Genomic DNA, 85,628 nt, shown 5'->3' with positions numbered 1-85,628 from the left:
TATCTGATTATCTATTTTAAAGAGCAACTGACATAAATATAGCAAAGTTCGTCTTCATTGCATTGAAGTCTTGTCCGTGTCAGTGGAGGCGTATAATACAGCCTAGGTTTTTCAGTGCAAGTACTTTTTTAGGTTTTCTTAAAATACTTTTTATAAAAGTAAATTTGATTAAACCTGAAGGATAAAAGAGGAACAATAAATACTGAAACCCATAGAGCAACAGTCACATCACTTTTAACCTGCCACCAAAGATGAGCCACAACACAAACAACAGCAAGATAAATAAATTTATGCGTAGGCTTCCATCTCTTACCTAACCGTTTCATCATGCTTTTAGTACTGGTTGCAGCAAGAACACTAAGAACCATTAAAGCGACAACACCTGCATAGATATATGGCTTATCAAGCAAATCAGAAACTATCCAAGATAAATTCAACCCGGCAAACAAAACCAAGTACGTAATCAAGTGAAATATCGCATAGAAAAACGCTGTCAAACCAACAAATCGTCGGTATCGAGACACAACCCTCAAGGACATATATTTAACGATAGGTGTCATAGACAAAACAGCAATAATAAAAACGCTCGCCCAGATGCCACTTAAGTTCATCAGAGCCTTACCAGGATCAGGGAAGTAACGCCCCAAAAAAAGCGACCCAACCATCCAAAACAAAGGCATCAAAAATAAAAGCATTACATACGGCTTTTCTTTTCTATCCCAGAATACAGACATATCAATAAAACCTACTCAAATCCATACCGGCATACAAAGAAGCAACCTCTTCACTGTAACCGTTAAACATCTCAGTATCGATTACGTTAGGGAACAAAACACCACTAGGCAATCGCCTCTCTTGTTTTTGAGTCCAGCGAGGGTGATCGACATTAGGATTTACATTGGCATAGAAACCATACTCACTAGGCGCCAATAAACTCCATGTCGTTTCAGGCATAGTTTCAACGAAACGAATTTTCACAATCGACTTAATACTTTTAAAACCATACTTCCAAGGGATAACCAAGCGGACAGGCGCACCATTTTGATTAGGCAGCACACTTCCGTACATACCCACAGCAAACATCGCCAAAGGATTCATCGCTTCATCGATACGCAAACCCTCACGATAAGGCCAGTCAAAACTACCGCCACGCTGAGCAGGCATTTGCTTAGGGTCGTATAGAGTTTCGAAGTAGACATACTTAGCTTTTGATGTTGGTTCAAAACGCCTTAAAACATCACCCAAAGAAACACCAACCCAAGGAATAACCATAGACCAAGCCTCAACACAACGAAGTCGGTAAATACGCTCTTCCAGCATCGATTCTTTTATAATGTCATCAAGATCAAAAACACCTGTCTTGCCTGCCTCACCCTCTACCGTAATAGTCCAAGGTGTCGTTTTAAATTCAGCAGATTTATCTTTTGGATCGTTTTTGCCATAACCGAATTCATAGAAATTATTGTAAGACGTTGCCACATCAAAAGGAGCAACCTTCTCTGCAGAACCATATGGAGTTTCTATGATATTTTGAAAGGAGTTAGTGAGGGATGCAGGCGGAGCTAAGGAATTGCCTTCTTGCAGTGCGGCAGCAACATGACCAACCCCGCCAACACCCAAAGCAACACCGCCGCCCATTTTCATAAATTGACGACGGTTTAAATAAACAGATTGATCCGTTACCTCTGATTCAGTGCAATCTGAAGCTTTTTTATTACGAATAAGCATAATCGACCTCTCCTATAGTTAAGACTATAGACAGAGGTTATCTCTGCTAGTTCAAAAATTAATCTTAGATCCAAAACTAGAGTCTAACGTAGTCCTTTAAATATCAAACTTAATGGCCCCCAGAGGCCATAAGCGCAAAATACAACCATCAAAACCAATGATGGCTCAAGTGCGATTAGGACAAAAACCAAGATAGCAATCAAGAACACAACAAAAGGCACTCGCCCTTTTAAATTCAGATCTTTAAAACTGCGATACTTAACGTTACTCACCATTAACAAGCCAACAATTGGCACAAGCAACGCCATAAGAATCGACAGGCTATCCCCTGACACACCAGCTTCACTAGCAGCCCAAATCACACCTGCCAAAATAGCCGCTGCTGCTGGGCTAGGCAATCCAGTAAAATAGCGTTTTTCTTCGACAGCTAGCATGGTATTAAAACGAGCCAAACGAAGCGCCGCACCAACCGCATAAACAAAAGCCGCAATCCAACCTATCTTACCGAGCGGCTCTAACGACCAAGTAAAAACAATCAATGCTGGCGCAATACCAAATGACACCATATCAGCGAGCGAATCGTATTCTGCGCCAAAAGCACTTTGTGTATGAGTTAACCGCGCCACTCGTCCGTCTAATCCATCGCACACCATGGAGATAAAAATCGCCACAGCAGCATTTGAAAAATTACCGTCCATCGCCGCAATAATTGCATAAAAACCGGAAAACAACGCCGCCGTTGTAAAAAGATTAGGAAGCAAATACACCCCTTTTCGCGGCTGTTTCTTCTCATCACCAAGATCAATATCTTCAATATCATCCACTGGCGCTTTTTTAATATCATCTATAGGCATTCTGCAAACCTTTCCATTAAAAAATCATTTATACGAGCTTAGCGAAAGAGCGCTTAGCTGCGGCTATTGTAAAATCAATATCTTCATCTGTATGCGCCTGAGAAATAAAGCCCGCTTCAAAAGCGGCCGGCGCGAGATATACGCCTTCTTCCAACATGTGATGGAAAAAAGCTTTAAACCTGTCTAGGTTACAACATTGTACCTCTGCAAAACTGTTCACAACCTCTGCATCAGAAAAGAAAAAGCCAAACATTCCGCCAACACTAACAACACAAAACGGCACACCACAATCATCAGCCGCTTGCTTTAACCCAGTTACAAGACTAGCCGCTTTAGCACCTAATGTTTTATGGAAATCAGGCTCACTGATTTTATTTAACACTGCCAAGCCCGCGACCATAGCAACAGGGTTTCCCGACAAAGTTCCTGCTTGATAAACCGGTCCCAATGGCGAGATGTGCTCCATAATTTCACGCTTACCACCGAAAGCACCAACAGGCATTCCGGCACCGATTACTTTACCTAAAGTAGTAAGATCAGGAACGATATTAAAGTGCTCTTGAGCACCACCAAGTGCCACACGGAAACCCGTCATCACCTCATCAAAAATCAAAACCGCGCCAGACTCATCACATACCTGACGAAGAGTCTGTAAAAAACCGTCTACTGGTAAGATACAGTTCATATTGCCTGCAACAGGCTCAACAATAATACAGGCAACTTGATCACCAATCTCAGCAAAACAACGCTTCACTTCATCAATATCGTTATATTGTAATGTGATTGTATGCTTGGCTAAATCCGCAGGAACACCAGGAGAATTTGGCACGCCTAATGTTAACGCGCCAGAACCTGCTTTTACGAGAAGTGAATCTGAATGACCGTGATAACAGCCTTCAAACTTAACAATTTTATCACGTCCGGTATAACCACGAGCAAGACGAATAGCACTCATTGTCGCTTCTGTACCAGAGTTCACCATACGAACCATATCCATAGAAGGCACTAGTTCGCAGACTTTCTCAGCCATAGTGATTTCCACTTCCGTCGGTGCACCAAAGCTCAAACCGAAATCAAGCTGCTGCCTTACCGCATCCAAAACATCAGGATGAGAGTGACCCAAGATCATTGGCCCCCAGGATCCAACATAATCGATATAACGATTCTTATCTTCATCATAAACATAAGCACCCTCTCCCTTTTGGAAAAAAACAGGCGTACCACCCACACCGTTAAAAGCTCGTACTGGAGAGTTTACACCTCCAGGAATGCGGTGTTGTGCTCGTGCATATAAATTTTCAGATCGACTCATGTTTCTAAAATCCTATAACAAATAATGTAGTGTACTTAAAATAACAACTTCAAATTAGTGAATAAATTTGCCTAATCATCTTCCAATAAAAACTGATCAAGACGTTGTCGAGAAACAAGACAAAAAGAATTATCCGGTAACGCCACCAATACCTCAGATAATCCAGTTGCTTGAAACCAGCTCAAAATAGTTTCCAACGAAGCGGGCTCATCTATCAATGAAATGGGCATTGATTCGACTGCTTTCGTCAAATCCATCAATACGTTTTCATCATCGACAACAAGCCAAGGTTGAGGCCCAAAATCCAACGTCTGTAAAGCTTCTAATAATAGTGTACGGCGAACTAAATGCCATTTTTCAGCCTGTTTAAATACCGCGTAGTTTACCACACTTAAAGCCAAATCATTTACCCGCTCAAGCAGAAGTTGCGCAGAAAGCGACAACACCTGTTCCGAGACTGGTTTCACCGTATGTTGTCGAAGGTAACGTTGAAGCGGATTGATAGAAGACGCCATACCGATGTAACTCAGCCTCTCAACAAATACAGATTCTTGATGAAAAAAGACTCTTATTAGTAAGCAAGATAAAACAATAACGAATAAAGCAGGAACAATAACCTCCGAGGAGTTTGTCATCTCAACAATGGCCACCAGAGCCGTTAAAGGCGCTTGAAAACTGGCCGCCATCATCGCCGCCATACCCAACAAAGCAAATAAGGCAATGTAAATAAATTCACTCTCAAACATCTGAGCAACTTGCGCACCGGCCAAACCACCAATAATAAAAGTCGGGCCTATCATTCCTCCAGGAATGCCCAAACCAACAGTAAAAGCAGTTAATAAAGTTTTTATAATCACCAATAAGAACAAAGAATAAATAACAAATTCACCAGACAATACATCCGTCAAAGGACCATAACCACTACCCAACGCTTCAGGAAAATAGACAGCAGCTAAAGCAGTCAAAACAGCAATAGCCGAGAATCGAACCCAAACAGATACACTACTAAAGCGCCATAATATTTTTTGAGTATGCAGAAAAAGCGCAGACAAAAGCACAATAAAGACAACAAGAACAAAGCAAGCAAGAAACATATCTAACGAAAGCACCACAGAAGAAATACTGTCGATACTAAAAATATGCAAAGGACCAATAAAATAATGACTGACAAGAGTCGCAATCACTGAAGACAACAAAACAGGTAAAACATAACGTTGACGATATTCAAGAAAAATGACTTCAAAGGCGAACAAAACACCCGCCAATGGTGTTTGAAAAATGGCTGAAATAGCGCCTGCAACGCCACACGCCAATAAGGTTTCAACACCATATTGAGGTAACTTGGCTTTTCCTGCCAAATAACCACCAAGCGTCGCCCCCAAATGAACAGCAGGCCCTTCTTTACCAATAGAAAGCCCACCCACTAAACCAATTGCCGCAGTAACAAACTGCACAACCGCATTCCAAATAGGCAAATTACCATTGTAGTAATTAAGCCTTTCAATGACATAAGGCACACCTACTTTATGGAGCGCCTTTGGTAAACCAGTGAAAATAAGTGCCAACAATATACAGGCTGAAAAAACCAAACCAGCACGCCACTCAACAGACAGCGTTTCGAAGGAATCAACATCAACACCGATATAATATCGCGCTGGCAAATAAATAACGGCATAAAACAACGCCATTAAAAGCCCACTTAACAGTCCACATAAAGCGCCTAAAACTGCCAATATCGACAGATCATCATAAGACCTCGCTTTACGAGACCACTTTTCCTTTAGATTTAACCCTTTCAGACCCTCACCTCACTTTCAACGCGAGCAAATTTCGTGCACTATTCAATCAGTTATATAACAAATTCGCAATCGTCCAAATCTCAACATAAACAATAGGAAGCAACAGTGTATAAAATAGGTATCGTTGGCGGCACAGGTTACACCGGAGCCGAGCTATTAAGACTTCTCGCAAACCATTCACAAGTTGAAGTAACTGCTATCACATCCCGTAGTGAAGAAGGCAAACTTATCTCCGATATCTACCCAAGCTTACGTGGTCATTATGATCTACGATTTACAAACCCTAGTGTAGATGAATTAACAAAATGCGACTTAGTGTTTTTCGCCACACCTCATGGCGTTGCAATGGATCAAGTTCCAGAGCTAATTGACCGTGGCGTGAAAGTCGTTGATTTGGGTGCAGACTTCCGTATTAAAGACACGATTGAATGGTCTAAGTGGTATGGAATGGAACACCGTACATCCGATTACGTAGCGAAAGCCGTGTACGGTTTACCCGAAATAAACCGTGAAGCCATCAAGGGTGCTCAGCTTGTTGCAAACCCGGGCTGTTACCCGACAGCAACACAATTAGGCTTAATTCCTTTACTGGAAGCTGGAATCATTGACCCTGCACATCTTATCGTCGATGCAAAATCAGGCGTAAGTGGTGCAGGTCGAGGCGCAAACGTAGGTTCACTATTATGTGAAGCAAGCGAAAGCTTTAAAGCTTACGGAGTTTCAGGACATCGCCACCTTCCAGAAATCAAACAAGGCTTGCAAGCAGTAAGCAAGGCTCCTGTCGGCTTAACTTTTGTACCGCATTTAGTGCCTATGATCCGTGGTATACATTCTACTATGTACGCAACATTAACAGATACATCCGTTGATCTGCAGGCATTATTTGAAGAACGTTACAAAGGTGAATTCTTCGTTGATGTTATGCCAGCAGGCAGCTTGCCAGAAACTCGCAGTACGAAAGGCGCGAACTTCTGCCGTATCGCAGTTTACCGCCCACAAGGCGGAGACAAAGTGGTTATCTTGTCCGTGATTGATAACCTAGTAAAAGGCGCTTCAGGACAAGCTATCCAAAATATGAATATTATGCTTGGCTTACCAGAAAATACAGGGCTAACCGCCCTAGGCATGATGCCTTAACCTTATTTTATTGGCAAAAAATCCACAAAAAATGGGCTTTCAAAGCCCATTTTTTTATATCTATTCTTATTTTCGTTATAGCCAGTAACCAAATTCAAACTCGCTACCAGCGGTCCAATCGAGTCGCCAAACACATGTGTGTCACAATTTTATCGAGGTTTGGCCAGCTATCCATTTCACTTCGAATCGCATTTAAGCGAGCCATAGAATGCGCTTGCACCAATAGTATTAAATCCAAATCACCACTAATAGAATTAGCCAACTTCACTTCAGGAATCCTGTCAATAAAAGGCTGGATAAGATCACAAGACAAAGGTCGGAAAGTTAATGCCAAATAGGCCGTTACACCCTCTTCCTTTGAAACCGAAGTGTGTGCGTGATAACCCGTAATGGTTCGGTTATCTTCCATGCGCTTAATACGCTCAGTTACCGCCGAACGAGACAAGTTCACTTGACGACTAATATCTGAAACAGAAAGTCGCGCGTCATCCACCAGCAAGGCTAATATTTTTTGATCGTAATGATCTGCCACTCAGTTCCTCTCTTTTCTCTTAGTCATTCAACTTGACGGTAATTCCAGCAATATGCGCCTAAAAGGGGTCATATTGTATAGAGATTTATTAATGCCGCCATTTTATCCTTAGCAACAACAAAAAACAGCTCCGAACTTAACTAATTAAAGGCAATACCATGTCTCAATACCAAAGAACCCTCGGCCCGATACAGGGAATCGCCATGACAGTCACCACCTTCATTGGTACTGGCTTAATGATTTTACCCGCTATGTCTGTTGCAGAAGCCGGATCATTTGCTTTTTATGCTTGGTTAATCACAGCAGCCATGGTCATTCCGATTGCTTTTATCTTCGCACTACTCGGCTCAAAATACCCTTCTGCCGGCGGCGCCTCTCATTATATTGGGTGCGCCTTTGGCCCTCGTTATGAAAAAGCCGTTGGCTGGTTGTTTCTCAGTATATTGTTAGTTGGCCCAGCGGTTGCCATTAAAGTAGCCGCGGCCTACCTCACCATTGTCTTTAAAACATCAGACCAATGGATTCTGGTCTTTAGTTTAATAACCTTAGTCGGCATGTTGGCGTTTTCTATTGTCGGAATGCAGACCTCAGCGCGCTTTCAAACTGGCGTCGTTATTAGCATGATCATCGTCATTATTTGGTTGTGTTTTATCGGTGACATTCAAGCAAGCGTACAAGTGATTGAAACACCAAGTACTCCAGAACATTGGCAACAGGCTCTTTATGCAACAGGCGTTATCTTTTGGTGTTTTCTCGGTATAGAAGTCATGGCGCACATGGGTGCAGAATTTAAAAACCCAGCAAGAGACTTCCCTATTGCCTTATTAGGCGGCATGACGCTCGTCATTTTAGCCTACCTAAGTTTAGTACTTCTCATTGCTTGGCATCATACCTATGGTGACGAAGTGACTAACAGCCAATCATTGGCTTTACTTGTCAATAAACTAATGGGAGAAACCAGCAGCCGAATCTTCGCGGTTGGTGCTTACATTATCGCCTTTGCCAACGTGGGAATTTACATCTTAGGTTTTTCACGAATGATTCAATCCATGGCTCAAAAAGGCGCCTTACCTACCACATTTGCAAGTCTTAATAAAAATGGCGCACCGGAGAAAGCCGTCTTGTTGGTTGGATGCGTTACGCTTTTTTCGATTCTATTTTCTGAATTATCCGGCTGGAAAATGGCATGGTTTATTGAAATGACCAACGGAAGCTTTTTGCTTATTTATACGCTGACCTGCATCGCGGCTATTAAACTGGTCAATCGTATTGCTCAAATTTTGGCCGTAGTTGCATTGATAAGCTGTGGTTTTATGGCATTCTTTATAGGCCAGAGCATGTTATTTTCCGCTATCATGTTTTGCGTAGCTCTTTGTTATGAATCCATAAGAGCGCCAAAAACCCCCATCAAAGATTCAAAACTTCATGTACAATAGCGGGCATTACCATAAAGCGTTATCAAACATTTAGAGCAGTAAAAATTTGGTAACGCAACAAATAACGCAACAAACACCATATTACTTAGAATGTACAAGTAGGAGATTTTTATGCCATTACTAGACAGCTTCCGCGTCGACCATACACGCATGGACGCACCAGCCGTACGTGTTGCAAAATCCATGGCAACACCAAAAGGCGACGACATCACCGTTTTTGATTTACGTTTCTGCGTACCAAACGAAGAAATCCTTTCTGAAACAGGCATTCACACACTAGAACACTTGTTCGCTGGCTTCATGCGTAACCACCTAAACAGTGAAAGTGTAGAAATTATCGATATCTCACCAATGGGTTGCCGTACAGGTTTCTACATGAGCCTAGTTGGCACACCAACAGAAGATACCGTTGCTGCTTCTTGGAAAGCAGCCATGACAGACGTATTAACAGTAAAAGCGAAAGAAGACATTCCAGAGCTAAACGAATACCAATGCGGCACATACGAAATGCACTCTCTGGAAGAAGCGAAGAAAATCGCACAAATGATTCTAGACCGTGATGTAAAAGTGAACAGCAATGAAGAACTTTACCTAAGCGAAGAGTTCCTTAAAGAGCATAGCTAAGTTTTATCTATGAGATAAAAACAAAAAAGGGTGGCTTTTTAGCCACCCTTTTTTTGTACATGAATTTAGACGTTAAGCTCGTGTTGCCATTGCCAAAAAACCACTCGCCATAACAAATATACTACCCATACTACGGTTCAAATTACGCATTCCTTTAGTACTACGAATCAAACGACGAATTTGTTTGCCGCTCATCGCGTAAATATAAGCCGCAATAAATTCAGTAATACAAAAAGTTAATCCCATCCAGAAAAACTGCATAGAAACAGGCTGATTAAGATCCAACATCTGAGGGAAAATCGCCGTAAACAACAACACCGCTTTAGGGTTACCAATCGCCACTAAAAACTCCTGACGCATACGAGTAAAATGCCCTTTTTTTGCTTTCGCTCCTTCTTCATTTTCATGCTCTTCAAGAACCACCGCCGCACTCCGCCATGTTTTGATACCTACATAAAATAAATACGCCACGCCAAACCACTTCACCACACCGAACCAAAACTCAGAAGAAACAATAATTGCGCCTAAGCCCAACGCAGACACCAACATCAATATACTAAACGCCAGATTACGACCAACCACAGCGATCACAGCCTTCGTCGCACCAACCTGAATGCCATTATGCATTGCCGTGAAATTATTCGGCCCCGGCCCTAAAGACAGCAACAATAAAAGCGGCGCAATGGTTAACCAAACACTGAAAGTCATAGCAATTAAATCTCAAAAAACAGAAAAATAAAATGACTAGAAAGCCACAAAAGAAGCGCTACATTATAGTTAAATAAAAGGCTTGTCAGCTTGTTTTTTTATACCATTTAAAATCAGCTGTACTTTAAATCCCAATTATTCACTCTCTCAGATATTTGGAGTATGATTACCCTTAATTTGCACTATTTAATGCAGTGTTACATCTATAAGCATAGCCGTACTTATCTAGATTTATTTTAAAAAAATAATACATATCAAGAGACAAGGCATGAAGAAACCAACCACTCCCAATAATGAAGAAATGCGCCTTAATACACTGCGCTCTTTAAATGTTTTGGATACATTACCAGAAGAACGTTTTGATAGACTCACACGGTTAGCAAAACGAATGTTTGATGTTCCTATGGCTCTTGTTAGCCTCGTCGATGAAAACCGCCAATGGTTTAAATCGTCCGTCGGTATAGATATAAGTGAAGCATCAAGAGACATATCATTTTGCGGTCATGCCATTCTTGATGATGAAATATTTATCATTCCTGACACATTGAAAGACGAACGTTTTTCAGACAACCCTTTCGTACTAAATTCACCTTATTGTCGTTTCTATGCTGGATGCCCATTACGCTATGTCGATGGTACGATGCTCGGTACGTTATGCATTATGGACACAAAACCAAGAACCTTTAATGCAGATGACTTAGCTGCCCTAAAAGACTTAGCAGAATTAGCAGAACATGAACTCATGGCGGTTCAATTAGCCACTCAAGACGAACTTACCAAACTATCTAACCGAAGAGGTTTCATTAAACTCGCACAAAATAGTTTAGATATCTGTATACGTCACGACATACCTTCTGTATTGATTTATCTAGATTTAAACAAGTTCAAAGCCATTAACGATATTTTTGGACACACTGAAGGCGATAAAGCCTTGAATGCTTTTTCTGAAATTTTACAAAAAAACGTGCGTCAATCAAATGTGGTAGGTCGCTTAGGTGGAGATGAATTTGCTATATTCTTAACCGATACATCACAGGAAACAGCAGAACAGACCATTTCAAGCTTAAGAAACTCCCTACAAACACATAATCAAAACTCTAATTCTGGATACGATATTTCATTCAGTGAAGGCATCGTGACTATTGATTATGAAAAGAACCTTAATCTTGAACAATTATTAAGCCAAGCAGACAGCTTAATGTATGATAAAAAATCTACTTGATAGCTCAAGTCATATATATTGAAACCAACGTCTTCAAAAAATATCTCAACTACAGGTTTCACCTCAAACTATTAATAAAATTAATCTCACTCTACCCCAAATTATTTTAATGCCTCACTAAGCAACGACAAATATTAGCTAAAATCATCATCGCAGATGGCAGTGACATTCATCACTATCGACCCCATGAAGGTTTCATTTTTTACGTGCCTTAATTAAAGCAAAGCGAATCTCTAAGCAAGACTAAACGATAGTGTCGAGCAGTGGGGTTTGCTTTACGATCAAAGCGGCAAAATCAAGTCATCATCTTCCGTCTTCTTTAGAGAGAAAGGAGAAGAAACCGACACAAAAAACCGTCTATGTGAAAACAAAGTAAAACATTCCTTTTACCTTATTTTCAAAAGCGAACAATTAATTTTACCTTATGTTCATCCTGTCTAATTACACACACTATCGATAAAATTTCTCTCCAAGTTATCAATAACAATGCATTTACCAATCATTATTTATACAGAGAAGAATATGACTTTATCTCATTTATTATTATGGCTAACGGCCGTCATTTGGGGCTTTGCTTTTGTTGCCCAAAGCATAGGAATGGAAAGTTTAGGGCCTTACAGCTTTAATGCGGCGCGTTTTACTTTGGCCGCTCTATCGATGCTACCTTTAGCCTATATTTTTGATAGACATAGAAAGTCAGATTTACACCTAACATTAAAAGCTGGCGGAATTACTGGGTTGATTTTATTCTCAGGCGCGACTCTACAACAAATCGGTTTACTCTATACTACAGCGGCGAATGCGGGATTTATCACAACCATGTATATGGTATTTGTTCCTATTATTGGCTTGCTATTAAAACACGCCATTTCTCGTAATACTTGGCTAGGAATGTTGTTGGCATTAATTGGTTTATATACGTTAACCGTCGGACCGAACTTATCCATACAATATGGAGACGCACTGGAATTAGTTGGCGCAATTTTCTGGGCGGGACACGTTTTGATTGTAGGGTATTATTCTCGTAAAGTCCCCATCATCAGTTTTTCTATAGTACAGCTGGTTGTCGTTGCCATGCTGTCATGGATAATGGCTCTAATGACTGAGCAACCAACTTGGCAAGCAATTGAAAGCAGCTGGCTACCTTTAGTTTATGCAGGCATTGCATCTTCTGCTGTTGCTTATACATTACAAACTATTGGGCAAAAAAATGTGGCACCAAGTTCAGCTGCACTTATCTTGTCCACAGAAGCGGTATTTGCAGCAATTGGCGGTTGGCTATTGATGAGCGAAACTCTATCGCAAAGGGAACTAATAGGATGTGTCTTTATTTTTATCGGTATAATTATTAGTCAATGGCCACAAAAAAATGCAGACATAAAAATAAAAGTCATAACGAGTTAGCTTTTCTGAGCGATATTTAATGGCATGGTACGATCAACCGGTTGTGACATTATCATCATGGTGTTGGTATCGCTCAGATCAATTAGACACTCTAATAGCTCGTCCAATTTTGACATAGATTTAACACCTACTTTAAGAACAAAAGCATAAGGTCCTGTCACGTTATAACACTCAATCACTTCATCTAACTCAAGTACAAGATTTTTAAAAGCACGCTCTTTTGTTCGATATACCTGACATTCCACCAAAGCAGTAATAGGAATACCTACCTTCTCAAGGTTCAGTTGTGCAGAGTACCCTGTAATAACGCCTTTTTCTTCAAGCTTACGTACGCGCTCGGCTACTGCGGGAGCGGAAAGATGTACTAATTTACCCAATTCAGAAAAAGACGCACGGCCATTTCCTTCTAATGCTTTCAACAACTTCCAATTAATAGCATCCATAACACCTCCCTATCTATCGTCAACGACCCAAAAAAAAGCCGCTAAAACTTTATTCTAGCGGCTTTTAATTTATACGTTTCTTAGAAAGATTAAATTGTTAAAACTTTCTCACCACGAGCGATACCAGAAACACCAGTACGAACCACTTCTAGCAAATGAGCACCGCCCAACGCCTGTAGAAATCCATCTAGTTTGTCTGATTCACCAACGATTTGAATCGTGTAAATAGAAGGTGTCATATCAACAATGTTGCCACGGAAGATATCAACCGTACGTTTCACTTCAGCACGTTGAGCGCCAGTGGCACGTACTTTCACCAACATCATTTCACGTTCGATGTGCTGACCTTCGGTTAAGTCCACCAGCTTAATCACGTCAATCAACTTATTTAGTTGCTTAGTGATTTGCTCGACGACTTGATCAGAGCCATGTGTTGTCAGTGTTAAGCGAGACAAAGTTGGATCGTCTGTCGCCGCTACGTTCAATGACTCGATGTTAAAGTTACGCTGAGAAAACAAACCTACTACACGAGACAAAGCACCAGGCTCGTTTTCCATTAATACAGAAATAATGTGTCGCATATTAAGTTCGCTCCGTCTTGCTCAAGAACATATCACGCATGGCACCACGAGGTACTTGCATTGGATATACATGCTCTTCTGGATCTACATAGCAGTTGATAAAGACAAGTTGGTCTGCCATGGCAAACGCTTCTTCCATCTTGGCATCAAGTTCATCTTTGCTTCTGATCTCAACGTATTTATGGCGGTAAGCGTCCATCAATATTTTGAAGTCTGGTAAAGAGTCCATAAATGAATTCGAGTAACGACCTTCATAGTTCATGTCTTGCCATTGGCGAACCATGCCTAAGTAGCCATTATTCAAACACAAGATTTTGACTGGCAAACCGTATTGCAAACACGTCGAAAGCTCTTGAATATTCATTTGAATACTGCCTTCACCCGTTACACAAACAACGGTTTCTTTAGGGAAGTTTAACTTTACGCCCATTGCAGCCGGAAGACCGAAGCCCATGGTGCCTAGACCGCCAGAGTTAATCCAACGATTTGGTTTATCAAACTTATAATATTGCGCAGTAAACATTTGGTGCTGACCTACGTCAGACGCAACAAACGCATCACCTTTGGTTGCTCGCCAGCAAGCTTCAACAGCCGCTTGAGGTTTGATTTTGTCGCTGCTTGTATCATAACGGCCGCCATGAACTGCACGCCATTCATTGATTTGCTTCCACCAAGTAACCAAGGCTTCTGTATTAGAACTTTCACCTTCGATCAAAGACTGCATTTCTTCCAGAACTTGCGTAACCGGACCAACAATAGGTACGTCTGCACGAATCGTTTTAGAAATCGCGGCTGGGTCAATATCAATATGAATGATTTTTGCGCCAGGACAAAATTTGTCTGGATCATTCGTTACGCGGTCATCAAAGCGAGCGCCAACAGCAAGAATCACATCACTATGATGCATTGTCATGTTTGCTTCGTAGCTACCGTGCATACCTAACATACCAACGAATTGCTTATCAGTTGCTGGGAAACCACCCAAGCCCATTAGCGTATTCGTTACTGGTACGTTCAAAGATTTTGCTAAATTAACAAGCAAATCTGAAGCACCACCTAGAATCACGCCACCGCCTGCATAAATAATTGGGCGTTTAGCAGCAAGCAGCAAATCAACCGCTTTCTTGATTTGACCACTGTGACCTTTTGTTGGCGGTGTATAAGAACGTAATGAAACAGATTCTGGATATTTGTACTCAAACTTTTCAGTCGGTACAGCCATATCTTTTGGAATATCTACAACAACAGGACCCGGGCGACCTGAATTGGCGATGTAATACGCTTTTTTCAAGATCATTGGGATTTCTGAAGGATGCTTAACAGTGAAGCTGTGCTTAACAATAGGACGAGAGACACCGATCATGTCGGTCTCTTGGAACGCGTCTTCGCCAATTAGATAACTCATTACCTGACCACAGATAACTACCATAGGGATAGAATCCATGTAAGCGGTCGCGATTCCAGTAATCGTGTTGGTTGCACCTGGGCCCGATGTTACAAGAACAGTACCCGCTTTACCTGTGGCACGCGCATAGCCATCCGCCATGTGCGTTGCCGCTTGTTCATGCCTAACCAGAATGTGTTTCACATCATTTTGGCGATGCAGGGCATCGTAAATATGAAGTGCGGCACCACCTGGGTAACCATAAATATATTCAACTCCCTCATCTTTGAGGAAGCGGGCGATCATTTCACCACCGGATAATAACTCCACCTTGTTACCCTCTACTAAGTATTCGTCTGTCTTTAGAATTTTTAAGTACGGCTATTGTAACCGCATAAGACAAGCAGATTAAAGTTGATAGAACGAAGTTTGCAAAACTAACTGAGTTAACTTCTAGAATTAGTGACTAAAATTAGAACACATAAAATAGGAGTACTACTCAAACGCAATAAATCGCAGTTTTTACACTGCCCGCGTTTTTTCGCGAGGAGAAGTATAAGAGGACAATATTGCGCCATATTATACTTGTGCTTATCAGAACGAATCTGATTGAGATGGGCTAGTGGCCCATAAAAAGGAGTCATCGACAGGGTGTTGTCGAATTATTTGATTTCCATTCTGGCGTCGAGCCTCATTTTTGTCAACACAAAGCACACTAAACCAGCATAAAAACTTGCTCTAACCTACACTTCATGATGTTATAGCGGAATAATTTGATTAGGAGTTTTACCATGGCTAATGAGCTCAACAAACAACGTGTTATTGATGAATTTTTACGCTGTTTTCGTAAAATGTTGATGGACCCTGAACTGGCTGGAGAGTTAGCTCGAATCGCTAAGGAAAACATCAACGAGCCAGATGCTTACCAACGCATTGCAGAAGAAGTATCAAATCAAACAACGATCAAAATCCAAGAAGAACACACAGAAGCAGATCGTATGTTTATCAAGTTATTGATGGACGTTGTTAAAGGCGACTCCCAGCTTTACTAATTTTTCGTCTTTCTCACTAGGCTGATATGACAGCCTAGTGTCAGCTATTTCGGTACTCATTTGCTTCCTTCGTTTTTATCCAGTCCAGACGACTTACAAAAGCTTGCTGATGATATTAAATCATGGGCAATTAATTTTGGCTTTGCGGAAGCCCGCATTGTCGAGCCTGATCTTGCCCAATACAAAGACGAATTCAACGAATGGATCGATAACCAATATCACGCTGGCATGGATTATTTAGCCAATCATGGTGATATGCGCTTCTATCCTGAACAACTTCACCCTGGTACACGTCGTGTTATTTCCTTGCGTATGCATTATTTACCTCAATCGGTAGAAACTGTTGGTCGTTTAAAAACCAAAGACAAAGCCTACATTGCACGATATGCATTAGGACGTGATTACCACAAGCTAATACGTAAACGACTGACTCAATTAGCCAAAAAGGTTGAGCAGCAAGTAGGCGATCACGGTTATCGTGCTTTTGTTGATAGCGCCCCAATTTTAGAAAGGCAGATTGCCGAGCAAGCCGGAATGGGCTGGATCGGTAAAAATACCTTATTGCTTACGCCAAAAGCAGGCAGTTGGTTTTTATTGGGTGAGATTTTCACTAATCTTCCGCTTCCTGTTGATAAACCGACAACCGATCGGCATTGCGGTAGTTGTACTGCATGTCTAACTCAATGCCCTACTGATGCCTTTGTTGAACCTTGGGTTCTGGATGCAGGTAAATGCATTTCTTACTTAACTATTGAGCACAAAGGTCCAATTCCTGAACCACTGCGCAGTAAAATGGGTAATCGCATTTTTGGCTGCGATGATTGCCAGCTTGTTTGCCCTTGGACGAAGTTCGCGAAATACACAAAAGAAGAAGATTTTCAGCCAAGACATGATTTAGATTCTGCAGGTCTTGTTGAACTCTTTAAATGGGATGAAGCCACCTTCCTAAAAAAAACCGAAGGTTCACCAATTCGCCGTACAGGCTATGAAAACTGGCAACGAAACATCGCTGTCGCCTTAGGCAATGCGCCCACCAGTGATCTAACCGTTCAAACGTTAGAAGCCGCTCTTCACACATCATCCGAGCTCGTAAAAGAACATATCATCTGGGCGCTTGAGCAGCACAAACGCTAATTGGATTTATTCGAAATAACTGTAAAGAATAACGCCTATATCTTTCTACTTCTTTGCTTAATCGGCCGTTTTTTGCTTTGATAGACACTCATTTAACGAGGTGTTTTTTTGATAATGAACTCTCTGATCGATCCCTTTGGTCGAAAAATCGATTACTTACGCATTTCGGTCACCGATAAATGTGATTTTCGCTGTACCTATTGTATGGATGAAGACGTTACTTTTTTATCAAAAGAACTGGTTTTGTCTTTGGAAGAAATTGTTCATGTAGCGAAAACCTTCATTGCCATGGGGACCAAACATATACGTATTACTGGTGGTGAGCCATTGGTGCGGAAAAATGTTCTCTGGGCGTTAGAGCAGATTGCCAATACCGAAGGATTAGAAGAGTTAACCATTACGACCAACGGCTCCCAGCTTTCTAAAATGGCACAGGACCTTTTCAATGCTGGCGTTTCTCGTATCAATATCAGTTTAGACACACTAAAAGCCGATCGATTTTTAGCGTTAACTCGAAAAAACAAGTTTCAACAAGTTATCAAGGGTATCGAAGCGGCCAGTAAACTGCCTTTCAAACGATTAAAAATCAACAGTGTTGTATTGAAAAATCATAACGATGATGAATTGTATGATCTCGCTAAGTTTGCACTGGATCACAACATGGACATCAGCTTCATTGAAGAAATGCCGCTGGGTGTCATTACAGACCATAATCGCGCAGAAACGTATTTATCCAGTGATGATGTTATTGACACCTTAAGCCAATATTACACATTAACGCCAAGTGATATTAAAACTGGTGGCCCAACTCGTTATTACCATGTTGCCGGATCAAACCATAAGATTGGAGTCATTTCACCTCACAGTCATAATTTTTGTGATACCTGTAACCGAATTCGCCTTACCGTTGAAGGTCGCCTACTGCTTTGCCTAGGTAACGAGCATTCTAAAGATTTAAAAGGCGTAATTCGTAGCAGCATGCAACATTTAAAAGCCTTAGAAAGTACTACTGAATTAGAGGGCTCAGCGGCCCTAGAAAACTCAAAAGAATTAGAAAATGCCATTATCGAAGCATTGGCACTAAAACCTCAACAACATCATTTTAACCTCGACGAAGCCCCTCAGATATTGCGCTTCATGAGCGCAACCGGAGGCTAGATAAGGAATCCCATGGCTAAGACACCCACTCCATTTCGTCCATTAAACATCAGCGTTTTAACGGTATCAGATACTCGGACTATCGCTGAAGACACCTCTGGCAATGCGCTTATTGAATTACTCACAGAAGCAGGCCATACATTGGCCGAAAGAAAACTGGTTAAAGACGATGTTTATCAAATGCGTGCGGTTGTCTCAAACTGGATCGCAGAGGAAGCAACGAATGTTGTGCTTATAACTGGCGGAACTGGTTTTTATTCAAGAGACAGCACCCCTGAAGCAATGACGCCATTGTTTGATAAAACGATTGAAGGCTTTGGGGAATTATTTAGACACATATCTTATGGCGAAATTGGCACGTCTACGATTCAATCCCGCGCGGTTGCAGGACTGGCAAACCAAACTCTTATTTTTTGCTTACCTGGCTCTACAGGTGCTTGCAAAACAGCATGGAATGGCATTTTACAAGAACAACTAAATGCGTCGCACAGACCGTGTAATTTTGTCAGCATGTTAATCGGGCCTTATGTATCCAATCAACACGGAGCCTAAATGTCATGTCAACTTTATTAGCCTTTGAAGATGCGTTAAAAGCAATCGAAGACAGTGCAAGTGTTCGTGTTTCAAATGAAATCATTGCTTTGTCTAACGCCACTGGAAGAATACTTGCGAAAGATATAGTCGCAGACATTTTTGTTCCTCCTCATGACAACAGTGCAATGGATGGCTACGCGTTAGTGGCTAAAGACTGGCAAGCAGGTAAAAGCTTTATCGTCAGCCAACGTATTCCTGCTGGTCTACATCCTGAACCTTTGGAACCTGGCACCTGTGCAAGGATTTTCACTGGTGCCAGTATTCCAGAAGGTGCCGATACGGTTGTGATGCAAGAAAATACACAACCGGTAAACGATAAAATCATATTTAATCAATCACCGACAAACAGAGACAACATTCGCCCCAAAGGACAAGACATAGAAGCAGGACAAACCGTCGTTAAAGCAGGTCAGAAAATAACGCCTATGCACATTGGCTTGCTTTCCAGCTTAGGGATTACAGAGGTTAGCGTATACAAACAACTGCGTGTTGGCATACTCACAACTGGCGATGAACTTATCCCAGCAGGACAAAGCTTAGAACCGGGGCAGATTTTCAACTCAAATGGCCCAATGCTCAGTGCTCTAGTTACTCAAGCTGGCCATCGGGTTGCAGACTGCCTTCATGCTGCTGATACACCAGAAGATACAGAAGCAGCACTAAGAGCTCTAATGGCTTCTTGTGATGTCATTCTGTCTTCCGGTGGCGTGTCTGTTGGTGAGGAAGATCATGTAAAAAGTGTTCTTGAAACATTAGGCACAGTGCATCTTTGGAAGATTGCGATTAAGCCGGGTAAACCTTTGGTTCATGCAACACTGAAAGGCATTCCATTTATAGGATTACCAGGTAACCCGAGCTCAACCCTTGTGACTTATCACTGGTTTGCTCGACTTCTGCTTTCCGTTTGTTCTGGACAAGTTGCCGACCACCCTCAGTCTTATTTGGTTGACGCTGGTTTCAGCCGAACAAAAACCATTCAACGAGATGAGTTTATACGTGTTGCGATAGGAAACGACGGTTTAGCCTATGCTCACCCTCAACAAAGCTCTGGCGCCCTACTCGCTGCGTGTGAAGGCCAAGGCTACCTACATATCAAGGCGCAAACACCGATTGAATACGGTTGTTCTTATTCTTTTTATCCATTCTACGGTTTTTAATTCTCTTTAAATTAGAACGCCATATTCAACTATACAGACTGAAAATGGCGTTCTAATGATTAAAATAAAGAGCCGCTCTGAAATCATATAAAAAGCATGGAGTCTTGTAGACGTATTTACCTTGGTTTTATTCGTTAGAGGTATCCAAAAAAGCTTGTCTTAATAACCCTCTGAACCATATATGAGCAGCATCATGTTGGAAACGCTCATGCCAAATCATAGAGTAGTCAAACTCCCGCGTTACAAACGGCAATTCATGTAAAACTATATCCGATGCAGTCTCAACCATGTCTTCTGCAAAAAGCCTCGGCACGGTTAATAATAAATCGCTGCCCATTACAACTCTTGCTGCTGGAACGAAATTAGGTAGATTCACAGCAACATGCCGTTTCTCGCCTAATTTATCTAACTCGCGATCAACAGCAAAGTATTCACGACGCCCTAATACAACCTGAACATGACTGGCTTTCAAATAGCTTTCTAACGTTAATATATTTTTGATTGCCGGATGATGTTTACGCGCCAAACATACCATCTGGTCACTTTTTAAACGCATGGCACGAATGCTTGCTGGCGGCTCTTTTGAAAGGACAGAAACAGCAACATCAATATTGGTTTGATCCAAGTCTACTACCATGTCTTCATTCCAAGATTTAACATCTAAAATAGCGCCGGGCGCTTCTTGTCGAAATTGATCCAGAATTTTGGGTAGCACAGTTAGAATGCCAAAGTCGGTGGTTGATAAGATGAATCGACGTTTACTCGTTTCAGGTGTGAATTCACTTGGCTGAATAATACTTTCTAAGCCTTTAAGTGTATCCGCTAATAGTGTGGATAATTTCTCTGTTTTAGCGGTAGCAGAAAGCCCATGGGATGTTCTGATAAACAATGGGTCGTCAAATATGTCACGTAAACGTGATAAAGAACGGCTTACAGCAGGCTGAGACACATTCAACCTTGTAGCCGCCTTTGTCACATTAAGCTCTTCAATTAAAACCTGAAAAACGTACAACAGATTCAAATCAATATCAGACAATCTTATTTCTGACAAAATACCACCTCAACCAATTTTATTATTAGAGTTATAACAGTGAATTATAACAATGTTTTAGAGATGGCAATAGTAGCCTATGAAACAAGCACAAAAAACAGCACGACAACCACTAAACTGACAACTTACGGATTTCAGAAGAGGTCATTCCTAATAAATACAAGATTCCATCCAAACCAAGATTGTTCATAGGACATGGCGCTTGTTTTCTAACAAGGGGTTTAGCATGCAAAGCAACACCTAATGCGGCATGATTCAACATCAAAAGATCATTGGCACCATCGCCACAAGCAATCGTTTGTTTCCAGTTTGCTTGTTGCTGCTCAACTATTTCTGCTAACAGCCGTTTCTTGCGCTCGCCATCAACAATAGGACCTAAATGCTTACCTGTTAGTTCTTTATCTTGGATTTCTAAGACGTTTGCGTGTACTTCTGACATACCATATTCTGCTTGAACTCTATCAGCAAAATAAGTGAAGCCACCCGATAAAATAGCAGTGTGCCAACCGTAATGGTGCAAAACCTTCATCAAGGTAGAAATACCGTCCATGTGTTGAATTCTATTATAAACACCATCCATCACTTCACTACTCAAGCCTTTTAATAAAGCTAACCGTTGCACAAAGCTTTCAACAAAATCAATTTCACCACGCATCGCACTCGCTGTCACGGCAGCAATTTGCTCTCCAATGCCGGCGTCTACAGCGAGCTCATCCATAACCTCGGCTTTAATCAAAGTTGAATCCATATCAAATACAGCAACACCACCAAGACGGATATCCAGCATTGTGGATTGATAAATATGATCAATGCCTGTTTCATCAGATAAAGCCAAAAGCTCTGTAGTGATGTCAACAGGATCAGCAACCTTTGTGTCTAATCTTACTTGTGCGACCAACACTGAATCTTCGATGTCAGTCAATAGAGTGGAAGAGCCACTTAGTCCGCGCGCGTCCAACCAAGCATTAAATTGATCTAAATATTCAGAGTTCAAAGAACCGATAAGGGTGATACTGGCAGACATAAATGCTCCTAATTCAATAAGACGCCTACTATAGCAAATCGTTTTCTTTTCGCTAAGCACCTGTTCTACTTTAAAGAATTCAGAAAACGGCCGTTATGATGTGTATACTTTAATTATTGTTCTATGAGTTATCCCAAAGGAAGTGAATGGACACCCAACCTAAAATTAAGATGATCACAGCTTTTGTGCGTAAAAAGCTAAGTGCATCAGTTGTCACTGTGGCAACTTTTCTCTCACTGATGATCCTCACCGTGTGTATTTTTTGGTACACAATGACTCATGCTCTTGGTAACTACTTATCTCAACAAACAGAAGTTCTTGGCAGCAGTTTAGCGACTCAAGCTGCGTTCAACGCTACTCAGTCGATCCTTTCCAATGATCTATTAAGTTTAAACGTATTACTTAATCGTTTAGTAGTAGATGATAATATTTTAAGTGCTCGCGTATACAACAAAAAAGACGAGTTACTTGCCGAAGCAAACAGCAGTGGTTCTGGCATGCAATCGGAACAAGATTACCGCCCTGGCAATGGTCGACGAGTTTACAGTTCTAGCATAAAGTTTCGTGATGATATTGTTGGCCACGTATTAATTACAATAGACAAAACACCAGCCCAAGCAACTCTTCTACATCTAAACAATCTACTTATTGGCGTCGCTATTTTCATTTCAGCCATCACTCTGTTACTTGTTCTTCTAATGACAAAATGGCTATTTTCCCCTATTACAGAAGCAAGCAGTGCTATTATTGCCTATAGTCAAGGAAAAAAAAGCAGCCCTCTCGATCCTGCAAAATACAAAGAGGCCAGAGAAATTCATCAAGCGGTAGAATCAATACAAAACCTTGAGCATTCAGCGCCAGTTGTCGAAAAATCAATAAAAGCAGCCAAACAAGAAACACCAAACGATGAAAAAACGGAAACAAAAGAAGCGCAATTTGAAATGAACTTCGACGCTCTTTTTGAAGAATCTAAACAGCGAAACTGCGTTCTGTATTTTGATATTCTTAATTTAGAAGAATGGCATAAGAACATGACACCTCTGCAGGTGGCGAACTTATTAACCCCAATTTACAGAGCAATATTCCAAGCCAGTGAAGTATATTTAGGCCAAGTACACCAACATAAAAATGACTCGGCTATTATCTTTTTCAGTGCCATGAGCTCAGAAGACAATCTGTATTTAAATGCTGTTAGTACTGCTCAACTCTTTTTAGGCTTAATGGAAAAATTATTAGAAAATGAACTTTATAAAGACACGCCAAAACTGAACTTCCATTTAGGCCTTCATCAAGGCAATTCTAAAATCAGTAATATGATCAAAGAAAACAACTTTAAAGCCGATGAGATTGAAGACTTACTGAATGACATGGAACAAATGAAAAAATCAGAAAGTGTGAATAAGCTGGTGATAAGTGATGACATTTTTACTTTATCTCATATACAAAACCGCGTTTTCAGTGGTCTTCCAGAAATCATAGAAAGCAATGAAAAAGAAATTCTGGCCTATGAAGTAAAAGGCATGTCGGACAAGTATAAAGCCAAAATCCAACAACATATTATCGATATCGCCGGCATAATCGAATAAAACAAGAAAGCCCGCTTACTCTGACAGTAAGCGGGCCTTTTATCGTTAGTATGTATAACGAGTTCTTAAATAATTCTAAATAAATCAGTGATCAAAACCAATAACGTCATCCAACAACAAACCTTCTTTGTCCATTATCAAACGTAATTTTCGCAGTGCTTCCACTTGGATTTGACGAACACGCTCTCGCGTTAAGCCTATCTCAGCGCCTACATTTTCCAATGTACTTGCTTCATGACCTCGTAGACCAAACCGACGTGTAATCACATCACATTGCTTCTCACTTAACTCATCTAACCAATGTTCAATACCTTGGAGCACATCACCGTCTTGTCTGTCGGCCTCCGGTCCTTGATGAATATCATCTGCCAATACTTCAGCTAGACTTTTGTCGTTATTTTCACCACCAAATGAAGCATCAATAGAGCTTACTCTCTCGTTCAGTCGAAGCATCTTTTGAACGTCTTCTACTGGACAGTCAAGCCTATCTGCAATTTCTTCAGCACTGGGTTCATGATCCAGCTTTTGAGTTAGCTCTCTAGCCGCACGCAAATAAATATTGAGCTCTTTTACGACATGAATAGGCAAACGAATGGTTCGAGTTTGATTCATGATGGCACGTTCAATGGTTTGTCTAATCCACCAAGTCGCATAAGTTGAAAAACGGAATCCACGCTCAGGATCAAATTTTTCAACCCCCCGCATTAAACCAAGATTTCCTTCTTCAATAAGATCGAGCAAAGACAAGCCTCGATTTAAGTATCGACGAGAAATTTTGACCACTAAGCGTAAATTACTTTCAATCATACGCTTACGGGCTTTTTCATCTCCTTTAAGTGCCAGACGTGCGAAATACACCTCCTCCTCAGCACTAAGTAAAGGAGAGAAACCTATTTCGCTTAAATATATTTGAGTAGCATCAAGATTGCGGCTTTTATCTGCTTCTGCATATCGAGCATTTACTGCAGATTCGAATTCTTCATTAGTATCTTCCTTATAACTATCAAGTGGAGTATCAAGGTCAAAATCACCAGCATTCAAAACTTTCGTTTCTGTATTGCCCTTCTTTGCTAACTTCATATCTCCTCCTCAAAAATTCGAGCACTCTAATTTTTAGGTAAGACCTCTAATGGGTCTATCGGCTGTCCATCACGTCGCACCTCAAAGTGCAATAATGGCCGATCACTTCCTTTTCCACCAATAACAGCCAGGGAATCACCCGCTTTAACATTCTGCTTCTCTTTCACTAGAATGCTATCGTTGTATGCATAAGCACTAAGATAAACATCGTTATGTTTCACAATAACGAGGTTTCCATATCCGATTAAGCCGCTGCCAGCATAAACAACTGTACCGTCAGCCGCCGCCTTAACCAATGCCCCCTGACTCGCTTTGATATCTATACCTTTACTACTAACACCAGCGTTTGAAAACCCCCTAGTGACCTGACCATCTACAGGCCATGACCAATCACTTACTGGTTTGTCATTTTTTGTATCTATTACATTCGATTTTTTTGCTTCTTTTACTGGCGTAACAACCGATGTGTTTGTTGACGAGTTATTAACAATCAACGGCGTAGAACTTGTGCTTGAAGAAGTGCTATTTGCCACATTAGAAGAAGGCTTCGCTTGCCCCCCTAGACGAATTTTTTGTTTCGGATAAATAACATAAGGCGCATCGATTCTATTTAGCTTTGCTAATTCTCGATAATCTAATCCATAGCGAAAAGCAATAGAAAACAAGCTGTCACCACTCTCCACCCGATGATATCCAGTAGATGGAACAGAAGAAACACTGGCATTATTTGAATTGTATTTTTGATTGTTTTTTGCTGAATAATGAAGCACTTCATACGAGCATCCACTTAATAAAACACATAAAAAAACAAGCCAACTTGTTAACCAAGTTAGCCATGTAGAATTATGTCTTTTATAGAAATGACTGTAGATAACGCTTTACTCCATCAATCAATTAATTATGATTTTATTACGATTTGTCTGTATTACGTAACAATATGTAAGATACAAAGAAAATACTCAAAAAACCGACTAAGGCACACAGAAGTGGCAAAATTAAATCCGTAAAAAAATAATAATCAGGAAGATCCCAAGGAAGAATTAAATGCTCCTCCAATGATACTTTTTTGTCATTCACAACACGCCATGAATCCGTTATTTTCCACGGCCAAACCTTTACTAAAGCACCAAGCATAACGCCTGTTAGTGCAGACAAAGTCATTGAGCGAGCATGACTCAGTAAATAGTGAAGTACTTTAGAGAAACTTAACAGTCCAATAAGTGCACCGCTGGCAAAAACCATAATAACAACAATATCTAAACTTTTAATTGCTGAGAGTATAAACCCATACATTCCCATCATGAGCAATAAAAAACTACCTGATATTCCAGGTAAAATCATCGCACAAATTGCAATCATTCCAGCGAAAAAAACCGTCAACAGTGATGTATTTAATTGCGTTGGTACAAGCAATGAAAGGCTCGCTCCAACGGCAACACCGGCTATTAAGATACAAAAATGTCGTACCCCAAACCCTGTAATCTGACTAATTAAAAAATACGCTGACGCCAAAATAAGGCCAAAGAAAAAACTCCATAAGAAACTTGGATAGGTCGCTAAAAGATGGGTAACTAAGCCTGCAAATAGAAAAATACTGGTTAAGACACCGCCGCCCAAAGCAAGTAAGAATGCACCATCGAAATGTCGCCACAAAGCCTTAATATCGCCTTTAGACAACAAGCTTATACTTTCTTTATTAATACCACTTAAGGAATTAATTAGACGATCATAAACACCTAAAATAAAAGCAATCGTACCGCCAGACACTCCAGGAACGATATCGGCAGCGCCCATTAACAAACCACTTGCATATATTTTTAGCCATTTAGGCATTCTCTGTTCCTTCTAATAAGGGGACGAAGTGCGCAGACTCTGCCCCTAAACATTTCCATCGATCGCCTTCTTTTCGCCAACAACCTATCTGAGGTGTTGGCTGATCAATTGGCATAATCAAAATACCTTGTTGCTTAAGGCAGTTCGTTAAAGCCAAAGGAATTTTACTCGCCATCGCGGTAATGATAACGGCATCCATCTCAACATCATTAGACCAACCCGCTTGCCCATCACCAAATAAATACTCAACATTATTAATATTCATGGCGGACAATCGTAACTTGGCTTGCTCATATAAAATTTTCTGTCGCTCTACCGTATGCACTTTATTGAAAAAGTGCGCCAAAATACGAGTTTGGTAGCCTGAACCGGTTCCCACCTCCAATACGCGCCCAAGTCTGGCATAAGTCAAAAGCCATTCAGTCATTCTTGCTACAGTAAGCGGCTGGCTAATTGTTTGATTGCGACCAATAGGAAGTGGTGTTGCAGAATAAGCTAGATGAGAAAAAGCTGGCTCGACAAAGTCATGGCGTGGAATACTCCCCATCAAGGCCAATAGCTCTTCATGAGTAATGCCTGCCTCACTGAGTTGATGAACCATTTTGGAAGCTCTCGACTCAGTGTGCTTAATTAACCAATTCAGGTCGTCTTGACTCATAAATTTACAGTATCAGTCCATTGTTCAAGGGAAGACTTCGCTTCGTAACACGTCATATCAGTATGAATCGGCGTAATTGAAACATAACCATTTTCAACCGCAAAAAAATCTGTTCCTTCAGACGCATCATGAGGCTCGGATAAGGCACCAATCCAAAAACTAGGTAAACCTTTTGGGTGTTGTGCTGAAATTGGGGCTTGCGCCTGATGTCGATAACCAAGACGTGTTACCTGTATTCCTTTTAATTCATCATAAGGTAAATCTGGCACATTTACATTTAACAAGATACCCGCTGGCACAGACAAGGTATGAGCGTCTTTAAGTAAACGCATAACAACCTCAGCGGCTGTATCAAAATGCTCATTGCCGACTAAAGAAACAGCTAAAGCAGGTCGCCCTAGGTGACGTGCCTCCATGGCCGCAGCAACCGTACCAGAATAGATAACATCATCGCCTAAATTAGCGCCATGGTTGACGCCTGAGACCACTAAGTCTACTTCACCATCAATCAATCCAGACAATGCCAGATTGACGCAATCAGTTGGCGTGCCATCAACACGATACTGGTTTCCTGCTACTTTCACTGGCTGCAACGGTCGATTCAGCGTCAATGAGTTACTCGCACCGCTATGATTACGGTCAGGCGCAACGACTAAAACGGCATAATCTTGCTGCAAACGTTTCACTAATATTTGTATACCAACTGCATCAATGCCGTCGTCGTTAGCGATCAATATTCTCATGATGCTTCTCTGCTGACTTGTCCGTGAAATCAACCATTTCGCGAAATACGCTGGTCGCAAAACAACCTTTTGGTAACGAAAATTCTACGATCAATTGAATATTATCTTCATTCTCTTTCAGTAATTCCCACGCCATATTCATAGGAACAAGGCGAGCGAGCCGGCTGTCTCGAGAAAGATCAAAACCAATTAAACCATTAACCAGACCCATATGATCCGACAAAGACGCTTTTATGGCAGACTCACGCTGAGAACCTGTTCCAGCTTCCCAACCTTCACTAATCATAGGTAAAACAGGGCTTATATCTCCACGCCTTACGCTCAGATGTATTAATGCATCCATTTCTTTTACACGAAACTGTTCGTCCTTACGCTGAAATTGCGCAATATCGCCATCACATAAGCGCGACCACATACCATTTTCAACTTGATCACTTAACGCCTGATTAAAACACCAAGAGCGAATGGCAGATAACCAAAAGGATTCCGTTTTAGATAATTTTCGACGACTTTGTCGCCCTTGTAGAACGAAGCTTTTACCGTTGTGTAAATTATTACCGTTTATGCCAAAACGCTGCGGACCATAATAGTTAGGTACACCGCCTTCTTTGATCAGGTTCAAACGCCCTTCAAGCTCATTCAAGTCACCACGAATGCCTCGTAAGCGAATCACAAAACGATTTGATACATGAGAGCCTGTACGAAGCTTTTTAGAATGACGCAATTGTGCAATCACTCGAACACTTTCAGGTTCTCTAAAAGCGTCTTGAATACCTGACAAGTCTGGCTCTTGGTTTAAAACATGCAAACAAAACCACTGACGAGTACAAGCATGACGATCTTTCACGCCACTGTAAGTCACCTTGTTTGGTGCGATACCTGCAATTTGAGCTAATCGTTTGGCAAGAAAGTCTGTGTTAATGCCTTGCTTTTCAATAAATACAAAACAAAACTCACCTTTATCGTCTGGCTCAAAACCAAGTTGTTCTTCGACATAAAAATCTTGTACATGGGTTTTTAAGTCACCGGTCACTTCTGGCTTGGACCAAGCGTATCGCCATTCAGTATTCATACATTCCTCAGGCTAAAGAGCCCCTGATTAAAGAGCCCTTGGCTAAACAGCTCCAAATTAAAATCCTAACTAAAGAGAGCTTGATTAAAATGTGCTTCTTTAAAAATTAGCGCGACTGCTTCAACAGCAATACCTTCTTTGCGACCGGTAAAACCGAGCTTTTCTGACGTTGTTGCTTTTACATTAACCGCATCGATATCTATCGACAAATCATCCGCGATATTAGCTCTCATTGCATCAATATATGGGCGCATTTTCGGTGCTTCAGCAATTATAGTGACATCAACATTACCCACTTTAAAACCAAAAGACATGATTTCTTGATAAGCACGCTTGAGTAAAATACGGCTATCTGCACCAGCAAACTCAGAGTCCGTATCAGGAAAGTGCTTCCCTATATCGCCAAGCGCGGCCGCACCTAAAAGTGCATCAGTTAAAGCATGTAATGCCACATCGCCATCAGAATGGGCAATCAAACCTTGAGAATAAGGAATAGAAACGCCACCTAAAACGATATGGTCGCCTTCACCAAATTTATGAACATCAAAACCATGACCAATGCGAAACGGCATCATGATAATTACTCCTGTGCTATAGATTGCACTTATTTATTAAAATGTAAATTTGAACTTCTAAGATATGAAAAAAGCGCTTCTGCGATCAATAAATCTTCAGGAAACGTTACCTTAATGTTACTACTTTCCCCCACTAAAAGATCAGGGTGCCAACCGGCGAACTCCATTGCAGAACATTCATCTGTTATCACAACACCTTCCGTTTGTGCTTTTTCTAAGGCGTAAAGTAAACGGCCAGAAACAAACTTCTGTGGTGTTTGAGCCAACCAAATACCGCTTCTATCAAGCGTTATGTCAACCGATGATGTGCAAGCAAGAGAAGTATCGATAGGTAATTGACGCTTTACAGTATCTCGAGCTGGCATAGCCAAAAGAACACCTTGATCAGAATCATGGCGAATAATTTGTTCAAGCTTTTTCTGAGTTAATAAAGGACGTGCAGCATCATGAACCAATACTTCTTGTTGTTCATTTCCTGTCATTTTAGCTAAAAATTTCAGTCCTTTTAAAACCGTATCACTACGTTCCTTTCCGCCAGAAAAAGTATGCACTGAGGCGTGCTGATACCATTTTGACTCTGACCAATACACGTCTTCAGGGCTAACGCCGACGGCAACACCTGCAATTAAAGGATGATCAACAAATATTTCAATTGTACGGTCTAAAATGCTTTGTCCTGCTAATGACAAATACTGCTTTGGGCAATGCGCTTGCATACGCTGACCAACACCTGCCGCAGGAATAATAATCCATAAAGACGATGTCATTGCTTGTTTACCATGCGATAAAACACTTCATTATCTTTAATGTATTGAAGCTCACTACGAACATGCTCTTCTACAGCCTCTTCACCAAGCCTAAGATCAACAACTTGCGCGCGCAATGCTTCATTACGATGTTTAAGACGTTGATTAATACGTTCTTGGTATGCGATTTGTTTTGCCAGCTCTTCTTGTCGTTTTAAACCCTGTTCACCAAAATACAAATGAAAGGATTGGTAACCAATGGCAAAGACAAAAAAGACAATTAACAAACGCCTCATAACACCCTCGACGACTCAAATAAAAAACATTCCCTATTATCAAAGGAATTAAATTTAAAACAAATAAAAAAGGGAGAACATAGTTCTCCCTTCTTAGATCAAGTAAATATTACGCTTGACCTTTCACTTCTTTAAGACCGTTGTAAGGTGCTTTTGAACCTAACGCTTCTTCGATACGTAGAAGTTGATTGTACTTAGCAACACGATCAGAACGGCTTAATGAACCTGTTTTGATTTGGCCAGCCGCTGTACCAACCGCTAGATCAGCAATTGTTGCATCTTCAGTTTCACCTGAACGATGAGAGATAACAACAGTAAAACCAGCATCTTTAGCCATTTTGATTGCAGCTAAAGTTTCAGTTAAAGAACCGATTTGGTTAAATTTGATTAAGATTGAGTTAGCTATACCGTTGTCGATACCACGCTTAAGAATCTTAGTGTTTGTTACGAATAGATCATCACCCACCAATTGGATTTTATCACCCATTAGTTTAGTTTGGTGCGCGAAACCATCCCAGTCAGACTCGTCAAGACCGTCTTCGATAGAAACAATTGGGTATTTGTTAGTAAGATCTTGTAAGAAGAAGTTAAATTCTTCAGAAGTGAATTTCTTGCCTTCACCTTTAAGGTCATAGATGTTTGCTTCTTTGTCGTAGAACTCAGATGCAGCACAATCCATCGCTAATGTGATGTCTTTACCTAATACGTAACCAGCGTTTGCAACAGCTTTTTCGATTGCAGCAAGTGCCGCTTCGTTAGACTCAAGATTAGGAGCAAAACCACCTTCATCACCAACAGCCGTTGAGTGACCGTCAGCTTTAAGTACTTTAGCTAGGCTATGGAATACTTCAGCTCCCATACGTAGGCCTTCACGGAAGTTAGGCGCGCCAACAGGTTGGATCATGAATTCTTGGATATCTACAGAGTTATCTGCATGCTCACCACCATTGATGATGTTCATCATTGGAAGCGGCATAGAGTAAACACCAGAAGTACCGTTTAAGTCAGCAATGTGAGCATATAGAGGTACTTTCTTAGAGATAGCAGCGGCTTTAGCAGCCGCTAGAGAAACAGCTAGGATAGCGTTTGCGCCAAATTTAGCTTTGTTTTCAGTACCGTCTAGGTCGATCATGATTTGGTCAAGTTCAGCTTGTGCTAGTGCATCTTTACCAGCTAGTGCTTCAGCGATTGGACCGTTTACAGCTGCAACAGCTTTAAGTACGCCTTTACCTAAGTAACGAGCTTTGTCACCGTCACGTAACTCAAGTGCTTCACGAGAACCAGTAGATGCACCTGATGGCGCAGCAGCCATACCGATAGAACCATCAGCAAGATGCACTTCAGCTTCTACCGTTGGGTTACCACGTGAATCCATGATTTCACGACCTTTAACTTGAACGATCAGACTCATAACAAACCTCTTTAAATGTATAAAAAATCAAAAACTGTCTATTTACTCGATTTATTTTTCTTTTCCTGCATATTTCAATGCGGCATGAACAAAAGCACTAAATAGTCCGTGACCATATCTAGGCGTTGAAGTAAATTCAGGGTGGAATTGACAAGCGACGAACCAAGGATGGTCGGCAATTTCTACCATTTCAACCAATGAATTATCTTCTGAACGACCTGAAATCGTCAATCCCGCAGATTCCAATGCAGACACATAAAAGTTATTTACTTCATAACGATGGCGATGACGTTCTTTAATGACAGGAACATCACCATAAGCTTCATATGCTTTCGTGCCTGCGGTTAAATTGCAGTTCTGTGCACCAAGGCGCATAGTGCCACCTAGATCAGACTCCTCTGAACGTATTTCTTTAGAGCCTTCAGTATTTGTCCACTCAGTAATCAGACCAACGACTGGGTTTTCTGCTTTTAAGTTAAACTCGGTACTATGAGCACCAGATAAATTTGCCACATTTCGAGCAAATTCAATAACAGCTACTTGCATACCCAAACAAATACCTAAGTAAGGCACTTTATTTTCACGAGCATATTGCGCGGTTAAAATTTTACCTTCAACGCCACGCTCGCCGAAACCACCAGGAACAAGAATCGCGTCCATTCCTTTCAGGCATTCAGTGCCGTTTTCTTCGATACTTTCAGAATCAATATAATGCAACTTAACTTTAGTTCGAGCGTGAATACCAGCGTGGTCCATCGCCTCGATCAAAGATTTGTAAGCATCCAACAATTCCATGTACTTACCGACCATGGCGATGTTGATTTGTTTTTCAGGATTCAGTTTTGCCTGAGTAACTTTATTCCAAATACTAAGATCTGGCATGTCGCAATCAAGATTAAAACGCTCAACAATTAAGCTGTCTAAACCTTGGTCATTCAACAGTTGCGGAATACGATAAATCGTGTCGGCATCAGGTAAAGAAATAACCGCACGCTCTTCTACGTTGGTAAACAAGGAAATTTTCTTACGCTCAGGGGCTTCAATAGATACTTCAGAACGACATACCAGGATATCAGGCTGAATACCGATTGAACGCAACTCTTTAACAGAATGTTGAGTCGGCTTCGTTTTGGTTTCACCCGCAGTGCGAATATAAGGCACCAAGGTCAAATGCATAAACAAAGCACGATGAGAGCCGACTTCGACTTTCATCTGACGAACGGCTTCTAAGAAAGGTTGAGATTCGATGTCACCAACGGTGCCGCCAATTTCAACTAAGGCAACGTCTGCGCCTTGTGCACCGGCAATAACACGGCGTTTGATTTCATCGGTAATATGGGGAATCACCTGAACCGTTCCACCTAGGTATTCACCGCGACGTTCTTTTTTCAACACATGCTGATAAACGCGTCCTGTAGTGAAATTATTACGCTTGCCCATTTTAGTGGAAATGAAGCGTTCATAATGACCTAAGTCTAGATCGGTTTCGGCGCCGTCTTCGGTAACGAAAACTTCACCGTGCTGGAAAGGACTCATGGTGCCCGGATCTACGTTAATGTAAGGATCCAGTTTGAGCATGGTGACTTTAAGCCCACGGGATTCAAGAATAGCCGCCAAAGATGCTGCTGTTAAGCCTTTGCCTAGTGATGAAACCACGCCGCCTGTGACGAAAATATATCGTGTCGCCATGAGTGTTTAACCCGCCTTAAAATAGAAAAATATGAGATTTGATGGCACAGAAAAATATGCCTTCAGGACGGGTAAAAATAATAACATCGCAAGGCCATCCACTCAATGTAAAACGACGCTGTTTTATGCCGCGGTAAGGTTTAATCATGCAATAACGATTAAAATCGTCCCATCACCCCCAACTGAAGTAACACCATAGTTTGCAGTAATTATTCTAATAACCGAACATTAGCCCTATATCATTTCATATAAGCTCACACCTCCAAAAGGCATTTCTAATTTCGTTTTCATTCATATTAAATGCTAATCTAGAACTTACTTGCACCCTCCATTCTTTTTTGTAGATTTAGGAAATCCTATGACACCTTCACAACTTAACCATTTCTACAGTCATTCAGAAGAAGTTAAACAAGCCTTAGTTAAAATACAAAGCGCCCTTAATAAACCACATCGAACTCTTATTGCTCTAACCGGTGGACCAGGATCAGGAAAAAGCACATTAGCAGAATACGTTACGTCTTATTTTTCAACACAACAAGAACAAGCCATCAGCCTTTCCATGGATGGCTTTCACTTATCAAAAGCCCAACTGAACGCCCTACCAAACTCAGAAGAAGCGTTCGCCAGAAGAGGAGCCCCGTGGACATTTGATAGCACTGCTTTTATTGATCGCGTTAAAGCCATTCATCAAGGTTATCAACAAGAAGATATTCTATGGCCTAGTTTTGACCACAGCCTCGGAGATCCAATTGAAGACGATATTTCTATCAATAAAAAAGCCAAAGTTATTTTGATTGAAGGTTTGTATTTATTACACCAACAAGATGGCTGGCAAGAAGCAACAGCACTGTTTGATGAGCATTGGTTTTTAGATACTCCTATTGACGTGTCCATTGAGCGATTAGCGCAACGCCATATGAAAGCCTGGGGGTTCAGCCATGAACAAGCAATGGAAAGGATCAACCGAAGTGACAGCCTCAATGCAGAACTGGTTAGCTCAACAAAAGGCAAGGCGGATTGGTTATTGAAAGGTTAATTTTATTCTAGAGACACAAGCAAAGGAAGTTCGCCAGATAAGCGCCATTCCACTTTAACATGCGGATAATCTGGGTGGCGCCAGAGCGAGCCGATCGCAACAAGTTCAGTATCGATAAAAATATAAGGCAAATGGTTACGCCACCAGCTTGGTACTTGTAAATCATTTAACCATTTTTTCAACTTACGACTATTGCCATTTTCGAAGCTTAATACAGCACCTTCTGGACGTTCGCCTAAAACACAGCCATTGCAACCACTGACCAGAACCTCATCAAACGAGCGTTTCAGAATTTCATCTTTATTCAAAGGAGCAAGCGTCACTTCTTGATCTAATGGTAGAAAATAAATGAAATTTTGATGGCGCATAATACGACCATTCTTAAGCTTAAATTCTGGATGCCGATCCTCTCTACCAGACAACATCTGCTCGACATTTTCTAATTGCAGTTGAGGTAATGAAATACTTTTATTTTGCAAAAAATGGCGTAACCAAAAAAGTCTTTCCTCTAATGACTCTTCACTAAGAAAAGATAAATCCAAGCCGCCATACTCGTTACACCATTTAGCCAATTGGCGCTCTGCAAACCGAGAAAGCATAAGATAATCGGTTTCGATTCGTTTAGCGCCAGAAGCAATATTTTGCTCCATCTTTGGAAATCGCTCTTTCAGAATAGGCACAACTCGTTGCCGCAAAAAATTACGAGTAAAACGCTCATCCGCATTAGAGTCATCTTGAATCCATTTCAATTTTTCTTGGCGTGCATAAGATTCAATACTTACTTTTGATATATCCAGCAAAGGGCGAACAAGATAAGCACCTTCCACCCCAATAGCACGCATACGTGGCATACCAGAAAGACCCTTCCCTCCTGTCCCGCGTAACAACCGAAATAAAACTGTTTCAGCTTGGTCGTCACCATGATGCGCCAATAACAAGACCTCTTTTGATGTCATTATTTGCTCAAAGGCTTGGTATCGAGCATTACGCGCAGCGTCTTCGACTGAGGCTTGAGCTTCTAATTGAACGCGTTTAGCAACGAAACGCACATCGAGTTTTTGACACACTTGTTCGCAGTGACTTAGCCAACTATCCGCATGGTCACTAAGCCCATGATGAATATGAATCACCGCCAATTTTCGTCGCTGCTGAGCAGTCAGTTGACTCACGATCGCATGCAGTAAAACATGAGAGTCTACACCACCACTAAAACCAACCCATACAACGTCTACTTCAGAGAATAAGCCATCTATCCACTCTTGATTAAATCGAAGTGGCATTGAAGATTTGATTGGCTTTAAGTGTGTATGTTTCATCATAAGCTCTAAATAAAAGCGACCATTATCCAAAAGTCAAAAACAAAAAAGCCCCCTTAATAGGAGGCTTTTTAGAATCTCAAAAAACTATAAACCGTATGACATCAAACGATTATAACGACGAGCCAACAACTCTTCTGTCGTCAATGCTTCCATTCGATCCAATGCAGCTAAAATATTTTGTTTTAGGCTTTGTGCAATCTGTTCATGAGCAATGTGAGCACCACCTAATGGCTCAGGAACAATCGTATCCACAAGCCCAAGCTCTTGAAGGCGCTGTGCCGTAATACCCATTGCTTTAGCAGCATCAGACGCACGGTCTGCACTCTTCCAAAGAATAGAAGCACAACCTTCAGGAGAAATAACAGAGTATGTGCCGTATTGAAGCATCATCAATTCATCACAAACACCGATAGCGAGTGCACCACCAGAACCGCCCTCACCAATTACAGTAGAGATAATCGGCGTTTTAAGACGAGACATAACCGCTAGGTTAAAAGCAATCGCTTCACTTTGTCCACGCTCTTCAGCGCCAACACCAGGATAAGCCCCAGGTGTATCAATCAAAGTAACAATAGGCATATTAAAACGTTCTGCCGTTTCCATTAAGCGTAGCGCTTTACGGTAACCTTCTGGACGTGGCATACCAAAATTGCGAAGTACTTTTTCTTTTACTTCACGACCTTTTTGATGACCAATAACCATAACCGGACGGCCGTCTAAACGAGCAATACCGCCAACAATTGCACGATCATCAGCATAATGACGATCACCATGCATCTCTTCAAAATCTGTAAAAGCGTGTTTTATATAGTCAAGTGTATACGGACGTTTTGGGTGACGCGCTAATTGAGATACTTCCCACGCCCCTAAATTGCTAAATAGACTTTTAGTAAGCGCTACTTTCTTGTCTTCAAGACGACTGATTTCATCACCGATGTTCAGTTCGTTATCATTACCGACTAAGCGTAACTCTTCAATTTTCTGTTCAAGCTCAGCAATCGGCTGTTCAAAAGGGAGATAATCTAAATTCATGTTTAATTACACTACTGTTTGGTTGCCATCAAATTCAAAAACAAAAAGCGATCTGCTATTTGTTCTATGTAAGTGCGTCGCGACGCCACATTCCGTTGCACGGACTAGTAAATAAGATTAATTATACACTAACTGAACATTTTGTTTACCGTATTGTTTCTGAAGTTGGTGAATTAATTCGTCATCCGGACGAACTTTCCAATCATTCCCTAAACGAATATCACCACATGCTTGTGGTGTATCAAACCCAATAACCACATCACAGCCATCACCGCGATATGAAGCCATATGGCCAGCTAAGGTTTGAATATCTGTTGGAGTCACTGTCTCAGAAGTCCAAGTAATTCGTAATGCTTCTACATAACGAATTCGAGCTTGCGCAATATCTAGAATATTCCGAGCAATAACTTTTTGTCCACCACGGAACTCATCAACCGTAATCTCACCTTCCACAACAACAACTTCATCTTTAACAATGACGTCTTTAAAGCTGTCATAATTATCAGGAAATACGGTTACTTCGATACGAGCAGAACGATCGTCTAAGGTAACGAAAGCAATGTTACCACCTTTTTTACTTTTGGTAATACGCAAGTCAACAATCAACCCAGCCATGATTTGCGTATCACCACGCTTGGGTTGTAAATCAACTATTTTAGAACGAACAAAGCGACGAATCTCTTTCTCATATTCATCGATTGGATGGCCCGTTACGTATAAACCTAATGTATCCTTTTCACCATCGAGTCGTTGGCGTGGCGGCCATTCGTGCTGTATCCCTACTTCTTTGTAAGCATCTTCCGTATTTTCTTCCACAGCAATACCAAACAGATCCATCATACCTGCATCTTGGTTCTTAGCATCCTGCACGGCACGCTTTAGAGCCTCATCAATACAAGCAAACAAAGTGGCACGATTTGGTCCAATCGTGTCAAAAGCACCTGAACGAACGAGCGCTTCCATTACACGCTTATTGACTCGTCGACCAACACGCTGACAAAAATCAAAAATATGCTCAAACGGGCCATCTTTTCGAGCTTCGACAATGGCCTCAATTGGGCCTTCACCAACCCCTTTGATGGCGCCCAAACCATAAACGATAGCGCCCTTTGGGTTTACCGTGAATTTGAAAACCGATTCATTTACATTTGGTAGCTCTAACACTATTTTCATTGAACGACATTCTTCAATGAAAATAACGATTTTATCCGTATTCTGCATATCAGCAGATAATACCGCCGCCATGAAAGGCGCTGGATAGTGATTTTTTAACCAAGCAGTTTGATAAGAAACCAGTGCATATGCTGCCGAGTGAGATTTGTTAAAACCGTAACCTGCAAACTTCTCCATCAAGTCAAAGATGTTACCTGACAGATCCTTATCAACATTATTTTTCAGGGCACCTTCCATGAAGATTAAGCGCTGCTCCGCCATAACCTCCGCTTTCTTTTTACCCATAGCTCGACGTAATAAATCCGCACCACCAAGAGAAAACTTAGCCAATACCTGAGCAATCTGCATTACTTGTTCTTGATACAAGATGATACCGTAAGTAGGCTCCAAAACTGGAATCAAATCATTATGTTGATAATCAGAATGAGGGAAAGCCAACTCGGCACGACCGTGCTTACGGTTGATAAAGTCATCCACCATGCCTGAGCCTAATGGCCCGGGACGATACAAGGCAACCAAGGCGATAATATCTTCAAAACGAGATGGCAAAAGCTTCTTAATCAACTCTTTCATACCACGGGATTCCAGCTGGAATACCGCAGTGGTTTCTGCTCGTTTCAATAAATCGTAGGTTGATTTGTCTTCAAGATCAATAAGAGTGATATCTAAAGGTGGCTTGCCTTCTAATGCATTGATGGTATCAATGTTTTTTACCGCCCAATCAACCACTGTCAGCGTTTTCAAACCTAAGAAGTCAAATTTAACAAGACCCGCTTCTTCCACATCGTTTTTATCATATTGAGTAACAAGGCCAGAACCATCTTCTTCACAATATAAAGGCGCAAAATCAATTAGTTTAGTTGGCGCGATAACCACGCCACCAGCGTGCTTACCAAAGTTACGAACCACACCTTCAAGAGATATCGCCATCTCCATAACTTCTGCAGCATCTTCATCACCCGCCAAAAATTCAGGCAATGCAGGCTCTTCCTCTAACGCTTTTTTCAGAGTCATGCCAATTTCGAAAGGAATCAATTTAGATAATTTATCACCTAAGCTATAAGGCTTACCCTGAACACGAGCAACATCTCGCACTACGGCTTTTGCCGCCATCGCACCAAAAGTAATAATCTGAGACACAGCGTCTCGACCATAAGTACGAGATACATAATCAATAACTTTGTCACGATTCTCCATGCAAAAATCGATATCAAAATCGGGCATGGAAACACGCTCTGGATTCAAGAATCGTTCGAACAGGAGATCATATTCTAATGGATCAAGATCAGTAATTTTCAGCGCATAGGCTACCAGTGATCCAGCACCAGAACCTCGGCCAGGCCCTACGGGGATTCCGTTATCTTTCGACCACTTAATAAAGTCCATCACGATTAAGAAGTAACCAGGAAAGCCCATCTGATTGATAATGGTTAATTCAAAATCCAGACGATCCCAATATTCTTGACGACGCTTTTCAATACGTTCACCGTATTTTTTAGTCAAGAAATCAAAACGTTCTTTTAAACCATCAAAAGACAGTTTGTTAAAGAATTCTTCCATGGTCATGCCTTCCGGCACAGGGTAATCAGGTAAAAAATATTCGCCTAGTAAGACATCGACACTGCAACGCTTAGCTATTTCTACTGTATTCTCAAGCGCCTCAGGAATATCTTCAAATAGAGCAGCCATCTCATCGGCCGTTTTAAAATATTGCTCTTCTGAATAGCGGCGCTTACGACGAGGGTCATCTAGAGTGACGCCATCATGAATACAAACACGTGCTTCATGAGCCTCAAAGTTCTCACGTTTCAAAAAGCGAACATCATTTGTCGCAACAACAGGACAATCTAATTCTGCCGCCAATGACACTACAGCATGTATATAATCTTCTTCACCCGGACGACTAGTGCGTTGCAGTTCAATATAAAAACGATCTGGAAAAATCGACATCCAATGCGCCAAACGGCTTTTGGCTTGGTCATGATTACCTTTTTGTAACAATATGCCAATATCACCAAACCCAGCACCTGACAATGCAATAATGTCGTCACTACTTTCCTCTATCCATTCTTTTTGGATAATAGGCCGGCCTTCCACTTGACCCAACTGGTAGCCTTTAGAGATGATTTTAATAATATTCTTGTAGCCTTGGTTCGATGTTGCCAACAAGGTAAATCGATAACGAGAGCCAACCCCTTCATCATCATCAGCAATCACCACATCGGCGCCACAAATCGGTTTAATCCCTTTATCCATTGCGCCTTTATAAAAGCGCACAAAACCACAAAGATTATTTTCATCTGTAATAGCGACCGCCGGCATAGACATCAGCTCTGTCGTGCCAAGCAAACCTTTAATTTTCACCAAGCCATCAACCAAGGAAAACTCAGTATGAACTCGTAAATGTATAAACGGTGTGGACAAAATACTATCCCTCTAAAATCTTTTTAACTGGGCCAAAACTACGGCGATGAATTGGTGTAATGCCATGTAGTCGAAGAGCTGCAAGGTGCTGCGCTGTAGGGTAACCTTTATGTTTTTCAAAACCATATTCTGGGTATATTTTTGACACTTTTACGATATCTCTATCGCGAGTCACTTTTGCCAGTATAGACGCTGCTGAAATAGCGGCTTGTCTCGAATCCCCTTTTACAACTGCCTCAGCAGGACAAGGTAAATTCAATGGTATACGATTGCCATCTACCAAAACGTGCTCAGGAACGACCGACAACAAACTAACAGCACGAGACATGGCGAGCATACTCGCATGCAATATATTTATTTCGTCTATCTCTTCTATTGAAGCACTCGCGATACCAAAGGCCAAAGCCTTCTCTTGTATCTCAATAAATAAAGCTTCGCGTTTTTTTTCACTCAGTTTTTTGGAATCAGCAAGCCCAGCGATTGGACGATTTGGATCAAGAATCACAGCCGCAGCAACAACTTCTCCCGCCAACGGCCCTCTTCCTGCTTCATCGGTACCGGCAATTAAGTCACCAAAATACATTTGACTAACAAAAGGTTCCACTACTTACTCTTTTTTTCAAGCATAGAAAGAATGGCTTGTGCGGCTTGCTCACCGGCATTTTTACGCAACATCTTATGCAGATTGAGGTACTTATCCTGTATCGTTTTATCTGCAACGAAGGACTTCCAAGTCTGTAATAGACTATTTGATAAGTTTTCGGGTGTAGCTTGATCTTGTAATAATTCTGGCACTAATGGTTCATTTGCCAATAAATTTGGTAACGAAACATAAGGTACTTTTATCATTCTGGACATAATAAAATAGGTAAGTTTGTTAACTCGATAAGACACCACCATAGGCCGTTTTACTAACATAGCCTCCAGCGCCGCCGTACCTGAAGCGAGCAAAATAGCATCAGACGCTGCCATTACTGTACGCGACTGACCATCGATAAGAATTGCCTCTGCATTGGCTTCTTTTAAAATAGCGTCTATTTGAATACGCCTCTCAACATTTGCCGCTGGCATAATAAACGTTGCATCGGGTTCTTTTTGTTTAATGAGCTTGATTGTCTCAACAAACAAAGGTGCAAGGCGTGAAACCTCACCCTCTCTGGAACCAGGTAAAATACCAAACACAGGACCCTTAATTGCATTTAAACCAAGTGCCGCTCTAGCATCAGCAACGTCACTGTTTAATGGGATATCATCTGCCAAAGTATGTCCGACGCAAACCACTGGAATATTATGCTCATGGTAAATAGGCAGCTCAAACGGGAAAAGAGCCAGCATCAAATCCACAGATTTCTTGATATTAAAGATACGTTTTTGACGCCACGCCCAAACAGAAGGACTAACATAATGGACAGTAGGGATTCCGGCTTGCTTTAGTTTTCTAGCAAGCGGCATATTAAAATCTGGAGAGTCAATACCAATAAATGCCGTTGGAGGGTTGTTTAAGCATGACTGATATAAACGCTTACGGATACCCAACAACTCTCTTAAGCGGCCAAGTACTTCAACCAGCCCCATGACAGAAAGCCTGTCCATTGGCACAATACTATTAAAGCCCTGCGCCTGCATTAATGGACCGCCAATCCCTTCAAACACAGCGTCTGGTTGTAATGTTTTTAAGTGAGCAATTAGATTAGCGCCCAAAATATCACCTGAGGCTTCACCAGCCACTAACACATAACGTGCTGTAGACATCACTTCCATTTACACAACCCCTAGCTTTTATTTTTCACTAATAAAAAACCCCGAATAATCCGGGGTTTTCTTTCAAAACATGGTTTTTATCGGACTATGCCACGTTTTGATTGCCTAATTGATAAAACAAAATCAGCCACTTCAGCAATATGAAAGCTATCGCCACTTTCAAGCTGTGTTAATGCAGATTCAAGTGTCAGACCTTTCAGATAAACCGTTTTATAGGCTGTACGTAAAGCTCGAATAATATCGGCTGGAACACCTCTACGACGCATGCCTTCAAAATTCATTCCATGCGCTTTAGCTGGATTACCAGAAACCATAACAAATCTAGGAACATCTTTTGACACCATAGAGCCCATGCCACACATACTGTAAGAATGCACCTGACAAAATTGATGCACACCAGTGTAACCACCAAGAATCGCATTATCCCCAACAACTACATGGCCAGCTAAAGCTGCAAAATTAGCCATTATATTGTTGTCGCCCACAATACAATCATGGCCCACATGCGTACTCGCCATAAACAAGTTATGACTGCCAATTTGGGTGATACCTTTATCCTGAATCGTGCCACGATGTATAGTGGCACTTTCACGAATAACATTGCCATCACCGATAATTAACTGAGTTGGCTCGCCTCTGTATTTTTTATCTTGGTTTGCTTCTCCGACTGAAGCAAACTGATAAATTTCATTATTACACCCAATTGTCGTATGGCCATTAATAACGACGTGCGACTTAATAACACTCCCAGCACCAATTTTCACATCTGGCCCAATCACACAAAAAGGACCGATCTCCACGTTGGAGTCAATTTCTGCTTTTGAATCAATTAATGTCGTTGGATGTATAGCCACTATAATCTTACCTGTCTGCACACATAATTGTAGATGAACACACTAACTCACCGTCAACGGATGCTTTGCATTCAAATTTCCAAATTCCACGTTTTACCGCAATGATTTTTGCTTCTAACTGTAAACGGTCACCCGGTACAACTGGACGCTTAAAACGTGTTTTATCGGAGCCAACAAAGTAATACATTGAACCATCTTCTGGTGTTTTATCCATGGTTTTAAAACCTAGGACGCCAGCAGCTTGAGCCATAGCTTCAATAATTAACACACCTGGCATTACTGGATCATCAGGGAAATGACCGTTAAAAAAAGGTTCGTTCACCGTAACATTTTTATAGGCAACAATGGACTCATTTAAATTTATTTCAACGACACGATCCACCAACAAAAAAGGATACCTATGAGGTAGGTATCGGCGAATTTCTTTTACGTCCATCATTTATTATCAACCTTCTCTAAAAACTTATTAACTTGTTTTTTTAATTGTGAAAACTGCTTCGCCATTTCGTCTATTCGTCTGACTCTAGCAACCGTTCGACGCCATTTAGCCGTTGGCTCCATTCCCATACCCGAAGAGTAAGATCCCTCTTCTTCAATAGAATTGCTTATCATACTCATACCAGTGACATGAACTCGATCGCGAATCGTTAAATGACCCGCAATACAAACCCCGCCAGAAATAGTACAAAAAGAACCAATCTTTGTACTACCTGCAATCGCGGTACTTGCTGCAATCGCGGTATTATCGCCAATTACAACGTTATGAGCAATTTGAACTTGGTTATCTATTTTAACACCATGCCCAATTTGGGTATTTTCTATCGCACCACGATCAATTGTTGTACTCGCACCAATCTCAACATGATTACCAATAGCAACTGAGCCAAGTTGATTAATTTTCTCCCAACCATCTTGTGTAGGAGCAAAGCCAAAACCATCTGCACCAATCACTGCACCACTATGTAAGATACACGCTTCACCAATCACAACATCATGATAAAGCGTAACATTAGGATATAATCGTGAATTTTTACCTACGACTGAACCTCGACTAATAACGCAACCCGCACCGATGACACAATCGTCTCCGATAGTAACACCATCATCAATGACAGTATTTGGACCAATAATTACATCTACACCAATTACTGCATTATTAGCAATGACAGCACTAGGATGAATACCAGACCAACCCTGTGTTGTCGGTACAAATAAATTAGATAACTTTGCAAACGCTAGATAAGGATTTGACACTACAATAGCATTATCAACCAGCTGCGCTAATTCTTCCGTTTTCACAAGAACAGCACCTGCTGACGTAGAAGCAAGTTGACTGCGGTATTTAGGATTGGCTAAAAAACTCAGTTCATTTTGAACAGCATTTCCCAACGTGCCTAGCTTTTCAATAACGAGACCCGCATTCCCTTTAACAGTGCCTTGTACTTCCGCAGCTAATTGCCCTAGCGTATAGCTCATAGATTAGTTGTCCTTATTAATACGTGCTACAAGTTCGTTAGTAATATCCGCATCAGCATTTGCATATAAACTCACTTGTCTATTCAATACTAAATCCAATTTACGTTCTTCGATTAACGCTTTCAATGCAGCCTCACCTTGTGGAGTAAGAGATTGAATCAATTGTTGCTCTAGCTCTTTAGCTTGACGCTGCATAGCTGCCCCCATAGAACGCACTTTATTTTGTTGTTCAGCCAATACTTTGCGACGTGCATTAAATTCGCCCTCAGACAAAGTTAACTCTTCGCGCTTTAATTTTTCTGCTGACGCTTCAAGCTCTTCTTGCTCTTGTTTCAAGCGAGCATCCATTTCGGCCACTTTCTGCTTTGGCTCTTTTGCCGCTTCTTGACCAATATTACTTTGCAAAAGTGCAGCCCTAAAATCGATAACAGCGACCTCTGTTGCATGCACACTACTTATTAAGCATAGAGTAAAAACAGCCATTATAATTTTTTTCATTTTCAAACCTCTCGAATATCGTTTTCTGAATTAAAAAGTCGTTCCCAACTGGAATTGGAAGAAATCAGTATCATCGCCATCATCCGCATTCAATGCCTTAGCAAAATTAAATGAAAGAGGCGCAATAGGTGTAATCCACGTCCAGCTTAAACCAACGCTATAACGAATTTCGGATGGATCCACACCAGTTTCACATGCTGTGCTAGTAGATAAACAATTATCTGTAAACACATTACCCGCATCAAAAAACAACGCAGTTCTCACTGACTTATGATCATCCACCATAGGCAAAGGGAAGACCAACTCAGCAGTACCTACCATCAGTATATTTCCACCCATAGCATCACTATCAGTGGATGAACTATAAGTTTTTTGAGGCCCTAAAGAAGATGAACCATAGCCTCGAACAGAGCCCACACCACCAGCATAATAGTTTTCATAAAAAGGCAGTATCTCAGAATCTCCATATCCATTACCGTAGCCAAATCGACCTTTCATATGGAACAACCAAGTATTAGAGCCACTGATGTTCCAATATTTTTCCGAAGTTAAACCTACTTTATAATAGGTTTGGTCACTACCCGGCGTCGCAACTTGCAGGTTCAAATTCGTTGAATAACCGCTAGTTGGCAGCACACCGCCTATTAAGTCTTGATCGCTCCACGAAATAGAGGCAATTAAATCATCAAAATTATTGCCATATGTATTAATAAAATTTTGAGACTCATAAGACGAGTCACTGCTTAAATCAATACTTGTTTCCTGCACCGTAACGCCGAATGTTAAACGTTGCGAATCAGAAATAGGATAACCATAAGTAAGGCCGGCTCCAACTTTATCTATTTGGTAGTCTTCGATATCTTCGTCATCATAATTACTTTTTTCATAGTACACCCTTGCCCCTCGGCTAACCCCATCAACAGTAAAATAAGGGTTCGTATAATGGATTGAGTATTTAGAGTATTCCTCTGACTGAGAAGCGCTGAAGCCTAATTTATTACCCGTCCCCATGAAGTTAGATTTGGATATACCAAAACCATAAATCAAACCATCGCCATCTGAATAGCCAATACTCGCTTGAATACTGCCAGATGCCTGTTCTTGAACCGCCACATCAATATCCACTTGATCTGTCGTTCCAGCGACTGGACGAGTTTTAAGATTAACACTACCAAAGAAACCTAATCGTTCTATACGACGCTTAGAAGACTGAATTTTAGAGTGCTGCGCTAACGCACCTTCAAATTGCGTCATTTCACGACGCAATACCTCATCTTTAGTTTCACTATTACCGCTAAACGTAATACGGCGAACATAAACTTTCGAGCCGGGTGTTATTTGATAGCTAAGGTTAACGGTATGATCATCAAGCTTCTCTGGGATAACATTCACTCTTGCAAATAAATAACCATCATCACCTAACTCTGTAGAAATACCAGAGATGATTTTTGTCACTTCACTACGAGAAAAGACATCTCCTTCTTTCTGAGTAATTTGTTTCCAAACTCTATCCTCAGAAATAGGCAAACTGCCGCTTAAAGAAAGTTGATTAACAAAATAAGGTTTCCCTTCATTGACATTAATAACGACATAAACATCGCGTTTATCATATGACAAACTCACTTGACTAGAAGTAACTTCAAAATCCAAATAACCTTTATCTAAATAAAAGCTTGTTAATATATTAATATCGCCTTCTATTTTTGCTTTAGCGTATTCATCTGCGGAGCTGAAGGGGTTCCAATAACCCGTCTCTCTAGACTGAAAGTCTTCAGTGAGCTCTTCTTCATCAAAATCGTTATTACCAACAATATTAATATGAACTATTTTAGCCGTGTCGCCTTCATCAATATTAATCACGATCCCTGTACGGTTACGAGGCATTTCCTCAACAGAAATATCGACTTTGGCACCATAACGCCCAAGAGCGTAATACTGCCTCTGAAGTTCTTGAGCAATTTGATTCAATGTTTCTGGTTTATATATTTCACCGATTTCCAAACCAGATAAATTCAAGCCTCGCATTAAATCTTCTGTTTGAATTAGATCATTTCCCTCTATCGTTAAATTACCTATAGAAGGACGCTCCTCAACATCAAAAACTAATACACTATCCTCTTCATAAACCTCAATATCACTGAAGTACCCGGTATTAAAAAGAGACGTAATGGCTTGGTATACTTTGTCAGAATCGTAAGGCTCCCCTTTATCAAAACCAATCACATCAAATGCTCTTGCTGACGGCATCTGAACCAAACCATCAACCCGAACATCATTTATCGAGTCTGCAGAACTCTGCACGCTTATTAAAGCCAACAATACAGCTGAAACAACTTTCACACATACCTCTCTACAAGCGGGCAATATCATTAAAAATAGCAATAGCCATTAAAGCAAATAAAAGTGAAGCACCTATTCGATAAGCCATATTCTGAATTTTTTCAGACACTGGCTTCCGACGAACCGCTTCAATACCAAAAAATAATAAATGCCCTCCATCTAACATAGGAATAGGCAACAAGTTCAACACACCCAAACTAACACTTAGGTAAGCCATGAATTTCAAAAAAGATTGTAGTCCAGAGTCCGCTGACGCACTCGCTACTTTTGCAATTGTTATCGGGCCAGATAAATTATCAACCGATATCAGCCCTTGTAACATCTTCCCAATCGAGGAAACGGTCAAAGATACCATTTTAGTAGTTTGTGCAACACCATAAAAAACCGAATCGATAGGGCCATAATGGCGTTCTCTAATAAGACTTTCATCCCATTGCGGAGGAACAACAGCTAATCCAGCATAACCGATAACTTCTCCATCTCGCTCCGTCGAGTTAGGCAACAAAAGTAATTTTTGAGAATCCCCACCCCGCTCAACAATAACGGATAAAGCGACACTTGGATTCGCTTGAACTAAGGAAACAACTTGCTCCCAGCTTGTAATAAGCTCACCATCAATTTCAATTACTTTATCGCCTTCTTCAAATCCAGCAGAGGAAGCGGCACCATTTTCAACAACCTGAGCAATTACCGGAAGGACTTTTGGCCGCCATGGTACAACACCAAAAGCACGAATGAGATTATTAGGCTCATCACCAACCAACCATCGATCTAGATGAATTTCGCCTTCTTGCTGAGAAGAAACGCCTTCGGCCTGGTAACGAACGATAATGGTTCTTGTTTGACCAATCAAGCCCGCTAAGACTAAATTTACATCTTCCCAAGAATTAACCGACTCTCCTGCAATGGAAAGCAGTTCATCTTCAGCCTGAATGCTCGTCTGAGCCAAGGGTGTATTTTGCTCAACATGCCCTACTTTTGGCGCAACAGATTGAATCCCTAAAACAGCCACTACAGCATAAATAAACACGGCTAAAATAAAGTTAGCAATAGGGCCTGCTGCAACAATAGCAATACGCTGCCAAACCGTCTTGTTATTAAACGCTTGGCCTTTCAACTCTTCAGGCACCCCCCCTTCACGCTCATCCAACATTCGGACATAGCCACCGAGGGGAATCATCGATAAAGTAAATTCCGTTCCAGTTTTTCCAACATAACGAAAAATAGGTTTCCCGAAGCCAACAGAAAAACGCAATACTTTTACACCACAGCGACGGGCAATAAAATAATGCCCAAACTCATGAAAAGTAATCAGAACACCTAATGAAATAACAATAGAAAGGATATTTTGAAACATTAAAAATCACCAAGGGAAATTATATCTTCCGCTAAACGACGAGCATACAAGTCCGATTCAAAAACATCTTCCAGCGTATTTACTGGAACAATATTCGCAGAATTCAAAACTTGAGCATTCACTTTTGCAATATCAAGAAAGGCAATTTTTCGGTTTAAAAAAGCCGCCACAGCCACCTCATTTACCGCATTCAAAACCGCCATTGCAGTTCCACCCATGAACCACGCATCAGCCGCTAATTGCAAATTCGGAAAACGAGAAATATCAGGAGACTCAAAATTCAAACAAGCAACATCAACCAAACTCAGCGGAGGCACTTGAGTTTCTATTCGGTTAGGCCAAGTCATCCCATAAGCAATGGGAATTTTCATATCTGGGTTCCCCATTTGTGCAATAACGGAACCATCACGATAAGAAACCATAGAATGAACAATGCTTTCAGGATGTACAACAACCTCAATGTCATTTGGCGTTACATCAAATAACCAACAGGCCTCAATAAGCTCTAAGCCCTTATTCATCAAAGACGCAGAATCAATCGATATCTTTTGACCCATAGACCAATTTGGATGTTTACAAGCTTGCTCAGGCGTTACTGATACCATTTCATCTAGAGACCAACTCCTAAAAGGTCCACCTGAAGCAGTCAGTAGTATTTTTGAAATATCTTTCTTATGCGCGCCATGAATTGTTTGAGGCAGACTCTGATAAATCGCATTATGTTCGCTATCGATAGGCAAAAGCACAACATTATGACGCGCCACTTCATCCATAAATAACTTACCGGCTGTAACTAATGACTCTTTATTGGCCAGCAACGTTCGCTTACCTGCACGAATCCCAGCCAATGTCGGCTTAAGCCCCGCAAACCCCATAATCGCAGCCATCACCTGATCAACCGCTGAATCAGAAGCAATACTATCTAAAGCATCATCTCCCCACTCAAATGAAATAGGCAACCCTACGCACAAAAGAGCCAATTGGTCACGAGCCTTTTCAGACCCCATAACAACTCGTTGAGGTTTAAAACGATGACAAATATCGGCCATCTTAACCACACTTTCATTGGCTGACGCGCCAATCAGAACAAACTTATCTGGGTGCTGAGCAATAATATCTAAGGTGCTTTGACCAATGGAGCCCGTCGCACCTAATAAGCAAATACCTTGCATTAAATCCATCCAGCCAAAGTCAATGACAATACATAAATAGATGCCGCAGCAGTCAGGCTGTCAACTCGATCCATGACACCACCATGCCCCGGAATCAATCGACTAGAATCTTTTAAGGATTCATGTCGCTTAAATAAACTTTCCGTCAAATCTCCCAACACAGAGACAGAGGAGGTAAGCAATGCAATAAGAGCCAACACAACCCACTGAGAAGCCGAAAAGTCACTAAAAAACGCAAACACAACAACACCCAACTGAGTTAGAAGCAAACCACCAATAACACCTTCCCATGACTTACCAGGACTAACAAATCGAGCTAACTTACGCTTTCCAAATGCTCGGCCAGCAAAATAAGCGCCAGAATCCGCCCCCCAAATTAACCCCATGAGAAGCAACACCCACACAACAAAGTCATCTGCCTGCCTTAACACAACCAAAGCAGACCACGTCGTCACCAATATCAAAGCACCAAATAAAAGGCGACTAAAATTATGACGCCATTGCAACAGAGCGGGATAACGTACCACCCAATACAGAGCTGTTATCCATAAAAAAGGCGCAATATAAAGTGACGCTTCTTGCACATTGAATTTGAATGTAACCAAACATAAAAAGCCAATTACAATGGCGAAAAGAACACGTCCTAACTGATGCTTTACACCAGATAAACGCGCCCACTCCCAACCAGCCAGCAAAACAACGCCAGCCATTGAGATAATAAAACTAAATTCTTCCAAAACAAAAACAGCACAAATAAATAATGCTGCCATCACAATGGCACTTAATATTCGAGGGAGTAACATTGTTATCGACCACCATAGCGACGTTGACGACTTTGATAGGTTTCAATGGCCTCATCAAAATGCTGTTGATCAAAATCCGGCCACAATACCGGAAGAAAGACAAATTCAGAATAAGCCGTTTGCCAGAGTAAAAAATTACTAATCCGCTCTTCGCCAGAGGTTCTAATCAAAAGATCCGGCGCAGGCAAGTCAGCTAACTGCATGTGCTCACCTAACGATGACTCATTGACATCATTCGGAGATAATTCGCCCAACAATACTCGCTCAGCTATTTTTTTAGCTGCATGAGCAATATCCCAACGACCGCCATAGTTTGCAGCAATAACAAGCGTCATTTGGTCATGGTCTTTTGTCGCATTTTGAACACTTTGAATTTGCTTTTGCAAACTATCACTAAAAGCAGAAAGATCACCCATCACCCTGAGCCGGATTTGATGTTCGTTTAAGCGTTTCAACTCTTTTTTAAGAGAACGCATAAACAGCTTCATTAAGCCATCAACTTCCAACTGAGGTCGTTTCCAATTCTCACTAGAAAAAGCAAACAAGGTAAGAACTTTCACTCCAGATCTAGCGGCCATTTCGACAGTACGTCGCACTGCAGAAGCACCAGCAGTATGACCAGCAAGACTAGGTAGATGTTTTTGTTTCGCCCAGCGATTATTACCATCCATAATGATAGCAATATGAGCAGGACCAGCCGCCATTTCCGTCTCGGCGTCAATCAATTGAGACATAGATTTACCTTAGTAAATAAAAAAGCGAGCCGAAGCTCGCATTCTCATTAAATTTCCATCAAATCTTTTTCTTTTGCCGCCAAACGCTCTTCCACTAAGGCAACATGCTTGTCTGTGATTTTTTGTACTTGATCTTGTCCACGACGATCATCGTCTTCAGAAATTTCTTTTTCTTTGACTAGATCCTTTAGACTGCCATTAGCATCACGACGAATGTTACGAATCGAAATACGACCATTTTCCGCTTCATTTTTCGCTTGCTTGAAGTAATTCTTACGAGTTTCCTCAGTTAGTGCAGGCATAGGGATACGGATAAGATTGCCGTTTGTCGCAGGATTTAAACCAAGATCAGATTTCATAATGGCTTTTTCAATCTCAGGAACCAAGTTATTTTCCCAAGGAGAAACACCCAAAGTACGAGCATCTTCAACTGTGATATTAGCAATTTGACTTAGCGGTGTGTCTGATCCGTAATAATTCACTTTAACAGAATCTAAAATACTCGGGTGCGCACGGCCCGTACGAATCTTTTTAAACGCAGATTCAACAGAAGAAACCGCTTTACCCATACGCTCTTCTGCATCTTTAAGAATTTCGTTAATCATAATTTCCTCACTTAATCAGTGTACCTTCACTGCCACCAACCATGATATTTATCAAGGCTCCGGGCTTATTCATATTAAATACACGTATTGGCATAGCATGGTCTCGAGTCAAACAAATTGCCGTTAAGTCCATGACGCCTAATTGTTTTTCGAGCACTTCATCGTAGCCCAATGTATCATATTTAATAGCATCAGAATCTTTCATTGGATCAGCCGAATACACGCCGTCCACTTTTGTCGCTTTCAATACAACATCTGCATCAATCTCAATACCGCGTAAACAAGCAGCAGAGTCAGTTGTAAAAAACGGATTACCCGTACCCGCAGAGAAGATAAGCACATCACCTTCTTTCATTAGTCGCATCGCACGACGTCGGTCATAAGGCTCAACAATACCCGTCATCGTGATCGCCGACATAACACGAGTAGCAATGTTGGCACGTTCTAGTGCATCACGCATCGCCAAAGCGTTCATTACTGTCGCTAGCATTCCCATATGATCACCAGTCACGCGATCCATTCCAGCTTCGCTTAATGCTTGCCCACGGAATAAATTACCACCACCAATAACAATACCAACTTCAACACCAATACCACGTAATTGACCGATTTCAAGAGCAATACGATTCAATACTTTCGGGTCGATACCAAAGGACTCTTCACCCATTAAGGCTTCGCCACTCAGCTTAAGCAAAATCCGCTTATATTTAGGACTCTTTTCTTTTGACATACCAACCTCCGGCAATGGTTTATTTCTTTAACAACTGAGATCAATACAATCGACCTAAGTCATTCCTACCCTTCATAAAAAGGGGCAGTTAAACTGCCCCTTTATTTTTGCAAGACATCACAACTAAAGATTAACCTTTAAGTTGAGCCGCTACTTCCGCAGCAAAGTCTACTTCAGCAACTTCAATACCTTCACCTACTTCAAGGCGAATGAACGAAGAAACAGAAGCGCCAGCGTCTTTTACAAGTTGGCCGACTTTAATTTCTGGGTTCTTAACAAAAGGCTGTTCAGTCAAACTATTTTCAGCCAAGAACTTCTTCATACGACCAACAATCATTTTATCAACGATTTCAGCAGGTTTACCCGCCATGTCAGGTTGCGCACGAACAATCTCTTCTTCTTTAGCAAGAACTTCAGCAGGCATATCATCACCGCGAACAACGCGAGGAGCAACAGCCGCCACATGCATAGACACATCTTTAGCCAGTTCAGGAGAACCACCTTCCAATTGAGTCAATACAGCGATCTGTCCATTACCGTGAAGGTAACCACCTACCAAGCCGCCTTCGATGATAACTGCGCGACGAGGCGTAATGTTTTCACCAATTTTTTGAACAAGAGCTTCACGTGCTTCAAGCATATCGCCTGAGATCACTTTAGCCATGTCCGTTTCTTTCGTTGCAAAAACAGCGTCAGCTACTTTATTCGCAAAAGAAATAAAACCTTCATCACGAGAAGCGAAGTCAGTTTCAGAGTTTACTTCTACAAGAACACCGTAAGACGCATCATCAGCAACACGCATGATGATAGTACCTTCAGCTGCAGTACGGCCCGCTTTTTTAGCTGCCTTCATGCCACTTGATTTACGTAATTCTTCGATTGCTACTTCAACGTCAGCGTTAGCAGCGACAAGTGCTTTCTTACACTCCATCATGCCTAGGCCAGTACGCTCACGTAGCTCTTTTACCAATGCTGCAGATACTGCGGCCATGTTAAATCCTCTTAATACCAATTCAAATTTAAAAAAGGAGGTATTAAACCCCCCTTTAGAAACCAGAACAAACTAGAAAGTTTGCTTACGCTTCAGTTGCTTTGCTTACTTCAACGAATTCATCAGCAGTACCAGCAGTCGCAGAACGACCTTCTAGAACAGCATCAGCAAAAGCACCAACATACAACTGAACGGCACGAATCGCATCGTCATTAGCTGGGATGATGTAATCAACACCATCTGGATTACTGTTTGTATCAACGATACCGATAACAGGAATACCTAATTTGTTTGCTTCTTTAATAGCAATACGTTCATGATCAACGTCAACTACAAACAGAACGTCCGGTAGGCCGCCCATGTCTTTAATACCACCCATAGAAAGCTCAAGTTTTTCAAGCTCACGAGTACGCATCAAAGCTTCTTTCTTAGTAAGCTTCTCGAAAGTACCATCAGATGCTTGACCTTCAAGTTCACGAAGACGCTTGATAGAAGCACGAATCGTTTTGTAGTTAGTCAACATACCACCTAACCAACGGTGGTTTACGTATGGCATACCAGAGCGAGCAGCTTGCTCTTTAATCGTTTTAGATGCAGCACGCTTAGTACCAACAAACAAAACCTTGTTTTTGTTCTCAGCCATTTTCTTAACAAGCTCAAGAGCTTCGTTAAGAGCAGGAACAGTGTGCTCAAGGTTAATGATATGAATCTTATTACGAGCACCAAAAATGAAAGGCTTCATTTTTGGGTTCCAGTAACGAGTTTGGTGACCGAAGTGTGAACCAACCTGTAGAAGGTCGCGCATAGAAACTGTAGGCATTTTACTATCCTTTATATTTGGGTTATTTATGCTTACCAGCTAAAAGCGTCAGTCAAACAAGGTTTAAGGCAACCTATGACACCCCAGACACTCTTATTTTATTGCGGCAAGATCGTTAGTTTATAAAAATTTACTTATTTTAAGCATAAGCCTATATAAGCCGGCGTTTTATACCATATTCAACCAAAAACCAAAAGACCTGAATGGTATTTTTACATGTTACCAAGTGATCGTTTTTTTCATCCAGAGAGGCGATTATGGCGCTCAAGTCATGTAGAATAACTTCCAACTTGGATAAAAACGACTTTAAGACATATTACTTATGAGCAACGAAACCCTAAAAAAAGTTGAAGAACTCACTGAAAACGGCCGTGTAGATACTCCTAGCTGGACACCTCGCCCAGCCTCGACTCGATTCACAGACATTAGTGATATTGAAGGTATGCGAACCGCTGGAAAGCTTGCTGCCGATGTATTGCTAATGTTAGAGGAGTTTGTCATTCCTGGCGTATCAACAGAGCAAATCGATATTATTGCGCACAACTACATTATTGAAGTGCAAGGCGCTATTCCAGCACCGCTAAATTACCATGGTTTTCCGAAATCATGCTGCACCTCTGTTAATGATGTGATCTGTCACGGCATTCCAAATGATAAAGCACTAAAGAAAGGCGATGTTGTCAACATTGATATAACTATCATCAAAGATGGTTATTATGGCGATACAAGCAAAATGTTCTTTTCCGGCCCAGCAGCACCTCATGCTGAACGCTTGGCAAAAGTCACTCAAGAATGCCTTTATTTGGCAATCGACTTAGTCAAACCGGGCGCACGTCTAGGGGACATAGGTGCCGTCATTTCGGCTCACGCTCATAAACACCATTACTCAGTGGTTGAAGAATATTGTGGTCATGGCGTAGGCACAACCTTCCATGGCGAACCTCAAGTAGCCCATTATGGCAAAGCTGGCACAGGTGTTGTGTTAGAAGAAGGCATGACATTGACAATAGAACCCATGATCAATGCTGGCAAAAAACAAGTGAAACACTTAGGCCTTGATAACTGGATTGCAAAAACGAAAGATGGTCGGCTATCAGCACAATACGAACACACCCTACTTGTTACCACTGATGGTGTTGAAGTATTAACGCGCCGCCCTGAAGAAACTCGCTTCTCATAAGAGAAGCGATATCTTCTTAGCCTGCAAAAAATGAATGAAATTAACTCGATAACACTAACGTCATCCACTTAAGATTCTTTGAGGCACCTATATGGATTTTCCTGCTTTTCCTGATGCTCCACCTTTATTATCTCAAGAGGAAAAACAAGAGTTAGCGACCCCTAGCTGCTCAATCACACGCTACAAATCTATTATCGAAGAAAAAACCAATGTTTATAACGACTTATTTCATTCTCTTTACCCAATAGAAAAACTGGTTAAAGGGCTTTCCTCCTTTTTCGATGAAGTATTACAAGCCGCCTGGATGGCAAAAGGTCTACACGATGAAAGCCACGTCAGCCTTATTGCTGTTGGCGGTTATGGACGAGGTGAACTGCACCCAAAATCAGACATCGACCTCCTAATTTTAATCGAAAACGAAACATCAGCACCTAAAGAAAAACTCGAAGCTTTTATTACCTTCCTTTGGGACATTAACTTAGATATTGGCCACAGCGTTCGAACCATTGATCAATGCACAGAAATGGCAAAAAAAGACATCACTGTCATTACTAACCTAATTGAATCCAGAACATTAAGCGGCCCATCAGATTTATTAAACACACTACAGCTACACGTTGATATTTCTCAAATGTGGGACGGCCACTCTTTTTATCAGGCCAAAATTGCAGAACAAAAACTACGTCACGCCAAGTACCAAAACACAGCGTACAACTTAGAACCTAATCTCAAAGAATGTCCCGGCGGACTTAGAGACATGCAAGTTATTGACTGGGTTGCGAAACGTCACTTACACACCCATAGATTAAGCGCCTTAATCGACAAAGAATTTCTATCAGAAGACGAGTACATTCAACTTAAAGGTGCGGTCAGTAACTTATGGCGAATCCGTTGGGCCTTGCACACTGTTGCAGGCCGCAAAGAAGATAGGTTACTTTTCGATCATCAACGTACTTTAGCAAAATTATTTGGCTTCGATGACGATGACCTAAAGCGTAACGTCGAACGCTTCATGCAAGGTTACTACCAAAGTGTTGCTGCAATCCAGCAGCTAAACGACCTACTTTTGCAACATTTCGAAGAATCTTTCATTACCAAAGATGCCATTAACTCCGTCGAAATCATCAATAAAAATTTCCAAATTGCCAATGGTCAAATCGAAGCTCGTTCGCCAACATTATTCCAAGATGAACCATCCAGCATGCTGGAAATTTATGTTTTATTTGGCGCCCACGAGAATATAAAAGGCATTCGCGCTAACACCATGCGCCAACTTAGAGACAATCTAGAACTTGTTGATGATGACTTTAGAAACAACAAGAAAAACACCGATCTTTTCCTCGATATTATCGCCAGCCGATACCGCTTATCAAGCATACTAAGATCAATGAAACACCTAGGACTACTTGGTCGGTATTTACCTGAATTTGGCGCTATTATTGGCCAAATGCAGCATGACTTGTTTCACATTTATACAGTGGATGCACACACACTACAGGTGGTCGAAAACTTGCGTCGCCTATGGCTGCCTGAATATAAGCAAAAATTCCCTATTTCGAGCCAAGCCATACGTCATGTTCAAAAAGTCGAATTAGTGTACATTGCTGGACTGTATCACGATATTGCAAAAGGGCGTGGCGGAGACCATTCCGAATTAGGTTGCGTAGATGCCCAGGCTTTTTGTGAAAGACATGGGTTATCAAAGCAAGACACTGAACTTGTGGTTTGGCTAGTCAGAAACCACTTATTCATGTCAGTCACTGCCCAACGAAAAGACATCTCTGATCCTGAAGTAATTTGGGAATTCGCAAGCTACGTCAAAGACCAAGAGCACTTAGATTACTTATTTATTCTGACAGTTGCTGATATCAATGCAACCAATCCAACTATGTGGAATAGCTGGCGCGCCTCTCTTATGCGCCAATTGTATCTAGAAACTAAACGCGCTCTTCGTCGCGGTCTAGACTCTCCTATTGATGCAGATATGATCAGTGACGAGCACAAGCAACGCGCACTGGAAATTATGATTGAGCGTGACCTTGATATAACGGAAGCGGAAAACATCTGGGCAAACATCGAAGATGAGTATTTCATTCGTTCGAACGGAGATGAAATAGCCTGGAATACAGAAGCTATTTTACGCCATCGCCCGAGCGAGAAGCCATTGATTGCAATCACACCGCTAGGTGGTCGTAACTTTTCTGGGGCCAGCAAAATTTTCATTTACGCGCCAAACAGCCGTCACATTTTCGCAGTTACTGCAGCCACATTTGAGCAGCTAGGCCTTACCATTTTGGACGCTAAAATAAGCCATACGACTGACAATTATACGTTAGACAGCTTTGTCGTTATGGACAGTAATGACAATGACACTAATTTATATTTGGATAAAGAACGCATCATCCTTATCCGCAATACGCTAATGGAACAATTAGAAACACCATCTTTATATGAAAGTGTGGTTCAACGCCATACACCGCGGATATTAAAAATATTTAACTCTCCTGCTACGGCGCATTTTGTTAGCCAACCAGAAGAAGTCTGGTCCGCTCTTGAAATTACAGCACCAGACAGACCCGGGTTGCTTGCCCTAGTAGGCCAATTCTTTATGAATAACAGCATCATGCTGCATAAAGCCAAAATTGCAACACTAGGTGAACGTGTAGAAGATACCTTTTATATTACCGAAGAAAACGGTGACTTAATCACTGATAACGAACGCATGGCGACTATCTGCAACCTTTTGAAAGAGAACATAGACCGTTTCTCTAAAGCGATGGATTAAAAAATGAACCCTCTTATACATTCTTTGCACCCGTACCCATTCCAAAAGCTTGCAGAGCTTCTAGAAGGGTTAACACCAAACCCCGAACAGCCATTAATTAAACTCACCATTGGCGAGCCACAACATGAAGCGCCAGCCATTGTTGTAGATACACTCGCCAACAGTTTGAGCGGCGTTAGTAAGTACCCAAGCACAAAAGGTGAACTACCTTTACGAAGTGCTATCAGCGAATGGACAAAACGCCGCTTTAAACTCGACGATCTTAACCCTGATACGCAAATACTCCCTGTTTCAGGCACCCGAGAAGCTCTTTTCGCGATAACCCAAACATTAGTTGGCGAAAAAGATAAACCTCTTGTTGTGAGCCCGAACCCTTTTTATCAGATTTATGAAGGAGCAGGCATTCTTGCTGGTGCCGACCTTCATTTTCTTCCTTGCGGATCAGAAACAAAATACAAGATTGATTATCAAAGTGTCAGCGATGCTGTTTGGAAGCGCTGTGAAGTGCTATTCGTGTGTTCGCCAAACAACCCAAGCGGCACAGTAACAACGCTTGAGGAATACGCTTACCTTATCGAAAAAGCAAAAGCCTTTAACTTTACTATTGTTGCTGACGAATGTTATTCAGAAATTTATTTTGGAGATCAAGCACCACTAGGCCTACTGGAAGCATGCAAGATACTAGGCAATAAAGATTACAAGCACTGCTTAATATTCCAATCCTTATCAAAACGCTCTAATTTACCAGGCTTGCGCTCGGGCTTTGTTGCTGGCGACGCATCCATATTAAAACCTTTTCTTTTGTATCGAACCTACCAAGGTTGCGCGATGCCAATTCATCATCAGGATGCTTCTATTGCCGCCTGGAACGATGAAGAGCATGTTATAAAAAACCGTGAAATCTACACCCGTAAATTCAACTCTGTTCTGGAGATTCTATCTCCTTATATGAAAGTCTCTAAGCCAGAGGCAGGCTTTTATTTATGGCCCGAAGTAAATATGACAGATGAAGAATTTTGTAAATCTTTATATCAAGAAGAAGCTGTATTGGTACTACCTGGCAGCTATTTGGGTCGAGATATAAATGGCAACAACCCAGGTAGCGATCATGTTCGTATGGCTCTTGTAGCAGAAGAATTTGAGTGCGTTGAGGCAGCAAAAAGAATCAAAGCCTTTCTTCAGCGTAATAACCTCACCCAAAAATAACCTATTAGCAATAAAACTCAGTTTGGAGAAAAAGACATGAGCAATACAATTTTTGCATTCGGCCTAGGCATTGGCACACAGAATAAAGAAGGCAACTGGCTAGAAGTTTTCTACTCAACACCTAGCTTAGGTGCTGAAAAAAGCACATTAGACGCATTACTAGAAAGCACGAACTACGAAGGTGGAAATAGCACCTTGACCCTTGATGAAAGCGACCTCAACCGCCTACATATGAATCTTTTAAAAGCTGGCAACATTGAACAAGCTGAACTTGCTTCACGTTTAAAAGCCTCTACCCAGCCAATCATTTTATGCGTATTAGCAACAAACGAAGCGCCAACTAATCCAGCAGAAGCTTATTTAAAATTACAGCTTATTTCACACCGCCTAGTCAAACCTCACGGCACAGTACTTGATGGTATGTTTGGTCTTTTGATCAATACTGCATGGACAAGCGAAGGCCCCATTGATGTTCGCGAACTAGCCGATCGTCAGCTAAGCGCTCGCATGGAAGGTCGCACTATCGAAGTATTTAGTGTCGATAAATTCCCTAAAATGGCCAACTTCGTCGTACCAAGCGGCATTCGTATTGGTAACGCTGCACGTATTCGCTTGGGCGCACATCTTGGTGAAGGCACAACCGTTATGCACGAAGGTTTCTGTAACTTCAATGCTGGTACGCTAGGCAATAGTATGATTGAAGGCCGCATCTCTGCTGGGGTTGTAATCGGTGAAGGTTCCGACCTTGGCGCAGGCTGCTCAACAATGGGCACACTTTCAGGTGGTGGTAACATCGTGATCGGCGTTGGTGAAAAATGTCTTGTAGGTGCAAACTCAGGTATTGGTATTGGTCTAGGCGACCGTTGCACAGTGGAAGCTGGTCTTTATGTAACTGCTGGACAAAAAATCTTGCTACGTGATGCAGACGGTAAACAAGTTGCTATTGTTAAGGGTCGCGATCTTTCTGGTAAATCAGACCTGTTGTTCATTCGCAACTCCGAAACCGGCGCCGTTGAATGCCGCACAAATAAAACCGCTATTGCGCTGAACGAAGAATTACACGCACACAACTAATCCACAATAAATACCAAGCTCTATTGAGCTTGGTATTTAATTATTGGAGAATATTTCATGATAGAAGTTTACGGCATTAAAAACTGCGATACCATGAAGAAAGCCTTTCGCTGGCTAGATGATCATAAGATTGAATACCGATTCCATGACTACAAAAAAGAGGGTCTAGATGTATCAATAGCGAAAGCTTGGATAGATCAGCTAGGCTGGGAAAACGTGATTAATAAACGCGGTACAACATGGCGGAAATTAGACGAAGAAATTAAAAACACAATGGATAACGAAAAAGCCGTTAACATTGTGGTAAAACAATCCTCTATGATTAAGCGCCCTTTGTTAATACAAAACGACGCTATTCACCTAGGCTTTAACGCTGAAGAATACGCCCAAAAGTTACTTTAACGTAAAACTGGAGTATAAATACGCGGTGTTGTTTTTTGCTGAGTTGCAGGCGTCACACTCGGTGTATAACCAGAAGATGAGACATCAGAGCGTATAACCGGAACAAAATAGGACTCCTGAACAATAGGTTGCTGTCCCAACAAACTACAGCCTGCTGAAATCAAACTAAAAAGAACTACAACACCAAATTTCATAACGCCACCTTAAATTGAATCTCCTGTTATAGTAACAGAATCTCTCATAAAGTAGCGAAAACAAACGCAAAGGTAAAGAATGTCTGACTTGTCACCTACACTAAAACTCGCCATAGATCTCATCTCACGCCCTTCGGTTACTCCTGAAGATGCTGGCTGCCAAGATCTAATGATTAATCGATTAAAGAACATTGGTTTTGAAGTCGAATACATGCCATTTGGAGAGGTAAAAAACTTCTACGCTAAACGTGGCACATCAGGCCCAAACCTTTGCTTTGCTGGACACACCGATGTCGTGCCAACCGGCCCTGAATCTGAATGGAAAGTGCCTCCTTTCTCTCCAACGATTCTTGATGGCATGCTTTATGGACGAGGCGCAGCAGACATGAAAGGCAGCCTTGCTGCTATGGTAACAGCCGTAGAAGCCTTTATTGCAGAACACCCAGATCATGAAGGTCAAATTTCATTTCTAATCACCAGCGATGAAGAAGGCCCATTTGTTGATGGAACAACTCGCGTTGTTGATGCCCTTATGGAACGTAACGAAACAGTGGACTGGTGTATTGTTGGCGAACCTTCTAGCACCAAAACACTCGGCGACATTATCAAAAATGGCCGCCGAGGTTCATTCAGTGGCGATTTAACTGTACATGGCAAACAAGGCCATGTTGCTTACCCCCATCTAGCTGAAAACCCTATTCATCTTGCCGCACCAGCATTAGCTGAAATGGCCAGCGCTCATTGGGACGATGGTAACGATTTCTTCCCACCAACCAGTTTCCAAGTATCAAACATTCAAGCTGGGACAGGCGCAACAAATGTTGTCCCAGGAAAACTGAACGCGCAATTTAATTTCCGGTTCTCTTCAGAGCTCGATTTTGATGCTTTGAAAGTTCTGGTTATCGATATTCTAGAAAAACACAACCTACGCTATGACATTGAATGGACATATAACGGACTTCCATTTTTAACACGTCCTGGAAACTTAGTTGACGCAATAGTAGAAGCAGTACAAACCACGGTTAACATAACCCCAGAATTATCAACATCAGGTGGCACTTCTGACGGAAGATTTATTGCAAAAATGGGTACACAAGTAGTTGAACTTGGGCCAATAAATGCGACAATCCACCAAATTAATGAATGCGTAGATGCTGAAAGTCTTAATAACCTTTCTAAAATTTATACTCGTATATTACAAAATCTCTTTGTAAATAAGTCTTGAGCCAGTGCACTGAATGAAAAACTCGATACATAAGTTAGCTCTCAAGTTGGGCAATAATCCTGCCCTCGCACTTAAGAAAATAATCCAAGGCGGATTGGTTCTTCTTTTTGGCGTTTTGATAGTCATGACCGCAGATCGAGTGATTGCAGAATCCATCATTCAAGAAATTATTGCCTTATTAGGATTGATAATAGCTGGAGCTGGTGCACTTTGGGCGCTTGTTGGTTACTTATCAATGAGCGTTTTTAGGATTTATCACATAATCAAAAAGAAGGATTAAAGCGATGCAATCAGACATCGAAATATATGTATTATCCTGCCCAACAGAGAAGATAATTACTTGGTTTGAAGAAGAGTTCTCTCTTATCAAAAAAAGTACACCTTCAAAACTATGTACAAAAGTGACCATCAATTCTAATGGCCATGATATTGACGTGACTATTTTAGAAAAAGCAGCAGGTAAACGATTTACTTCCATCTGGTTTGAATCAGACAAAACACCTTGGGAAAATGATATTTCTTGTGCAAAACAAGTCTTCGAATCTCTTGGTTGTGAAGTGCGTTGCAATTTTCAAGGATGGGAAGAAGAAGGGAATCAAGACCCAGATCAATGGTGGCGGATAAACAAAGATGAAGAAGGCCCATTTATTTGGAACTAACCCTTCCTTAAAAAAGATGTCACACCCAAAAAATGCTATACAGAAACACTAACAGAGACTTTATACATGCAAATTACACTTCTTAAAGGCAAACTTCACATGGCCAGCGTAACTCAAGCTGAGCTTTGGTACGACGGCTCATGCGCCATCGATAAAGACCTTGTAGAACTCGCTGGTTTTCGAGATTTTGAAAAAATAGACATCTACAACGTAGATAATGGTGAACGCTTCCATACTTATGTCATTCTTGCTGAAGCTGGGTCAGGCACGATTTCAATGAATGGTGCAGCAGCCAGAAAAGTACAAGTGGGTGATCGAGTGATTATTGCTGCTTACGGCCAAATGGATGAAGCTATAGCAGATCATTTTAAACCTAAACTTGTCTATCTAAACAAAGACAACAGCGTTGAAAGAACAACCAATACAATACCAGTACAAAAAAACTAGATCTTTTTTCTACTGAAATTTTAAGCATAAAAAAAGTCAGTTTTACTTAAAGTAAAACTGACTTTTTATTGAGCTTTTTTTAACTCAATGCATGCAGTAGAAAATTACGCCAATACCGCTAAGGCTGCTTCGTAATTAGGTTCATCTGCTGTTTCTGCAACTTGCTCAGTATAAATAACTTTACCATTTTCATCTAATACAACAACAGCACGAGACAAAAGACCAACAAGTGGCCCAGTAGAGAAATTCAAACCGTAATCTTCACCAAACGTTGAACGGAAGCTAGAGCCCGTATCAACATTATCAATACCTTCTGCACCACAAAAACGTGCAACAGCGAAAGGCAAATCAGCCGAAACACAAATCACATTAACGCCTTTAAACGCAGCAGCGGATTCGTTGAACTTTCGTACCGATGTTGCACAAGTAGGCGTATCGATAGAAGGAAAGATATTAAGCACCAATTTAGCGCCTTTATAATCTGCCAAAGTTACAACAGACAAGTCCGTTTTAACTAACTCAAATGCTGGGGCAGTAGAACCAACTGCAGGAAGAGAACCAACAGTTTCAAAAGCAGTACCTTTTAGAGTTACAGTAGACATATTTAGCCTCTTAAATCGAATGAAAAAATAGTGACAAACAATTAACCGCGAATAATGGAAACGTTCTCGGCTTGTTTACCTTTTTCACCTTCGGTCACATAAAAACGAACTATTTGACCTTCAACAAGAAAACGGCGTCCACGTCCACGAATAGCACGGTAATGAACAAATACATCATCGCCATTTTCCATTGTCAAAAAGCCGAAGCCTTTTGATGAATTAAACCACTTTACAGTACCTTGTTCACGGTCATCATCTTCGTCTTCATCGGAATCTGAATCATAACCAGTAAAGCGAGCTTGACTAATCGTAGATCCGACATAAACAGATACGAAAATAAAGCCAAAATATATTAGAAAATTGGTACCTATTTCTTCTTTCAACACCCCTGCGATTAACAAAGGTACGATCAAAGCTATAACAACACTAACAACCAATGTACGTAGTGAAAAAAAACCGGAACCAACAGAAGCCCCATTATTTTGCGAAACATTATCCTGATGATCATTCATAACAGTATTTCTCTTATTAAATTAAATATTATTGTTAAACAAAATCTATTTTTAAAAAATAGAACTTTGTATTAGTGCAAAAGTGAATAAATAAATATTTACCAAACTCTTTATGAAATCGCCATGTGAAGCTTAAGAAGATAGTAGTAAAATACTTACCTTCTTTTAAGAGCAATTTTCACGCCATTCTTTACTTTAAATTCCCAATACCTGCGTCATATAAAGTATAGAATAGCTAATTAAAAGCAAGAGCTTAGTTTAGTAAGGTTAACACACAGAAGGCACCTATGAACACCTCAGAAATCAACCAACGTATAGACGAATTAGAATTCAAACTGCAATTTCAAGAAGATACGATTGATAGTTTAAATCAAGCACTTATTCGCCAACAAAAAGACATACTTATGATGAAAGAAAAGTTCATCATGGTCAGTAAACAACTAGAGTCTTATCGACAACAACAATCTATTCCTGAGGGCGAAAGGCCACCTCATTATTAACATCTAAATCCAGAAGTATTAAGCCGATAATAAATCGAGCGACTTTAATACATAAATATCAAAGCGACCTGACTTCCCTTCAAGCTGATAGGTCGGTTCAACATCATTTAAACATGGTGCGCCTTTAGGGCGTTTAACAACTACTCGATACTCGGCTAGGGTCATAGCATGAGGCAAAAGATTGTCTGCATCTAAGTCCTTGCCGACCAAATCCCGGAAAAATGCCATTTCTTTTTTTGCGGCTGCTGATGATTTCTCTGTATGTGGATACATAGGATCTAAGTACACCACATCAAATTTGGCATCCTCATCAAGTCCGGTTATATCGCTATCCAAAAGAGGCATTCTAGCAACAATATCAGCTACTTCACTATGAAAAGATCCACGATATAACCCATCTTCTAACATAGCTCTCACAAATCCAACTCTTTCGCAAAGAGAGACAGAACAGCCAAGACAAGCTAAAACAAAAGCATCTCGCCCTAATCCTGCCGTTGCATCTAAAACAGATAAACTAGACCTCTTGTTTAGTCCAACCGCTTTCGCAATATCTTGTCCTTTGCCACCACCAAAGCGCCTTCTGTGATCAACTGCACCTGAAGCAAAGTCAACACAGACTGGTTTAGGTGCGCCCTTCCCTGTTTTCGCAATAGAGACACTATCCACTGCTTTCAATAATAAGTAGTCGTAACTAGAAATATACTTTATGGGTTCATGGAGAAAAATAAATGGAAGATTCAATGACTGAGCCAATAAACGAGACTCCGACTCTAAAAACCTATCTGTTGTCGCCACTGCAATAGAATTAAGCAAATCATTTTCTCCAAAGTCATCTCAAACCAAAATTTAAACAATGTAGATCGCCACCTTACATCAAGTTTAATGTATTACCTTACCCAACCCAAAAATAGAAAAAGCCTCTAAAAATTAGAAGCTTTTATAAATACATCAGAGAATTTCATCATTAAATATATGTTCAGCTCAAAGGCTCTTTAACAAACTAAACGTACACTATAAATAGAAGTAACGAACCTAGAATCAATCGATAAACAAAAAATGGAAAAAAACCGATGCGATTTAACCATTTTAAAAACAAATAAATACAAAGATAAGCACTGATCGCAGATAAAACAACACCAACAACAATACTCGTCCAATCAACCATCACATTAGATGAAATCAATTCTATCAACTTCAAACCACCAGCCGCTAAAATCAAAGGAATAGACAGTAAGAAGGAGAAGCGAGCTGCGCATTCTCGACTAAAACCTAAAAAGCGCGCAGCCGTCATAGTAATACCTGAGCGTGAGGTTCCAGGAATCAAAGCTAAGGCCTGAGCTAAACCAATATAAACCACACTCTTTGGACAGAAATCATATTCTGTTTTTGAGTTTGACCCGTATCGATCAGACAGCCAAAGCAAAACACCAAAACCAATTGTGGTATAGCCAATCACCTCGACCGAGCGTAAATGCGTACTGATAAACTCATCAAATACTAAACCAGCAACACAGGCTGGTATCGTCGCAAGACATATCCACCAAGCCAAACGACTGTCAGAGGTTGATTGTCGATCTTTAATAGAAACACACCAAGCAACAACAATCTGAGCAATGTCTTTTCTAAAGTAACCAACAATCGCGATCAAGGTTCCAACATGAACAGCAACATCAAATGCCAAACCTTGATCTTGCCAATTAAGCAGCTGAGCAGGAAGGATTAAATGAGCAGAGCTCGATATCGGCAGAAACTCAGTCAGTCCTTGGATCAACGATAAGAAAACAATTTGATACCACAACATTTTACTAGCGCTTCCCTATGCGAGGTGCCTGTTTTTCCCAAGTGATTTCGTCTCTTAAATAGGTTGGCATAGCATCGTATGCAGAGACTATTTCACCTTTACTGAAGTGCAATAAAGCTAATTCGGCAATACAAGCAGCGCGAGGCGCTAAGTCCACCAGAATATGCTCTGGCAAAGCGGGCAATAACGAGACCAACTCTTTCTCATAGCACCAGCCAGAGCCAATACCATTAAAATCAGTTGAAAATGCAGATAACACAGAAGGCTTAATGACACACTCATCGATCAATGGATTAATCTCATAACTACCAGCAACTTTATTCACATGATAGCCACCAAGATAAATTTCACCCATTCGAGCGTCTAATGCAGAAAGCCAATTGTTAGATCCTGTTTTTTGAAATCCCTCTAACGCCAAGGCAGCGAGAGTAGAAACAGGAACAACAGGTAAATCTGCACCATAGGCAAGCCCTTGCACCACACCAGCACTAATCCGAAGACCAGTGAAAGAACCAGGACCACGACCAAAAGCAATAGCATCTAGATCTGATAATTTAAGACCTGCTTGCTCTAGAATTTGATCTACCATAGGTAAAATCAAATCATTGTGGAGACGAGGCGCCATGCGGAAATCTTCCAACACAACGCCATCTATGTTCAACGCAACAGAACAAGCTGGCGTCGATGTATCTAATGCTAAAATGGCCGTCATTGACTAATTAAGCCTTCAAAGAAGCTAATAAACTTTGTTTAATTTCATTCAAATCGCCCACACCGTTTACTTTAACGAATTGTGGTGCATTAGAACTGTCTGCTTTTAACCAGTCTTGGTAATAACCGATTAGTGGTGCGGTTTGATCATGATAAACGCCAAGACGCATACGAACTGTTTCTTCACTGTCATCAACACGCTGAACAAGGTCATCAGCTGTTATGTCATCTTTGCCTTCCACTTTTGGTGGATTATAAACAAGGTGATAAGTACGACCTGAAGCTTCATGAACACGGCGTCCACTCATGCGCTTTACGATTTCTTCGTCAGCAACATCAATCTCAACAACATAATCGATTTTTACGCCTGCATCTTTTAATGCGTCAGCTTGTGGAATAGTACGTGGAAAACCATCAAACAAAGCACCGTTAGTGCAATCGTCTTGAGTCAAACGCTCTTTTACTAAACCAATAATAATGTCATCAGAAACAAGCTGCCCTGCATCCATTACTGCTTTTGCTTTCAAACCCATTTCGCTGCCTGCTTTTACTGCTGCACGCAACATATCCCCTGTAGAGATCTGCGGGATACCAAACTCTTCCGTAATGAATTGAGCTTGAGTTCCTTTACCAGCGCCTGGCGCACCTAATAATATTACTCGCATAAGAAGTCTCCAAAGACAGCGTTAATTTATTTGCAAGGATTACCAATACAATGTTCTATTCAATGTGCTGTTATGCACAAAAATAAAGCATTCGGTAAACCATACGCATACTAAAAATTTAATGGCCGCCAAGCATACCCAAGCAGCCCTTCAATATGCAAATTTACCTGTCATTTTTTAACGTTTTCTTGCACATAGTGAGCATTTATTGATCATATGGATAAATTAGCCCGTATTTTGCATACCGCTAGCAATCCCAGCCATCGTAATCATCAACGCCTTATTCACCTCAGCATTGTTTTCGTCTTTACGACTACGATACAAAAGCTCTGCCTGTAAATAGTGCAGTGGATCAATGTACGGATTTCGCACATCAATTGATTGACGTATGGTTTTGTTGTCTTCAATTAACCTTTCTTGCTTTTTCAGCATTTTCACAAGCTCACTAACCTGCTTCAGCTTGCGACGTAACAACCGACCTAACCCTTGCAGCTCTTCATTCACCAAACGCTTCTCATAATACTCTGCGATTTCAGGCTCCGCTTTTGCCAAGACCATATCAAGCATATCCAGATAAGCGCCAAAGAAAGGCCATTTCTTATGCATTTCCCGTAGTTTTTCTAAATTACCCGTTTCAACACCTTGCTGTAGAGCACTTTCCGCTCCTAACCAAGCTGGCAACATAAGGCGTATTTGCATCCAAGCAAAAATCCAAGGAATAGCTCGTAAACTCTCAACACCACCATCAGAACGGCGACGAGCAGGACGAGAACCTAATGGTAATTTAGCCAACTCTTGCTCTGGCGTTGTTGCTCTAAAGTAAGGTACAAAATCCTCATGCCCACGAATAATAGAGCGATATTGATTCATTCCGACTTCAGCCATTTCATCCATAATCGCACGCCACTCTTCTTTAGGCGCTTCAGCAGGAATCAATGTCGCTTCCATTACCGCAGAGCAATACAATTCTAAAGAACGCACCGCAATATCAGGAATACCAAACTTAAAGCGAATCATTTCACCTTGTTCGGTGACACGAATAGAGCCATTTACTGAACCTGGAGGTTGCGACAAAATCGCCACATGGGCTGGACCGCCGCCACGACCAACAGTGCCGCCACGACCATGAAATAAAGTTAAATGTATACCGTGTTTTTTACAAAGGCGAGTTAACGCTTCTTGCGCTCGATATTGTCCCCACGTTGCCGCGATCTGTCCGGCATCTTTGGCAGAATCAGAATAACCAATCATTACTTCTTGGCGACCATTGATATAAGATTTATACCAAGGAAGTGAAAACAACTGTTCAATAATAGGCTCAGCGTTATCTAAATCGGCCAATGTTTCAAATAAAGGAACAATCCTCATCGGGAAACTAACACCCGATTCTTTCAACATCAAAGCAACTGCCAATACATCAGAGGGTGCACTGGCCATCGAAATAACGTAAGAGCCAAATGAATTCTGATGTCCCTTAGCAATCATTCTAAAAGTATCTAAAACTTCTCTTACCTCATCCGTTGTCGACCAATCCATAGGCAACAATGGACGTTTGGAGTTTAATTCCGTCAACAAAAAGGCCTGGCGTGATGCTTCATCCCATTCAGCATAATCGCCAAGACCGTAAAAACGAGTAATCGCAGACAAGGCATCAATGTGTCGAGCCGCATCTTGACGTACATCTAGACGTACCAACGTAGCTCCAAAAGTGGCTGCACAACGAATCAAGTCGATCAAAGAACCATTCGCAATCACCTTCATACCGCAATCTAATAAAGACTGATAACACAGGGTCAGATCATCAATAAGCTCTTGAATATCAAGAAAAATAGCGTCATCTGATGTGGGCTTACCATCAATAGATGCTTTCGCCCAATTTTTGGTTGCGAGCATTTTTCGCTCTAAATGCCGTATAACTTCTCGATAAGGCTGAGGGCTGTCGCCAACACGTTCACGTAATGCCGCATTGCATTGAGTCATCGAAAATTCGGAGCGCAGAACTGCTAAGTCTTTTATGTATAAATCTGCCGCCATCCAACGAGCTAGCAATGCCACTTCTTTGGTGACCGTATGGGTCACATTTGGATTACCGTCCCGATCACCGCCCATCCAAGTTGCAAAACGAATCGGTGCCAAGTCTAAGGGCAAATGTTCAGCGTTAGAAAAGGTATTGAATTGCTCATCTAGTTGACGGAAAAAGCGTGGTACCGCTTGCCATAAAGATTGCTCAATTACAGCAAAACCCCATTTGGCTTCATCAACAGGTGTTGGTCGTTCTTCTCGAATTTCATCAGTATGCCAAGCTTGTGTAATGATCTCTTTTAAACGGCGAATATGTTTTGTCTCTTCGAGAGGCAGAATATTGTCTTTGTCTAACGCTTCCAATTCGCTGGAAATATTATCGTATTTACGAATAAGAGAACGACGTACAACTTCAGTTGGATGCGCAGTCAAAACCAATTCAATCGATTGTGTCTGTAAGGATTCGAGCATTTGTTCTGGTGTGAAGTTTTGCTTTGAAAGGCGCTCCAGTAAATCGCCGATTGGATTGTGATACACACCTAAACTTTCATTGGTGCGACGACGATGCACTCGGTGATACTGTTCAGCAATGTTAGATAAATTTAAAAACTGATTAAATGCTCTGGCAACCGGAACAATTTCTTTATCTTCTAATGATTCTAAAGCCTCAATAAGAGCGGCTGAGTCTCCTGATTGTCTACCATCTTTGGAGAGTAACCGGATATTTTCCACTTTTTCAAGGAAGCCTTCGCCAAGATGATTACTCATACTTTCGCCGAGGCAATCTCCTAACAACCTAACATTTTCGCGTAATGACGCTTGACGATCACTCACTTCACCCTCCTAAACAGTACCAATAACACTTATGCAATTTCATACATACAAAAAAGTGTTTTTACTAATTTCTACGATAAGCAAGTTTATAAACCTTCGTGTTTTGCTTGCTCCCAATAACGATCTAGCTCTTCTAAAGAGCAATCCGTTAGATTTTTATTCTTTGCTGATACAAGGGCTTCTATTCGGCCAAATCGACGGCGGAATTTAATATTCGTTTTATTTAATGCTACATCTGGCGCAACATCAAGGTGTCTTGCAAGATTACTCACAGCAAATAATACATCACCCATTTCTTCTTCCATATGAAGGGTGTTTTGCTCCTTCATCGCTTCTTCTAGTTCGTCTAATTCTTCTCTGATTTTGTCAAAAACAGGCGCGACATCAGGCCAATCAAACCCAACTTTTGACGCTTTTTTTTGTATTTTCACCGCTTGCATGAGTGCAGGCATAGAAACAGGTATATCTGCAAGCAAACTTTTATCTGAAGAGTCTTTTTCTTGAGTTTTAATCTTCTGCCATTGTTCCGCGATTTCTTGCTCCGTGAGAGCGTTCGGCTCACCGAAACGAGTCATATCACCGTCAGGAAATACATGGGGGTGGCGTCGTAACATTTTTTCAACAACACCAGTCGCAATGTCATCAAAATTGAAACGCTGCTCTTCCTGTGCGATTTGTGCATAGAAAATCACTTGAAAAAGTAAATCACCTAACTCCTCTTTCAAATGATCAAAGTCTTCCCGCTCAATGGCATCCAGAACTTCGTAGGCTTCTTCCAAAGTATAAGGAGCAACGGATTTATAGGTTTGCTTTTTATCCCACGCACATCCAAATGACTCGTCTCTTAAACAAGCCATCAGATGTTGTAGTTGCTCTATCGGTTTACTCAAAAATCTTTCTCTCTGAATACATTCGACACATTAGGTAATTGGTTAATACGATGCAGCAGTTTACTCAAAATTCCCAACTCACCAACTTCAATGGTAAAGCGAATAGTTGCCATATGATTTTCTTTCGCAGACAAGGTGTTCATAGACAAAAGGTTCACTTTTTCATTGGCTAGCAAACTTGTGATGTCATTGAGCAAACCCGTTCTGTCATAGGCTTCAACCTGAATATTCACTGGATATTGATTATCAAGTTCCTCACCCCAGTTCACATTAACAATGCGTTCTGGCTCATCTAAGCCCAATTGAACAATGTTAATACAATCCTGCCGGTGAACAGACACGCCCCGTCCTTGAGTAATATAACCAACAATGTCATCGCCCGGTATTGGCGTACAACACTTAGCCATTTGCGTTAGTAACTTACCAACACCCAAAATATGTATATCGTTATCAGAAGATTTGTGACGGCTCTTTTTCAAACGAATTGGGCGGGCAGGTGCGACATCACCATCAAGATTGTATAAATCATCAATAACGCGTAGCACTTTGGCTAATTGAATATCTCCCGCACCTAGTGAAACAAAGACATCACTGGCACTCGAAAAACTAAAGCGAGAGGCAATTTTTTGGAAATCAATACGACTATCATCAATGCCAAGACGTTTTAATTGCTTATCTAATAATTGTTTACCCGCTTCTAGGTTTTTCTCTCGATCTTCTTTTCTAAACCAGTTTTGAATATTGGCACGAGCACGACTTGTGTGCACATAACCCAATGTAGGGTGAAGCCAATCTCGACTTGGCCCACCCTCTTTAGTCGTCAATATTTCAACCTTATCACCGGTTTTTAGCTGTGTTACAAGCGTAATAATTTTACCATTAACTTTCGCACCGCGGCATCGATGGCCAATTTCTGTGTGTACTCGGTAAGCAAAATCAACTGGTGTTGAATTGACAGGTAAATCAACAACATGACCATCTGGAGTAAAGACATAAATACGGTCTTGCTCTATGTCACTGCGCACTTGTTCAGATAAAGACTCAAGATCACCTTGAACTTCATGAAAGTCCAAAATCGTTCTAAGCCACTGAAGTTTTTCTTCATAACTAGTACTGCTTGAGCTTAAGTCTGTCCCCTTATATTTCCAATGAGCACAGACACCAAGCTCTGCATCTTCATGCATTTTGTGCGTACGAATTTGAATTTCAAACACTCGCCCTTGCGGGCCAACAACGGCCGTATGTAATGACTGATAACCATTTGATTTAGGGTTACTAATATAATCATCAAACTCTTGCGGGATAGGACGCCATAAAGTATGAACTGTTCCCAGTACCCCATAACATTGCATAGGTTCATCAACAAGAATACGCACAGCGCGCACATCATAGACTTCATCAAAACCAATATTTTTGCGCTTCATTTTGCGCCAAATACTGTAAATATGTTTTGCCCTACCCATTAAATCCGCATGGATATTAATGCTTTTTAAGCGCTCATCTAAAACACTGATAACATCGTCAATATATTGCTGACGATCAAGGCGCTTTTCATCCAACCATGAGGCAATTCGTTTGTAATCAGAAGGGTACAGATAACGAAACGAGAGATCCTCTAACTCCCATTTAATATGACCAATGCCCAAACGATGAGCCAAAGGTGCATAAACACTTTGAACTTCCAAGGCAACAGCCACGCGACGGTCTTCATCTTGAAACTTCGCCTCTTTAATGGCACACGCTCGTTCGGCTAATTTAATCAGCACGACACGAACATCATCAATAATAGACACCAACATTTTACGCAAAGATTCTAATTGGTTGTCATGACTGCCTAATACCTCTGCGGCGGTATCTGCGGTAAGGTTCTTAGATACCTCACCCATCCGAATCACACCTTCGATAAGAGACGACACTTTACGACCAAACATATCGGTCACACGGGACAAAGGAAGCTGATCTTCACGCACAACTCGATATAAAGCTGCCGCAACTAAAGAATCTTGGTCTGCTCGAAAGCCTGAAAGGATTTCAACCATTTCAAGACCAGCACGAAAAGTACTCGCTTGCGCACCCCAAAAAGACGGTCGAGCACATTGCAACTCCGCTTGGCGAGCCAACTCACAAGCCATACGTAAAGGAACTCTAGCACTGTCGTCAATAAGGTGGGAAAACTGCCCCATCCAAGCGTCAATATTAACATTGCCATCCTCTAACACCGGGTGATCTTTTCTTACTGTTACCATGTATCCGCCCTTAATTTTATTTCTTTTTTTGCAATAACATCATAGTTTCTACATGAGATGTTTGAGGAAACATATCCATCAAACTTACCCGTAAAACACGATATCCTTTTGCAATTAAATATTCTGCGTCCCTTGCCAACGTAGAAGCGTTGCAAGAAACATACAATATTTGTGTCGGTTTTATTTTTATTATTGTGTCAAGAAATTCAAAAGCGCCAGCACGAGGAGGATCAAGCAGTACTTTTGTAACTCCTTCTTTTTTAAATTGATGCGCAACAGGCTGTGTTAGGTCAGCAGCAATAAAAGAGACATTATCAAAACCATTCTGATGTGCATTCTCTTTTGCTGCAGCAACCATGGTTTCCTGCACTTCAACCCCGATAACAGACTGCGCGCGTTTCGCCAACGGTAAAGAGAAATTACCAACACCACAAAACAAATCTAAGACCACATCTTGGTCTGTTAGGTTCAGCCAGTCCATTGCTTGCGCGACCATTTTTTGATTCATCGCCGCATTCACTTGTATAAAGTCCTGAGGATGATAACTCAACCTCAAACCATCAAGATCATAATAGCGCATGTTTTCTGGTGCAACGTCCGCCTTGCTCATTGATGGTGCTTGCCAATAAAGAGACACTTCCTCTTGTTGAGCCCAAACTTGCCAGCTGCTTTCCAATGCTTCAGAAACAGTTGAAGTTAAACGAAACAAGACTGAAACGCCTTTTGTGTCTTCCAGTAGCTCGATATGCCCTAGCGCACTGGCCAAGTCATTTCCAGATAAGGCTAATTTCAATGAATGGAAGGTTTCTTGTAGAGAAGTAGTAAGAACAACACACTGCTTAATTGAAACAATGTCTTTTGATGCTTTGCCACGAAAACCTAAAGAAAGAGAGCCCTTTTTATTATCAACAGCAATGCGAGCACGACGACGATATTTGGTAGAAGTATCTGATAATAACGCTAGATCTTGACCTGATAACACATTACGTAGCTGCCCTTTAAGCCAATCTGTTTTTGAAGATAATTGCTGCTCATCCATTAAATGCTGAAAGCTGCAACCGCCACATTCATTGAAATGCTGACAAGAAGGGTCGATTCGATAAGCGCTAGGCTCAATGATGTTAACAAGAACAGCTTCGTCAAAATGGCGTCCTGTTTTAGTAATTTGCGCAGAGACGGTTTCACTAGGTAAAGCGCCAGCAATAAAGGTAACTTTACCTTGCAAACGGGCGACGCCTTTAGCTTCGTGAGTTAAACCCTCTACGTGAAAGGTTTGTACCGGACCAATAGGTTGTACTTTGGCTGGGCGACGTGAAGGTGTTCTTCTTCTCAAAGGAGGCTCTCTTTATTTCCTGAACTCAAATTAAACGTAAAGGTAAACGTACGAGACATTCTATCGCATCTTGCTGTAATCCTACACGTTTAAAAGAGAGCCTTTGAATCTATAATTCTTGGTGAAGATCTTTATGTTAAGAATTAAAAACCCCTGTTGATAAATAACGATCACCTCGATCACAGACAATCGCCACAATAACCGCATCCGTCAATTGTTCAGATAATGCCATCGCCATGGCGACCGAACCACCAGAAGAAACCCCACAAAAGACTCCTTCTTCTTTTGCTAATCGTCGCATCGTAACTTCTGCCGCTTCTTGAGAAACATCCATCACTTTATCCACTCGAGTGTCATCAAAAATGGCAGGTAAATATTCTTTATTCCAACGTCTAATACCTGGAATACTTGCCCCATCTTGTGGCTGTAAACCAACAATCTGAATGTCTTTATTTTGCTCTTTCAGATAATGCGAAACGCCCATAATGGTTCCAGTCGTTCCCATCGAGCTAACAAAATGCGTCACAGTACCTTGGGTTTGTTGCCAAATTTCTGGCCCTGTTGTTAGGTAATGAGCATTCGGGTTGTCTTGATTCGCAAACTGATTAAGCACAACCCCCACACCTTGATCTTGCATTTCCTGCGCAAGATCTCTCGCTCGTTCCATACCTTCTTCTTTTGTAACCAAATGAAGCGTGGCACCGTACGCAGACATAGCAGATTTTCGCTCCTGGCTCATGTTATCAGGCATGATCAAATGCATTTTATAACCTTTAATTGCAGCCACCATTGCTAATGCAATACCAGTATTACCACTGGTTGCTTCGATCAAACTATCCCCAGGCTTAATGGCCCCACGAAGTTCTGCCTGATGTATCATATTCAAAGCAGGCCGATCTTTTACTGAGCCAGCAGGATTCTGTCCTTCTAACTTCAAAAGAATCGTATTGCTTGGATTAGGATTGATGCGCTGTAAACGAACCAAAGGAGTTTGCCCAATTAAGGACTCGATACTAGGATACTGGATCATAAAAAAAACTTCATTGACATTGATGACATAGGGAATGAAACTTAATGCTTCAAGCCTATTTAAGAACACTTATACTAAACAGTACAATAAGAAAGCGTTATAAACTTAGTTTCATTTTCGCATTCTAGGTCAAACGATATGCTCATAACACGTATTTTCACATCTCTTTCTTTACTACTTATACTCAGCAGCTGTGAACAGCCCTCAGAAAATCTCGCTGAATTAGACAATGTAGAACTGAGAAAAAAATGGCGCGGATGTATGTATATCAAAAACCCATCTAACCGTGAACAACAGATGTGCAAAAATTATGGAAAAGAATGCAATGATCGCAAAAACAACGACAACTTGGCTTGCTACTGATTCATCGGTTAGACATTCGGTATGATAAAGCGAATTTTCACACTTATCCCCACTACATTAAGCAGTCGCTTATTTTGGGCGTTGTTTTTGCCATCTCTAAGCATTTCAATAATTGCTTGTTTTTTACTACTATCCTCTCGTTTTAGCGACCTTGAAAAAAGCTTATATGAGCATGCTACAAATATAACAAAGCAAGTGGTAACGACCAGCGAATACGCCATTGTATTTTCCGACCAAGATATGATGAATCGCATACTGCAAAATGCACTTGAAAATCACGATATCAATAGTGTTCAAATTTTTAATAGTGAGCAAGAAATTATCGCCGAACTGGGAAAGGCTGCTCCCCTTACAAATAACTTCTTAAAGAGTGACATTAACATAGCCGAGTTTTCCGACTATTTAGCACTCACCAGTGCCATTCACTATGCAAGCAACATCTTTGACAGCACTCTAAATGCCAAAAATAATGTATTTATATCATCAAATCATCGCAACGTAATCGGCTGGGTAAGAGTTGAAGTCAGCACATCCGAAACTCAAATTAAAAAATACCAATATGCGAGTCTTGTTACATTCATTTTCATTCTTTTTAATATACTGACCATTCTAGGTGTCTTACATTTATCAAAAATATTAATGCAACCAGTTAATAAAGTGTCTCTGGCGTTAAACAAGCTAGCAAAAGGTCAGTTTTCAACTGTAAAATTAATGTCATTCCCCCCTGAATATGCGGCAATTCAAAAAGACATATTCGACTTAACAGAAAGGTTAGAACACCATAACGAGAAACTTCTCTTAGGCATTGAACAATCAACTGAAGACATTCGCCGTAGCATGGACAGCATGGAAGAAAAGAGCGCTCAACTTTACATCGCAAATCGTGAAGCGATGGAATCCAATCGACTGAAATCACAATTCCTTGCCAATATAAGTCATGAAGTTCGTACGCCATTAAATGCAATCCTCGGCTATACCAAGACCCTTCAAAAAGACATAACAAACAAACAGCAGCGTCTTTATGTGGATACCATTGAACAGTCTACTAACAACCTACTCGCCATTATTGGCGATATATTAGACTTTTCAAAGATAGAAGCGGGAAAACTAAATCTCGAAAGCAATAACTTTAACTTAAAATCCCTAATCGATGATGTTTACCAAACACTGAGTATCAATTTACTAAGCAAAGACAAACAAATAGATTTAGTGCCAGAATTTGGGAAAGAAACACCCGAATGGTTTGTAGGTGATAGTATTCGTGTTCGACAAATCTTAACCAACTTAATCGGTAATGCGATCAAATTCACCCACCAAGGCTCCGTTCGAACCAAGGTATCTATTGCCTCTCAAGATAAGAAAAAAATCACTTTATCTTTCCATGTCATAGATACAGGTATTGGCATACCAGAACATAAAATAAACCGCCTTTTTAAACCTTTTTCACAAGTTGACACAAGCACAACAAGACAATTTGGTGGCACAGGCTTAGGTCTGGTTATTACTAAAAAACTTGTTGAGCAAATGCATGGAAAAATAGAAGTCAGCAGTGACCCAACAATTGGCTCAACTTTTCGTTTTACACTAGATCTCAAGCAGTCCAACAAACTCAATAATGACAAAGCCCCACTAAACAGACACATCATTTTATTAGAACCCAGCACAACTTATAAAAGTTACATGCACAGATATCTAAATGAAATAAAGGTTAGCTGCACATCTTGCTTTGACTTAGAGCAAGTAATCTCGGTGCTAAGTAAAGAACAAAGAACAACAGACGCCATTCTACTCAGTGTGACACCAGATGAACAAAGTGTATTAGAAGCAAAAGAACTTATCCTCTACGCAGGACAACAATTTAATATTCCTTGTATTTTAATGATTCAACCACCCGGGCAAATTGCTAACTACCCAGACTTAAAAGGCTTATGCAGCGATATTTTATTAAAGCCCATCAGTCACGATAGATTGTATAACGCGCTAAGTAACTTAAATCACACCCCCATCGGATTACAGCCCCAACAACCACCAAAAAGCTTAGATACAGAAAAATTAACAAGGTTAAAAATATTGGCGGTTGACGACATGCCAATAAACCTACAATTACTTAGCCATTGGCTACAACCGAACGGTATAGAAACCTCTCTTGCTTACAGTGGACAACAAGCTATTGAGATGGCAAGCATAGAACAGTTTGATATGATCTTAATGGACATACAAATGCCAGAAATGGACGGCATGGAAACAACAAACGAGCTACGATTGTTAGAAGGTTATGAAAATACTCCAATTATTGCACTAACAGCTCACGCATTAGGCTCTGAACAGCAACAAATTCTTGCCAGTGGCATGAACGCTTATTTAACTAAACCCATTGATGAAGAAATATTACTTAATACCATTGATAATTGGTGCTCGAATACCGAAACCCTACAAGATCAAATAGATGCGAAATTGATTAATATTTTCGATCTGGAAAAAGCACTGGATATCGTTGATGGCAAGACTGACATTGCAAAAGAAATGTTTGATATGTTGGCAGACTCGCTGGATGCAGAGAAAAAATTGATTCAGCATCACCTTGCACACCAAGACACAGAAAAGTTAATTGAAGTTGTTCACCGAATTCATGGAGCATCTAAATACACTGGCACCATAAATATTGCACGCCATGCGGGATTTTTAGAAACCCACTTGAAAGAATTAGAACTAGAAGGCGTAGAGGGCGTTGCTGAAGATTTTATTGAAGCGATAGAAGACTTACTAAATCATCGACAACTTATACCTTGGCCTCAAACCTTGGATTCAAGTACAACAAACGCCTGAGCATACATTTTCTCATCCGTTAGGCTTAAATGCCAAGAAACAGGAAAGTCATATCGAGCTAAAATAGAATCATCCACTATTAATATCGGTTGACCTGTTGATAAGTTGCTTACCGTAAAATGCTGAAAACTAACGCCCGAACCAATACCCGTACCTAATGCTTTTACAGCCGCTTCTTTGGCTGCAAAACGCTTAGCAACAAACGCATTCGATTTTTCTAGATTTCCGATTTCTGACCAACGCTGTTTTTCTTCTGGCGTTAAAATACGGTCAATAAAACGCTCGCCTAGTCGCTCAATGGACATAGCAATACGAGCGATATCAACCAAATCCGTTCCTATTCCGATAATCAAATCTCTTTCCTCAACGTCTTTTCAGATCGACTTTCTTCAAACAGTCATTCATCACGACACATTATAAGCTACGAAAAATAGGAATACCTAAATGTCGCTCACCTTGAAAAGGTTGCTTCGGCAACAGACGTCTAGAGTCAATCGGTTTACCATTCAATAAGCCATCCAGCCAATTACGATGCAACTCTTTTGCTAGACTCAATACTTGTTTATCCATCCATTTACCAGAATGGTAATCTAAAGCCACACGCCCTTCGACAAACAACATCGGCAGTTGTTTAGGTGTTTCACCATAATAAGGCCTTAACCCAAATTTATAATGAAACTGATAAAGCTGATCTGCTTGAACCAACTCACCTCGACCTGTAGAAACCATATTAATAGCAACACCTAATTCTGAAAACAAACCCACTTCAAATCGTCGTAATAACGGCGCAATAGCAGCACCAGTAGGTAAACTCTCTATCAGCCATTTATAAAGTGTAAACACATCAGGTAAAGGTAGGTTAAGCGGCAAAAGCTTTTCAAGTAATTCATGAGCATAAAAAGCGGCGTATAGAGGCAACCCCTCTAACGATAAAGCTGATGTTAAGGACTCTAGGCTTTTCACCGTTTTTAAATCGCTACGACCAATGTATTCCATCTCGTAACACAAAAAAGGCCCAGGTATGACCCGAGCCTCTTTTTTTGGCAACCGCCATACACCTCTAATTAAACCTTGCTCAAGTGTTAAAACATCCAGCAAGATTTTACTGTCTTGAAACGGGCGAGTATGTATAACATACGCGGAAGCGCGCATAGGAATTACTCTTCCTGATAGCCTAAACTAGCTAACGCCCGCTCATCATCAGACCAACCAGAACGCACTTTAATCCAGAGATTCAACATCACTTTATGTTGAAACAAATTCTCCATATCAATACGTGCCTCTTTACCAATGAGTTTAATTTTATCACCACGTTCGCCGATGATAATGCGTTTTTGGCCATTTCTTTCGACTAGAATCAACGCACTAATGTGTATTGCAGATTCATCGTAGACGAACTCTTCAATCTGAACAGCCACCTCATAAGGCACTTCCTGACCTAATTGACGCGTAATTTTTTCACGAACAATTTCAGCGGCCAAAAAACGTGAGCTGCGATTTGTAATTTGATCTTCAGGATAAAATTGCGTGCCTTCAGGAATGTAGCTTTCAACCAAACGCTCTAACCTATCTAGATTATCATTACGCAGTGCAGAAATAGGCACAATCTGCGAGAAGTTCATTCGATCAGATAAATTTGCTAAACGTGGAAGTAAGTCTTCCTTTTGATCAAGCTGATCAACTTTATTTGCGACCAAAATAACAGGACAACGAGCATGTTTCACTTTTTGAAGAACAGACTCGTCTTCTTCCGTCCAACGATCCGCATCAATCACAAACAAAACCACATCCACATCTTTTAATGCAGCCGCTGCGGTTTTATTCATAATACGGTTGATCGCTTTATCTGTCGCAGAACCCAAATGCAAACCAGGTGTATCAACATAAATAGCTTGAACATGACCTTCCGTTTTAACGCCTAGAATCTGGTCACGTGTGGTTTGTGGCTTACGTGAAGTAATGGATAACTTTTGCCCTAATATGTGATTAAGCAAAGTGGATTTACCCACATTTGGACGTCCAACAATGGCAATATAACCACAGTGGGTAACTTCAACTTCAACGTCAGACATTTTTCTTTTCCAGTTTTTTCAGTGCTGCAGTCGCGGCATTTTGCTCTGCAATTCGACGGCTATTTCCTTTACCTTCAATAGATTCATCACAAAGCTCAATATGACAATGCACATAAAAGGTCTGATCATGAGGATCACCAACAATGTTTACAACATCGTATTGAGGCAAAGCATGCTTGCGGGCTTGTAAATACTCTTGGAGACGAGTCTTTGCGTCTTTTGTCACTATTTTCAATGATGTGGCGTCTAAACGCTCTTTATACCATGCCAATATATGCTGACGACACACATCCATTCCAGCGTCTAAATACATGCCACCAATGATGCCCTCAACAGTATCGGCTAAAATAGAATCTCGTCTAAAACCGCCACTCTTCAATTCACCAGCACCCAATTTAAGATAATCACCTAATTGGAACTCTCTTGCCAATTCTGCCAGCGTATCGCCTTTTACCAGCGACGCTCGTAGACGACTTAATTCACCCTCTTTGGCTTTCGGAAAGCGATGAAAAAGGTCTTCTGCGATAACATAATTAAGAATAGAGTCTCCCAAGAACTCAAGGCGCTCGTTATTCTTCACACCAAAACTACGGTGCGTTAGCGCCAATTCAAGTAACCCAAGGTCAGCGAAAAAATACCCTATTCGCCGACTCAATTTTTGATACTGTGAGCTCAAAATTTCTCCAAAGACTTATTCAATCAAACCATTGTTTTTAAAACTTGGGATACTGAAAAATTCATCCCAATGTAGCCACACATAAAAGGCGCGCCCTTTCATATTCTCTTCAGGAACAAAACCCCAAAAGCGGCTATCTGCACTGTTATCACGATTATCACCCATAACGAAGTAATGACCTTCAGGCACAACCCAATCGCCTTCATGGGGCGTATTTCGATAACTGTTATAAATTTCGTGCTCTATGCCACCAATATTCTCATTGAACAACTCAACAGGCTCTCTGCTTGGGTTTAGAGAAATTGACAGTTTACTCAGTAAGTCTTTACTGACTTGCTGACCGTTTACTGTCAAAACTTTATTATGATAGCTAACTTGATCGCCAGGAAGGCCAATTAAACGTTTAATATAGTTTAGACTAGGATCCAAAGGATATTTAAATACAACAACATCACCACGTTCTGGCTGAGTCGTTGGGATAATCGTTGTATTTAAAACAGGCAGACGAATACCGTAATCAAATTTGTTCACCAGAATGAAATCGCCGATTTTCAACGTCGGCAACATAGAACCAGACGGAATTTGAAAAGGTTCGACCACAAATGAGCGAAGGCAAAAAATCACAGCAATAATGACAAAATACGATTTCACCTCAGCAACAAATTTAGGCGTTTCAGCCAATCGCTGTTGAGCATCTTTATGTAAAACGTCTCGTGCTTCAGTCGCCATATTATCCAAAATTTCTTTGCGCTTAGGATAATAAACAACACGGTCAAAGACCCAAAAGGCTCCCGTCACTAAAAACGCAACGGCCAGTATCAATTCGAAATCAAAACCCATTTTTCACTTCTCCACTATGGCGCGCATTCGCACACCTGTTCGACTGTCTGGCTAGCTATCTAGTTGCAATACAGCAAGGAAAGCAGATTGTGGCACTTCAACGTTACCAACTTGCTTCATACGTTTCTTACCGTCTTTCTGTTTCTGTAATAATTTTTTCTTACGACTTACGTCACCGCCGTAACATTTCGCGATAACGTTTTTGCGCAATGCTTTTACTGTTGTACGAGAAATTACTTTTGCACCCACCGCACCTTGAATCGCCACATCAAACATTTGACGAGGAATCAGCTCTTTCATTTTTTCACACAGAGCACGACCCTTATATTGCACGTTATCTTTGTGCATGATCAAAGCCAATGCATCCACTCGTTCACCGTTGATCAAAATATCCAAACGCACAAGCGGAGCCGCACTAAAATGAGAGAAACTGTAATCAAGAGACGCAAAACCACGACTACAAGATTTTAATTTATCAAAGAAATCCATAACTACTTCGTTCATGGGTAATTCATAACGCAGTTGCACTTGGCGACCAACATAAAGCATGTCTTTTTGAATACCACGCTTCTCGATGCACAAGGTAATTACATTACCTAGGTATTCTTGTGGCACCAGAATATTGGCCTCCACAATCGGTTCGCGCATTTCTTTAACTGTTCCTGGATCAGGCATCTTAGATGGGCTATCTACATAGATGACATCACCTGTGTTCAATTCAATTTCATAGACAACCGTTGGTGCAGTTGTGATTAAATCAAGATCGTATTCACGTTCTAGACGCTCTTGAATAATCTCCATGTGTAGCATTCCTAAGAAACCACAACGGAAACCAAAACCAAGTGCATCGGAACTTTCTGGTTCGAAAAACAAAGACGCATCGTTCAGCGTTAACTTATTCAACGCAACACGGAAGTCTTCATATTCGTCAGAACTAACAGGGAAAAGACCGGCGTAGACTTGAGGTTTCACTTTCTGGAAACCCGCTAATTGAGCAACATCTGGTGTAGAAGAATGAGTAATGGTATCACCCACTGGCGCACCATGGATGTCTTTAATACCTGCAACAACATAACCTACTTCACCGGCTCTCAGAACGCCCGTTTCTTTACGTTTTGGTGTAAAAATACCGGCCATATCAACAGGGTGAGTTTGTTTGGTAGATTTAATAAAAATCTTATCTTTCTTACGCAAAGTGCCCTGTTTGATACGAACAAGTGAAACAACGCCTAAATAGTTATCAAACCAAGAGTCAATAATCAGAGCTTGAAGAGGCGCATCAACATCGCCTTCTGGCGGTGGAATAGTCGCAACCAAACGCTCAAGAACATCATCCACACCCACGCCCGTTTTGGCTGAACACGTCACCGCATCCATAGCATCAA

82 protein-coding genes (1 of these 82 cut by a window edge) are annotated in these 85,628 nt (G+C 41.1%); 23 read left to right on the top strand and 59 right to left on the bottom strand.

From position 1 onward, the window contains the following. Nucleotides 1-128: 128 nt before the first annotated feature. From MUS1_RS09765 to MUS1_RS09745, 5 genes are all read right to left on the bottom strand, one after another. Nucleotides 129-734: a protein-methionine-sulfoxide reductase heme-binding subunit MsrQ gene (locus MUS1_RS09765; RefSeq protein ID WP_036161952.1), complete on the bottom strand. Its 606-nt coding sequence runs from the start codon at nt 732-734 to the stop codon at nt 129-131. A gap of 1 nt (nt 735) precedes the next feature. Continuing rightward, nucleotides 736-1,728, bottom strand: coding sequence for a protein-methionine-sulfoxide reductase catalytic subunit MsrP (msrP, locus tag MUS1_RS09760; protein WP_036161949.1), 993 nt, complete (start codon nt 1,726-1,728; stop codon nt 736-738). A gap of 83 nt (nt 1,729-1,811) precedes the next feature. Next, on the bottom strand, nt 1,812-2,582 hold the full coding sequence (gene pssA / locus MUS1_RS09755) for a CDP-diacylglycerol--serine O-phosphatidyltransferase (protein WP_036161947.1): 771 nt from the start codon (nt 2,580-2,582) through the stop codon (nt 1,812-1,814). A 28-nt stretch (nt 2,583-2,610) separates the two neighbouring features. Next, complete coding sequence (gene hemL, locus MUS1_RS09750; RefSeq protein WP_036161944.1) at nt 2,611-3,894, bottom strand: glutamate-1-semialdehyde 2,1-aminomutase; 1,284 nt, start codon at nt 3,892-3,894, stop codon at nt 2,611-2,613. 71 nt (nt 3,895-3,965) lie between these two features. Further along, nucleotides 3,966-5,582, bottom strand: a complete 1,617-nt coding sequence (locus tag MUS1_RS09745) for a chloride channel protein (RefSeq protein ID WP_245595791.1) — start codon at nt 5,580-5,582, stop codon at nt 3,966-3,968. 216 nt (nt 5,583-5,798) lie between these two features. Here MUS1_RS09745 and argC point away from each other — a divergent pair, with 216 nt between their 5' ends. Continuing rightward, a complete protein-coding gene (gene argC, locus MUS1_RS09740) occupies nt 5,799-6,830 on the top strand; it encodes an N-acetyl-gamma-glutamyl-phosphate reductase (protein WP_036161938.1) in 1,032 nt (343 codons plus the stop codon). A gap of 103 nt (nt 6,831-6,933) precedes the next feature. Here the strand turns inward: argC and MUS1_RS09735 are convergent, their stop codons facing one another. Then, entirely contained in the window at nt 6,934-7,362 is a 429-nt protein-coding gene (locus MUS1_RS09735; protein WP_036161936.1) for an Lrp/AsnC family transcriptional regulator, read from the bottom strand. A gap of 158 nt (nt 7,363-7,520) precedes the next feature. Here MUS1_RS09735 and yjeH point away from each other — a divergent pair, with 158 nt between their 5' ends. After that, complete coding sequence (gene yjeH, locus MUS1_RS09730) at nt 7,521-8,798, top strand: L-methionine/branched-chain amino acid transporter (protein WP_036161932.1); 1,278 nt, start codon at nt 7,521-7,523, stop codon at nt 8,796-8,798. Between the two features lie 111 nt (nt 8,799-8,909). Further along, nucleotides 8,910-9,422 (top strand): S-ribosylhomocysteine lyase, encoded by a 513-nt coding sequence (gene luxS, locus MUS1_RS09725; RefSeq protein ID WP_036161929.1) that lies wholly within the window; start codon nt 8,910-8,912, stop codon nt 9,420-9,422. A gap of 72 nt (nt 9,423-9,494) precedes the next feature. On the opposite strand, the gene MUS1_RS09720 is transcribed toward luxS, so the two are convergent. Continuing rightward, complete coding sequence (locus MUS1_RS09720; RefSeq protein WP_036161927.1) at nt 9,495-10,130, bottom strand: LysE family translocator; 636 nt, start codon at nt 10,128-10,130, stop codon at nt 9,495-9,497. Between the two features lie 268 nt (nt 10,131-10,398). Here MUS1_RS09720 and MUS1_RS09715 point away from each other — a divergent pair, with 268 nt between their 5' ends. Together MUS1_RS09715 and MUS1_RS09710 are read left to right on the top strand one after the other, a co-directional pair. Next, entirely contained in the window at nt 10,399-11,352 is a 954-nt protein-coding gene (locus tag MUS1_RS09715) for a sensor domain-containing diguanylate cyclase (RefSeq protein WP_036161914.1), read from the top strand. A 522-nt stretch (nt 11,353-11,874) separates the two neighbouring features. Then, on the top strand, nt 11,875-12,756 hold the full coding sequence (locus MUS1_RS09710) for a DMT family transporter (protein WP_036161910.1): 882 nt from the start codon (nt 11,875-11,877) through the stop codon (nt 12,754-12,756). On the opposite strand, the gene MUS1_RS09705 is transcribed toward MUS1_RS09710, so the two are convergent. The 3 genes from MUS1_RS09705 to MUS1_RS09695 all read right to left on the bottom strand — a co-directional run bounded on the left by MUS1_RS09705 (nt 12,753) and on the right by MUS1_RS09695 (nt 15,494). Beyond that, the gene (locus MUS1_RS09705; protein WP_036161908.1) at nt 12,753-13,199 is read right to left on the bottom strand and encodes an Lrp/AsnC family transcriptional regulator; all 447 of its coding nucleotides are present in this window, start codon (nt 13,197-13,199) and stop codon (nt 12,753-12,755) included. The two genes, MUS1_RS09710 and MUS1_RS09705, sit on opposite strands and share 4 nt — an antisense overlap. 89 nt (nt 13,200-13,288) lie before the next feature. After that, nucleotides 13,289-13,780 (bottom strand): acetolactate synthase small subunit, encoded by a 492-nt coding sequence (ilvN, locus tag MUS1_RS09700; protein WP_036161904.1) that lies wholly within the window; start codon nt 13,778-13,780, stop codon nt 13,289-13,291. 1 nt (nt 13,781) lies between these two features. Next, on the bottom strand, nt 13,782-15,494 hold the full coding sequence (locus tag MUS1_RS09695; RefSeq protein ID WP_036161902.1) for an acetolactate synthase 3 large subunit: 1,713 nt from the start codon (nt 15,492-15,494) through the stop codon (nt 13,782-13,784). Between the two features lie 461 nt (nt 15,495-15,955). Between MUS1_RS09695 and MUS1_RS09690 the strand changes: the two genes are divergently transcribed. From MUS1_RS09690 to MUS1_RS09670, 5 genes are all read left to right on the top strand, one after another. Next, entirely contained in the window at nt 15,956-16,216 is a 261-nt protein-coding gene (locus MUS1_RS09690) for a hypothetical protein (RefSeq protein ID WP_036161899.1), read from the top strand. Nucleotides 16,217-16,276: 60 nt separating this feature from the next. Next, a complete protein-coding gene (gene queG / locus MUS1_RS09685; protein WP_036161897.1) occupies nt 16,277-17,350 on the top strand; it encodes a tRNA epoxyqueuosine(34) reductase QueG in 1,074 nt (357 codons plus the stop codon). Between the two features lie 114 nt (nt 17,351-17,464). Beyond that, nucleotides 17,465-18,508 carry a GTP 3',8-cyclase MoaA gene (moaA, locus tag MUS1_RS09680; RefSeq protein ID WP_036161895.1) on the top strand — a complete coding sequence of 348 codons (1,044 nt, stop codon included), beginning with the start codon at nt 17,465-17,467 and terminating at the stop codon, nt 18,506-18,508. Between the two features lie 12 nt (nt 18,509-18,520). Beyond that, nucleotides 18,521-19,060 (top strand): molybdenum cofactor biosynthesis protein B, encoded by a 540-nt coding sequence (moaB, locus tag MUS1_RS09675; RefSeq protein ID WP_036161893.1) that lies wholly within the window; start codon nt 18,521-18,523, stop codon nt 19,058-19,060. A 5-nt stretch (nt 19,061-19,065) separates the two neighbouring features. Then, on the top strand, nt 19,066-20,259 hold the full coding sequence (locus MUS1_RS09670) for a molybdopterin molybdotransferase MoeA (protein WP_036161888.1): 1,194 nt from the start codon (nt 19,066-19,068) through the stop codon (nt 20,257-20,259). 127 nt (nt 20,260-20,386) lie between these two features. On the opposite strand, the gene MUS1_RS09665 is transcribed toward MUS1_RS09670, so the two are convergent. Continuing rightward, a complete protein-coding gene (locus MUS1_RS09665; RefSeq protein ID WP_036161885.1) occupies nt 20,387-21,310 on the bottom strand; it encodes a LysR family transcriptional regulator in 924 nt (307 codons plus the stop codon). 112 nt (nt 21,311-21,422) lie between these two features. Then, complete coding sequence (gene serB / locus MUS1_RS09660; RefSeq protein WP_036161883.1) at nt 21,423-22,334, bottom strand: phosphoserine phosphatase SerB; 912 nt, start codon at nt 22,332-22,334, stop codon at nt 21,423-21,425. Between the two features lie 146 nt (nt 22,335-22,480). Between serB and MUS1_RS09655 the strand changes: the two genes are divergently transcribed. Continuing rightward, on the top strand, nt 22,481-23,920 hold the full coding sequence (locus tag MUS1_RS09655) for an AhpA/YtjB family protein (RefSeq protein WP_036161880.1): 1,440 nt from the start codon (nt 22,481-22,483) through the stop codon (nt 23,918-23,920). A gap of 84 nt (nt 23,921-24,004) precedes the next feature. Here MUS1_RS09655 and rpoS read toward each other — a convergent pair whose 3' ends face one another. The 11 genes from rpoS to MUS1_RS09600 form a co-directional block, all read right to left on the bottom strand. Further along, on the bottom strand, nt 24,005-25,000 hold the full coding sequence (rpoS, locus tag MUS1_RS09650) for an RNA polymerase sigma factor RpoS (RefSeq protein ID WP_036161877.1): 996 nt from the start codon (nt 24,998-25,000) through the stop codon (nt 24,005-24,007). Nucleotides 25,001-25,026: 26 nt separating this feature from the next. After that, the gene (locus MUS1_RS09645; RefSeq protein WP_245595790.1) at nt 25,027-25,770 is read right to left on the bottom strand and encodes a peptidoglycan DD-metalloendopeptidase family protein; all 744 of its coding nucleotides are present in this window, start codon (nt 25,768-25,770) and stop codon (nt 25,027-25,029) included. A gap of 139 nt (nt 25,771-25,909) precedes the next feature. Continuing rightward, nucleotides 25,910-26,833 carry a DUF368 domain-containing protein gene (locus MUS1_RS09640; protein ID WP_036161871.1) on the bottom strand — a complete coding sequence of 308 codons (924 nt, stop codon included), beginning with the start codon at nt 26,831-26,833 and terminating at the stop codon, nt 25,910-25,912. Continuing rightward, nucleotides 26,826-27,491: a protein-L-isoaspartate(D-aspartate) O-methyltransferase gene (locus MUS1_RS09635; protein ID WP_051436199.1), complete on the bottom strand. Its 666-nt coding sequence runs from the start codon at nt 27,489-27,491 to the stop codon at nt 26,826-26,828. Before MUS1_RS09635 ends, MUS1_RS09640 begins: the two co-directional genes overlap by 8 nt. After that, nucleotides 27,488-28,234, bottom strand: coding sequence for a 5'/3'-nucleotidase SurE (gene surE, locus MUS1_RS09630; protein ID WP_036161868.1), 747 nt, complete (start codon nt 28,232-28,234; stop codon nt 27,488-27,490). The genes MUS1_RS09635 and surE overlap by 4 nt, the downstream gene beginning before the upstream one ends. Then, the gene (truD, locus tag MUS1_RS09625; RefSeq protein ID WP_036161866.1) at nt 28,215-29,306 is read right to left on the bottom strand and encodes a tRNA pseudouridine(13) synthase TruD; all 1,092 of its coding nucleotides are present in this window, start codon (nt 29,304-29,306) and stop codon (nt 28,215-28,217) included. Before truD ends, surE begins: the two co-directional genes overlap by 20 nt. A 65-nt stretch (nt 29,307-29,371) precedes the next feature. Further along, nucleotides 29,372-29,881: a 2-C-methyl-D-erythritol 2,4-cyclodiphosphate synthase gene (ispF, locus tag MUS1_RS09620; RefSeq protein ID WP_036161864.1), complete on the bottom strand. Its 510-nt coding sequence runs from the start codon at nt 29,879-29,881 to the stop codon at nt 29,372-29,374. A 29-nt stretch (nt 29,882-29,910) separates the two neighbouring features. Beyond that, nucleotides 29,911-30,648 carry a 2-C-methyl-D-erythritol 4-phosphate cytidylyltransferase gene (ispD, locus tag MUS1_RS09615; RefSeq protein ID WP_036161861.1) on the bottom strand — a complete coding sequence of 246 codons (738 nt, stop codon included), beginning with the start codon at nt 30,646-30,648 and terminating at the stop codon, nt 29,911-29,913. Further along, a complete protein-coding gene (locus MUS1_RS09610; protein ID WP_036161859.1) occupies nt 30,645-30,923 on the bottom strand; it encodes an FtsB family cell division protein in 279 nt (92 codons plus the stop codon). Before MUS1_RS09610 ends, ispD begins: the two co-directional genes overlap by 4 nt. A 109-nt stretch (nt 30,924-31,032) precedes the next feature. Next, complete coding sequence (eno, locus tag MUS1_RS09605; RefSeq protein ID WP_036161857.1) at nt 31,033-32,334, bottom strand: phosphopyruvate hydratase; 1,302 nt, start codon at nt 32,332-32,334, stop codon at nt 31,033-31,035. Nucleotides 32,335-32,385: 51 nt separating this feature from the next. Then, the gene (locus MUS1_RS09600) at nt 32,386-34,023 is read right to left on the bottom strand and encodes a CTP synthase (RefSeq protein WP_036161855.1); all 1,638 of its coding nucleotides are present in this window, start codon (nt 34,021-34,023) and stop codon (nt 32,386-32,388) included. 358 nt (nt 34,024-34,381) lie between these two features. Here MUS1_RS09600 and MUS1_RS09595 point away from each other — a divergent pair, with 358 nt between their 5' ends. Beyond that, on the top strand, nt 34,382-35,059 hold the full coding sequence (locus tag MUS1_RS09595) for a nucleoside/nucleotide kinase family protein (protein ID WP_036161852.1): 678 nt from the start codon (nt 34,382-34,384) through the stop codon (nt 35,057-35,059). 2 nt (nt 35,060-35,061) lie between these two features. Here the strand turns inward: MUS1_RS09595 and tilS are convergent, their stop codons facing one another. From tilS to rpsB, 18 genes are all read right to left on the bottom strand, one after another. Then, the gene (tilS, locus tag MUS1_RS09590) at nt 35,062-36,378 is read right to left on the bottom strand and encodes a tRNA lysidine(34) synthetase TilS (RefSeq protein ID WP_036161999.1); all 1,317 of its coding nucleotides are present in this window, start codon (nt 36,376-36,378) and stop codon (nt 35,062-35,064) included. An 84-nt stretch (nt 36,379-36,462) separates the two neighbouring features. Next, nucleotides 36,463-37,410 (bottom strand): acetyl-CoA carboxylase carboxyl transferase subunit alpha, encoded by a 948-nt coding sequence (gene accA / locus MUS1_RS09585; protein WP_036161850.1) that lies wholly within the window; start codon nt 37,408-37,410, stop codon nt 36,463-36,465. Between the two features lie 117 nt (nt 37,411-37,527). Next, entirely contained in the window at nt 37,528-41,007 is a 3,480-nt protein-coding gene (dnaE, locus tag MUS1_RS09580) for a DNA polymerase III subunit alpha (protein ID WP_036161848.1), read from the bottom strand. A 4-nt stretch (nt 41,008-41,011) separates the two neighbouring features. After that, the gene (rnhB, locus tag MUS1_RS09575; protein ID WP_036161847.1) at nt 41,012-41,611 is read right to left on the bottom strand and encodes a ribonuclease HII; all 600 of its coding nucleotides are present in this window, start codon (nt 41,609-41,611) and stop codon (nt 41,012-41,014) included. After that, entirely contained in the window at nt 41,611-42,768 is a 1,158-nt protein-coding gene (gene lpxB, locus MUS1_RS09570; protein ID WP_036161845.1) for a lipid-A-disaccharide synthase, read from the bottom strand. The genes rnhB and lpxB overlap by 1 nt, the downstream gene beginning before the upstream one ends. Nucleotides 42,769-42,845: 77 nt before the next feature. Further along, entirely contained in the window at nt 42,846-43,622 is a 777-nt protein-coding gene (lpxA, locus tag MUS1_RS09565) for an acyl-ACP--UDP-N-acetylglucosamine O-acyltransferase (RefSeq protein WP_036161843.1), read from the bottom strand. A 7-nt stretch (nt 43,623-43,629) separates the two neighbouring features. After that, a complete protein-coding gene (gene fabZ / locus MUS1_RS09560) occupies nt 43,630-44,061 on the bottom strand; it encodes a 3-hydroxyacyl-ACP dehydratase FabZ (protein WP_036161839.1) in 432 nt (143 codons plus the stop codon). Beyond that, nucleotides 44,058-45,098: a UDP-3-O-(3-hydroxymyristoyl)glucosamine N-acyltransferase gene (gene lpxD / locus MUS1_RS09555; RefSeq protein WP_036161836.1), complete on the bottom strand. Its 1,041-nt coding sequence runs from the start codon at nt 45,096-45,098 to the stop codon at nt 44,058-44,060. Before lpxD ends, fabZ begins: the two co-directional genes overlap by 4 nt. A 3-nt stretch (nt 45,099-45,101) precedes the next feature. After that, nucleotides 45,102-45,596, bottom strand: coding sequence for an OmpH/Skp family outer membrane protein (locus MUS1_RS09550; protein WP_036161835.1), 495 nt, complete (start codon nt 45,594-45,596; stop codon nt 45,102-45,104). A 30-nt stretch (nt 45,597-45,626) separates the two neighbouring features. Beyond that, nucleotides 45,627-47,936 (bottom strand): outer membrane protein assembly factor BamA, encoded by a 2,310-nt coding sequence (gene bamA, locus MUS1_RS09545; protein ID WP_036161834.1) that lies wholly within the window; start codon nt 47,934-47,936, stop codon nt 45,627-45,629. Between the two features lie 10 nt (nt 47,937-47,946). Further along, nucleotides 47,947-49,293: an RIP metalloprotease RseP gene (gene rseP, locus MUS1_RS09540; RefSeq protein WP_036161831.1), complete on the bottom strand. Its 1,347-nt coding sequence runs from the start codon at nt 49,291-49,293 to the stop codon at nt 47,947-47,949. Beyond that, nucleotides 49,293-50,465, bottom strand: coding sequence for a 1-deoxy-D-xylulose-5-phosphate reductoisomerase (dxr, locus tag MUS1_RS09535; protein ID WP_036161828.1), 1,173 nt, complete (start codon nt 50,463-50,465; stop codon nt 49,293-49,295). The genes rseP and dxr overlap by 1 nt, the downstream gene beginning before the upstream one ends. Beyond that, nucleotides 50,465-51,268, bottom strand: coding sequence for a phosphatidate cytidylyltransferase (locus MUS1_RS09530; protein ID WP_036161825.1), 804 nt, complete (start codon nt 51,266-51,268; stop codon nt 50,465-50,467). The genes dxr and MUS1_RS09530 overlap by 1 nt, the downstream gene beginning before the upstream one ends. Nucleotides 51,269-51,270: 2 nt before the next feature. Beyond that, nucleotides 51,271-52,002, bottom strand: a complete 732-nt coding sequence (gene uppS / locus MUS1_RS09525; RefSeq protein ID WP_036161821.1) for a polyprenyl diphosphate synthase — start codon at nt 52,000-52,002, stop codon at nt 51,271-51,273. Between the two features lie 47 nt (nt 52,003-52,049). After that, nucleotides 52,050-52,607, bottom strand: a complete 558-nt coding sequence (frr, locus tag MUS1_RS09520) for a ribosome recycling factor (protein WP_036161819.1) — start codon at nt 52,605-52,607, stop codon at nt 52,050-52,052. Between the two features lie 7 nt (nt 52,608-52,614). Continuing rightward, nucleotides 52,615-53,337, bottom strand: a complete 723-nt coding sequence (pyrH, locus tag MUS1_RS09515; protein WP_051436197.1) for a UMP kinase — start codon at nt 53,335-53,337, stop codon at nt 52,615-52,617. Between the two features lie 130 nt (nt 53,338-53,467). Further along, nucleotides 53,468-54,328, bottom strand: coding sequence for a translation elongation factor Ts (gene tsf, locus MUS1_RS09510; RefSeq protein WP_036161813.1), 861 nt, complete (start codon nt 54,326-54,328; stop codon nt 53,468-53,470). Nucleotides 54,329-54,413: 85 nt separating this feature from the next. After that, on the bottom strand, nt 54,414-55,148 hold the full coding sequence (gene rpsB / locus MUS1_RS09505; protein ID WP_036161811.1) for a 30S ribosomal protein S2: 735 nt from the start codon (nt 55,146-55,148) through the stop codon (nt 54,414-54,416). A gap of 322 nt (nt 55,149-55,470) precedes the next feature. On the opposite strand from rpsB, the gene map reads away from it, so the two are divergent. From map to MUS1_RS09480, 5 genes are all read left to right on the top strand, one after another. Then, nucleotides 55,471-56,328 carry a type I methionyl aminopeptidase gene (gene map / locus MUS1_RS09500; protein WP_036161808.1) on the top strand — a complete coding sequence of 286 codons (858 nt, stop codon included), beginning with the start codon at nt 55,471-55,473 and terminating at the stop codon, nt 56,326-56,328. A 91-nt stretch (nt 56,329-56,419) separates the two neighbouring features. After that, on the top strand, nt 56,420-59,113 hold the full coding sequence (glnD, locus tag MUS1_RS09495; protein WP_036161805.1) for a [protein-PII] uridylyltransferase: 2,694 nt from the start codon (nt 56,420-56,422) through the stop codon (nt 59,111-59,113). 3 nt (nt 59,114-59,116) lie between these two features. Further along, nucleotides 59,117-60,319 (top strand): succinyldiaminopimelate transaminase, encoded by a 1,203-nt coding sequence (gene dapC, locus MUS1_RS09490; RefSeq protein WP_036161801.1) that lies wholly within the window; start codon nt 59,117-59,119, stop codon nt 60,317-60,319. Nucleotides 60,320-60,355: 36 nt separating this feature from the next. After that, nucleotides 60,356-61,393: a 2,3,4,5-tetrahydropyridine-2,6-dicarboxylate N-succinyltransferase gene (dapD, locus tag MUS1_RS09485; RefSeq protein WP_036161799.1), complete on the top strand. Its 1,038-nt coding sequence runs from the start codon at nt 60,356-60,358 to the stop codon at nt 61,391-61,393. A gap of 57 nt (nt 61,394-61,450) precedes the next feature. Then, on the top strand, nt 61,451-61,795 hold the full coding sequence (locus MUS1_RS09480; protein WP_036161796.1) for an ArsC family reductase: 345 nt from the start codon (nt 61,451-61,453) through the stop codon (nt 61,793-61,795). Here MUS1_RS09480 and MUS1_RS09475 read toward each other — a convergent pair. Continuing rightward, entirely contained in the window at nt 61,792-61,989 is a 198-nt protein-coding gene (locus MUS1_RS09475) for a hypothetical protein (protein ID WP_036161793.1), read from the bottom strand. The genes MUS1_RS09480 and MUS1_RS09475 overlap by 4 nt on opposite strands. Nucleotides 61,990-62,068: 79 nt before the next feature. On the opposite strand from MUS1_RS09475, the gene dapE reads away from it, so the two are divergent. From dapE to panD, 4 genes are all read left to right on the top strand, one after another. Continuing rightward, nucleotides 62,069-63,214, top strand: coding sequence for a succinyl-diaminopimelate desuccinylase (gene dapE / locus MUS1_RS09470; RefSeq protein ID WP_036161790.1), 1,146 nt, complete (start codon nt 62,069-62,071; stop codon nt 63,212-63,214). Nucleotides 63,215-63,227: 13 nt separating this feature from the next. Further along, nucleotides 63,228-63,494: a hypothetical protein gene (locus MUS1_RS09465; RefSeq protein ID WP_036161787.1), complete on the top strand. Its 267-nt coding sequence runs from the start codon at nt 63,228-63,230 to the stop codon at nt 63,492-63,494. A 4-nt stretch (nt 63,495-63,498) separates the two neighbouring features. After that, nucleotides 63,499-63,873, top strand: a complete 375-nt coding sequence (locus MUS1_RS09460) for a hypothetical protein (RefSeq protein ID WP_036161784.1) — start codon at nt 63,499-63,501, stop codon at nt 63,871-63,873. A 66-nt stretch (nt 63,874-63,939) separates the two neighbouring features. Next, complete coding sequence (gene panD, locus MUS1_RS09455) at nt 63,940-64,320, top strand: aspartate 1-decarboxylase (protein WP_036161781.1); 381 nt, start codon at nt 63,940-63,942, stop codon at nt 64,318-64,320. A 104-nt stretch (nt 64,321-64,424) separates the two neighbouring features. On the opposite strand, the gene tpx is transcribed toward panD, so the two are convergent. Next, complete coding sequence (tpx, locus tag MUS1_RS09450; RefSeq protein WP_036161778.1) at nt 64,425-64,922, bottom strand: thiol peroxidase; 498 nt, start codon at nt 64,920-64,922, stop codon at nt 64,425-64,427. 41 nt (nt 64,923-64,963) lie between these two features. Then, entirely contained in the window at nt 64,964-65,434 is a 471-nt protein-coding gene (locus MUS1_RS16330) for a cold-shock protein (protein WP_036161776.1), read from the bottom strand. Nucleotides 65,435-65,721: 287 nt separating this feature from the next. On the opposite strand from MUS1_RS16330, the gene MUS1_RS09440 reads away from it, so the two are divergent. Then, nucleotides 65,722-65,934 carry a SlyX family protein gene (locus tag MUS1_RS09440; RefSeq protein WP_036161773.1) on the top strand — a complete coding sequence of 71 codons (213 nt, stop codon included), beginning with the start codon at nt 65,722-65,724 and terminating at the stop codon, nt 65,932-65,934. An 18-nt stretch (nt 65,935-65,952) separates the two neighbouring features. On the opposite strand, the gene MUS1_RS09435 is transcribed toward MUS1_RS09440, so the two are convergent. The 9 genes from MUS1_RS09435 to cysM all read right to left on the bottom strand — a co-directional run bounded on the left by MUS1_RS09435 (nt 65,953) and on the right by cysM (nt 77,466). After that, entirely contained in the window at nt 65,953-66,747 is a 795-nt protein-coding gene (locus tag MUS1_RS09435; protein ID WP_036161770.1) for a class I SAM-dependent methyltransferase, read from the bottom strand. A gap of 187 nt (nt 66,748-66,934) precedes the next feature. Further along, nucleotides 66,935-67,735, bottom strand: a complete 801-nt coding sequence (locus MUS1_RS09430; protein WP_036161767.1) for an undecaprenyl-diphosphate phosphatase — start codon at nt 67,733-67,735, stop codon at nt 66,935-66,937. A gap of 4 nt (nt 67,736-67,739) precedes the next feature. After that, entirely contained in the window at nt 67,740-68,447 is a 708-nt protein-coding gene (gene tsaB, locus MUS1_RS09425) for a tRNA (adenosine(37)-N6)-threonylcarbamoyltransferase complex dimerization subunit type 1 TsaB (protein ID WP_036161764.1), read from the bottom strand. 7 nt (nt 68,448-68,454) lie between these two features. Continuing rightward, complete coding sequence (adk, locus tag MUS1_RS09420) at nt 68,455-69,111, bottom strand: adenylate kinase (protein WP_036161762.1); 657 nt, start codon at nt 69,109-69,111, stop codon at nt 68,455-68,457. A 225-nt stretch (nt 69,112-69,336) separates the two neighbouring features. After that, complete coding sequence (ppc, locus tag MUS1_RS09415) at nt 69,337-71,967, bottom strand: phosphoenolpyruvate carboxylase (protein ID WP_036161759.1); 2,631 nt, start codon at nt 71,965-71,967, stop codon at nt 69,337-69,339. An 86-nt stretch (nt 71,968-72,053) separates the two neighbouring features. Then, nucleotides 72,054-72,857, bottom strand: a complete 804-nt coding sequence (gene mazG / locus MUS1_RS09410) for a nucleoside triphosphate pyrophosphohydrolase (protein ID WP_084035598.1) — start codon at nt 72,855-72,857, stop codon at nt 72,054-72,056. Then, on the bottom strand, nt 72,854-75,103 hold the full coding sequence (relA, locus tag MUS1_RS09405; protein WP_036161753.1) for a GTP diphosphokinase: 2,250 nt from the start codon (nt 75,101-75,103) through the stop codon (nt 72,854-72,856). The genes mazG and relA overlap by 4 nt, the downstream gene beginning before the upstream one ends. 16 nt (nt 75,104-75,119) lie before the next feature. Then, nucleotides 75,120-76,436, bottom strand: coding sequence for a 23S rRNA (uracil(1939)-C(5))-methyltransferase RlmD (gene rlmD / locus MUS1_RS09400; protein ID WP_036161750.1), 1,317 nt, complete (start codon nt 76,434-76,436; stop codon nt 75,120-75,122). 136 nt (nt 76,437-76,572) lie between these two features. Beyond that, nucleotides 76,573-77,466 (bottom strand): cysteine synthase CysM, encoded by an 894-nt coding sequence (cysM, locus tag MUS1_RS09395; protein WP_051436196.1) that lies wholly within the window; start codon nt 77,464-77,466, stop codon nt 76,573-76,575. A gap of 450 nt (nt 77,467-77,916) precedes the next feature. Between cysM and MUS1_RS09390 the strand changes: the two genes are divergently transcribed. Then, entirely contained in the window at nt 77,917-80,655 is a 2,739-nt protein-coding gene (locus MUS1_RS09390) for an ATP-binding protein (RefSeq protein ID WP_245595789.1), read from the top strand. On the opposite strand, the gene acpS is transcribed toward MUS1_RS09390, so the two are convergent. From acpS to lepA, 6 genes are all read right to left on the bottom strand, one after another. Beyond that, a complete protein-coding gene (acpS, locus tag MUS1_RS09385; protein ID WP_036161744.1) occupies nt 80,622-81,008 on the bottom strand; it encodes a holo-ACP synthase in 387 nt (128 codons plus the stop codon). The genes MUS1_RS09390 and acpS overlap by 34 nt on opposite strands. Nucleotides 81,009-81,069: 61 nt before the next feature. Continuing rightward, the gene (recO, locus tag MUS1_RS09380) at nt 81,070-81,807 is read right to left on the bottom strand and encodes a DNA repair protein RecO (protein WP_036161740.1); all 738 of its coding nucleotides are present in this window, start codon (nt 81,805-81,807) and stop codon (nt 81,070-81,072) included. 5 nt (nt 81,808-81,812) lie between these two features. After that, entirely contained in the window at nt 81,813-82,727 is a 915-nt protein-coding gene (gene era / locus MUS1_RS09375; protein ID WP_036161738.1) for a GTPase Era, read from the bottom strand. Beyond that, entirely contained in the window at nt 82,720-83,403 is a 684-nt protein-coding gene (gene rnc / locus MUS1_RS09370; protein ID WP_036161735.1) for a ribonuclease III, read from the bottom strand. Before rnc ends, era begins: the two co-directional genes overlap by 8 nt. 15 nt (nt 83,404-83,418) lie before the next feature. Beyond that, nucleotides 83,419-84,243 carry a signal peptidase I gene (gene lepB, locus MUS1_RS09365; RefSeq protein ID WP_036161733.1) on the bottom strand — a complete coding sequence of 275 codons (825 nt, stop codon included), beginning with the start codon at nt 84,241-84,243 and terminating at the stop codon, nt 83,419-83,421. 51 nt (nt 84,244-84,294) lie between these two features. Continuing rightward, nucleotides 84,295-85,628: the 3' portion of a translation elongation factor 4 gene (lepA, locus tag MUS1_RS09360; RefSeq protein WP_036161729.1), read on the bottom strand. 469 nt of this gene lie beyond the right edge of the window; 1,334 of the gene's 1,803 nt are visible here — the last part of the coding sequence; its start codon lies beyond the right edge, outside the window — the gene reads right to left on this strand; its stop codon occupies nt 84,295-84,297.

Source organism: Marinomonas ushuaiensis DSM 15871 (assembly GCF_000521805.1).
GTDB classification, from domain to species: Bacteria; Pseudomonadota; Gammaproteobacteria; order Pseudomonadales; family Marinomonadaceae; genus Marinomonas; species Marinomonas ushuaiensis.
This window is presented reverse-complemented; position numbering and strand designations above follow the sequence as displayed.

What these genes read in the sequence shown, in the direction of transcription:
- MUS1_RS09440 (WP_036161773.1), top strand. Translation starts at nt 65,722, where the DNA reads ATGAACACCTCAGAAATCAACCAACGTATAGACGAATTAGAATTCAAA.
- MUS1_RS09670 (WP_036161888.1), top strand. Translation starts at nt 19,066, where the DNA reads ATGTCAACTTTATTAGCCTTTGAAGATGCGTTAAAAGCAATCGAAGAC.
- MUS1_RS09480 (WP_036161796.1), top strand. Translation starts at nt 61,451, where the DNA reads ATGATAGAAGTTTACGGCATTAAAAACTGCGATACCATGAAGAAAGCC.
- serB (WP_036161883.1), bottom strand. Translation starts at nt 22,334, where the DNA reads ATGTCTGCCAGTATCACCCTTATCGGTTCTTTGAACTCTGAATATTTA.
- MUS1_RS09655 (WP_036161880.1), top strand. Translation starts at nt 22,481, where the DNA reads ATGGACACCCAACCTAAAATTAAGATGATCACAGCTTTTGTGCGTAAA.
- MUS1_RS09705 (WP_036161908.1), bottom strand. Translation starts at nt 13,199, where the DNA reads ATGGATGCTATTAATTGGAAGTTGTTGAAAGCATTAGAAGGAAATGGC.
- MUS1_RS09635 (WP_051436199.1), bottom strand. Translation starts at nt 27,491, where the DNA reads ATGAGTCAAGACGACCTGAATTGGTTAATTAAGCACACTGAGTCGAGA.
- dapC (WP_036161801.1), top strand. Translation starts at nt 59,117, where the DNA reads ATGAACCCTCTTATACATTCTTTGCACCCGTACCCATTCCAAAAGCTT.
- surE (WP_036161868.1), bottom strand. Translation starts at nt 28,234, where the DNA reads ATGAGAATATTGATCGCTAACGACGACGGCATTGATGCAGTTGGTATA.
- msrP (WP_036161949.1), bottom strand. Translation starts at nt 1,728, where the DNA reads ATGCTTATTCGTAATAAAAAAGCTTCAGATTGCACTGAATCAGAGGTA.
- pyrH (WP_051436197.1), bottom strand. Translation starts at nt 53,337, where the DNA reads ATGTCAAAAGAAAAGAGTCCTAAATATAAGCGGATTTTGCTTAAGCTG.
- MUS1_RS09460 (WP_036161784.1), top strand. Translation starts at nt 63,499, where the DNA reads ATGCAATCAGACATCGAAATATATGTATTATCCTGCCCAACAGAGAAG.
- moaB (WP_036161893.1), top strand. Translation starts at nt 18,521, where the DNA reads ATGGCTAAGACACCCACTCCATTTCGTCCATTAAACATCAGCGTTTTA.
- rpsB (WP_036161811.1), bottom strand. Translation starts at nt 55,148, where the DNA reads ATGCCTACAGTTTCTATGCGCGACCTTCTACAGGTTGGTTCACACTTC.
- MUS1_RS09690 (WP_036161899.1), top strand. Translation starts at nt 15,956, where the DNA reads ATGGCTAATGAGCTCAACAAACAACGTGTTATTGATGAATTTTTACGC.
- eno (WP_036161857.1), bottom strand. Translation starts at nt 32,334, where the DNA reads ATGAGTCTGATCGTTCAAGTTAAAGGTCGTGAAATCATGGATTCACGT.
- tpx (WP_036161778.1), bottom strand. Translation starts at nt 64,922, where the DNA reads ATGTCTACTGTAACTCTAAAAGGTACTGCTTTTGAAACTGTTGGTTCT.
- lpxD (WP_036161836.1), bottom strand. Translation starts at nt 45,098, where the DNA reads ATGAGCTATACGCTAGGGCAATTAGCTGCGGAAGTACAAGGCACTGTT.
- MUS1_RS09715 (WP_036161914.1), top strand. Translation starts at nt 10,399, where the DNA reads ATGAAGAAACCAACCACTCCCAATAATGAAGAAATGCGCCTTAATACA.
- relA (WP_036161753.1), bottom strand. Translation starts at nt 75,103, where the DNA reads ATGGTAACAGTAAGAAAAGATCACCCGGTGTTAGAGGATGGCAATGTT.
- cysM (WP_051436196.1), bottom strand. Translation starts at nt 77,466, where the DNA reads ATGATCCAGTATCCTAGTATCGAGTCCTTAATTGGGCAAACTCCTTTG.
- MUS1_RS09550 (WP_036161835.1), bottom strand. Translation starts at nt 45,596, where the DNA reads ATGAAAAAAATTATAATGGCTGTTTTTACTCTATGCTTAATAAGTAGT.
- rpoS (WP_036161877.1), bottom strand. Translation starts at nt 25,000, where the DNA reads ATGAAGTTAGCAAAGAAGGGCAATACAGAAACGAAAGTTTTGAATGCT.
- lepB (WP_036161733.1), bottom strand. Translation starts at nt 84,243, where the DNA reads ATGGGTTTTGATTTCGAATTGATACTGGCCGTTGCGTTTTTAGTGACG.
- MUS1_RS09710 (WP_036161910.1), top strand. Translation starts at nt 11,875, where the DNA reads ATGACTTTATCTCATTTATTATTATGGCTAACGGCCGTCATTTGGGGC.
- recO (WP_036161740.1), bottom strand. Translation starts at nt 81,807, where the DNA reads ATGCGCGCTTCCGCGTATGTTATACATACTCGCCCGTTTCAAGACAGT.
- MUS1_RS09430 (WP_036161767.1), bottom strand. Translation starts at nt 67,735, where the DNA reads ATGTTGTGGTATCAAATTGTTTTCTTATCGTTGATCCAAGGACTGACT.
- dxr (WP_036161828.1), bottom strand. Translation starts at nt 50,465, where the DNA reads ATGCAAGGTATTTGCTTATTAGGTGCGACGGGCTCCATTGGTCAAAGC.
- tsf (WP_036161813.1), bottom strand. Translation starts at nt 54,328, where the DNA reads ATGGCCGCAGTATCTGCAGCATTGGTAAAAGAGCTACGTGAGCGTACT.
- pssA (WP_036161947.1), bottom strand. Translation starts at nt 2,582, where the DNA reads ATGCCTATAGATGATATTAAAAAAGCGCCAGTGGATGATATTGAAGAT.
- moaA (WP_036161895.1), top strand. Translation starts at nt 17,465, where the DNA reads ATGAACTCTCTGATCGATCCCTTTGGTCGAAAAATCGATTACTTACGC.
- MUS1_RS09745 (WP_245595791.1), bottom strand. Translation starts at nt 5,582, where the DNA reads ATGGCGTTGTTTTATGCCGTTATTTATTTGCCAGCGCGATATTATATC.
- ispD (WP_036161861.1), bottom strand. Translation starts at nt 30,648, where the DNA reads ATGACATCGTCTTTATGGATTATTATTCCTGCGGCAGGTGTTGGTCAG.
- adk (WP_036161762.1), bottom strand. Translation starts at nt 69,111, where the DNA reads ATGCGAGTAATATTATTAGGTGCGCCAGGCGCTGGTAAAGGAACTCAA.
- luxS (WP_036161929.1), top strand. Translation starts at nt 8,910, where the DNA reads ATGCCATTACTAGACAGCTTCCGCGTCGACCATACACGCATGGACGCA.
- truD (WP_036161866.1), bottom strand. Translation starts at nt 29,306, where the DNA reads ATGAATACTGAATGGCGATACGCTTGGTCCAAGCCAGAAGTGACCGGT.
- tilS (WP_036161999.1), bottom strand. Translation starts at nt 36,378, where the DNA reads ATGATGAAACATACACACTTAAAGCCAATCAAATCTTCAATGCCACTT.
- ispF (WP_036161864.1), bottom strand. Translation starts at nt 29,881, where the DNA reads ATGATGCCGTTTCGCATTGGTCATGGTTTTGATGTTCATAAATTTGGT.
- hemL (WP_036161944.1), bottom strand. Translation starts at nt 3,894, where the DNA reads ATGAGTCGATCTGAAAATTTATATGCACGAGCACAACACCGCATTCCT.
- MUS1_RS09720 (WP_036161927.1), bottom strand. Translation starts at nt 10,130, where the DNA reads ATGACTTTCAGTGTTTGGTTAACCATTGCGCCGCTTTTATTGTTGCTG.
- MUS1_RS09600 (WP_036161855.1), bottom strand. Translation starts at nt 34,023, where the DNA reads ATGGCGACACGATATATTTTCGTCACAGGCGGCGTGGTTTCATCACTA.
- MUS1_RS09475 (WP_036161793.1), bottom strand. Translation starts at nt 61,989, where the DNA reads ATGAAATTTGGTGTTGTAGTTCTTTTTAGTTTGATTTCAGCAGGCTGT.
- map (WP_036161808.1), top strand. Translation starts at nt 55,471, where the DNA reads ATGAGCAACGAAACCCTAAAAAAAGTTGAAGAACTCACTGAAAACGGC.
- tsaB (WP_036161764.1), bottom strand. Translation starts at nt 68,447, where the DNA reads ATGACGGCCATTTTAGCATTAGATACATCGACGCCAGCTTGTTCTGTT.
- dapD (WP_036161799.1), top strand. Translation starts at nt 60,356, where the DNA reads ATGAGCAATACAATTTTTGCATTCGGCCTAGGCATTGGCACACAGAAT.
- MUS1_RS09530 (WP_036161825.1), bottom strand. Translation starts at nt 51,268, where the DNA reads ATGTTACTCCCTCGAATATTAAGTGCCATTGTGATGGCAGCATTATTT.
- ilvN (WP_036161904.1), bottom strand. Translation starts at nt 13,780, where the DNA reads ATGCGACACATTATTTCTGTATTAATGGAAAACGAGCCTGGTGCTTTG.
- MUS1_RS09610 (WP_036161859.1), bottom strand. Translation starts at nt 30,923, where the DNA reads ATGAGGCGTTTGTTAATTGTCTTTTTTGTCTTTGCCATTGGTTACCAA.
- dapE (WP_036161790.1), top strand. Translation starts at nt 62,069, where the DNA reads ATGTCTGACTTGTCACCTACACTAAAACTCGCCATAGATCTCATCTCA.
- accA (WP_036161850.1), bottom strand. Translation starts at nt 37,410, where the DNA reads ATGAATTTAGATTATCTCCCTTTTGAACAGCCGATTGCTGAGCTTGAA.
- panD (WP_036161781.1), top strand. Translation starts at nt 63,940, where the DNA reads ATGCAAATTACACTTCTTAAAGGCAAACTTCACATGGCCAGCGTAACT.
- yjeH (WP_036161932.1), top strand. Translation starts at nt 7,521, where the DNA reads ATGTCTCAATACCAAAGAACCCTCGGCCCGATACAGGGAATCGCCATG.
- MUS1_RS09465 (WP_036161787.1), top strand. Translation starts at nt 63,228, where the DNA reads ATGAAAAACTCGATACATAAGTTAGCTCTCAAGTTGGGCAATAATCCT.
- lpxB (WP_036161845.1), bottom strand. Translation starts at nt 42,768, where the DNA reads ATGGAAGTGATGTCTACAGCACGTTATGTGTTAGTGGCTGGTGAAGCC.
- MUS1_RS16330 (WP_036161776.1), bottom strand. Translation starts at nt 65,434, where the DNA reads ATGAATGATCATCAGGATAATGTTTCGCAAAATAATGGGGCTTCTGTT.
- MUS1_RS09765 (WP_036161952.1), bottom strand. Translation starts at nt 734, where the DNA reads ATGTCTGTATTCTGGGATAGAAAAGAAAAGCCGTATGTAATGCTTTTA.
- frr (WP_036161819.1), bottom strand. Translation starts at nt 52,607, where the DNA reads ATGATTAACGAAATTCTTAAAGATGCAGAAGAGCGTATGGGTAAAGCG.
- uppS (WP_036161821.1), bottom strand. Translation starts at nt 52,002, where the DNA reads ATGTCTCAATTGATTGACGCCGAGACGGAAATGGCGGCTGGTCCTGCT.
- glnD (WP_036161805.1), top strand. Translation starts at nt 56,420, where the DNA reads ATGGATTTTCCTGCTTTTCCTGATGCTCCACCTTTATTATCTCAAGAG.
- rseP (WP_036161831.1), bottom strand. Translation starts at nt 49,293, where the DNA reads ATGTTTCAAAATATCCTTTCTATTGTTATTTCATTAGGTGTTCTGATT.
- MUS1_RS09595 (WP_036161852.1), top strand. Translation starts at nt 34,382, where the DNA reads ATGACACCTTCACAACTTAACCATTTCTACAGTCATTCAGAAGAAGTT.
- fabZ (WP_036161839.1), bottom strand. Translation starts at nt 44,061, where the DNA reads ATGATGGACGTAAAAGAAATTCGCCGATACCTACCTCATAGGTATCCT.
- MUS1_RS09640 (WP_036161871.1), bottom strand. Translation starts at nt 26,833, where the DNA reads ATGCCTAAATGGCTAAAAATATATGCAAGTGGTTTGTTAATGGGCGCT.
- era (WP_036161738.1), bottom strand. Translation starts at nt 82,727, where the DNA reads ATGTCTGACGTTGAAGTTGAAGTTACCCACTGTGGTTATATTGCCATT.